The organism is Campylobacter sp. CNRCH_2013_0855, assembly GCF_025773025.1.
GTDB lineage: Bacteria > Campylobacterota > Campylobacteria > Campylobacterales > Campylobacteraceae > Campylobacter_D > Campylobacter_D jejuni_C.
In genome coordinates this window covers 1-115,343 of record NZ_JAKMTE010000005.1, presented here as the reverse complement: position 1 = coordinate 115,343, position 115,343 = coordinate 1, and the positions used below count along the sequence as shown (strand labels likewise).

The 115,343-nt window shown below is 28.8% G+C and carries 119 protein-coding genes and 5 tRNA genes; 46 read left to right on the top strand and 78 right to left on the bottom strand.

The annotated features are described in order from the left end of the window. The first annotated feature begins 35 nt into the window (after positions 1 to 35). On the top strand, positions 36 to 1,772 hold the full coding sequence (locus L8X40_RS04275) for a KAP family NTPase (protein WP_263667401.1): 1,737 nt from the start codon (positions 36 to 38) through the stop codon (positions 1,770 to 1,772). Here the strand turns inward: L8X40_RS04275 and L8X40_RS04270 are convergent. From L8X40_RS04270 to L8X40_RS04190, 17 genes are all read right to left on the bottom strand, one after another. After that, complete coding sequence (locus tag L8X40_RS04270) at positions 1,753 to 1,905, bottom strand: hypothetical protein (protein WP_263667399.1); 153 nt, start codon at positions 1,903 to 1,905, stop codon at positions 1,753 to 1,755. The two genes, L8X40_RS04275 and L8X40_RS04270, sit on opposite strands and share 20 nt — an antisense overlap. Continuing rightward, positions 1,889 to 2,281, bottom strand: a complete 393-nt coding sequence (locus tag L8X40_RS04265; RefSeq protein ID WP_263667398.1) for a hypothetical protein — start codon at positions 2,279 to 2,281, stop codon at positions 1,889 to 1,891. The genes L8X40_RS04270 and L8X40_RS04265 overlap by 17 nt, the downstream gene beginning before the upstream one ends. A gap of 239 nt (positions 2,282 to 2,520) precedes the next feature. Beyond that, positions 2,521 to 2,988 carry a DUF5675 family protein gene (locus tag L8X40_RS04260; protein WP_263667396.1) on the bottom strand — a complete coding sequence of 156 codons (468 nt, stop codon included), beginning with the start codon at positions 2,986 to 2,988 and terminating at the stop codon, positions 2,521 to 2,523. Then, complete coding sequence (locus tag L8X40_RS04255) at positions 2,989 to 4,131, bottom strand: hypothetical protein (protein ID WP_263667395.1); 1,143 nt, start codon at positions 4,129 to 4,131, stop codon at positions 2,989 to 2,991. Next, a complete protein-coding gene (locus L8X40_RS04250) occupies positions 4,132 to 4,503 on the bottom strand; it encodes a DUF1353 domain-containing protein (protein WP_263667393.1) in 372 nt (123 codons plus the stop codon). Next, positions 4,484 to 4,981: a hypothetical protein gene (locus tag L8X40_RS04245; RefSeq protein ID WP_047208161.1), complete on the bottom strand. Its 498-nt coding sequence runs from the start codon at positions 4,979 to 4,981 to the stop codon at positions 4,484 to 4,486. Before L8X40_RS04245 ends, L8X40_RS04250 begins: the two co-directional genes overlap by 20 nt. Position 4,982: 1 nt before the next feature. Then, positions 4,983 to 5,615 (bottom strand): DUF4376 domain-containing protein, encoded by a 633-nt coding sequence (locus L8X40_RS04240; RefSeq protein ID WP_263667391.1) that lies wholly within the window; start codon positions 5,613 to 5,615, stop codon positions 4,983 to 4,985. A gap of 9 nt (positions 5,616 to 5,624) precedes the next feature. Continuing rightward, positions 5,625 to 6,074, bottom strand: a complete 450-nt coding sequence (locus tag L8X40_RS04235; RefSeq protein ID WP_263667390.1) for a hypothetical protein — start codon at positions 6,072 to 6,074, stop codon at positions 5,625 to 5,627. Position 6,075: 1 nt separating this feature from the next. Continuing rightward, the gene (locus tag L8X40_RS04230; RefSeq protein ID WP_263667388.1) at positions 6,076 to 7,668 is read right to left on the bottom strand and encodes a hypothetical protein; all 1,593 of its coding nucleotides are present in this window, start codon (positions 7,666 to 7,668) and stop codon (positions 6,076 to 6,078) included. A 25-nt stretch (positions 7,669 to 7,693) separates the two neighbouring features. Further along, complete coding sequence (locus tag L8X40_RS04225; RefSeq protein WP_263667386.1) at positions 7,694 to 8,185, bottom strand: hypothetical protein; 492 nt, start codon at positions 8,183 to 8,185, stop codon at positions 7,694 to 7,696. Continuing rightward, entirely contained in the window at positions 8,172 to 8,498 is a 327-nt protein-coding gene (locus tag L8X40_RS04220) for a head-tail adaptor protein (protein ID WP_263667384.1), read from the bottom strand. Before L8X40_RS04220 ends, L8X40_RS04225 begins: the two co-directional genes overlap by 14 nt. A gap of 9 nt (positions 8,499 to 8,507) precedes the next feature. Beyond that, the gene (locus tag L8X40_RS04215; RefSeq protein ID WP_012661559.1) at positions 8,508 to 8,945 is read right to left on the bottom strand and encodes a head-tail connector protein; all 438 of its coding nucleotides are present in this window, start codon (positions 8,943 to 8,945) and stop codon (positions 8,508 to 8,510) included. Then, positions 8,942 to 9,160 carry a hypothetical protein gene (locus tag L8X40_RS04210; RefSeq protein WP_263667382.1) on the bottom strand — a complete coding sequence of 73 codons (219 nt, stop codon included), beginning with the start codon at positions 9,158 to 9,160 and terminating at the stop codon, positions 8,942 to 8,944. The genes L8X40_RS04215 and L8X40_RS04210 overlap by 4 nt, the downstream gene beginning before the upstream one ends. Before the next feature lie 10 nt (positions 9,161 to 9,170). Beyond that, positions 9,171 to 10,331, bottom strand: a complete 1,161-nt coding sequence (locus L8X40_RS04205) for a phage major capsid protein (RefSeq protein ID WP_012661561.1) — start codon at positions 10,329 to 10,331, stop codon at positions 9,171 to 9,173. A 10-nt stretch (positions 10,332 to 10,341) separates the two neighbouring features. Further along, complete coding sequence (locus L8X40_RS04200) at positions 10,342 to 10,893, bottom strand: HK97 family phage prohead protease (protein ID WP_066006888.1); 552 nt, start codon at positions 10,891 to 10,893, stop codon at positions 10,342 to 10,344. Positions 10,894 to 10,974: 81 nt separating this feature from the next. Beyond that, positions 10,975 to 11,844: a hypothetical protein gene (locus L8X40_RS04195; RefSeq protein ID WP_066006890.1), complete on the bottom strand. Its 870-nt coding sequence runs from the start codon at positions 11,842 to 11,844 to the stop codon at positions 10,975 to 10,977. Continuing rightward, positions 11,841 to 17,069 carry a hypothetical protein gene (locus L8X40_RS04190; protein ID WP_263667381.1) on the bottom strand — a complete coding sequence of 1,743 codons (5,229 nt, stop codon included), beginning with the start codon at positions 17,067 to 17,069 and terminating at the stop codon, positions 11,841 to 11,843. The genes L8X40_RS04195 and L8X40_RS04190 overlap by 4 nt, the downstream gene beginning before the upstream one ends. A gap of 55 nt (positions 17,070 to 17,124) precedes the next feature. Between L8X40_RS04190 and L8X40_RS04185 the strand changes: the two genes are divergently transcribed. Next, positions 17,125 to 17,448 carry a hypothetical protein gene (locus tag L8X40_RS04185; RefSeq protein WP_139493090.1) on the top strand — a complete coding sequence of 108 codons (324 nt, stop codon included), beginning with the start codon at positions 17,125 to 17,127 and terminating at the stop codon, positions 17,446 to 17,448. Here the strand turns inward: L8X40_RS04185 and L8X40_RS04180 are convergent. The 7 genes from L8X40_RS04180 to L8X40_RS04150 all read right to left on the bottom strand — a co-directional run bounded on the left by L8X40_RS04180 (position 17,440) and on the right by L8X40_RS04150 (position 21,987). Next, positions 17,440 to 17,658: a hypothetical protein gene (locus L8X40_RS04180; protein WP_214126405.1), complete on the bottom strand. Its 219-nt coding sequence runs from the start codon at positions 17,656 to 17,658 to the stop codon at positions 17,440 to 17,442. The two genes, L8X40_RS04185 and L8X40_RS04180, sit on opposite strands and share 9 nt — an antisense overlap. A gap of 80 nt (positions 17,659 to 17,738) precedes the next feature. After that, entirely contained in the window at positions 17,739 to 18,110 is a 372-nt protein-coding gene (locus tag L8X40_RS04175; RefSeq protein ID WP_214098817.1) for a DNA repair protein, read from the bottom strand. After that, positions 18,107 to 19,081 (bottom strand): hypothetical protein, encoded by a 975-nt coding sequence (locus L8X40_RS04170; protein ID WP_263667380.1) that lies wholly within the window; start codon positions 19,079 to 19,081, stop codon positions 18,107 to 18,109. Before L8X40_RS04170 ends, L8X40_RS04175 begins: the two co-directional genes overlap by 4 nt. Before the next feature lie 63 nt (positions 19,082 to 19,144). Beyond that, the gene (locus L8X40_RS04165) at positions 19,145 to 19,495 is read right to left on the bottom strand and encodes a hypothetical protein (protein WP_263667378.1); all 351 of its coding nucleotides are present in this window, start codon (positions 19,493 to 19,495) and stop codon (positions 19,145 to 19,147) included. Further along, positions 19,496 to 20,020, bottom strand: a complete 525-nt coding sequence (locus L8X40_RS04160; protein WP_257942465.1) for an HK97 gp10 family phage protein — start codon at positions 20,018 to 20,020, stop codon at positions 19,496 to 19,498. Then, positions 20,008 to 21,177 (bottom strand): phage portal protein, encoded by a 1,170-nt coding sequence (locus tag L8X40_RS04155; RefSeq protein ID WP_257395615.1) that lies wholly within the window; start codon positions 21,175 to 21,177, stop codon positions 20,008 to 20,010. The genes L8X40_RS04160 and L8X40_RS04155 overlap by 13 nt, the downstream gene beginning before the upstream one ends. A 78-nt stretch (positions 21,178 to 21,255) precedes the next feature. Further along, positions 21,256 to 21,987, bottom strand: coding sequence for a Rha family transcriptional regulator (locus L8X40_RS04150; protein ID WP_257399145.1), 732 nt, complete (start codon positions 21,985 to 21,987; stop codon positions 21,256 to 21,258). A gap of 412 nt (positions 21,988 to 22,399) precedes the next feature. On the opposite strand from L8X40_RS04150, the gene L8X40_RS04145 reads away from it, so the two are divergent. The 3 genes from L8X40_RS04145 (at position 22,400) to L8X40_RS04135 (ending at position 25,060) form a co-directional block, all read left to right on the top strand. Next, on the top strand, positions 22,400 to 23,206 hold the full coding sequence (locus tag L8X40_RS04145) for a hypothetical protein (RefSeq protein ID WP_263666920.1): 807 nt from the start codon (positions 22,400 to 22,402) through the stop codon (positions 23,204 to 23,206). Positions 23,207 to 23,378: 172 nt separating this feature from the next. Beyond that, positions 23,379 to 24,539, top strand: a complete 1,161-nt coding sequence (locus tag L8X40_RS04140; RefSeq protein ID WP_263666921.1) for an ATP-binding protein — start codon at positions 23,379 to 23,381, stop codon at positions 24,537 to 24,539. Further along, the gene (locus tag L8X40_RS04135) at positions 24,536 to 25,060 is read left to right on the top strand and encodes a hypothetical protein (protein WP_257399142.1); all 525 of its coding nucleotides are present in this window, start codon (positions 24,536 to 24,538) and stop codon (positions 25,058 to 25,060) included. Before L8X40_RS04140 ends, L8X40_RS04135 begins: the two co-directional genes overlap by 4 nt. A 9-nt stretch (positions 25,061 to 25,069) precedes the next feature. Here L8X40_RS04135 and L8X40_RS04130 read toward each other — a convergent pair whose 3' ends face one another. From L8X40_RS04130 to L8X40_RS04115, 4 genes are all read right to left on the bottom strand, one after another. Further along, positions 25,070 to 26,701: a terminase large subunit gene (locus L8X40_RS04130; RefSeq protein WP_263667377.1), complete on the bottom strand. Its 1,632-nt coding sequence runs from the start codon at positions 26,699 to 26,701 to the stop codon at positions 25,070 to 25,072. After that, positions 26,694 to 27,329 (bottom strand): P27 family phage terminase small subunit, encoded by a 636-nt coding sequence (locus L8X40_RS04125; RefSeq protein WP_263667376.1) that lies wholly within the window; start codon positions 27,327 to 27,329, stop codon positions 26,694 to 26,696. Before L8X40_RS04125 ends, L8X40_RS04130 begins: the two co-directional genes overlap by 8 nt. A 243-nt stretch (positions 27,330 to 27,572) precedes the next feature. Beyond that, on the bottom strand, positions 27,573 to 27,923 hold the full coding sequence (locus tag L8X40_RS04120) for an HNH endonuclease (RefSeq protein WP_263667375.1): 351 nt from the start codon (positions 27,921 to 27,923) through the stop codon (positions 27,573 to 27,575). After that, a complete protein-coding gene (locus tag L8X40_RS04115; protein ID WP_012661579.1) occupies positions 27,920 to 28,198 on the bottom strand; it encodes a hypothetical protein in 279 nt (92 codons plus the stop codon). The genes L8X40_RS04120 and L8X40_RS04115 overlap by 4 nt, the downstream gene beginning before the upstream one ends. 744 nt (positions 28,199 to 28,942) lie before the next feature. Here L8X40_RS04115 and L8X40_RS04110 point away from each other — a divergent pair. Next, positions 28,943 to 29,167 carry a hypothetical protein gene (locus L8X40_RS04110; protein WP_263667374.1) on the top strand — a complete coding sequence of 75 codons (225 nt, stop codon included), beginning with the start codon at positions 28,943 to 28,945 and terminating at the stop codon, positions 29,165 to 29,167. A gap of 284 nt (positions 29,168 to 29,451) precedes the next feature. Here L8X40_RS04110 and L8X40_RS04105 read toward each other — a convergent pair whose 3' ends face one another. From L8X40_RS04105 to L8X40_RS04095, 3 genes are all read right to left on the bottom strand, one after another. Continuing rightward, positions 29,452 to 31,245 (bottom strand): KAP family NTPase, encoded by a 1,794-nt coding sequence (locus L8X40_RS04105; protein WP_263667373.1) that lies wholly within the window; start codon positions 31,243 to 31,245, stop codon positions 29,452 to 29,454. Positions 31,246 to 31,303: 58 nt separating this feature from the next. Next, positions 31,304 to 31,379, bottom strand: a tRNA-Met gene (locus L8X40_RS04100). A 13-nt stretch (positions 31,380 to 31,392) separates the two neighbouring features. Next, a tRNA-Gln gene (locus L8X40_RS04095) sits at positions 31,393 to 31,467 on the bottom strand. Between the two features lie 107 nt (positions 31,468 to 31,574). On the opposite strand from L8X40_RS04095, the gene L8X40_RS04090 reads away from it, so the two are divergent. Next, positions 31,575 to 32,597 (top strand): bifunctional 3,4-dihydroxy-2-butanone 4-phosphate synthase/GTP cyclohydrolase II, encoded by a 1,023-nt coding sequence (locus L8X40_RS04090; protein WP_263667372.1) that lies wholly within the window; start codon positions 31,575 to 31,577, stop codon positions 32,595 to 32,597. Here L8X40_RS04090 and L8X40_RS04085 read toward each other — a convergent pair. From L8X40_RS04085 to L8X40_RS04065, 5 genes are read right to left on the bottom strand one after another with little or no spacing between them, the layout of a single operon-like run. Beyond that, the gene (locus L8X40_RS04085) at positions 32,587 to 33,537 is read right to left on the bottom strand and encodes an SAM-dependent methyltransferase (RefSeq protein WP_318530020.1); all 951 of its coding nucleotides are present in this window, start codon (positions 33,535 to 33,537) and stop codon (positions 32,587 to 32,589) included. The two genes, L8X40_RS04090 and L8X40_RS04085, sit on opposite strands and share 11 nt — an antisense overlap. Positions 33,538 to 33,539: 2 nt before the next feature. Further along, positions 33,540 to 34,346: a M23 family metallopeptidase gene (locus tag L8X40_RS04080; RefSeq protein WP_263667370.1), complete on the bottom strand. Its 807-nt coding sequence runs from the start codon at positions 34,344 to 34,346 to the stop codon at positions 33,540 to 33,542. Next, positions 34,343 to 36,409 carry a glycine--tRNA ligase subunit beta gene (glyS, locus tag L8X40_RS04075; RefSeq protein WP_263667369.1) on the bottom strand — a complete coding sequence of 689 codons (2,067 nt, stop codon included), beginning with the start codon at positions 36,407 to 36,409 and terminating at the stop codon, positions 34,343 to 34,345. Before glyS ends, L8X40_RS04080 begins: the two co-directional genes overlap by 4 nt. 33 nt (positions 36,410 to 36,442) lie before the next feature. Then, positions 36,443 to 36,583 (bottom strand): hypothetical protein, encoded by a 141-nt coding sequence (locus tag L8X40_RS04070; RefSeq protein WP_214126181.1) that lies wholly within the window; start codon positions 36,581 to 36,583, stop codon positions 36,443 to 36,445. Then, positions 36,583 to 38,025 (bottom strand): alanine/glycine:cation symporter family protein, encoded by a 1,443-nt coding sequence (locus tag L8X40_RS04065; RefSeq protein ID WP_047208171.1) that lies wholly within the window; start codon positions 38,023 to 38,025, stop codon positions 36,583 to 36,585. Before L8X40_RS04065 ends, L8X40_RS04070 begins: the two co-directional genes overlap by 1 nt. 219 nt (positions 38,026 to 38,244) lie before the next feature. Here L8X40_RS04065 and L8X40_RS04060 point away from each other — a divergent pair, with 219 nt between their 5' ends. Both L8X40_RS04060 and L8X40_RS04055 read left to right on the top strand, forming a co-directional pair. Continuing rightward, positions 38,245 to 38,997 (top strand): amino acid ABC transporter permease, encoded by a 753-nt coding sequence (locus L8X40_RS04060; RefSeq protein WP_263667367.1) that lies wholly within the window; start codon positions 38,245 to 38,247, stop codon positions 38,995 to 38,997. Continuing rightward, positions 38,990 to 39,718, top strand: coding sequence for an amino acid ABC transporter ATP-binding protein (locus L8X40_RS04055; protein ID WP_263667366.1), 729 nt, complete (start codon positions 38,990 to 38,992; stop codon positions 39,716 to 39,718). The genes L8X40_RS04060 and L8X40_RS04055 overlap by 8 nt, the downstream gene beginning before the upstream one ends. Here L8X40_RS04055 and L8X40_RS04050 read toward each other — a convergent pair. The 4 genes from L8X40_RS04050 to L8X40_RS04035 form a co-directional block, all read right to left on the bottom strand. After that, positions 39,715 to 40,182 carry a tRNA (cytidine(34)-2'-O)-methyltransferase gene (locus L8X40_RS04050; RefSeq protein WP_214126177.1) on the bottom strand — a complete coding sequence of 156 codons (468 nt, stop codon included), beginning with the start codon at positions 40,180 to 40,182 and terminating at the stop codon, positions 39,715 to 39,717. The two genes, L8X40_RS04055 and L8X40_RS04050, sit on opposite strands and share 4 nt — an antisense overlap. Positions 40,183 to 40,195: 13 nt before the next feature. Further along, positions 40,196 to 40,272 (bottom strand) — tRNA-Arg (locus L8X40_RS04045). A gap of 42 nt (positions 40,273 to 40,314) precedes the next feature. Continuing rightward, the gene (locus L8X40_RS04040; protein ID WP_263667365.1) at positions 40,315 to 41,331 is read right to left on the bottom strand and encodes a sensor histidine kinase; all 1,017 of its coding nucleotides are present in this window, start codon (positions 41,329 to 41,331) and stop codon (positions 40,315 to 40,317) included. Positions 41,332 to 41,333: 2 nt separating this feature from the next. Beyond that, positions 41,334 to 42,185 carry a DUF234 domain-containing protein gene (locus tag L8X40_RS04035; protein ID WP_214100712.1) on the bottom strand — a complete coding sequence of 284 codons (852 nt, stop codon included), beginning with the start codon at positions 42,183 to 42,185 and terminating at the stop codon, positions 41,334 to 41,336. A gap of 58 nt (positions 42,186 to 42,243) precedes the next feature. Between L8X40_RS04035 and L8X40_RS04030 the strand changes: the two genes are divergently transcribed. Continuing rightward, positions 42,244 to 43,509 (top strand): aminotransferase class V-fold PLP-dependent enzyme, encoded by a 1,266-nt coding sequence (locus L8X40_RS04030; protein WP_263667364.1) that lies wholly within the window; start codon positions 42,244 to 42,246, stop codon positions 43,507 to 43,509. 1 nt (position 43,510) lies between these two features. Here L8X40_RS04030 and L8X40_RS04025 read toward each other — a convergent pair whose 3' ends face one another. The 6 genes from L8X40_RS04025 to L8X40_RS04000 all read right to left on the bottom strand — a co-directional run bounded on the left by L8X40_RS04025 (position 43,511) and on the right by L8X40_RS04000 (position 48,937). Then, the gene (locus L8X40_RS04025; protein WP_087700528.1) at positions 43,511 to 44,269 is read right to left on the bottom strand and encodes a basic amino acid ABC transporter substrate-binding protein; all 759 of its coding nucleotides are present in this window, start codon (positions 44,267 to 44,269) and stop codon (positions 43,511 to 43,513) included. A 190-nt stretch (positions 44,270 to 44,459) separates the two neighbouring features. Further along, positions 44,460 to 45,623, bottom strand: a complete 1,164-nt coding sequence (gene ftsW, locus L8X40_RS04020; protein ID WP_087700527.1) for a putative lipid II flippase FtsW — start codon at positions 45,621 to 45,623, stop codon at positions 44,460 to 44,462. Positions 45,624 to 45,693: 70 nt separating this feature from the next. Further along, the gene (locus L8X40_RS04015) at positions 45,694 to 46,500 is read right to left on the bottom strand and encodes an adenylosuccinate lyase (protein WP_087700526.1); all 807 of its coding nucleotides are present in this window, start codon (positions 46,498 to 46,500) and stop codon (positions 45,694 to 45,696) included. An 18-nt stretch (positions 46,501 to 46,518) separates the two neighbouring features. Beyond that, positions 46,519 to 47,238 (bottom strand): arginyltransferase, encoded by a 720-nt coding sequence (locus tag L8X40_RS04010; protein ID WP_263667363.1) that lies wholly within the window; start codon positions 47,236 to 47,238, stop codon positions 46,519 to 46,521. Beyond that, the gene (locus tag L8X40_RS04005) at positions 47,238 to 47,498 is read right to left on the bottom strand and encodes a hypothetical protein (protein WP_261544861.1); all 261 of its coding nucleotides are present in this window, start codon (positions 47,496 to 47,498) and stop codon (positions 47,238 to 47,240) included. The genes L8X40_RS04010 and L8X40_RS04005 overlap by 1 nt, the downstream gene beginning before the upstream one ends. Beyond that, the gene (locus L8X40_RS04000; RefSeq protein WP_039617956.1) at positions 47,495 to 48,937 is read right to left on the bottom strand and encodes an acetyl-CoA carboxylase subunit A; all 1,443 of its coding nucleotides are present in this window, start codon (positions 48,935 to 48,937) and stop codon (positions 47,495 to 47,497) included. Before L8X40_RS04000 ends, L8X40_RS04005 begins: the two co-directional genes overlap by 4 nt. Before the next feature lie 120 nt (positions 48,938 to 49,057). On the opposite strand from L8X40_RS04000, the gene L8X40_RS03995 reads away from it, so the two are divergent. After that, positions 49,058 to 49,134, top strand: a tRNA-Arg gene (locus L8X40_RS03995). A 1-nt stretch (position 49,135) separates the two neighbouring features. Here the strand turns inward: L8X40_RS03995 and L8X40_RS03990 are convergent. From L8X40_RS03990 to folD, 5 genes are all read right to left on the bottom strand, one after another. Next, positions 49,136 to 49,900 carry a CorA family divalent cation transporter gene (locus tag L8X40_RS03990; RefSeq protein ID WP_087700523.1) on the bottom strand — a complete coding sequence of 255 codons (765 nt, stop codon included), beginning with the start codon at positions 49,898 to 49,900 and terminating at the stop codon, positions 49,136 to 49,138. Continuing rightward, the gene (gene tgt / locus L8X40_RS03985; RefSeq protein ID WP_263667362.1) at positions 49,894 to 51,015 is read right to left on the bottom strand and encodes a tRNA guanosine(34) transglycosylase Tgt; all 1,122 of its coding nucleotides are present in this window, start codon (positions 51,013 to 51,015) and stop codon (positions 49,894 to 49,896) included. Before tgt ends, L8X40_RS03990 begins: the two co-directional genes overlap by 7 nt. A gap of 89 nt (positions 51,016 to 51,104) precedes the next feature. Beyond that, on the bottom strand, positions 51,105 to 52,271 hold the full coding sequence (locus tag L8X40_RS03980) for a pyridoxal phosphate-dependent aminotransferase (RefSeq protein WP_263667361.1): 1,167 nt from the start codon (positions 52,269 to 52,271) through the stop codon (positions 51,105 to 51,107). Positions 52,272 to 52,433: 162 nt separating this feature from the next. Next, a complete protein-coding gene (lepB, locus tag L8X40_RS03975) occupies positions 52,434 to 53,282 on the bottom strand; it encodes a signal peptidase I (protein ID WP_087700520.1) in 849 nt (282 codons plus the stop codon). Continuing rightward, positions 53,279 to 54,127 (bottom strand): bifunctional methylenetetrahydrofolate dehydrogenase/methenyltetrahydrofolate cyclohydrolase FolD, encoded by an 849-nt coding sequence (folD, locus tag L8X40_RS03970; protein WP_261544860.1) that lies wholly within the window; start codon positions 54,125 to 54,127, stop codon positions 53,279 to 53,281. The genes lepB and folD overlap by 4 nt, the downstream gene beginning before the upstream one ends. Before the next feature lie 79 nt (positions 54,128 to 54,206). Here folD and L8X40_RS03965 point away from each other — a divergent pair, with 79 nt between their 5' ends. Genes L8X40_RS03965 through L8X40_RS03935 form a run of 7 tightly spaced genes read left to right on the top strand, consistent with a single transcriptional unit; the run spans position 54,207 to position 60,051 of the window. Further along, the gene (locus tag L8X40_RS03965; RefSeq protein WP_087700518.1) at positions 54,207 to 54,551 is read left to right on the top strand and encodes a c-type cytochrome; all 345 of its coding nucleotides are present in this window, start codon (positions 54,207 to 54,209) and stop codon (positions 54,549 to 54,551) included. Continuing rightward, positions 54,548 to 55,825 (top strand): glutamate-1-semialdehyde 2,1-aminomutase, encoded by a 1,278-nt coding sequence (gene hemL / locus L8X40_RS03960; protein WP_263667360.1) that lies wholly within the window; start codon positions 54,548 to 54,550, stop codon positions 55,823 to 55,825. Before L8X40_RS03965 ends, hemL begins: the two co-directional genes overlap by 4 nt. After that, complete coding sequence (locus tag L8X40_RS03955; protein WP_074692764.1) at positions 55,822 to 56,100, top strand: AtpZ/AtpI family protein; 279 nt, start codon at positions 55,822 to 55,824, stop codon at positions 56,098 to 56,100. The genes hemL and L8X40_RS03955 overlap by 4 nt, the downstream gene beginning before the upstream one ends. Next, positions 56,084 to 56,569 carry a hypothetical protein gene (locus L8X40_RS03950; protein WP_214126158.1) on the top strand — a complete coding sequence of 162 codons (486 nt, stop codon included), beginning with the start codon at positions 56,084 to 56,086 and terminating at the stop codon, positions 56,567 to 56,569. The genes L8X40_RS03955 and L8X40_RS03950 overlap by 17 nt, the downstream gene beginning before the upstream one ends. After that, on the top strand, positions 56,566 to 57,759 hold the full coding sequence (locus L8X40_RS03945) for an MFS transporter (RefSeq protein WP_250325593.1): 1,194 nt from the start codon (positions 56,566 to 56,568) through the stop codon (positions 57,757 to 57,759). The genes L8X40_RS03950 and L8X40_RS03945 overlap by 4 nt, the downstream gene beginning before the upstream one ends. After that, on the top strand, positions 57,749 to 59,758 hold the full coding sequence (locus tag L8X40_RS03940; protein WP_214135832.1) for a flagellar hook-length control protein FliK: 2,010 nt from the start codon (positions 57,749 to 57,751) through the stop codon (positions 59,756 to 59,758). Before L8X40_RS03945 ends, L8X40_RS03940 begins: the two co-directional genes overlap by 11 nt. A gap of 2 nt (positions 59,759 to 59,760) precedes the next feature. Further along, positions 59,761 to 60,051 carry a FlhB-like flagellar biosynthesis protein gene (locus tag L8X40_RS03935; RefSeq protein WP_261544858.1) on the top strand — a complete coding sequence of 97 codons (291 nt, stop codon included), beginning with the start codon at positions 59,761 to 59,763 and terminating at the stop codon, positions 60,049 to 60,051. Here L8X40_RS03935 and L8X40_RS03930 read toward each other — a convergent pair. Further along, positions 60,026 to 60,835, bottom strand: coding sequence for a phosphatidylserine decarboxylase (locus tag L8X40_RS03930; protein WP_214135831.1), 810 nt, complete (start codon positions 60,833 to 60,835; stop codon positions 60,026 to 60,028). The two genes, L8X40_RS03935 and L8X40_RS03930, sit on opposite strands and share 26 nt — an antisense overlap. Further along, positions 60,836 to 61,966: a metallophosphoesterase gene (locus tag L8X40_RS03925; protein WP_263667359.1), complete on the bottom strand. Its 1,131-nt coding sequence runs from the start codon at positions 61,964 to 61,966 to the stop codon at positions 60,836 to 60,838. Between the two features lie 71 nt (positions 61,967 to 62,037). On the opposite strand from L8X40_RS03925, the gene abc-f reads away from it, so the two are divergent. From abc-f to L8X40_RS03890, 7 genes are read left to right on the top strand one after another with little or no spacing between them, the layout of a single operon-like run. Next, on the top strand, positions 62,038 to 63,975 hold the full coding sequence (gene abc-f / locus L8X40_RS03920; protein WP_263667358.1) for a ribosomal protection-like ABC-F family protein: 1,938 nt from the start codon (positions 62,038 to 62,040) through the stop codon (positions 63,973 to 63,975). 53 nt (positions 63,976 to 64,028) lie between these two features. Continuing rightward, positions 64,029 to 65,216, top strand: coding sequence for a M48 family metallopeptidase (locus L8X40_RS03915; protein WP_263667357.1), 1,188 nt, complete (start codon positions 64,029 to 64,031; stop codon positions 65,214 to 65,216). Further along, complete coding sequence (gene prmC / locus L8X40_RS03910) at positions 65,216 to 66,016, top strand: peptide chain release factor N(5)-glutamine methyltransferase (RefSeq protein WP_263667405.1); 801 nt, start codon at positions 65,216 to 65,218, stop codon at positions 66,014 to 66,016. Before L8X40_RS03915 ends, prmC begins: the two co-directional genes overlap by 1 nt. Positions 66,017 to 66,045: 29 nt before the next feature. Beyond that, the gene (locus L8X40_RS03905) at positions 66,046 to 66,513 is read left to right on the top strand and encodes a DUF4149 domain-containing protein (RefSeq protein ID WP_039628182.1); all 468 of its coding nucleotides are present in this window, start codon (positions 66,046 to 66,048) and stop codon (positions 66,511 to 66,513) included. Positions 66,514 to 66,546: 33 nt separating this feature from the next. After that, positions 66,547 to 67,296 carry a flagellin gene (locus tag L8X40_RS03900; RefSeq protein WP_263667356.1) on the top strand — a complete coding sequence of 250 codons (750 nt, stop codon included), beginning with the start codon at positions 66,547 to 66,549 and terminating at the stop codon, positions 67,294 to 67,296. A gap of 37 nt (positions 67,297 to 67,333) precedes the next feature. Beyond that, positions 67,334 to 68,209 (top strand): tRNA 5-methoxyuridine(34)/uridine 5-oxyacetic acid(34) synthase CmoB, encoded by an 876-nt coding sequence (gene cmoB / locus L8X40_RS03895; protein WP_263667355.1) that lies wholly within the window; start codon positions 67,334 to 67,336, stop codon positions 68,207 to 68,209. Positions 68,210 to 68,211: 2 nt separating this feature from the next. Then, positions 68,212 to 68,772, top strand: coding sequence for a hypothetical protein (locus tag L8X40_RS03890; RefSeq protein WP_087700505.1), 561 nt, complete (start codon positions 68,212 to 68,214; stop codon positions 68,770 to 68,772). On the opposite strand, the gene L8X40_RS03885 is transcribed toward L8X40_RS03890, so the two are convergent. Both L8X40_RS03885 and L8X40_RS03880 read right to left on the bottom strand, forming a co-directional pair. Beyond that, the gene (locus tag L8X40_RS03885) at positions 68,752 to 68,937 is read right to left on the bottom strand and encodes a hypothetical protein (protein ID WP_039617919.1); all 186 of its coding nucleotides are present in this window, start codon (positions 68,935 to 68,937) and stop codon (positions 68,752 to 68,754) included. The genes L8X40_RS03890 and L8X40_RS03885 overlap by 21 nt on opposite strands. Positions 68,938 to 68,945: 8 nt before the next feature. Continuing rightward, positions 68,946 to 69,470, bottom strand: coding sequence for a thermonuclease family protein (locus tag L8X40_RS03880; protein ID WP_214100608.1), 525 nt, complete (start codon positions 69,468 to 69,470; stop codon positions 68,946 to 68,948). A 54-nt stretch (positions 69,471 to 69,524) separates the two neighbouring features. On the opposite strand from L8X40_RS03880, the gene L8X40_RS03875 reads away from it, so the two are divergent. Both L8X40_RS03875 and L8X40_RS03870 read left to right on the top strand, forming a co-directional pair. Further along, complete coding sequence (locus L8X40_RS03875) at positions 69,525 to 70,793, top strand: M20/M25/M40 family metallo-hydrolase (protein WP_214126136.1); 1,269 nt, start codon at positions 69,525 to 69,527, stop codon at positions 70,791 to 70,793. Between the two features lie 138 nt (positions 70,794 to 70,931). After that, positions 70,932 to 72,326 (top strand): anaerobic C4-dicarboxylate transporter, encoded by a 1,395-nt coding sequence (locus L8X40_RS03870; RefSeq protein WP_214100606.1) that lies wholly within the window; start codon positions 70,932 to 70,934, stop codon positions 72,324 to 72,326. Between the two features lie 30 nt (positions 72,327 to 72,356). Here the strand turns inward: L8X40_RS03870 and L8X40_RS03865 are convergent, their stop codons facing one another. From L8X40_RS03865 to L8X40_RS03850, 4 genes are all read right to left on the bottom strand, one after another. Continuing rightward, positions 72,357 to 74,213: an aryl-sulfate sulfotransferase gene (locus L8X40_RS03865; RefSeq protein ID WP_263667354.1), complete on the bottom strand. Its 1,857-nt coding sequence runs from the start codon at positions 74,211 to 74,213 to the stop codon at positions 72,357 to 72,359. A 23-nt stretch (positions 74,214 to 74,236) separates the two neighbouring features. Beyond that, on the bottom strand, positions 74,237 to 74,974 hold the full coding sequence (dsbI, locus tag L8X40_RS03860; protein WP_263667353.1) for a protein-disulfide oxidoreductase DsbI: 738 nt from the start codon (positions 74,972 to 74,974) through the stop codon (positions 74,237 to 74,239). 16 nt (positions 74,975 to 74,990) lie between these two features. After that, positions 74,991 to 75,653, bottom strand: a complete 663-nt coding sequence (locus L8X40_RS03855) for a thiol:disulfide interchange protein DsbA/DsbL (RefSeq protein WP_087700499.1) — start codon at positions 75,651 to 75,653, stop codon at positions 74,991 to 74,993. Between the two features lie 210 nt (positions 75,654 to 75,863). Further along, complete coding sequence (locus L8X40_RS03850; protein ID WP_412175583.1) at positions 75,864 to 76,508, bottom strand: thiol:disulfide interchange protein DsbA/DsbL; 645 nt, start codon at positions 76,506 to 76,508, stop codon at positions 75,864 to 75,866. Between the two features lie 138 nt (positions 76,509 to 76,646). Between L8X40_RS03850 and L8X40_RS03845 the strand changes: the two genes are divergently transcribed. Then, positions 76,647 to 78,437 carry a pentapeptide repeat-containing protein gene (locus L8X40_RS03845; protein ID WP_263667352.1) on the top strand — a complete coding sequence of 597 codons (1,791 nt, stop codon included), beginning with the start codon at positions 76,647 to 76,649 and terminating at the stop codon, positions 78,435 to 78,437. 10 nt (positions 78,438 to 78,447) lie between these two features. Continuing rightward, positions 78,448 to 78,828 (top strand): YbgC/FadM family acyl-CoA thioesterase, encoded by a 381-nt coding sequence (locus L8X40_RS03840; protein WP_263667351.1) that lies wholly within the window; start codon positions 78,448 to 78,450, stop codon positions 78,826 to 78,828. Here L8X40_RS03840 and L8X40_RS03835 read toward each other — a convergent pair. The 3 genes from L8X40_RS03835 to L8X40_RS03825 are packed head-to-tail and all read right to left on the bottom strand — an operon-like array spanning position 78,806 to position 81,104. Then, positions 78,806 to 80,023 carry a hypothetical protein gene (locus L8X40_RS03835; RefSeq protein ID WP_263667350.1) on the bottom strand — a complete coding sequence of 406 codons (1,218 nt, stop codon included), beginning with the start codon at positions 80,021 to 80,023 and terminating at the stop codon, positions 78,806 to 78,808. The genes L8X40_RS03840 and L8X40_RS03835 overlap by 23 nt on opposite strands. Beyond that, on the bottom strand, positions 80,020 to 80,631 hold the full coding sequence (locus tag L8X40_RS03830) for a uracil-DNA glycosylase family protein (RefSeq protein WP_263667349.1): 612 nt from the start codon (positions 80,629 to 80,631) through the stop codon (positions 80,020 to 80,022). Before L8X40_RS03830 ends, L8X40_RS03835 begins: the two co-directional genes overlap by 4 nt. Beyond that, positions 80,631 to 81,104 carry a GNAT family N-acetyltransferase gene (locus L8X40_RS03825; protein WP_232017402.1) on the bottom strand — a complete coding sequence of 158 codons (474 nt, stop codon included), beginning with the start codon at positions 81,102 to 81,104 and terminating at the stop codon, positions 80,631 to 80,633. Before L8X40_RS03825 ends, L8X40_RS03830 begins: the two co-directional genes overlap by 1 nt. Before the next feature lie 139 nt (positions 81,105 to 81,243). Between L8X40_RS03825 and rpmH the strand changes: the two genes are divergently transcribed. From rpmH to L8X40_RS03770, 11 genes are read left to right on the top strand one after another with little or no spacing between them, the layout of a single operon-like run. Continuing rightward, positions 81,244 to 81,378, top strand: a complete 135-nt coding sequence (gene rpmH, locus L8X40_RS03820) for a 50S ribosomal protein L34 (protein WP_012661270.1) — start codon at positions 81,244 to 81,246, stop codon at positions 81,376 to 81,378. Further along, the gene (rnpA, locus tag L8X40_RS03815; protein WP_192866626.1) at positions 81,375 to 81,701 is read left to right on the top strand and encodes a ribonuclease P protein component; all 327 of its coding nucleotides are present in this window, start codon (positions 81,375 to 81,377) and stop codon (positions 81,699 to 81,701) included. The genes rpmH and rnpA overlap by 4 nt, the downstream gene beginning before the upstream one ends. Then, positions 81,689 to 82,072 carry a membrane protein insertion efficiency factor YidD gene (gene yidD, locus L8X40_RS03810; RefSeq protein ID WP_039617892.1) on the top strand — a complete coding sequence of 128 codons (384 nt, stop codon included), beginning with the start codon at positions 81,689 to 81,691 and terminating at the stop codon, positions 82,070 to 82,072. The genes rnpA and yidD overlap by 13 nt, the downstream gene beginning before the upstream one ends. Next, positions 82,036 to 83,616: a membrane protein insertase YidC gene (gene yidC, locus L8X40_RS03805; protein WP_263667348.1), complete on the top strand. Its 1,581-nt coding sequence runs from the start codon at positions 82,036 to 82,038 to the stop codon at positions 83,614 to 83,616. The genes yidD and yidC overlap by 37 nt, the downstream gene beginning before the upstream one ends. Further along, positions 83,600 to 84,445 carry a Jag N-terminal domain-containing protein gene (locus L8X40_RS03800; RefSeq protein ID WP_214100529.1) on the top strand — a complete coding sequence of 282 codons (846 nt, stop codon included), beginning with the start codon at positions 83,600 to 83,602 and terminating at the stop codon, positions 84,443 to 84,445. Before yidC ends, L8X40_RS03800 begins: the two co-directional genes overlap by 17 nt. Beyond that, a complete protein-coding gene (gene mnmE / locus L8X40_RS03795; RefSeq protein ID WP_263667347.1) occupies positions 84,442 to 85,770 on the top strand; it encodes a tRNA uridine-5-carboxymethylaminomethyl(34) synthesis GTPase MnmE in 1,329 nt (442 codons plus the stop codon). The genes L8X40_RS03800 and mnmE overlap by 4 nt, the downstream gene beginning before the upstream one ends. A gap of 14 nt (positions 85,771 to 85,784) precedes the next feature. Continuing rightward, entirely contained in the window at positions 85,785 to 87,962 is a 2,178-nt protein-coding gene (gene purL, locus L8X40_RS03790) for a phosphoribosylformylglycinamidine synthase subunit PurL (protein WP_263667346.1), read from the top strand. Between the two features lie 2 nt (positions 87,963 to 87,964). Beyond that, positions 87,965 to 88,735, top strand: coding sequence for a DnaJ domain-containing protein (locus L8X40_RS03785; RefSeq protein WP_263667345.1), 771 nt, complete (start codon positions 87,965 to 87,967; stop codon positions 88,733 to 88,735). After that, on the top strand, positions 88,732 to 90,264 hold the full coding sequence (gene purH, locus L8X40_RS03780; RefSeq protein ID WP_263667344.1) for a bifunctional phosphoribosylaminoimidazolecarboxamide formyltransferase/IMP cyclohydrolase: 1,533 nt from the start codon (positions 88,732 to 88,734) through the stop codon (positions 90,262 to 90,264). Before L8X40_RS03785 ends, purH begins: the two co-directional genes overlap by 4 nt. Positions 90,265 to 90,278: 14 nt before the next feature. Further along, on the top strand, positions 90,279 to 91,871 hold the full coding sequence (locus L8X40_RS03775) for a methyl-accepting chemotaxis protein (RefSeq protein ID WP_263667343.1): 1,593 nt from the start codon (positions 90,279 to 90,281) through the stop codon (positions 91,869 to 91,871). Positions 91,872 to 91,883: 12 nt separating this feature from the next. Then, positions 91,884 to 92,297: an META domain-containing protein gene (locus L8X40_RS03770; protein WP_263667342.1), complete on the top strand. Its 414-nt coding sequence runs from the start codon at positions 91,884 to 91,886 to the stop codon at positions 92,295 to 92,297. Positions 92,298 to 92,307: 10 nt separating this feature from the next. On the opposite strand, the gene pyrF is transcribed toward L8X40_RS03770, so the two are convergent. The 6 genes from pyrF to L8X40_RS03740 are packed head-to-tail and all read right to left on the bottom strand — an operon-like array spanning position 92,308 to position 96,976. Then, positions 92,308 to 92,991, bottom strand: coding sequence for an orotidine-5'-phosphate decarboxylase (pyrF, locus tag L8X40_RS03765; protein ID WP_214126104.1), 684 nt, complete (start codon positions 92,989 to 92,991; stop codon positions 92,308 to 92,310). Next, positions 92,988 to 93,386 carry a transcription antitermination factor NusB gene (nusB, locus tag L8X40_RS03760; protein ID WP_263667341.1) on the bottom strand — a complete coding sequence of 133 codons (399 nt, stop codon included), beginning with the start codon at positions 93,384 to 93,386 and terminating at the stop codon, positions 92,988 to 92,990. The genes pyrF and nusB overlap by 4 nt, the downstream gene beginning before the upstream one ends. Before the next feature lies 1 nt (position 93,387). Then, complete coding sequence (gene ribE / locus L8X40_RS03755) at positions 93,388 to 93,858, bottom strand: 6,7-dimethyl-8-ribityllumazine synthase (protein ID WP_214124644.1); 471 nt, start codon at positions 93,856 to 93,858, stop codon at positions 93,388 to 93,390. Between the two features lie 11 nt (positions 93,859 to 93,869). Next, positions 93,870 to 94,673, bottom strand: coding sequence for a 3-deoxy-8-phosphooctulonate synthase (kdsA, locus tag L8X40_RS03750; protein ID WP_087699493.1), 804 nt, complete (start codon positions 94,671 to 94,673; stop codon positions 93,870 to 93,872). Positions 94,674 to 94,692: 19 nt separating this feature from the next. Next, positions 94,693 to 96,054: a uracil-xanthine permease family protein gene (locus L8X40_RS03745; protein ID WP_214100521.1), complete on the bottom strand. Its 1,362-nt coding sequence runs from the start codon at positions 96,052 to 96,054 to the stop codon at positions 94,693 to 94,695. Then, positions 96,044 to 96,976 carry a DMT family transporter gene (locus L8X40_RS03740; RefSeq protein ID WP_087699496.1) on the bottom strand — a complete coding sequence of 311 codons (933 nt, stop codon included), beginning with the start codon at positions 96,974 to 96,976 and terminating at the stop codon, positions 96,044 to 96,046. Before L8X40_RS03740 ends, L8X40_RS03745 begins: the two co-directional genes overlap by 11 nt. A 100-nt stretch (positions 96,977 to 97,076) precedes the next feature. Between L8X40_RS03740 and der the strand changes: the two genes are divergently transcribed. From der to L8X40_RS03715, 5 genes are read left to right on the top strand one after another with little or no spacing between them, the layout of a single operon-like run. Then, positions 97,077 to 98,462, top strand: a complete 1,386-nt coding sequence (gene der, locus L8X40_RS03735; protein WP_263667340.1) for a ribosome biogenesis GTPase Der — start codon at positions 97,077 to 97,079, stop codon at positions 98,460 to 98,462. Then, positions 98,446 to 98,943, top strand: coding sequence for a shikimate kinase (locus L8X40_RS03730; protein ID WP_261530258.1), 498 nt, complete (start codon positions 98,446 to 98,448; stop codon positions 98,941 to 98,943). The genes der and L8X40_RS03730 overlap by 17 nt, the downstream gene beginning before the upstream one ends. Next, the gene (gene trpS / locus L8X40_RS03725; protein WP_263667339.1) at positions 98,940 to 99,899 is read left to right on the top strand and encodes a tryptophan--tRNA ligase; all 960 of its coding nucleotides are present in this window, start codon (positions 98,940 to 98,942) and stop codon (positions 99,897 to 99,899) included. The genes L8X40_RS03730 and trpS overlap by 4 nt, the downstream gene beginning before the upstream one ends. Positions 99,900 to 99,910: 11 nt before the next feature. Next, entirely contained in the window at positions 99,911 to 101,146 is a 1,236-nt protein-coding gene (gene serS / locus L8X40_RS03720; RefSeq protein ID WP_087699504.1) for a serine--tRNA ligase, read from the top strand. 8 nt (positions 101,147 to 101,154) lie between these two features. Next, the gene (locus L8X40_RS03715) at positions 101,155 to 103,533 is read left to right on the top strand and encodes a tetratricopeptide repeat protein (protein WP_263667338.1); all 2,379 of its coding nucleotides are present in this window, start codon (positions 101,155 to 101,157) and stop codon (positions 103,531 to 103,533) included. An 84-nt stretch (positions 103,534 to 103,617) separates the two neighbouring features. Here L8X40_RS03715 and L8X40_RS03710 read toward each other — a convergent pair. The 7 genes from L8X40_RS03710 to secA form a co-directional block, all read right to left on the bottom strand. Next, a tRNA-Asn gene (locus L8X40_RS03710) sits at positions 103,618 to 103,692 on the bottom strand. A 69-nt stretch (positions 103,693 to 103,761) separates the two neighbouring features. After that, positions 103,762 to 104,670 (bottom strand): radical SAM protein, encoded by a 909-nt coding sequence (locus L8X40_RS03705; protein WP_087699508.1) that lies wholly within the window; start codon positions 104,668 to 104,670, stop codon positions 103,762 to 103,764. Next, entirely contained in the window at positions 104,667 to 105,689 is a 1,023-nt protein-coding gene (gene hemE / locus L8X40_RS03700; protein WP_263667337.1) for a uroporphyrinogen decarboxylase, read from the bottom strand. Before hemE ends, L8X40_RS03705 begins: the two co-directional genes overlap by 4 nt. 14 nt (positions 105,690 to 105,703) lie before the next feature. After that, positions 105,704 to 106,210, bottom strand: coding sequence for a YqhA family protein (locus L8X40_RS03695; RefSeq protein WP_087699510.1), 507 nt, complete (start codon positions 106,208 to 106,210; stop codon positions 105,704 to 105,706). An 11-nt stretch (positions 106,211 to 106,221) separates the two neighbouring features. Beyond that, a complete protein-coding gene (locus L8X40_RS03690; RefSeq protein WP_263667336.1) occupies positions 106,222 to 107,238 on the bottom strand; it encodes an aspartate-semialdehyde dehydrogenase in 1,017 nt (338 codons plus the stop codon). A 12-nt stretch (positions 107,239 to 107,250) separates the two neighbouring features. Then, entirely contained in the window at positions 107,251 to 108,540 is a 1,290-nt protein-coding gene (locus L8X40_RS03685; RefSeq protein ID WP_087699514.1) for a sigma-54-dependent transcriptional regulator, read from the bottom strand. Positions 108,541 to 108,548: 8 nt separating this feature from the next. Then, complete coding sequence (gene secA / locus L8X40_RS03680; protein ID WP_214126094.1) at positions 108,549 to 111,140, bottom strand: preprotein translocase subunit SecA; 2,592 nt, start codon at positions 111,138 to 111,140, stop codon at positions 108,549 to 108,551. A 117-nt stretch (positions 111,141 to 111,257) separates the two neighbouring features. Between secA and lolA the strand changes: the two genes are divergently transcribed. After that, positions 111,258 to 111,764: a LolA-like outer membrane lipoprotein chaperone gene (gene lolA, locus L8X40_RS03675; RefSeq protein ID WP_087699518.1), complete on the top strand. Its 507-nt coding sequence runs from the start codon at positions 111,258 to 111,260 to the stop codon at positions 111,762 to 111,764. On the opposite strand, the gene L8X40_RS03670 is transcribed toward lolA, so the two are convergent. The 3 genes from L8X40_RS03670 to L8X40_RS03660 are packed head-to-tail and all read right to left on the bottom strand — an operon-like array spanning position 111,765 to position 114,533. Continuing rightward, positions 111,765 to 112,409, bottom strand: a complete 645-nt coding sequence (locus L8X40_RS03670) for a flagellar basal body-associated FliL family protein (RefSeq protein WP_214135806.1) — start codon at positions 112,407 to 112,409, stop codon at positions 111,765 to 111,767. A 2-nt stretch (positions 112,410 to 112,411) separates the two neighbouring features. Beyond that, positions 112,412 to 113,767 (bottom strand): ATP-dependent DNA helicase, encoded by a 1,356-nt coding sequence (locus L8X40_RS03665; RefSeq protein WP_263667333.1) that lies wholly within the window; start codon positions 113,765 to 113,767, stop codon positions 112,412 to 112,414. 1 nt (position 113,768) lies between these two features. Next, a complete protein-coding gene (locus L8X40_RS03660) occupies positions 113,769 to 114,533 on the bottom strand; it encodes a class I SAM-dependent methyltransferase (RefSeq protein ID WP_214100511.1) in 765 nt (254 codons plus the stop codon). Positions 114,534 to 115,343 lie beyond the last annotated feature (810 nt).

Sequence of the window (115,343 nt, the reverse complement as noted above, 5' to 3'; positions counted from 1 at the left end):
TATATAAAAAAGAACTGTATTTTACTAACAATAAAATGATCAATTATTTAATATCAAAAGAAAAACAATGTTTGGCTATTTTGGGGTCTTGGGGCTGTGGAAAAACATATTTTTGGAAACAAATAGAAAAAGAAATTACTTTAAACTTTAATAATAAAAAAGTTATTTATATAGATCTTTTTGGCAAAGAAAGCTATAAACAAGTAATAGAAGAAATAGTAGTAAGTTTACATGGAAATTATAATAATATTACAAAAAAAACTTTTAAAGGATTAGAAGGTTTAATTAAAGGTGTAAGTGGTGGTTTAATAAATATAGATAGTGATGTTATTTTTTCCTTTTTAAAAAAAGAAGATTTTAAAAAAATCATTGTATGTCTTGATAACATAGAAAGAAAATCTGACAATCTTCCTTTGAAAGAAATTTTAGGACTTGTAAATTTACTTAAAGAAGAAAAAGAATGTAATGTTGTTATGATTCTCAATAAAGATGAGTTACAGGATGACAATTCAGATAATAATAAAGAGGATAAACAAGATGCTAAAGACTGGTATCAAGAATACAAAGAAAAAGTTATTGATTACGAATACATAAAAGACAATAACGAAATTGCCAAAGATATTATTATAGAAAAATTAAAAGTACAAGATGAAGCCTTAAAAGATGATTTAAAAAATATTATTTTTACACATTATAAAGAGCATTTAAATAACAACTTAAGGCTTTTGCTAAAATCATTGGAACATATAAACCATTTCAACGATATATGTTTCATGAAATTTTACAATAAAGAAAATCATGATAATTTTATACATATTTTAAAAAATCACTACTATTCAAATATATTACAAGCTATATTAGATTATTATATACCAACGAAAAACTTTCTTGAAAATACTAATAATATGTATATCATAACATCAAATTATATGAAAAACTTTTTTACTATAGATAAAGCAGATATAGAAAAAATAAATTATGATTTCACTAGTCGTCTTCAAAACCTAATAGATATGCATTTTCATACTATTTATAATATGTTTTATACATACAATAGCAATGATATAGAGTGTAGTAAAGCAATAGAAGATCTTGTGAAAATGTTTTTACCTATTAAAGATAAATATTCTTGGGATAATTTTAAAGGAGAAATTTATTGTGAAAGATTTTTACAAATTGCTTATTTATATAAAAGAATAACTAATAAAAAACTAGATATTACAGATGAAATCATAAAATTTTTTATTAAAAGCAACAGCAATTCAATTCCTTTCAAAAGTAATAGTAATTTAACTTCTTTTAAAAGATTACGAACACTGATTGCTATTCAGCCTAAATATGCAGAATTTTACGAAAATACTAGAAAATTTCACAAAACAGATTATAGAATAGAAATGATATTTGAATATTATAAAGAACCTAGCCTTAAAATCTTTCATAATTCCCAAATAGATAATTTTAATAGATATAAACTTGAATCTATCATTGATTGTTTTAAAAATAACAATCAATTTTACATGGATTTTATTTATTTTTTTAGCATACCGCCTAGTAATTCCAAGGTAAATATAGAATATTTTCAAGATCGCTACGACATATTTGATTATGAAGAATACTTAAAAAAAATCAAATCAAATAATCTATTTCGAGCTTTTAATGATTTTATTAATCAAAATGAATATAAATTTAAAAAGAAACAATTAATAAAAACTACTACCAGATATGATAAAAATATCTTATCAGAACTATTACTCACTCATTCAACTCCTTAATTTTATCCATATTGATCTCACATTGCTTATAGTGATAAAAAAGCTCACTATAAGCTTTTAATATATCTTTTTCATCTTGCACTATAGGTTTTCTTGCTCTATCAAATTCTAAAAGCTCATTTGGTATTTGCACTTTTTGAATTTGTATTTTGGTTAGTACTTGTGTTTTGCTCCCACAGCCTATCAAGCATAGCATTAAAAAGCTTAGTGGTATTAGTTTCATTGCTTTTAGATATATAGTTTTTAACATCATCAACCCTTGTTTTGATTTGATTTTTTTGAATATTTGCATGAAATAGTGCTTTTAGCTCTTGCTCGTGTCTTATTTTAAGCTCTTGAGTAATTTTTGTGAGTTCATTATTTACACCCAAAGCTAAATTTAAATCACTTTGACTTTTTTCTAATTTTGCATTTGTGCTATCTAGCTTAAGATATAAATATCCTACTAAGATTGCCATTAGAACTAAAGCAATATAAAGCTTTGTATTGTTAAATAAAAGATTTATCATTTCTTATTTTAGAAGTTTAAGTAAGATTTGGGTATAATTTCAAAGGGTGGAACACCAAAGGTGGCCGCCTTTGGTGTTAATCAACACTCAGTTAGGTGGTGATTAAATTGAACCATAAAATTCTAGTAATAATTATACTACTTTGTATAATTATAGTCAAGGCTTATTAGCTTTGATTTCCCCTTTAAAAGGGGAGCTAGAATACCACCTTTGGTCTAACTTAAACTTTTATCTCCTTTCTAAAATTCGTTTGTGATTTCTAATTTTATATTTGATAAATCTTGCTGATATAACAAGTCATATAATTTTTTACAAGCTTGTCTGCTTTGACCTATACTTTCATCACTCTTAGTTAAACCTAGTAAAATACAACCTTTTGTATCTTTGTCTGTATTACCCCAATGGATTAAAATGTGTCTATCAAAAGGTACATCATCGTTGTAGATATTTACAACGCTATCACCATCGTTTAAAACTTTAACTCCTGCTACGACCATTTTACCTTTATCATTAAAACTAGATAGTGTATGTCTTTTTAGATTATAAACTCCCGCATGAACTCTTAAGTCTTTTTCTCTTTCAATCCCTTCTTTATCTTCTTCCAAAGAAAAACACTCAAAAAGAATATTTTCTTTTTCATCTAAGACTTTAAACTCTCCTATGACACAAGTATTTCTTAAATACTTTCTAGTTAATTTTAGTTTCATTTATTCTCCTTTGTTTTGTTTTATTTCATTTAAAAAACTTGATTGTGCTTTTGCGCCTAAAGATGTTATTTTATTTTCTAGTTCTCTAAATCTTTCATTTAATTTATCCTCAAACTCATCATAAATAAGCTTATCTCCTTGTATATTAAAGCTAATAGTAAAATCTGTATCTATTTCTTTACTACTTGGATTTGAAGAGTTAAATTCTTTAAAAAGCACATCATCTATGTAGATTTTAATATTTAGATTTTCACTAAAGAAGTTTCCACCCACGCCATACCCCCAAGGAGTGAATTTAAATTCTTTTATAGGTTTAGATAACTCTGCTTCTATAGTATAGAAAGGATCTTTTAATCCATCTTTTGCCAAAAATACACTAATAGCTGTTTTATCATATTCTCTAAAGGCATAATATGGAGTGTAGCGATTGTTATACTCATAGGCTCCATTAGAAGTAATTTTCACTTTAGCAAAAGAACTCAAACTTTCAGTATTAGCATTTTCTAAACTAAATTCAGCAGGTAAAGTGTTAGCATATTCATTTGTTGCTTTGTTTAGTGTTTCATTTTCTATATTGCCCAGTAAAAGATTATTGTTAGAATTATTGATAAATTCTAAAGCATTAATCTTTAAAAACTCATCATCTCCTGTTAATTTTATACCAAGTCTTGAAAGAGTTAAAGTTTTTAAAGGCCAAGCTGAGCTTGCTTGTTTAGTGCTAAATTCTACTTTAAGTTTTTTACCATCAATAATTTGTATTTGTTTTAAATTAGAACTACCACTATCGCCTTTGTCTCCTTTTTCACCCTTTAAAGAAGCTAAAAACTCATCTTCGCTTTTTCCTGCATTACCTTCTTTGTTAAGCCAAATTTCATAAGCACTTTTTCCATCTTCTCCTTTGGCTCCACTATCGCCTTTTAAACTTTGAAGTTGCTCAGGCGTAAAATCTTCATAAGTAAATGCATCGCCTTTTTCGCCTTTATAATTGCCATTTTCTAAAATTTCTAATATATTTTTTTTAACTTGCTCATCATCTAATTTCACTCCATTTTTATAAAGCTCTTTTAAAACTTTCAAACTCTCATCAAAATCTTTATTTAGTTCTTTTGTGTTTTTGCTAATTTCTTCTAATATATTGTGCATTTAAATTCCTTTCAAAAAACATTTAACCACATGGAATGTATTACACGCATGATAAAAAATAAAAGTCTTTACTTTAGAGCAACCAAGCTCACTCATAGCTTCTTTTAAAACTTTATCTGCTAGCTTATAATCATCTTTTGAATATGCTTTTTGGCATAAATAATCATGCACGATGCTAGCACTAAAGTACTCACTTTTATATGGAGGATAAATACTCCAAAAAATGCGTGGCACTGAAGCACCATTACTAATAAAGCCTTTTGGCACGATAAAATTTAAACCACACAAACTAACTTCAAATTCTTTTACAACTTCAAATCTATCTTTGCCAAAAGGTTTAACTATAACCCTTTTAAGTGTTTTTCTTATCATCTTGCCTACCCTTTTCTTCTTCTTTTATATAAGTATTTGTTTTTAAAAAACCGCTTGAAAAATTCTTTATTTTCTCAACTGCAATATTGTAAATATCTACTTCAGCTATTGCTTTTCTTGTTTTTATACATTGAATATTAATCATTACAGAAAGGATTTCTCCTAAAATCAAAAAGCTAAAACTATAATCTACAAAATAATATAAAGCATCTATTTGCTTTGCACCCAAAGCAAACATAAAAGGTATTCCTAGCATTAAAAACTTTGACAAAAGATCAGAAAAGGTATAAGCCTTAACACTTTCATTTAAAGCTAAAGTTCTGCAAAAACCTACTATTGCTGAAAATATAAAAATAATAAACAAAGTAAAAGCTTGAGCTTCTTTAATACCAGTATATGCTAAAAACTGAAAGAAAAAAGCTAAGATAAAAGAACCTCCAAATAAAGCTATATTGGCTGAATTTTCTAAATGCGACATATTAATCCTCCCAAACAATAGCTTCTAAATCTTGTTCAGATTCAGCTTGTTCTATTCTTTCTTTTAATGCATTTGCTTTAAATGTAATTTCTTGGGTATGATAAGCCACCATTGAAGCAAATTTTAAAAAATCTTGTGGTGTAAAAGTTACTTTTTCATCATTGATATCAATCCAAATGATTTCAGAGATTGAGTTAGTCCCACTTATATCAAGCATTAAATTAGTTACAGCTCCATTGATATTAAGCTTGTCTTTTTCTCTTGTTTGGAAAGTATGCTCATTATAAATAAGTCCGCTTTCTAAAGCTTCATCTCTTTTAGCTCTTATTTCATCAAGCTTAATTGTTTTTAGTTCTTCTAAACTTTTTTGGCGTACTTCATATTTTATATGAAAGATATTACTTAGCTCATCAAATTCTTCTTTTCTAACAAGCTCTTGGCTTTTTTCATCAAAACTTGGCAATTCTTGCTCACTCACTCTAGCAAAACCAAGAGCTTTAAGCTCATCATCATTTAATTTACTTAAAAAATAAGTATCTTCCCCTTCTAATTCTTCCTCATCTACTTTAATAATAACTTTTTTTAAATACACATCTTCATTAAAAAAAGCCTTATCATCTATCTTGTAAAACATCTTTCCTCCTTAGTTATAATAAAATGTCAAGTTTCCACGACATTGCAGATTACAATCGCTAGTATTCCACCCTGCTTGTGCGTTTGCACTACCAGTTTGATATGAAGAAAATCTAATTTTATTTGAGTTTATAGCTCCAAATTTTATTTTTGCTTTCACTGGTATTTTTTTATTAGCTGTGTATGATCTTGATGGACCATAAAAACGATGCGAATTAGCATAATTATTCCAAGTTATATCAATAGAATTTGCTGAAGTTTTATTATTCATGTTGTTTGCACTCCAAACTTCTCCTACAACTAAAACTTCTTTATTTGCTAAATTAGCAGGCACAACATATTCATTAGGTCTTACTAGATTATTTAAACTAAACATATAATTATAATTAGCCACGCCTCCGCCAAGTTCTGGAGGTAAATTAACTTGAAATATTGAATTTGCAAGCATTAGAGTATTCATATTAAGACCTTACTAATCTGATGTTATTTGCTGCTATGCAAAAATAAGCAAAGGTCTCAGTTCCACTAAAACCACTTTGTGCTATTCTAAATTTAAATGGTGCTTTAAAAGATTTTATGTTTTGACAATTATTTATGGTTATGGTTCCACTTTTTCCTGCCCCGCCCCAATTAGCTATACCCAACTCTGTATTTGCATTTGCTGTTAAAATAAAATGTTGAGCTTGTCTTAAGTCTATGTTTGTTGAACCTACTGTTCCTAAATTTTTAATACCACCACCATAATCTACATACCACTTTCTAGTCAAATGATTATCAGCTGTTGGATTAACTGCACAATTTGGAATAAGCTTAAAAGTAGTATTTCCATTTAAATTAGTAGTTCCATTTGCCGTTAAAGCACCACTTAAAGTTATATTTCCGTTTATTGTCTTGTTTCCTTCTATAGAAACTTTTGTTTTCAAAGCCTCATCTAACATTTTTTTATTTACAAGTCTTTTTTCTTCTAATATAGTCTCCAATTCCTCTTTTTTTTCATCTAAATCTTTTTGAATTTGACTAATCTCTTCTTCAAGTCTTGCTTTTTCTTCTTCTAAAGAAGATACATCGCCCGGTGGAACTTTGTTAAGCTCTTCTTGAATTTGATTTTTTATATTTTCTAATTCATCTTTTTTACTATTTAATTCTTGTTCCTTTTCTAATACTTCATTCTCATGTTTTTCTTGAACATCATCTTTATTTTGCAAATCACCAAGTAAAGAAAGTATATATTTAATATTTTCATCTTTTTGATCAACCCAAATATATGGCTCTATCTTTAAATCATGCTTTAAAATCCAAGCATTATCATCTGTTGTTCTTATATGTATAAAATACTCTCCGGTGCTTTGCTTTTTCCAAATATCACCCAAGTTAGCCTCACTTGGTTCTTCTTCGCTGGTGTGAGTTGGAATATAAACACTTGGATTTTCAGGACTTGTCCAAGTTTTACCGCTACTAGTTTGTACATATACAAAATATTCTCCGGTGCTTTGCTTTTTCCAAATATCACCTAAATTAGCCTCACTTGGTTCTTCTTCGCTGATAAAAGCAGGTTTTAATTCTTTTGGCAAAGCAGGATTAACCCAAGCTTTATTATCTAAAACTTTCTCACAAACATAAATCTCCCCTTGCATAATGTTTTCATCATCAAGAGGTTTAAACCAAACACTTCCTTCTTTTTTTTGACTTGGTGGTGTTTTTTGAATAAAGTTTATTGTCGGATTTTGTAAAAATTGCAATATTTGTGCTGTTGATTTTTTAAACCATATTTGGTTTAATTTAGGATTAACCGGCTCATTATCACTACTTGCAAAATCAAAAGGATAAACCACTTGCTTGTAAAGTTCTTCAAGAATTTCAAGCTTTTCTTTGCTTAAAGCTTCATAAGAAGCTATAGCTTCTTTTACCTTTTCTTCAAATTTATCAATATGTTCTAATATATGTTCATCTATTTTTTCTTTGCTATTGTACAAGTATTCTCTTATAGCTATGATATCTTTACTTGCTTGTTCTAAAATTGTATAAAGCATAAGAGGTGTAGGCTTTTGATTCATTATTCTTCTCCTTTAAAAATTTGATTTATTGCTCATTGTTAGGTATTTCTTTTTGGCTAAGCTTTATCATATTGCTTTCCCATAAAAAACGCTCAATAGAAATATTATGAGCTAAAGATTGGCTTAAAGCAGTGTAATCAGCCCCTAAGCAATTATCATTTATTCTTTCTATAATTTCAAAACCCTTTTCATCTATCAAACTTAGCAATTCTTCTGTTTTATCTTGTGTATGCAAAAATAAGGCTTGCTCTAATTCTTTTGCATATTTTAAGAGTTTTAGTTTTTCTTCATTTGCTTCTAAATAAATCTCTTCTAGTTTTAAGTTTATAAAAGACACCAATTCATCTGATTTTTGAGAAATAAATTCACTAAGCTCATTAATTTCTTTTGACAAGCTATTTAATTCTTTTCCAAAAGGGTTTAAAGATCTTACAAAGGCATCTGCTTGCTTATCAAAATCTATAGGATTTTCTAAATCTGGTGGTGATGGTAATTGACTGATTTTAGTTGTAATCATCTATTTTTCTCGCTTTTATTTTTAAAAATCTTTTACTCATACCCTCATCTTGTATGCTTAAAATTTCATATCTACCACCTTCAAACTCGATCAGATAAGACATGTCAAGCTCTAAAAATCTAACTTCGAACTCGCAAAAAGAAGTTTTGTTTGTTATGTTGCCTTGTTCTTTATTTTCAACGATTAAATTTTTACAACTTGCAAATATTTCTTTTATAAAAACTACCTCATCATAATCTAGCTCTTGAAATTCATTTTTGCTTTGCACTTTTTTATATATTTTTAAACGATGTTTAAGTTCTTTTGCTTTCATTTAAAAACCTTAGAAGAAGGATATTTTATATCTATTGATAAGAGCTTTACTTATATTAGGAAAACTTGTGTTTTCAAAAGCGTGCAAACAATAGTTTTTAAGCCAAAGTTTTATATCTTCTGGAAGCTCTTCATAACCTAAATTAACAATCATTCTTCCACTACCTTCACAATACAAAACATTGGAATTTGTTTTAAATTCTGCTTTGAATTGTGCATTCTCTAAAGAATTAAATGGGGCTAACACAACTCTTTCATTGAAAAAAGATATTTCATAATTATTCTTAACCAATATGCGATTAGTTCTGTTTTCAAATTCTGTTATGGCAGCTTTTAAAGACTGCTTTATGCTTTCATCAAAAACTTCACTATCTATTCTTAGAAATTCTCTTAATTCTTTTATGTTTATAAGAGTTTTTTCAGGTGCATTTAATTCTTTAATAATCATTTTTTGCCCTTACCTTTTTGCTTTTGCTGAGCTTCATCTACTTGTTCATCTACTTGTTCATCTACTTGTTCATCTACTTGCTCTTGCTCTATAAGTATCTTTACAATATTTCTCTTTTGAAGTCGTAGAGCTTCTTTATCATTAAGCTCTACCACATCACCTTTTCTATAAAAAACATCACCACTTAAACAAAATAAAAATTCAACTTTTTTCATGACTTAGACTTTAAGAAGGAGTTACTATTTTACAAACTGCTTCATCTGTGATTAATTTAGCATCAAGTCTTGATCTAACTTTAATTCCAACTAAATCATTTTGAGCATACAATTCATTTAATCTCGTAAAGCTCATAGTTTCTCTATCCCAAATTTCATAAAAACTAAAATCACCGAAGATAGCAGGAATTTTATTAGCACCAAAACCATCTAATGAAGAACAATAGATTACTTTTTTACCCAAAATAGTGTCATATCCACCAGAACTAAGCGCTGGCATCCATAAAGGTCTACCATCTCCATCGACTAATTTATAAAGAGCTTTCATAAAATCATCCCCAACAAGCCAACATGCATTAGATCTATATGCACTTTTTAATGTAAAAAATGCATCAATTACATCATTGCTTGTAATGCCACTATTACTTGCTAATTCATATTTGGTTTTTGTATTTACAATACCTGTTGGTTTTTTATTTCCATCGCCTTTTATAAATGCTTCTTCCTCTGCTTGTGCAATTTTTTCAGCACTCTTTCTAATTAAAAAACTTTCTAAATTTGAGATATTATCATTTAGTAATTCTTCACTAATTTTAATAATACCTCCCAATTTGTATGCTCCAATAGTTAATTTTGAAAAAGAAGCACTTGCCTCATTAAAACTAGCCATTTCATCAATCCAACCAAAACCACTTATATCTTCAAGTATAGGTATATCTTGATTTGTGGATGATTTTTGCACAGTAGCTATTTTCCTAATTACACTAAGATCTGTCAATTTTGATCTAATTTTTGATTGCAATGTTGTAGGAACTAAAACACCGCCTTTATCACCTGAAGCTTCGTTTAATGCATCTCTTTGCAAAGATGTGTCTATAACTCCACTTCTTAAGTATTTAACAAAAGATCTCATAGAGTCTCTTTCTTCTTCTTTTTGTGGATGTGGATTTTGTTCTAATCTTATACTTGTAACTTCATTTAAAAATTTTTCTCTTTTTTGCTCTTCTTCAAGTCTTAAAAGCTCACTGCGTTTGCTTTCAAAATCTTTAAGCATTTCATTATATTTTTGTTCTTCATCTGTGCTAAATGCTCTTTTTTCATTTTTTGCTTTATTAGAAAGCTCTAACATCTGCTTATGTAAAGCACCTATTTCTTCTCTTATTTTTTGCATTATCTCTCCTTTAAAGTGTTTTAATCATAAGCTCTAGCTCGCGTTCTCTTGCTTGGGCTAAAGCTTTAGCTTCTTTTTGTGTTTGCTCATCAAAAAAGCGTTTTTTTGCATTTTTATCTGCACCTTTCCAAACAGCACTAAGTTCAAAAATTTCAAACTCATTTACAAGTACTTTCTTGGGATTGCTGTCTTTATCTATAGTTTGTTTTAAGATTTTATATCCGATAGATACATCACTTAAAATTCCATCTTTGTATTTTTTAAAAATATTTTGACTTCTCTCATCTTTTGCAAAAATACAGTCACAAACTAATTCGTTATTTTCAACTCTTATATTCTCAATTTTTGCTATAGCATTATCTACGCTCGGATTATGGTCTGTAAAAAGCGTTCTTAATTCGTTATATCTTGCACCGGAGATATCTAATTCCTCAAGATATTCACCCATATCCCAATCCCAACGCTTACAAGCATTAGAATTTGAAATCATGACAAAACTTAATATATTATTATCATTGTCTATATTTCTTATTTTTGCAGTATCTGATCTAACAAAGTTCATATTTTTCCTTAAAATATGTTTTGTATAGATTTTATAAATTTTTTGAGGCGTTTAAATGCGTGTTAGCTTGATATAAAAATTTTATATCAAACCTTGTATATTTAATTTAATTTGTAAAAAGTCATAGTCTTCAATAGGAGCTGAATAATCTTTTAAAATACCAAAAGTGGTCAGTTTTTTAAACCCATTTTCACTTTCATCTGCAATAAATAGTGTCTTTTTATTATAAATGCTTTCAATTAAATCATCATAGTAATCAAAATGAGCTTTTTCTAAGGCAACTATAAATTCTAAAAATTTCGCTTTTTTACCATCTACTACAGTAGTATGCCCCCATTCATTTGTGTTTGTTTTAGAATAATTAAGATAAGTAAGATTAGCAGGGTGTATAGTAATACCTAATTTTTCTTTTTTACCCAAAAGTATATGTCCAACATTAGCAATATCATTTAGAGCATAGAATGTTATTTTTATTTTAGAATTAATGGGATATTTAAAAAATATAAAATCATCTTTGTTGATCTTAAATCTACCAAAAAAATATTCCCACCATGTGCGAGATTTTCTGTAAAATAGTGATTTTTCATAAATAACCCTTTTATCCAATGTTTGTATTTTAATCTTGGATAAATTGGCATTTAATACAGCTAAGGCATCAAAACTTTCTTTAACATCTATAATAACACTCCAAGTTTTATTGTCTTTACTTTGCGTATTTACCTCATCATCAAAACATGCATTTTCATTTGTAGGACGCATTTTTACCCATTTATCGAAATAAACATCTGGTTCTTCATGTTTGTCTTCATCGCTAGCACTTTTATAAATATATCCCTTAAAAGAAACCTCATCGTTGATCTTATATGTTTTATCTTTATCCCATATAGCTGTATTATCTTTGCTTATGGTATTTTGCTCTATGATAAACTCCAAAGGTCTTACTATAATCATTTCTCAATCCTTTCTACAATTTCTCTTGTTTGTTTTGTAAGAATTGACATATCCATACAAAGTCTTTTAATACCTTTATCTACATTGTCTACTTTTGTAATTAATCCATCAAATTTAGAATTTAATTGCTTAAAGCCATTATCTATACCTTTAGAAAGAGCTGTTTCTAATCTTTCAAATATATTAGAAACATCAACCTTTAATCCCTTACCATCTTTTAACGGAATAACTGCCTCAGGATATCCATTTTCTCCTATAATAGCATTTGTTTTTTGTGTTATTATTCCACCATCTGCAAAAGCGAGCGCTTTTTTATTAGGGTTTTTTATTTCTTGATTTAATTCATTATCTACTTTATTAGAATTGTTTTGATACGCGAGCAAAGCATATTTTAAATTTTCTATAGCAGCCACACTTAAAGTACTACCATTTTTTAATTCTTTAATCATACCTTCTAAGTATTTTGCTATAGGTGAATCTTTTCCAAGATACTTAATCATTTCCTGAACTTCTTTTTGGCTTTGCTCTAAAAGAGTTTCTCTATATTTTTTTAATTCTTCTAAAGTCATAGAAGATGTATCTTTTATAGTTTCTTGAAGTTTTTCATTTAATTTTTCATTTTCTAATGTAATTTTGGCAATCTCATCTTGTATTGTATTTAAATCAGCTTCACCTCCTAAATCCTTCATATCATTAGCCATTTTTAACATTTGAAATTGATATTCTTCATAAGATGATGAATTTCTTAAGTCATTTTCTTTGGCACTTGCTGCCTGCTTTAGTTCTTCAAAGGAAGATGAATTAAAATTATTATTTTTAAAATCATCGCTAGCTTTTTTTAGTAATTTTTCATAGTTTTTACTTATCATTTGAGGTGTTTGAATAGTTTGCTTAATCAAATTATCACTAAAGCTAGCAAGAGATGATAAAATATTTTTTTGATTGTTTAAATTTTCTAAAAGTTTATTGTTTTCATTAATTTTAATTTTGGCATATTCTTTTGAATTCTCATCTTCATATGCTTTTATAAGCTCATCAACCTTAGCTAACTCATTCAAATGCTCTGATGAAAAAATTAAACCACCTTGTTCTTTCATTATTTGTTCAAAGGAAGTGATAATGGCTATTAATTGTTTTCTAAGTTCAGTATTACCAGTGCTTAAAAAATCATTTATTCCTTCATATCCGAGCTCTAACAACTTATCATTAGCACTAAAAATATCTTTAAAAATATCTTGTTCTTCTTTACTTAGATCATCTTTTAATCCACCCATTATAGTAGCATACTGATTAAGCAAATCATTAACTTTAAAAACACTAGTATCCAATCCATTAACACCTGCAAAACTTTGATTTATCTGCATTAATTCACTTGTTTTATTAATAATGGTTTGCAAGATGTTATTTACTTGCTCATTTGCACTTGCTAAAGCTTGTAATAATTGCTCCCAAGCTTCTACATTTTCAGTTGAGAAATCATTTCTTAAGCTTTCATTATAAGCCTCATTAAGTTTATCTAGTGAAATTTGTGAAATATTTTTAAATTCATCTTCTTTTAACCCTAAGATATCAAAACCACCACTTACATTTCTAATGGCAGTTTTTAGTGCATACATGGTATCATCTAGAGTAATTTTTGCCACCTTCACAGGATCATTTTTATATATTTGACTTAAAATATTACTTTGCATACTCATAAACTGACCAAATTGCTTAGAAAGTTGCTGTGCATAAGATATATTTGCTTCTTTAGCAGCTTGCTGTATGGCTTTGATTTGTTCGTTAATTAATTCATTATCATCAGTATTTAAAAAACTTTTTAATAAAGCATTTGGAACGGCTGTATCTATAAGAGAATTGCCACTATATTTCCCTGCGTTTATTTCGTATTTGTCTAAATTTGCCCCTAACCTTTCTAATAATGCATATTGATTATCCAAAAATAGATTAAGTTCTTTTATCTTTCTATCATTTATATTTTGATATTCAGTCCAACTTTTTTTACTAAACCACCCTTTCTTTTGATAATCAATATAGCTTTGCAAATTTCCTTGTGAAAAATGATCTTTAAAATTTATATCTTGCCAAAGTCTTAGACCACTTCCGGTAGCTTTAGTTTTTCCAAAAATTCCACCTATAACACTACCTAAAAGACCGCCTACCAAAGTACCTATACCAGGTGCTATTAAAGAACCCAAAACTCCACCTATAGCACCACCACTTCCAGCATGAGTATCAGCTTTAAATAACATATCTCCAAGCTTTCCTATACCATAACCCAAAAGACCACCACTTAATGCATTAGTGGCTAAACCACCAACAAAACCCAAAGTAGAACCAATACCACCGGCTAAAGCTCCATTTATACCGCCAATACCTAAAGAACTCCATAAAGCACCAGAACTAAAAGAAGTTAAAGCAGTCCCTCCAAAAAAACTACCAAGATATGCACTTCCTAAACTTAAAATATTGCTTCCTAGTGTTCCTATATTTTTTATTAAATTAGAAAAATTTTGAAACACAGAAGTAAAACTATCACCAATACTGCTAAAATTAAAACTACTAAAACTTTGTATTTTTTCAAATGTAGAGCCACTTAAAATACCTTCTAATGCATTAAATCCACTTAGCACATTAGATACACCATTTAACACATCTTGTCCTTTTTTAACCTCTCCATTAGAAGATATAATAACTTCTTTACCATCTATAACACCGGTAAAATTTCCATTATTATCTTTTTTTAAACCTAAATCTTGAGAAATTAAACTAACATTTTGATAAGAATTGTTCGCACCCATTAATGAATTTGTAAAAATGCCTGATATTGATCCGCTAATAGAACTAATAGCAGGTGATAGCATATCCATAGCTAAAGATTTGCCTAAACCTATGAATAATTCTTTTAAATTTTTTATTTTTCCTTCTATAAAATCAAAAAAACGACTTTCTATGGTTCTTTGCATATTTGCTATCATCTTAAGATAATCATTTTCTACATTTTTAAATGTTTTTGATGCATTTTTTTCTACATTTAGAAAAGCTTCTTTTTGCGTCTTTATAAGTTTTTGGAGATCTTCTTTATCTAAAATATCTACAAATTTCTCTCTTAATTCTATTTCTTTCAAAGCCCAAGCTTCTTGTTTTTTACCAACACTTTCATAAAATTCAAGCATTAAACTCTTATAGGATTGAAATTCTTTTTCACTCTCTTTTAAATCAAGATCTATAATCATTTCTTCTTTAGCTTTTTGTATAGTTTTACTATCAAAACCTATTTCTTTGAAATGTTTTAATTTTTCATTGATAGATTCCAAGCTTTTTTCATACTCACTCATAGTGATTTGTGAAAGTTCTTTGAGTGCTTGATTTTGCTCTTTTATGATTTGAGTATGCTTTTCTTGAGCAAGTTTTGCTTTTTCTTCTTGATCTAGTATTCTTTTAACCTCATCAGCTTTAACAGCATGAGCTAATGCATTAGATATAATGTTTACCTGCTCTACTAAAGCATTATTTTGTTCCCAATTATTAATACTAACAAGTTCTAATAATTTTTTATTTAAATCATCTAAAGCTTTGTTTGTTTTTTCTAACTCTTGGCTTTCTATTTTTGGAATTTGAATTTTTGTTATTAATTCAACTGCATCCTTTAACTCCTTATTGAGCTTTTCTACACTCTTTAGTTTTACTTCCTCTTTTGCATTTTGCTTAATTTTATCATCTAAAAATGCTATTTTTTGAGCAATATTTGCTATCTCTCTTGCATCTTCAACACTTTGTTCTCTAATAGCCCCCATAAAAGAAAAATCTATTTTTTGTAGATAAGAGATTGCTTTTTTATAATCATCTCCTATGATTTCAAATGAATATTCTTTTAAAAGATTTCCTATTGTGTTTTGAAAGCTTCCAATATCTGATATACTTTCCAACTCTTTTTCTAATTGCTCTTTTTGTTTTTTCAAATCTTCTATATCTAAAATTTCAATTTTTCTTTTAAAAGAAGAATTTAACTTTTCTGTTTTCTCATACGCTTTATCTAAGGCATCTTCTATAGCAAACAACCTTTCAATTAAAACTAAAGGTATAGCATTCTTGGCAACATTTGATAACGCTTTAAATCCCCTAGATAAAACAATAGTTCTTTTATTTATTTCATTTATACTTTGAGTATTAGAAAGCAACCCAACTCTTTGTAGATATAAAGCATTTTTAGTATCTAGTATCGAAGCTTTTAGTTCTAAAAATCCTTTAGATAAAATCGGAGCTATTTTAGAGTATGCCTTTAAGCTAGCAAAAGTCAAAGAAACATTAATAAGTATAGGTGTTAAACTCTGAAAAGTTTTAATAAAACTAGAAATACTATCTTTATTTTCTTCCATGTAAATATTTAGCTTTAACAAGCTTTCATTTACACTTTCAAATATAGGTTTACTCAGCTCTCTTTTTAATTTATCTATATTTGACTTTAGAAGTCTAACATTATCCTCATATCCTCCAAGAGCTAGCTGAGCAACCTTAACATTTTCACTTGTTTTTTGAATAATTAAATTATATAGATTACCACTTGCATTAGCTTCTTTAATAGCTTCGTTAGTAAGTCCGATTTGTTTTAAAAACCTACCAAGATCAGAACTTGATAATACAGCTCCATCTCCAAGACCATCTATTGTCATTTTCAGCTGTTCTACTCCAAGACCTGATATTTTAAGAGTTTGCATTAAATTTTCAAAAGATTTTATACTTTCATCAAAATTCATATTTTTTGAAGCACCTGCATAAAAACTAGAAAAAATATCCGCTAAATCTGATACAGCATATCCTGACTTAGCAGATAAATTATTAAACTGCTCTAGTGTTTTAGCACTTTGTTTTAATGACAATTGATATTTTTCTTGTATATTTAGTGTCTTACCAAAAGATGCAACATTGGATGAATTTACAGCTATTAAGGAAGCTATATTCTTCTTTGTTTTTTCATATTGAGCATTTAATTCTATAAAAGATTTGGCATAATTACTCACGCTATCAAACATAGCTTTATAACCATGATAGCTTTGCACAAAATGTGCATTCATATCTAATATCGCTTTAGATAGACCCAAAAAGCTTTCTTTGGTATCTTTTGTTTTTTGATTTAGATTAACAAAGCTTTGGTTTAACTTATTAACACTAACCACTCCTTTATTTGTATCAACACTTATACCAACTTTTACATTTTTTGCCACTTTAATTTCCTTTTATATATAATTTAGCTAGAATGAAAACAAAAAAGGTATTAGAATGTTTTTTTACTCTTATGAGCCACTTACTTTTATAACTTTGCTGTTTTTGCTTGTGGTGTTTTTTATGGCTAAAACTAAGAGTAAAAAAGAATTTCAAGAAAAGATTATTGATGAAGAACTTGCTAGCTTTACTAAAGCTGTTGATATTTTTCTTAAAGAAAACAAACCCCAAATTGTTCTGCTTAGTGCAAAAGCTATGCAATTTGGTATAAAAAACAATCTTTTTAATCATGATATAAAAGTTCAGTTTTGTCAAATTTTGCAAGAAAACCCAAATGAAAAAGAATTTATCGTGGAGATTGATCATAGTTTATTATCCTAAAAGTTCTAAAAAATCTAAACCTAATTTTTTTAAATCTATATTTTGATTTGTATTAGCACTTTGCTTAATTGATGGCTTCAAATGCTCACTTAGTAAAAAATCTTCACATTTGTTTTTAACTCCCATAAAAGATGCAATCATACTAAGCAAAATACTAATTTGTATTTCATTTCTATCGCAAGCTAAAGGCTCATTAGACAAAAACTCCATCCACTCATTAAATTCTGCCTGGGTAATGCTTTGTTCTAGTTCGCCTATTGTTTTTCCTAATGCAAGGGCTAGGCGATATTTTAATCGCCCTTGCTCTCTTGCTTTGGGACTTCTACACTAAAGGTTAAAATTTCATCAGCTATTTTAGAAATAACAGCAAGTGCGGCTTGATTAAGCTGTGTAATTTCTTTTTTGCTTAATCTTGGCTCTACAAGTCCTTTTAAGACAACTTCGGTTCTAAAATTAGAGTTGTTGCTTATGGCTTCTATATTGATTTCATTAATATCATCACCATCTTTACTATCTTTTTTAAACTCTATTTTATGATTTTTCATAAGCTCATATTGTTCTAACATAGAAAGTTGTTTTATGGTTATTTTTTCATCAATGCCATCAATATTAATTTCCTTTGTTTTAAGAGAATTGTTTTGTAAAAAATCTTTTAAATTCATTTTTTTCTTCCTTTTTGTGTAAATTTGTTAATGTTGAATTCTTCTTCAGTGGCAGATGAAGCCACACCACTGCTTCCATCGCATGTGTATTTTTTTCTTATATCTTTATTTGCTGGATATGTAAGAGATAAAGGATTTGGATAAAAATAAATTGTCTTGCCTTTTAATTCTTCATAAGTTTGACCTTGAGTTGGCTCATTTTTGATTTCATGAATGATGTTTTCATCATCTTCTTTTACCCATTTATCCTCATGTTCTTGCTCACTATCTATAAATTCTTTACTTTCATTAAAAAACTGCTTATTAGCATATGGACACACACCTCTAACGCTATCAAAGATATATACAAGTCTTTCATCATTAGTTTGTGGCGTTTTTAGTGTGCTTGGATTTGGATAGTAATAGATCGTTTTTGATTTTTTATCCGCATAAACATCACCTACATTTAACGCATCGCTAGTATGCTCTATATTATCTCCTTCTTCAAATCTAAAAGGAGTGATGTCTTTTGCTTCTCCTATTTTTTCTGCTGTAACATTTGCGCTAAATTTATTATTAGCTTCGCTGGTAACTTCAAAACCCGTTATTTTCATTTTGATTTTTAAAGTTGTTTTTCTTTCATCATTAACCTCAACAATAATAAAAACTTCTTCATTTTCTTCAAAAGCCTTTTCAAGATAATTTACACCTTCAAAATCTTGCGTTTTTCCATCTTTTACAAATTTATAAAGCAAAGACATATTCACAGTGGCACTTGTTTTTTTACCTACTGCATTTATTTCTTCATAATCTCTGTCATTAATTGGGCTTAATTTTTGACTTTCCCTACTTCCTCCTTTAAGTCCTGAAATGCTAGTTAAAAAACCTGCTTGTACTGGTGTAGATCCGGCTGTTTCCATAGCACGAGATAAAACTAATACTCTAAGACCTTGAACATCTGGTGCTTCTGAAATTATTTTTTCTTTTGGCATTGGTTCTCCTTGCAATAAAATACAAATAGATTTTAAGAAAACTTTGAGGCGTTACAAAGCGTATTAAAATTTAAAAGTTAAAAACATATTACTGTAATAAAAACCATTTTCTTCATCTTCTCCGGCTATGAGTATATCTGTTGGCTTTTTATCTATACTAAACAATAAATTTTCCAAATCTTCTTTTATATTTCTTAACTTTTGATACTTTTTGCTATATATGGTAAGGGATATTTCTATTTCTTTTACTAATAATTTATTATCAATACTTAAAACTATTTCTTCATTGCTTATTTCATAAACTATAAAATTTTCTTTACTTTCTATAGTTGCTTTTATAGGATAAATATCTAGTTTTAATTCATTTTCTAAATTTCGTAGAAAGCGGACTAAAAATTCTTTGTACATTTTCATTTAAAACCCTAATTTTTTTAATTCTTTTTCTAATTCGTTTTGAACTAAAATATCTGCCTTTGGTTCTATTTTTTTTGTAGCATTTTCCATAGTTTTATATCCTTTTACAAAACTTGTTTTACCTTTTTTGTTTTTTCCTCCTCTATGCCAAAATCCATGCTCTAAAAAATGTGCATAATAAGCACTAGAAAAATACTCTATTTTATTTTTCTTTTCATTCTTTTTCTCTAAAGTCCATTTTTTAAAACCTTTTAGTTTTTCATATCTTTTTTGGCTTACTTTTTTCTTTTTAAATACAACAGCAGCTGCCCTATAAACACCTTTTTCTAAATTTCTACTTGTAACAGCCCTAACACTTGATCTTAAAAGACCACTTTCTTTAGGTGCTGTTTTTTTATAAACCTTAGCTATTTCCTTGCTTACACTCATAGCGCCTTTTCTAGCAGCTTTTGATAATGATGAATTACTCAGTGTGTTTAAATCTTTCATTAATTCTACAAGACCTTCTACTTCTATTTCTCCCAAACCTCATCCTTTAGTGCATTTAACTTTCCTAAATTTAATGCTATAAGATGTTCATTTCCATTGCTAATTGGGTTCATCTCCTCTAACGCCCTAACCTCATTAATACTCATAACTCCATTGTTTAAAGCTTTTGTATAGCTTTCCCATCTTGAAGCACTATCAGCTCTTAAAATAGCATTGATATTAAATTTAAAATAATATTTTCCCCATTCGCTTTTAGTAAGCAAAAAGCGATTAAATGCTTGTTCTATTTTTGTAGTAAGAGGCGTGATTGTTTGAACCATGTAGTTTGTTTCTTGTTGTTCTATGTTAGAAAATGTTGCTCTAGAAAGATCTCCTAGCTTATGCGGGGGTATGTTAAATAATCTTGCAATTTCTATAATCTGAAATTGTTTGCTTTCTATAAATTGACTATCTTTATTTGCGCTTGTAGTTTGAGTAAATGTAGAGCCACTTTCTAAAATGGATATATTATAAGCTTTCTTTTGACTATAGTTTTCTTTAAATGATTTTTTCAATCTATCATATGCTTGATCACTAAGCTCATTTGGAACAGTAATAACACCGCTTGTAAAAGCACCATTTTGAAAAAAGCTAAGTCCATGTTGTTCTATGGCTGTAGCTAACTTTGCTGTGGTTTTACTTTTTCTTAAAGGTGCTATTCCATTGACACCATCTTTTGTGTGGTATGGTACATTGACTATTTCATCATAGCTTAAAACAACACTGCCATTGCTAGAGTATGCACTATAAAAGTATTTTCCACTTTGTTTAAACAATGAAATATCTTTGTTTTCTATAAGTTCTATGGAGCAAATTTGCCCATTTCTTTTTCGCATAGGATATAAAAAACCATTTCCATAAATAAGCATTTGCACCATAAAAGCTTCTATAAGTGTAAATGGTGTCATGGTTTCATTTGGTGCAATTTTTATAAGATCAAACAAAGGATGATTAGTGGCTAACATAGAGCCATTTTTTTCTTTTTTGTATAGATTTAATGGCAAAGAAGCTATAGTTTCGCTTATATTTGATATAGCTGCAATTACAGCAGAAAGCTCATCAGAATTTACCTTTTCTCCTGAAAGGAACTCTAAGGTATGATAATCTTGATTTCTTTTTTGTGTTTTAAAAAATGATTTTATTTTATCTAGCATTCAAAGCCTCGTTTTTTTAAGTATTTTAAAAAAACTTTGAGGCGTTAGAATGCGTATTTGGTATTTTAGACTATAAAATTATCTAAAATATGGATTGTTTATATAAACTTTTTGGTAATAATCATAGTTTTGATAGTATTGTAATTTTTCTTTTAACTTAGAACAAACTTGTTTGTAAATTAAAAAATCATTTTCTTTGTCTAGTTGATAAAAATTTCTTGATATAGTTTGGGCAAACAAGGAAAAACCATTTTTGTTTATAATAACAGCTTCATAATCTCTAGCTAGAAATTTTCTAAGTTCCAAAAACTCTTCATTGCTAAGCTTTCTTTTAAAGCTTAACTCGTTTTTATGCTCTAAATCGCATTTTAAAGCTTTAATCTCATTTTCATACTTTTTCTTCTGCTGTACTAGTTGAGATTTATAACCTAAGCTTTGTCTAAAAGCTAGTTTTTGCATGTTTTCTTGCTCTAAGTTTTTTAAGCATTTTTCCATTTCATTAAAAGCTTTGATAAACTCGATTTTCCATTTGTAAGCTTTTTCGCCTGTAAAACCCATAACAAGTAAAGAAAAACCATCTCGAGTGATTTTGTAGCAAGGTAAAACTCTACCCGTGCTATCAGTATATTTACTCGGCTCAAAATTGAGCTTAGTAAAATTATCCTTTGGAAATTCATTTATTTTGCGTATAATATTCTTGTGGTTTTTATTAAATACTTCAGCCACACTTAAAGAAGTGCAAGTAACTTGGTCGGCTCCTTGCACTTCCAACTCTACATTTTGTCCATTTATAACAACTAAATTATTCATCTTTTATCCTTTTTTCAAGTTTATTAATGCGTATTTCGCACACTCCTACCCAAGCAGCTAAAATAATAATAAGTATAAAATTAAAATCCATTTTTAAACCTTTTTTAGATATAATTTGTTTCAAAGATGAAAACCCCCTCGCACTGGGGGTTACTTTAGCTTGTTAAAAGCTTAAGTAAAGCTACAATATAAAATATTGTTTGTAAGATTAGTGCGAGTAATCTTAGCTTTTTCATCTTTTACTCCTTTCTTTTTGACTTATTTTTACTTATTAGGTAAAAACATAGCATTATTATATACTTTTTTGATATTATTGTCAATATTTTTTACTTTTTTAATAAGTATTTTTATTTATACACACTTTTTAAGTATATTTTGGTATAATTATGATAATAAAATTTAAGGACAATTTATGCTAAAAAAAGAGTTTGATGAAAAAATCAAAAGTCTAGGACTTACAAGACAAGATTTTTGCAATATAACCGGTTTAGCTTATAGTAGTGTGAGTAATTGGAATGATAATAATAAGCCCATTCCTATTTGGGTTGACAGTTGGCTTAAAAATTACGAACAGCAAAAAAGCTTCGATCGTCTTATAAATGAAGTAGAAAAATACACAATAAAAGAAATAAAAATGAATGATATAAAAGAGTTTTTGAAGCAAAAATATTTAATGTCAGCTTTTAAAAAGCCCGAAGATTGTTTAAAACTAAGCTATCAATATCATCAAGTAAAAGTTAATATTTATTTTGATTATTATAAAAATACTTTCAATTTATTCCTTGTGCTAAGTTATGAAAAATCTTATTATTTCACACCGCTTAATATTGATAATTTGATAGTAAAAAATCCTTATTTAAATGATCTCCCAAAAGAAATATTAAGACAGATATTGGAAAATGGTAATCTAAAAGATTTTTATGATAATATGAAAAAACATATGATAGATAATGATATTCAAAAAAGCAATTATAAAGATCATGAATTTGAGAATGGTTTGAAGTTTAATAAAAATAACGATAAAAATCCTTTTTTTCTATGTTTAAGAAAAACACCTATGTCTGAAAATCATTTAAATTTTTTAAATACTCAATTTAATATTTCAAAATATATTTTGCAAAAAATAAGAGCAAAGGGATACACTATAGTAACTACTGCAGATTTTTCAAAAAGAAAATCTCTTACTTTGATTTTAAATGAATGTGATATAAAACTTTAGCTTTTTCTAATTTTTTAGAAAAAGGCTACTATTACCATATCAGATAAGCTTAAAAATCTATCATTAGATGAAATTTCAAAATCTATAAAACCTTTTATAAAGTAGGTATAGGATATAAATAGGAATATTTTTTGCTTTAAATTATTATAAAAAATAAATGGTAAAATATATTATGATGAAAAAACTTAAAATTAAAAATTTTGGTCCTATAAAAGATATCAATATAGAAATTAAACCTTTTACCATTCTAATAGGAAAAAGTGGATCTGGTAAAAGTATTTTAATGAAATTAATATATAGTTTTGATATTATAATAAACAATCTAACTCTTCTAATAAACAATAAACAATATAGTGAAAATATATTCGGTGAGAATAAAATCGAATTTGATTTAAATGAAATTGGTCGTATCTTTAATATATGCGAAATTGATGATTTTTTTAATAATGATACCGAAATTATATACACTTCAATAAATAACACTATCGAGGTGCAAAACAACAAAGTAGTAATATTTTACAATACCCAAATAGTATCTGAACAAGTTTTTATTTCGGATTTACGCTATATTATACCAGACATTCTCAGTTATAATTTTGATAGGAGCATTCGTATATCTGAAATTTTAAACAATACAATGGAATATTTTTTGAGAGGTTTAAAATTTAATGATAATTCCTATAAATTGGAAATGTTCAATATAGAACTTCTTCAAAAATTAAATAAGGTCACAAATGATTTTTTACTACAAACAAAAGATTATACAATTAATTATAAAAATGCATCATCAGGGGTTAAATCAGCATCTATAATAGAAGTTATTATATCTTATTTATTAAAAGAAACATCTCAAGAAAGAAAGATTAATCTAGATATACCGTCTAAACCACAAGCACAACAAACAAATATTTTTATTGAAGAACCAGAATTAAGCTTATTCCCTGAACATCAAAAAGAAATTTTACATTTTATTTTAAAATCATTTTTATCACATACACTAGAAGAAACTGAAATAAAATATAACAAATTAAACTTTATAATATCAACACATAGTCCTTTTATACTCTATTATCTATCTAACATACTAACTGGAATACAACTGCACAAACAAGAAAACTTATTTACAATGGGTAAAATAGAAAAAATCATACCAAAAGAATTACTTCGATTAGATATAAATGATATAGAAATATATAAATTAGAAGAAGGAACTATTGCTTCTATTCTTGATAAAAAAGAGTATTTTATTAACACTCAAGAAATGGATAAAACAGCAGAAATACTTTCTAACGATTACACTGATTTATTAAATCTACAAAATGAGGATTTATGAATCAAGAGCAAACAACACGAGATTTATCATGGCTTAAAGAATTTGAAAATCATTATATAGGTCCATACACCAAAGAAAGAAATGGTATTTTAGCTTGTTCTGAAAATGGTAAAACATTCTCTTTAAACATACTTGCTGAAGACATTTCAATGTTCAAAATCAAACTAGATAAAGGTTATTTTTCAGAACAAAGCACACATAAAAAATGTGATTATATGGCTGTAGATGAAATAAAAAACATTACAATATTTATCGAATTAAAAGGTAAAGAATTAGATTGTGCTTATCAGCAAATATTAACTACAGTAGATGAATTGCAAAAAAAAGGTTTAATTTTTAAAAAAAAATATTGTTCCGCTATTACCAGCAAAAGAAAACACGTAATTTCAAATTCAGCATCAGTAAAAGCTTTAATGAAACAAATTTCTAATAAAGGAATAACCATACTTAACACTACAAACATAATTTCTAAGTATAATTTAATCAAAGAAAATACACAATACATAATCAAACAAATATAATAACCATTTTTACAAGCTCCTAATACCCCGTTTTTCATAAATACTTTCTTGTGGTTTTACAAAGGTATTTTTAGTCGCTATGGCAGTTACTAAAGCTGAAATTGCATCTATTCTTTCGCTTGATTTTTTCTTATCAGGTTTTATATTTTCTCTTGCATCTTTATCTATTACCAAATTATTATTACACCATCTAAAAATAGGATTTGCATTGTGGTTTATAGTTTGTTTTAATACTCTTATTTGATACTCTTTTAGCGGTTCGCTTATACTTGCAAAACCTTGTCTAATTTGTACGCATTCTAAGTTTTCTTCACTAAGTTTTTTGGCTACTTCAGTACTATTCCAAGGATCATAACCTATCATTTTGATATTAAGTGTTTTACTAAAACAAATAATATCTTCTATCAATATGTCATAATCTACACTATTTCCTGGTGTTAAAGTCAGATATCCAAGCCTAGCCCATTCTAAATATGGAACCTTATCTCTTCTGCTTCTTTGCTCAGCGCACAGTCTAGGCGCATAAAATTTAAAATCAACATGTAAAATTTTATCAATTTCGCAGATTATAGCTAGTGCAGTCAAATCTGTCGTAGCTGAAAGATCTATTCCCATAAAAACATCAGAAGTTAAATTTATTTTTCCAAGATTACACTTCATAAAATCATCATCTTTTACAAAAGCACCAGCATTTGAAGTCCATATGTTTAAATGCTTTGTCTTAAAACTAACCTCATCGTTTGCATTTGATTTTGCTTTTTCAAAATATTCTCTTAATTTTTCTATCTTAACTCCATACCCTAAAGCAGGATTTACTTTAGCCCACACTTTTTCATCATGCCAATCATCATCTTCATTTGGTTCGTAAATTTTAGAGTATGTAGAAGGATCATTTATAATACCACAAGCAACCTTTTTACAATAATCATATTGTTTTTTCATCTCTGAATTTTGGTTATAACCTGCTGTCGATATTACTATACAAAGAGAATTAGAACGACTTGCCGTTCCTTCTTCTAAGACCTTGTATAATTTTCCATCTTTTGCAGCATGAAGCTCATCGTAAATAAAAACATAAGGTCTTAATCCATCTTTAGTTTCACTAGTAGCTGTCAAAACCTTTATAAAATCTTCAAACTTTGTATTTTTTTTACGAATTTCCCTATAAGTCTTATATTGATAGCACATATCATTCAAATGCTTTTCTTGACTTATCATAGATGAAGCTGCATTAAAAACTAACTTTGCTTGTTCAGTTTCATTTGCAGCACAATATATTTTCTTTCCTTTTTCTTTATCCACAAAAAGAAAGTAAAGCAAAATAGCTCCTATAAGCTCTGTTTTGCCGTTTTTTCGCGGAATAAATAATAATGCATAAGAATACCTCCTAGCATTTTTTTCTTTTGAATATGTAGCAATAATGTCTATTATAAACTCTATTTGAAAATTTAAAAGAGCAAATGGCTTTCCTGCTAATTCTCCATCGGTATGTTTTAATAAAGATACAAAAACAACTGCGTTTAAGGCTATTTTTTCATCTATATAAAATGGAGAATTTTGAAATTCTTCGTTTTTTATTTTGATATATTTTTTAGCATAATTTAAAATATCTTCTCTAGATCTTAACTTGATATCATTCATCTTCTTTCTCCAATAAAACATCAAAAGGAGAGCTTTCTTTTTTCTCTTTTGGATTTACTCTTGTTCTACTTGGAGCACCGATGCCTAAAATTTTAGCCAAGCCTATTACATTTTTAGTTAGAGAGTTAAAAGCAACTAGCTCGGGAGTGATAATCTGCACTCCTTTATCACTTGTAGTGCAAAAACCTTTTTTCTCTACCTCTTTGCTTGAGCATTCTAGTAAAATAAGATTTTTAGCATATACTTTAATAATATCATCTTCAAGATCATCATAAATTCCTAAATTAATTAAGTCGTTTTTTACTTTTTGAGCCAATTCTTGCTCTATTGTTTGAAAATTTAAGCTAATTTCACTTATTTCTTTGTCTTTAGCAATTTGCTTGTTTTTTGGTTTTTCTTTTATAATACTTTCATCTATAAAAAGTGCTATTTCATTTTGCTTTGAGTTATGGTGATTGTCATCTTGTCTTTTTTTAGCTAACTTTAGTATTTCTTCTTTTGGGTAAGGTTTAACTTTTCCTCTTAAAACCTTAACTCCATTTTTCTTTAAATATCTACTCAAATACTCTTTAGAATTAATATTTAGTATTTGCAAAACCTCATCACAACTTAAAAATTCTTTTTGCATTAACACCTTTCTTTTTAGTGATTTTACACAAAACATAAGGCGTTAAAGTGCGTATTAGTTAATTGGGCGTTAAATATAAGGAAAACATGCAAAAGAAATTAAAGCACAAGCCCCAATTATTCATATTTTAAACTTGGTATTTATTGGTTAATTAGTTAGTCAATTACACACACAATAAAAAAAATAGCTCGCATTTTTTCGCGACTAGCCGGTCGGTGACCAGAATATCGATTTTATAGAGATTTAACCCCTTACCCCTTTTAATTCTTCTTTGGTTTTTTTATTGTGACAAGTCATACATAAGCTTTGCAAATTTGTTACATTTAGTTTTTCTCCACCTTGTCTTATAGGGATAACATGATCAACAATTTTTGCAAATCTTCCACATTTAAAACAAAATGGATTGTCATTAATAAAACTAGAACGTAATTTCTTCCACTCTACACTATGATAAAAACTAGAGCTATCTCTATCTCTTTTGAAAGCATCATAGTGTTTATTTTGATTTCTAACAGTTGTTATCTTACACTCAGAACACTTACTCAAATGCGAAAGTATCTTCTTTCCGCATTTGCAAAATTTATACGTATTCATCTTTTATAAAAACCTATTTCGGTTTTCTTTGTAAGCGATACTTTAAATTCATATTCAAAATCATCATAAGCCTTAATAGCATAACAACTATAACCAGCTTCAATTATCTTCATAAACCATTCAGGTAGTAAAATAAAGAAATTTCCACCAACTCTTTTAACTTTAAAACCACTTTTAATATCATTAACATTTCTATGAAAATTATCATATAATCCAAGATTATTTATAAAAATCTTTGCAGGTACAGCATTATTAATTATTTCATTTTTAAACATTTTTCTACTCTTATCAAATTAAAGCAAAAAAATAAGTGAAGTTCCTTATATTTTGTATTTTATCATAATTTCACACAAAAATAAAAAATACATAAGTTTGGAATGTTATTTGCTCTTACTAAGATACTAAATAGCAAAAAGTATTTATATCTTTTCTCCGCAATAAACAACCAAATAAAAGCTATTGCTCTTATTAAACATATGGCTTTTAATCGGAGCATTAGTCGACATCGTATTAATTTTAATCGGAAATATAAAAAATATACTAATATTGACTTTAATCGGATTAAAAGAAACCGTTACTGTGCATATATTAAATTGTAAAGTAATGGGTTACTTAGTGGGTTACTAATAGAATAAAACATATCTAAAAATAGATATCAAATGAAATTTTTTAGTAGCTTGCTAAATCCACCATTTATATTTATTAAAAATAAAATTTTATATAAAATAATACTCTTTGATATATTAAAAAATTTTTATAACAAGTGCAATAAAATTTACATACTTTATAAAAATTAGCAATTGCGTTCAATAATAAATTATTTAAATCAACCATTATAAAAACATCAGATATCAAAACTAGATTTTACAAAGAGACAAATAAGAATTTTCATTTTGCACAAACTTAGAAAAAAATATTTATAATACACTACTAAAGATCATTATAATCCTCTTTCAGCAAAACAAGATTTTAATTCCACAACAGATCAAATTAATGCTAGCGAAAACGGCAGAATTGCTATGAGAAATACACCTAAAGATATTGTCGGTAGTGGTTCAAGTGTTGCAGGGGAAATAAATAGAGTAAATCAAAATACGCAAGATAAAATTCAAAAACAAATAAATGATAGAAATTCGGATTTAAAAGAAAATAATACTCCTAAAAATTTAAGGAGTATTATTTTTCTACTTGTTAATCATTGTGATGAATATTATAAGGTAGGTAGTAATGGTCAAGATCCATAATTTCATCAATAAAATTAACATCATCGGAAGTATTTTTTTCTCTTTTTGCAGGCGATAAAGAAATAATCTTTTTTGCATTTAAAAATAACAAACTAAGTATAGAGATTGATCCAAAAACTACAAAAAAACAAATTAATGAAAATAAGAACTGAAAATTTGACAGCTTGGTGCTACTAATATAAACAATATAAGATATAATAGGGATTATATTAACTAAAACAACAAAACAAACAATTATTTTATTTTTCACGAGTACAACCTTTTTACATTTAACCAAAACATAATTAGTTGTTTTTTAATCCTAAGACATGATGAAGTACTGTATTTTTTTCATTATTCAATAATTTTTCAATAGCTTCTTTTTTTATAGGGTCTTTATTTATAAATATCAAAAATGCCTTGAAAATATTATTATCATAATCTTTTTTATATATATTATCAGCATAAGTTTGCATTCCAAATTCCATAAATGTATTATAAAATTCATTATTTACTTCAAAAAACTCAACTATAACATCTATATTAAAATTATTATAATATTTTATTTTATCACTTGAAAATGCATTATTGAGAAAAAAATATTCTATATTTTTACATTTTTCCTTTTCTTTTCTTTTTTTCATGTATATATAATACTCTTCATAATTTTTCACTTGAAACACTTCATTTTTTAATACTTTTATATTACTATCATCCTCGCTAAGATATTCATTTTCCAATTGCATTTGTATATAATTCTCAATATAATGATATATAATAATTGTTTCATAATGATTTTCTATGCCTATGATTTTTTTATAATTTTTAAAAAGCATAAAAATCCAAAATAAACCCTCTAGTTTATTTTCCTTAAAAATATATTTTTTTAAAACTTCTAAATCATGATTTATTCTTTGAGCAAAATCATACGAACTTAATCTACTTAAAGTATAATCCAAATAAATTTGATGAAAATAGTCAAAAGTTGCTTGTTTAAGATTGTTAGCAAAATATTCTTTTAACTCATTTAAAGAGAGAAAGTCCAATATTAATACATTGTTTAAGTATTTTTTATAGTTTGGAAAATCAAAATCTTCTGTTTTATCAATGTAATAACTTTTCAAATTTCGAAATAAAGCATCATAAGTGATATTCAAAGCATCAAGAAAAATTTTACTTTCTTCTTTTTTGTATAACTTAGAAAAACACTCTTTATAAAAATAATTTATCTGCAAAATAACCTTTTGTAATAATCTTAAATTATAATCAAGATATTTCCTATAATGATTATAAATTATCAAAGTTATTACTGGTTTTAAATCATCTTCTTTTACTATTAACTTCTGTTTAATAATCTCTAAAGCTACTTCGTTATTTTCATCAATAACCACTTCATAATCAATAACTTTTTCTTTGTATTGTTGATAATCCATTTCATCTTTATAATATTTTTGCAAATAATGTTTAAAATTTTTTTTCGAGTAAATCTTATTTGTATTTTCGCAAGTTTCACCAATCATTAAAGCAACAATATCAATTTCATCTTCTATATCTAAAAAAACTTTTTGCTTGTTAAAAATCATAACAACATTGCAATTTTTATCCTCTTTTAGCAAACTAACAAGCCCCATAATATCTTTAAAAGCTAATTTACTTGATTTTCTTTCTATATTATCAAAACAGACAATAATATCTTTAAAATCTTCTTTTTTCAAAAAAGAGAATAAAGTTTCAGAACTTATATTTATAATTTGATTACTTAAGAAGCTTATGCATTCTGATAATATTTTTGATGTGTTTTTAACGATTTTATTTTGTGTTTGAAAAACCTTAAAAGTAATTTCTTCTAAAATCTGCTTAAAATCATCTTTTCCAAATAAATCAATATAGACAATTTTAGTATGTAAACTGTTATCATTTTTCAAACAAATCTGTTTCATTTTTTTCTCAATACTTTTCCAATAATAAGTTTTTCCTACACCCCAAGATCCATTTATAGCTAAACACACGCCTCTATTTGATTTCAAAAATTTTAGTATATTGTTTTGTGTATGACTTAATTTGATTTCTTCTTGTTTGTTGTACCATGATGAAAGCATATTCTGCCCCTAGTATTTCTAAAGTTAGAACAATGAAAATTAGCAAAATTATAAAAGTTGGTTGCGAAGGGGAGATTTGAACTCCCGACCTTCGGGTTATGAGCCCGACGAGCTAACCACTGCTCTACTTCGCGGCATCATATGAAGTGGATGGGGTAAAGGGATTCGAACCCCTGAATGACAGGACCAAAACCTGTTGCCTTACCGCTTGGCGATACCCCAATAAATGAAGTAATTTTTAAATTAAAAGTGGTATTATATATTATTTTTTACATAATGTCAAGAAAAATGCTATAATATTTTTAAAAATATTATCAAGGAATAATTTTATGGGATATATAAGCATAGAACAAGCTATAAAAGAACTTCAAGATGGCAAGATGTTAGTAATGGTAGATGCAGAAGATAGAGAAAATGAAGGAGATTTGATTTTCCCTGCGCAATTTAGCTCACAAGAAAAAATAAATTTTACCATTACTCACGCAAGAGGTGTGGTGTGTGTAGCATTGAGTGAGAACTTAGCTAAAAAATTTGAACTACCTTTAATGGTACCTAAAAATACATCAAATCATGAAACAGCTTTCACCATAACCGTTGATGCAAAAAATGCAACAACGGGAGTAAGTGCTTATGAAAGGGATATGACTATACAAATTTTTGCTGATGATAATGCAAAGGCAAGTGATTTTGTGCGTCCTGGTCATATTAATCCTTTGATAGCAAAAAAAGGCGGAGTTTTAGAAAGAACAGGCCATACCGAGGGAACAGTGGATTTATGTCGCTTGGCAGGATTAAAAGAAGCGTGCGTGATATGTGAAATTGTCAAAGATAATGGAGATATGGCTAGAAGAAGCGATTTGCTTGAGTTTTGCAAAAAGCATGCTATTAATATGATTACTATTTCAGATTTAATCGAGTATCGTTTAAAAAATGAAAGTTTAATTTCTTTAATCAAAGAAGAAGACAGTATTTTAGCAGGTTTTAAAGCTAAAAAAATGACTTTTAAAGATCACAATGAAAATGAACACATAGCTTTTAGCTTTGGCACTTTGAAAGAATGCGAGAATGTTAAATTTTATCTTAGTGGAAGTGACTTTGAGCTTCTAACTTCTAATAAATTCAATGAATTATTAAAACAGATTGAATTTTTAAGTCAAAAAGGCGGTGTAATCATTTTCATGAAAAATGAAAAACAAGAAAACACACAATTTAAAAATTACGGCATAGGAGCGCAAATTTTAAGGTATTTAAAAATTTCAAAAATCAAACTTCTAAGTCAAAATACCGATAAAGAATTTATAGGCTTAAAAGGTTTTGGACTTGATATTACAAGCAGTGATTTTAAATCTTAAATTCTAAAAACTTAAATTTATCGCCAAAGTTAAACATCAAATTTTTACTTTGGCTGATAAAGTTTTTATAAATTTGAGAGTTAGCATTTTTAGCTTGCTCAATAATTTCTTCCAAACCAAAGTCAATTAAGGCTTGATTTTGATTTTTATATTCTAACACTTCAAAGCCCTCTTCTTTTAAAACTTGTAAAAAATGGTCAAAATTTACATTATATGTAATATCACTTTTAGCAAAAAAATCTTTTAAATTCTCTTCAAAAAGATTATATACTTGATGATTTTTATACATTCTAATACTAATTTTTTCTTCTTTTTTTGCATAATCAAAACATGCAAAAGTTAATTTTTCGCAAGTTTGTTTTAATTTGGATAAAAAAGGTTTATAAGAAATACAAAGCTCACTATTAGTGATAGCATATTTTTCACATTCTTTTAAAAGATCTTTATTCATAGGCTTAAAAACAATGTTTAAATCATCGTCAACATATGCCATTGTTCTATCTTTTATAAGTTCACACGCAAAACAATCAAATAATTCATTAGCATAAAAAAAGGCATTTTTAAAATGACATTCCTCTAAAGAATTATAAATTTTCACGTCTAAATCATACTCATCAAAAAGTTTTTTTTGAACACATCTTAACTTTTCATGTGGCTCTATGATAAAACACTCAATCTGTTCTAAAACATCAGCTCTAAGTGTGTATAAAGCTTGTATGAAATCAAGCATTAAATGCCCTTCATTTGCTCCTATTTCTACAACTTCAACCGGTAAAATTAGCTTTTTATCATCTATAAGTTTTAAAAAATGATTAGCTAAGAGTATTCCGAAAAGATTTCCCACACTAACTGCGGTATAAAAATCTCCATTTTTGCCAACACTCACAGCTTGGGAGTAATATTTATCAATCCAATTTTGAAAAAATTCACTAAAAGCTATCATTATAAAGCATTAAATTTAGCTATAAAATCAAGCGGATCAACTTGCACACCATTGACTAAAATTCCAAAATGCAAATGCGGCCCTGTAACCCTACCACTAGCTCCACTCAAGCCTATAAGTTCACCTTTTTTTACCTTCTGTCCCGCTTTTACATTAAGTTTTGATAGATGATAATATTGAGAATAAATCCCATATCCATGATCAATTACCACTGAATTTCCTGCATAGTAACGATTTGAAGCAATCCTTACAATACCATCATTACTCGCATAAATTTTTGTCCCACTTGCTGCTCTAAAATCAGTTCCGCTATGATAACTTTTAAGAGTATCATTAAACAACCTTGCTTTTCCAAAAGCACTTGTAATTTTACTTTCTAAAGGATATGCAAAATTGCCTTCAAATAAAGCTGTATTAGTATAAGTATTATAAACCTTAATAGCTTCTTGGTATTCTTTGCTAATGCGATCAAGTGTTTCTTTAGGTGGATTGACCTTAGAAGCACTAACTTTTAAAAATTCTTTTTTGTAATTTCCTTCGCTAAATTTTATATTAATTTCTTCTTTGGAATTATCTTTAAATTCAGCTATTAATTTTCTATCTTTAGGATTTTTATAAGGCATAGCTATGCTAACAATAACTTTATTTTTATACTCAAAAAAAGGAAGTTTTTTAGAATTTGAGCTAATTTGTAAAAAATTACTTTTATCAAATTCTAAAAAAAACACTTGACCTTTTACAAGCTCAATCTCTCTAGCTTCTAAAGTAAAAATCAAAAAACATAGAAAAAAAAGAATTCTTCTCATACACTAAGCTCTTTAATATCAGCTATTTTTAAAAACTCACGATAGATTGCACACACCAAAGCTTGACGATTATTTTTGATATTTTCATCTTTGTCATTAATCATTACTTTATCAAAAAAAGCATCAATTTGTGGTTTTAGCGCAAAAAGGCTTTCTAAAAGCTCTTGGGTATTATTTTCTTTTGTTTTACAACACGCAAGTGCTGCTGTCACTGGAAAAGGAAAAAAAACTTTACCTTGAGTGTTATTTTCTTTTGTTTTACACTGCATAAAAGCTTGGTATAAATCTTTTTCCTCTTGAGTCTTAAACAATTTTTCATCAATTTGAGCTTCACTCAATACTGCAATATTTGCTAAACGCTTAAAAGTAGCAAAATTTTGACTAAAATCTGCCTTATTTGCGCTTTGAATCAAAGCTTTAATACAAGAATCAATGTAAATAACATCATAAGTTTTAGAGCTAAGCACAGCTTTAATAAAAGAAGCATTTACTTCATAAAAAGTATATAAACGCTCTAAGATAAAGTCTAATAAAATTTTCAAATCAAAGCTTTTATACTCACTAGCTATTGCTTCTAAAAATATCTTAAGATCAAAATTTTTATTTAAAGCTAGGATAATTTTTAAAACACCATTTGCTGCTCTTCTTAAAGCATAAGGATCTTTTGTACCACTTGGGATTTTTCCCATCGAAAAAAGCCCCATAAGTGTATCAAATTTATAAGCTAAAGCTACAATAGAGCTAAATTCATTACTTGGCATAGCTGAATTATCGCCATTTGGAAGGTATTGTTCTTTAATCGCCAAGGCAAGCTCATCGCTCATACCCATAGCCTTGGCATAATAAGATCCCATAATGCCTTGAAGATCAGTAAATTCATACACCATTTGAGTGCTTAGATCAGCTTTTGAGTATTCTATGGCTTTTAAGATTTCATCTTTTTGAGTATTAGCAAAAATCTCACAAAGCTTAGTAGCGATTTTTTGTTCTCTAATAATTTTATCTTTTAAGGTTCCAAGTCCTTCAAGATAGACCATTTGGCTTATTTTATCATTATTTAAGCCCTGTGCTAAGTCATTTTTCCAAAAAAACATCGCATCGCTTAATCTTGCTCTTAAAACCCTTTCATTTCCATTAATGATTTTAGAATAATCCTCACAAACCGCATTAGAAACTACGATAAAATGATTGCTTAAAGTATTGTTTTTAAATACTGCAAAATAGCGTTGGTTTTCTCTCATGGAAGTGATGATTACTTCACTTGGGATTTCTAAATACTCTTTTTCAAAATGTCCTAATAATGCTTTTGGATACTCTGTGATAGCTACAACTTCAGCTAAAAGCTCATCATCTTCTGCAATAGTAATATCATTTTCTTTTTCAAGCATCTTTAACTGTTCAATGATAAGCTTTTTTCTTTGTTCTTGATCTAAAATAATATAATTTTGCTCTAAAGTTTTAAAATACTCATCAATATTCGCAAAAGCTATCAAATCATAACTAACACTTCTATGTACAAAAGTACTTTTTGCACTTTTAACACCATAGCTTTCAAATTCAATCAACTCATCATTTAATACACAACAAAGCGAGCGAATAGCTCTAATAAATTCAAAACTACCATCACCCCATCTCATAGTTTTACCAAAGCTCAAGCTTTTTAAGAAAGCTTCAATCATTTGAGCTAAAACTGCTTTACTTTGTAAGCCTTGCGCTTGTTTTTGACAATACAAGACTTCTTTGCCTTTAATTTCTTTAAATTCAAGCTCTTCTTCTTTTAAACCACTTTTTTCTAAAAAACTAAGCCCTGCTTGAGTAAGCTTTCCATCTTTATAAGCTATCGCCCTAGGTGCACCTATAAATTCCACAAAAGAATCATCTTGTTTTTCTTTAAAATTTTCATGAATAAAAACTAATCTTCTAGGAGTATAGAAAAATTTAAATTCAGATTCTAAATGATACTCTTGTAAAATCTTTTCCCATTTTTTAGTAATATTTGGAAGCTCTTTTAATAAAGGAATAGCAGGAAGTTCTTCTGTGCCTATTTCTATTAACAATTTCATTTTACACTCTTTTTTAAAAATTTTTAGTGTATTTTACCTATTTTTTTTAAAATCTTTCTTTGTTTTTAGTTTTTCTTCTCTTTGTTTGGCTTTTTCTTGCATTTGGCGGTTAAAACCAAACACAAGAAAAACCATAAAAGCTACAAACAAAGTAATAATAATATAATCTATCATTAGTCCCAACACTCTGCGTTTTTAATACCAAGTTTTGAAGCACTAAATACCGGATCTCTACCTTGTCTTTTTTGCTCGCTAAAGTCTTTTAATACCTTTTTCACTATACCACCAAGCAATAAAATAGAAATGATATTAATCGTAGCCATAAATGCCATAGTAGTATCAGCTAAATCCCACGCAAATTTTAAATCCATATTTGCACCAATAAAAATCATAAGCACAGCGCTTGCTTTAAAAAGATTAATAATAATAGGATTTTGAGTAAGGTATTTAATATTTGCTTGAGCGTAATAATAATTTCCTATCAAAGAAGTAATAGCAAATAAAACTATACTAACAGTAGTAAAATGCACACCTAAATTTCCATAATATTCTTTCATGGATTCTTGCACCAAAGGCAGTGCTGTTAAAATAGGCTTACCATCTACGCCGATATTATTTGCATAAGCAAGTGAAAATAATACTAAAAATCCTGAACTTGTACAAATAATCACATCAATTAATACAGAAAATGCTTGGATAACCCCTTGTTTTGCAGGATGAGTTGTAAGAGCAGAAGCTGCTGCATTTGGCGCTGAACCCATACCCGCTTCATTAGAAAACAATCCTCTTTTTATACCTATAACCAAAGCAGAACCTGCAAATCCACCAAAAATAGCTTCAAAATCAAAAGCACTTTTAAAAATCATAGAAAACACTTCAGGAATTTTATCAAAATTCATAAACATTGCTATGATAGATAAACCTACATAAATCATCGCCATAATAGGAACGATAACTGAGCTTACTTTACCTATTTTAGTATGATCACCAAAAAACATATAAGCAGCAAAAACAGCTAAAATTGCTCCTATTACAATAGGCCACCAACTTTGAGCAAAACTCACTTCGCTAGCATCAACCATGCCTTTATAGTAAAACTCAAATGCTGAAGTCATAGTTTGGCTTTGAAGACCATTAAATCCATAAGCATAAGTGATAATCAAAATCACCGCAAATATAGCTCCAAGCCATTTTAAATTTAAGGCTTTACTAATATAATAAGCAGGACCACCTTTAAAGCTTTTGCCATCACGACTTTTATAAACTTGTGCTAGAGTGCTTTCTGCAAAAGCTGAGGCACCACCAAAAAATGCCATAGCCCACATCCAAAATAAAGCACCAGGTCCACCCAAAACAACAGCTACCGCAATACCTGCAATATTTCCTATACCAACTCTTGAAGCTGTTGAAATCATCAAAGCTTGAAAAGGAGTAATATGGTGTTTTTCATGCTTTTCTTGCTTTTCTGTTAAGATATCAAACACATAAGGGAGCATTCGAAATTGCACAAAACCCGTCAAATAACTATAATAAAACCCTGTGACAATAAGTAAAATTACTAAAATAGAATAATACTGATTATTCACAAAGGCAACAAATTGGGATATCAAATCCATATTTATCTCCTTTTTATAATTTCTGAGCATAAATTTATCATAAAAAAATGAATTTGTCATAAAAAAATATAATTTTATGTTAAATTTATTTTATTTTTTAAAGCTATGTGAAAATTTAACTCAAAATACTAGTAATAAAATCATATAAGACACCTTTAAGTAAAAAGAAAACTTAATTTTTATACACTTAGATTTTTAAAATTTTACAAGGTGCGTAAGTTGAAACAAAATACGATGAAAATTTTTGTATTTTTTGCCATTATTGTTTTTTGGGCTTATTTTTCATTTCCTATTGAAATTTTACAAGTTAAAGATCAAAATGGTTTAGCCACAGGTGAATATGCTTATACAATAGAAGCCAAAGCTTATGTTCATAGTTATTTCACAACACTTGGTTTAACAGTGGGTGGAATTTTAATAGGAATAGTGCTTGGTTTTTTCCTAGCATTTTTAAGATTTTTAGAAATCCAAAGTTTAAATTTTATTATAGATGAATACATAGACATTATACGCGGAACCCCACTGCTTTTACAACTTTTAATTTTTTCAGTAGTGATTTTTGCTACTTGGAGTGATAATTTTTATGTAGCTATTATCGCGCTTGGGCTTAATAGCTCTGCTTATGTAGCTGAAATCGTAAGAAGTGGAATTCAAAGTGTAGATAAAGGACAAATGGAAGCAGCAAGAGCAATGGGGCTTAATTACTCTGCCTCTATGCGATTAATCATCTTTCCACAAGCAATTAAAAATATTTTACCTTCTTTAATGAATGAATTTATTTCTTTATTTAAAGAAACTTCAATAGTAGGTTATATTAGCGTTATGGATATTACCATGCAAAGTAAAAGCTTACAGGCAATCTATTATAATCCTAAACCTATTATTTTTACAGGACTTGTGTATTATATAAGTGTTAAAATTTTAACGCTCATTGCAAGATTTATAGAAGTGAGATTAAATAAACATGATTAAAATAGAAAATTTGATTAAAAAATACGGAGATTTAGAAGTTTTAAAAGATATTAGCGTTGAAGTACATAAAGGCGATATTATTGCTATTATAGGGCCTAGCGGGGGTGGAAAAAGTACTTTTTTACGCTGTTTAAACAAACTTGAAACACCAGATAGTGGTAATATTTATATTAATAGTGTTAATATACTTGATAAAAAAACAGATATCAATAAAATTCGTCAAAAAGTTAGCATGGTGTTTCAACATTTTAATCTTTTTAATAATAAAAATGTTTTAGAAAATTTATGCTTAGCTCCAGTACAAACAAAAATCATGAGTAAAGATGAAGCAGTAAAAAAAGCACGAGAATTACTCAAAAAAGTTGGCTTAAGTAACAAAGAAAGCTATTTTCCTCACAAGCTTTCAGGTGGACAAAAACAGCGTATTGCCATAGCAAGATCATTAATGATGAATCCTGATGTGATCTTATTTGATGAGCCAACTTCAGCTTTAGATCCTGAGATGATAGGTGAGGTTTTAAACATCATGAAAGAAGTAGCTAAAGAAGGTCTAACCATGCTTGTAGTTACCCATGAAATGGGCTTTGCAAGAAATGTAGCCAATCGAATTTTCTTTATGGATAAAGGCATTATAGCAGTAGATGAATGTCCTAAAATAGCATTTGAAAATCCAAAAAATGAAAGATTGAAAGAATTTTTAAATCAAGTTTTAAATCATTAAAATTTTTCAAAAGAGGCAAAATTTTGTCTCAAAGCCTCATAACTCACTATACCCACACTTGTAGCTAAATTCAAACTTCTACCACAATCTTTCATCGGTATAGTAATAGCATTTTCCCATTTTTTTTGCATTAAATCCATAGGTAAACCAAAACTCTCACTTCCAAAAAACAAAAAATCGCCTTTTTGGTAATTTACATCAAAGTAAGTTTGAGTGGTTTTAGTTGTTGCAAAGAAAAATCTATCTTGAAATTTTTCATATTTTTTTAAAAAATCTTCTAAATTATTCCATAACAAAGGATTTAACTTTTTCCAATAATCAAGCCCTGCTCTTTTAACCGCCTTTTCATCAATACTAAAAAGTGGATTGATAATATGTAAAGTAAATCCTGCGTTAAAACACATTCTACCTATGCTTCCTGTATTTTGCGGTATGCGAGGTTCAACTAAGACTATATGAAACATCTTTTTCCTTAAATGGTGTCCCCAGCAAGGTTTGAACTTGCGACCTCAGAATTAGGAATTCTGCGCTCTATCCAGCTGAGCTATGAGGACAAATATTTTTATTATTTTAAGAAAAAATTTATTTTATAGAGCTTAAATTTTAAGCTCTATAAAAAAACATTTTGGATTTTCATTAAAACCTAAAACCCCATTATGTGCATCAATAATTTGTTTTGATAAAGAAAGACCCAAACCATTGCCTTTTAACTTAGTTGTTTTAAAAGCTTCAAAAACCATTTTTTTATCTTTGATACTCACACCATTATCATAAACTTTGATAAAAACTTTATCTTCTTTTTGCTCACATTTAACTTTTATACAACCATCATCATTTTCGCTTTCTTCAATAGCATCTATGGCATTATAAAGCAAATTTTGCAAAACTAAAGCAAGCAAAGATTTATCTGCATTGATTTTTAAATCCAAAAATTCAAATTTAAAATCAATATTAGCTAGATAATTATAAGCTCCAATAGCTTGTTCGCATTCATCTTGTAATTCTTTTAAATTAAACTCATTTAAATTAACATGAACTCCTTTTGTAAAAAGCAGGGTAGAATTTACAATACGCTCTACTCTTGAAATTGCTTTTTGAATTTCTAAAACTATATGCTTATTTTTCAACTCACTTCTTTCAAACAAAGTAGAACTTAACAAAGAAATAGAACCTATAGGATTGCGTATTTCATGCGCTAGGTGTGCTGCAACTGTTCCCATACTAGCTAATCTTTCATTTCTTTTCTCATCACTAATATCTGTTGCATTCACTATCAGTTTATCAGTATGGGAGGTGATTTTGATTAAATAAAACTTATGATCAAACTCAAGCTCATAATGTGTTTTATCAAGATCAATGCATTCTAAAAACTTTGGCTTTTGTGTAGCTAGATTATTTTGCAAAATAATATTTTTATTCGCATCTAAAATCCATAAAGCCATAGGTAAAACCTCTATAATCTCACTTACCATTTGTCTTAACGCAGTATAGTTTTCATTAAGTTGTTTGTATTCATTTTCTATAACATAGGTTTGCTCTATTAAGGCTTTTAATCCTTGTTGTAAGTTTTCTTTTTCACTAGAATCTAAACTTTTTAAAATATTCTCATCCACACTTAATCCTTAATTAAAAATTGAAAATCTTCTAAAGTATATAAAAGCAAATTACGCTCCTTATTTGAAATAAGCTCTTTGCTAAAACCACTCTTTGAAAAAAGTACATATAAATTAGGCTGAATTTGCAACTGTTTTGCTTTGCTTTTTAAAATATTTAAAACATTTTTACATATTTTTCTCTCTTTAAATTTAACTTCACCTAAAACACAAAAATTGTTTTCATGATAATACAAGTCTATCTCATGGTAATAATTCCAAAAACTATACACTTGACCCACTTTAAGTTTTTTTGCCAAAAATTCTTTACATAAAAGTTCAAAAGTAAAACTTTGGTATTTTTCTAAATTTTCTTGGATAAATTCTATTAATTCATTATATTTTTTTATCACAATTAAATTAAGTTTAGGATATATAAAATAAAAGAAAAATCTTAATCCTTGATTTTTAAAAATTACCTTATCTTGTATATTATAAGAGCGTAATTCTTTTTTAATTTTTTGTCTTTTGTTTTTTATGATTGGCTTTTCTTGACTTTTTTCTAAGATCAAAATATTTCTTTCTAAAAGTTTATTAATAAGTCCTAGAGCCTGAAAATGCGGAATAGATTTATTAATAGAATAGCGTTTTCTATCGTTTTTACTTAAAACACTCAAAGCTTTTAAAGCATTCTCATCTAAATTTAAAGAAGCTAAAATATCAAAGGCTTTCAAAATAAAAACATTTAAGATATTTTCATATAAACTTAATTTTAAATCAAATTCAAACTCATCAAAAATACTATAAAAATCAAAAATACTTTCAAGCTCCAAAGTTTCGCAGCGTTTTGAAAAATCACCAAATTTTATAATCACATCCTTAAAATAAATATTTTGTATGTTATAATTTTAACAAAAAATTAGAGGATTTTTTTTGGATATTGAAAAACTAAAACAAGATATTATTTTAAAAAAAGGAATATATTATTTTGATTTTACAGCCAGTGCTTTAGCATTAAAAAGCATAGAAAAAGAAATTAAAAAAATTCTTACTACCTATGCAAATACACATTCAGATAGCTCTTTAAATTCTTTTATTACACAACAGCATTATGAAAATGCAAGAAGAAATTTAAAAAAATATCTTGAATTAGATGATAGCTTTGCTCTTATAGCTTGCGGAAGTGGGTCTTCAGCAGCTATAAAAAAATTTCAAGAACTTTTAGGTCTATACATACCACCACTTATTAAAGAAAAATATTTTAAAAATACAAACAAAAATACCTTACCTTTGGTTATAGTTGGACCCTATGAGCACCATTCTAATGAACTTTCATTTAGAGAAGCTTTATGTGAATGTGTTCGAGTGCCCTTAGATAAAAATGGAGAATTAGATTTTAATTTTTTAGAAAAATTATTACAAAAATCAAAAAACAGACAAATCATAGCAAGTTTTAACGCAGCTTCTAATGTTACAGGAATTTTAAGTGATTATAAAAAAATCTATACTTTAATCAAACAGCACAACGGTATAGTTGCTTTTGATATTTCCACTTTAGCTCCTTATGCTAATTTAGATCATAAATTTTATGATGCAGTGTTTATTAGCTCTCATAAACTACTTGGGGGTGTAGGATCTTGTGGCTTACTTGTTATCAAAAAAAATCTATGCGGCAATACCCCTAGCTTTGCAGCAGGTGGGACTGTAGGTTACGTTTCAAGAACCTCTCAGCAATATTTATGTGAAGTTGAAAATTTAGAAGAAGGTGGTACACCAGGTATCATTCAGCTTATTAGAGCAAGTTTAGCTTTTAAAGTACGCAATGAAATGGGTTTAAAAAATATAGAAAAAAAAGAAAAAGAACTTTGTGAATATTTTTTCAAACAATGCGCAAATTTTCCAAAAATGATCTTATATGCAAAAAATATCACTCATAGATTGCCTATTTTTGCTTTTAATATAGAAGGAATTTCTCCTTTTGATTTAGCTTACAAATTAAGCAAAACCTATAAGATAGAAACAAGAGCTGGTTGTGCTTGTGCTGGACCTTATGGACATGATTTGCTAAATTTAAAAGATAATCAAGAATTAAAATCTAAACCAGGATGGCTAAGAGCGAGTTTTCATTATACGCACACAAAAGAAGATATAGAGTATTTTTTTAAAGCCTTGAAAGCAAGTATCAAGGCTTTAAGTTAAATTATTGCAAATCGTATTTTTCTACGATTTTTTGATAAGTACCATCAGCTTTAACTTTTTCTAAACCTGCATTGATTTTTTGAACAAGTTCAGTTTGCTTTCCTTTATCAAAAGCCACACAAAATCCTGAACTTCCATCATTTTCTTCTAAAAATGCCTCCAACTCTTCGTTGGTTTTTAAATAACCTTTACCAATATCTTTATCTGTTAAAACCGCATCAACTTTACCAGCTTTTAAAGCCAAAATCGCGGCTAACATTTCTTCACTAGCCACTACTTGAGCGTTTGGAATAGCCTTAGCAGCACCTTCTTGAATAGTTCCAAGTTGAACACCTATTTTTTTACCTTCTAAACTTTGCTTATCACTAATACTAGAATTTGTTTTTAATTTTAAATATAAATTTTTAGTATTAAAATAAGTATCACTAAAATCCATACTTGTTAATCTTTGAGGAGTTGAACTCATAGCAGAAGCTATCATATCAATCTTTCCAGCTTTTAAGGCAGGAATTAAACCATCAAAACTCATATTTACCCATTCAAGTTTTAAATTTTCTCTTTTTGCTATCTCTTCTAATAAATCAACATCAAAGCCGGTAATTTTTGCATCTTTAATAAAATCAAAAGGAGGATAATTTGCAGCTATACCTACTTTATAAACTTTTTCACCAGAAACACTAGCTTGATTTTTATCGCTTGAACAAGCACCTAAAGCTAATATACCAAATAACGCTAAAACAACATATAATATTTTTTTCATTTTTTTCCTTTGTTAAAATTAAAATAAAATTGATAAATGATTATAATGTGTTTAAACGCCTGTATTTCTTCATATCCGCCTCCTTTATAATAAATGTGAGCATAATTATAGCAGAAAAAAGTTTTTTGTAAAGAGTTGTTATAGAATATTTTTTATTTAAGTTAATTTTTATATATTTTAATTAATGAGTTTAAATTTTTACCTTCTTGCTAATCATTAAAACATAACCTATTCCAAGACAAATAGACCACATAGAACTACCACCATAACTTAAAAGCGGCACCGCAACTCCTTTTAATGGAGTTAAAGAGATAATTCCAAAAGCATTCATAAAGAATGAAAATAATAATAATAAAGCCACACCTGAACAAAATAAAAAATGTACTTTATTTTCACAACGCCCAGCAATCCTAAAAATCCTGAGTATTATCATTAAATAAATTACACATACAATACTTAAACCAAACAAACCTATTTCCTCAGTAATCCCTGATAAAACAAAATCTGTATGCACTTCACTTAAAAATCCTAGTTTAAAAGTTCCAAGCCCCAATCCTTCTCCAAAAATTCCACCATGTGCTATAGCATTTAAGCTGTGTGAAATTTGATAGGGTTCTGAATTATGACTTACCCTTAAAACTTTTGCTAACCAATCAGGAAAAAAAGGCAAAAAAGCATCTTGGATATTTCCCCACCAAGCAGAAATACGCTGAATTCTTCTTTGATTACTTAAAATTACCAAAACCCCAATCATTCCAACAATAACCACGCCAAAAGCAAAAAGTCTTTTACTAGCTCCTGCAAAAAAAGCTAAAGCAAAAACCAAGAAAAAAGAAATAACGCTTTGTCCTAAATCATTTTGCGTCATATAAATATAACCAATAACAAAAGCAGCTAAAATAAAATAAGGGATTAAGATTAAAACCTCATGCTTGATCGCCTTTTTACTATCATCAATCCTTCTTGTATAAGACCAAGCAAGAAAATAAATCAATCCTATTTTAAAAAATTCAACAGGCGAAATAGATAAGGGGCCAAGTCTAATCCATCTTTTAGCACCACCTGCTGCAGTAGCTAAAAAAGTTGGTAAAAAAGGTAGAATAAGAATACACAAAAAAGCAATTATCAAAACACCTATCATTAAATAATGCATTGTCTTATTATCAGGATTTAATCTTGATACAAAATAAATAATTGCTATACCACTAAGTCCAAAAAAAAGCTGTCTAATAAAAAAATGAAATTCACTATATTCTAAATAAAGCACAGTAAAAGCACTTAATGAATATGAGAAAAGTATTCCTATGGTTATTAAAATACAACTTAAAAAAAATAATTGTTTATCAGCAACCAATATTATTCCCTAAATTTTTATAAAAAATTAATTTTAATAAATTGCAACTTAAAATGATGTTATTTTAATATCAAGTATTATTTTTATATAAAGATTTTAAACTCTCATAAGCAAGCTGAATTTTCTCAAATTCTTCACGGCAATAAGCTTGCTCGATCTTACTTTTACCTTGATGACGATCAGGATGATAAATTTTTACTAAATTGAGATAATTTTGTCTAATAGTAGCAAAATCATCACTAGAATTACACCCTAAGGTTTGAAAATAATTTTCAAAAAGCTTTGCTAGGGCATTAAATTTCCAATTAGTATTAGCTTTGTTTTTCATTTTATTTCTAAATTCTAAAAGCTGAGTTTCATGAATCGTAAAATCAACACAATATTTCAAGTGCTCGTTTACACTAGCTAAAATTTCTAAAAGATTTAAAGTATTATCATCTTTGTATTCTACTGAAAAAATACAATTTTTTTCATCATACACGCTTTTATGATCTTTAAAATACTGCTCTAAATATACAGCAAATAATTTTTCATTCGAACTTAGTGTGATTAAAATATTTTTTTGTGCAAAGCCTATTTTGGCAAAGATTACAGGCTTTAAAGTATTTGCTTGAGCAAGGTTTAACTTAAAGGTTTTATAGTGTGCAAAAGCAAGATTATCAATTTGATTTCCAGTATTTTTTTTATATTTGTGATTAACAAGTTTTAAAAAATATCTTCTTTGGGGAATTTCATTTTCTACAAAAAAAGACAAGGTTTTATTTTTATTACCTATAACTTTGGAAAAATTTTTACGGATAAGATCTTGAAAATATTTAAACATTAAAAAATCATCAGTATTAACACTAACTGATTCTAAAGTTTGCACTACTTGCATAAAATCCTCTCTATAAACCTAACTCCACAAAAATGCTTGCTCGTTTAAAGCACTAGTGTGTTTTAAAATTTCATTTGGACTATAATCGGCTTTATACGCTAAAGATTGACACCCTTTTACAAAATATCCCAAATAAATATATTTTAATTTTTTTAATTGCGCAAGTTTAATTTCTGTTAAAAGTGAATATTTCCCAAGACTTAGATGTGAAAAATCAGGGTCATAAAAACAATATATACTAGAAATTCCATCTTCTAAAATATCAATCAAATCAACACAAACTAACTTATTATCCATATAAAAATCAAGCTCATATCCAAAAGTACCCGCATTATCTACATAAAGATTGTAATATTTTCTAAAATTTAAATCATAAATTTTCCAATTTCTCTTATCTTTTTGATAATGATGATATTTTTCGTATAATAATAGATGCTCATCACTTAAAGAAGGTTTTTGTAAGATTATTTTAGTAGCTATATTTTTTTTCAAAACCCTGCGATAACTTTTGCTAAAATGAAAATTCTCCACTAAAATACGCAAATTTTGACATTCATTGCAATCATTACATATTGGTCTTGAAAAATACGAACCAAAACGACGCCAACCTCTTGAAACTAATTCTTGATTTTGTGCTTTATTAATAAAAGATATATAATTGTACTCATTTCTACAATACCTATTTTCAAGATAAGGACATTCTTCTTCTAAAGTACAAAAACCAATAATATTATTCATTAGATCTTTTTGATATCACTATTTTTTACAAATTCCATAAATTCATTAGCTAAACGCTCTTCTTTTAAAAACATATCTTCAAATTCCTGCTCTTGTTTTTTATCTTCATTTTGCTTAGCTAAATCTTTTTGCATAGTATCTAAGTCAATATTTTTCATACTAACTCCACTTTTACTCGCTTTAACTTTTTCTTTTTTTGTTTGATCTTGTTCTTTTTGGAGTGCTTTTTTTATATCTTTTAATTCATCTAAAAAACTCATGATTGCCTACTTTCTTTTATCTTTTGTAAGGCTGCAGCTATAGCAGCAATTACTTCTTCTTTATTTTCTTGGTGTCTATCTTCTGTCTTTTCCAAAAGCTCTTCCATATGTGTTTCTATGAAAGAAGTATCAAAATACCCTCTTCTAAATTCTCGTATTTTAGTAATTGCAATCAAAAATGGCACAGTTGTTCTAATATCATCAATCACAAATTCTTTCAAAGCTCTCTCAAGCCTATTAACTGCACTATCATAACTTGAACCCTTAACAATTAATTTTGCAAGTAAAGAATCATAATAAGGTGGCACAGTATAGTCTTTATATAAATGACTATCCACTCTTACAGATGGCCCTAAAGCTGGAAAATATTCTGTGATTTTGCCTGGACTTGGAATGAAATTTTTCCATACATTTTCTGCTGTAATCCTAGCTTCTATAGCAAAGCCTCTTGGTTTTATATCGCTTTGTTCAAGATCTAAAATTTCTCCATTTGCTATACGAATTTGTCTTGTGATAAGATCAATTCCTGTGATTTCTTCAGTAATTGGGTGTTCTACTTGAATTCTTGTATTCATTTCCATAAAATAAAATCTATTATAATCATCAAGCAAAAACTCAACCGTCCCAACATTCGTATAACCCACTGCTTTTGCAGCAGCTACTGCAGTAACCCCTATGGTTTTTCTTAGTTTTTCTGAGATACTTGGACAAGGCGCTATTTCAATTATTTTTTGGTGTCTTCTTTGTATTGAGCAATCTCTTTCACAAAGATGAATGATATTACCATAATTATCTGCTAAAATTTGAAATTCGATATGCCTTGGATTGATAACATATTTTTCCATAAAAACTTCATCATTTTTAAAAAAGCTTAGTGCTTCTCTTTTGCATGCTTCAAAAGATTTTTCTAAATCCTCTTCTTTATGCACTACGCGTATACCCCTACCGCCACCGCCACCACTAGCTTTCAAAATTACAGGATAACCTATTTTTAAAGCTTGGAGTTTGATTTCCTCTAATGTACAATGATTTAATTTTTCGGTGCCTGGAACTACAGGAATTCCATTTTTTTTCATTAAATATCTTGCTATATTTTTATTTCCCATCTTACGGATAACATCTGATTTTGGTCCTATAAAGATAATCCCTGCTTCTTCACACTCTTTTGCAAATTCATAATTTTCACTTAAAAAGCCATATCCAGGATGTATAGCATCAGCTCCACAAGCTTTGGCAATTTCAACTATTCTTTTACCATCCAAATACCCTCTTATAGCATCAGTTCCTATTCTATATGCTTCATCAGCAACTTTTACATGTAAACACTCATGATCAGGTTCAGTATAAACAGCAACACTTTTTATATGTAAATCTCTACAAGCACGGATTACCCTTACTGCAATCTCACCTCTATTGGCTATTAAAATCTTATGTATCATTACTTTGCCTTAAGCTAAAATATTATTCAAAGAAGATTAGCATAAAAATATAAAAATTCTATAAAATTACTTGTTTTTGCTAATTTTAAGAATTTTTTGATAAAATTACTATTTTATTTTGCGCCCATAGCTCAGCTGGATAGAGCATTTGATTGCGGTTCAAAAGGTCAGAGGTTCGAATCCTCTTGGGCGTACCACTCATTTCTTTTTCTTTTTTACAGAAAATTCATCTAAATCCAACTCTTTTTTATCTTTAAATTGATACCATAAAAATAAAATAAAAAATATAACTAAAATTGTAGTCAAAATATAATAAGTTCCATATTCATTCTCAGATAAAAATAAATTTTTAGTATTCATACCAAAAAAACCAACAATTAAATTTAAAGGTAAAAAAATCGCAGAAATAATACTCAAAAAATAAATGTTTTTATTGATTTTTTCACTTCTTGCAGTATTAATATAAGTATATATTCCTTCTAATCTTGCAATGTTGTCTTTTATGCTTCTTTCTAAAATTGCTAAATTTAAAATAATCGTTTTTAAATTTTTCTTTATAAAGTGTTGTTTACTGTGACATATTTTACAAGCTTCAAGTACAGATGAAACAATCTTAGAACTTTTACCAAGCTTAACTTTTAATATAAAATATTTGGTTAAAAAATTCTTGACTTTTTTATTTTCCAAAATCAACTCTTCTCTTTTTTCTATAGAGAGATTAATAGTATTGTTTTTTTCTTTTTCATTTTGCAAAATTTCTTTTAATATGGCTATAAATTCTGCATTAGAAAATAAAATCAAATTTTCATCTTTGTATTCAAAAATTTGATTATCTTTAAAAATAAAAATATTTCTAGAATTTTTAGCAATATCTAACATAAAAACATCAAATTCATCAAACTCATAATAAGCATTTGATATATTAATATTATTAATAATTTGCTTTAAAGTATCATTTAACATATTCTTTGCCTATAAAATTCTTTTCTAAAATTTTCAAATTCATCTTTGATAATAGCTTCACGCATTTGCTTTACCAAATTTAGATAGTAATGCAAATTATGAATACTTGCAAGTCTAAAAAAGGTTAATTCTTTAGCTTTAAATAAATGATTCAAATAAGCTCTTGAAAAGTTTTTACATGTATAACAAGAACATTTATTATCTATAGGGGCATGATCAGTGATAAATTCTGCCTTTTTGATATTAAATTTTCCAAAGCTAGTAAACAAAGTTCCATTTCTTGCATTTCTTGTTGGCATCACACAATCAAACATATCCACACCTCTTGCTACATTTTCTACCAAATCTTCAGGTGTGCCAACCCCCATTAAATACCTAGGACGATTGTTATCTACATAAGGTATCATAGCCTCAACCGTATCATACATAGCCTCATTTTCTTCTCCTACACTTAATCCACCTATAGCAAGACCATCAAAGTCCATCTCACAAAGTGCTTGAGAACAAATTTTTCTAGCTTCAAAATCCGTTCCACCTTGGATAATGCCAAAGATATTTTGCCCTATTCCTATACCTTGACTTTGCTTTAATTTATGATAATCAATAGCCTCTTTTGCCCATTTTATAGTGCGTTTTAAAGAAAGCTCTATCCTTTCTTTGCTTGCAGGTAAAGCCACTAAATCATCTAAAATCATCATAATGTCTGAATTAAAATCATACTGTGCATCTAAAACACTTTGTGGAGTAAAATAATGCAAACTTCCATCAATATGACTTTTAAACTGAATTCCTTTTTCATCAGGTTTTGAATTTTTACTTAAAGAAAAAGCTTGAAAACCCCCACTATCTGTTAAAAAAGAACCATTAAATTTACTAAAACCATGCAAGCCACCCATTTGTTTAATCACCTTAGATCCTGGTCTTAAATACAAATGATAAGTATTTGCTAAAATGATTTTTGCGTTTAAAATTTCGCTCATATCAACAGCATCTAAGCTTTTAATCGCAGCCAAAGTTCCAACGGGCATAAAAATAGGAGTTAAAATTTCACTATGTGTAGTTTTTATGCGACAAGCTCTAGCATTTGCACTTTTATATTGAACTTCAAATTCCATTGATTTTCCTATATTTTTTGCATAATCATACCAAAGACTTGCTTATAAGTTTTTTTGAAAGAAAGCCTGTTTTTAACAGGCTTAAGAAATTAGTAGTTTTTTACAAATTCAACGATCTTTTCACAACCTTCAATGATATCTTTTTCATTAGTTGCATAAGAAAGTCTAAAATACCCTTCCATGCCAAAACCTATGCCTGGCACTAAAGCTACTTTTTGCTCTTCTAATAATCTTTTACAAAATCTCATAGAATCACTATCAACTTCTTTACAAGAGATAAATAAATAAAAAGCTCCTTGTGGAATTTGTTCTAATTTTAACTTATCGCTTTTAGCTAAAATTTCACACGCTAATTCTCTACGCTTTAAAAAAGCTTGTCTCATCATTTCAATATCACTATCTGCTTTTCCAAGTAAGGCTGGTAAAGCTGCGTGTTGAATGATTGAGCAGATATTTGAAGTGCTTTGTCCTTGTAATTTTTTAACAGCATTGTTAAACTCACTCATTTTGCTTGCCATATAACCAAAACGCCATCCTGGCATAGCACCGCATTTACTAAGACCATTAATACTTATAGTTCTATTTAAAGCATCTTCGCTCACTTGCGCAAAAGCACAAAATTCTCCATCATAAACTAATTTTTCATAAATCTCATCACTTAAAACTACGATTTTAGTTCCTTCTAAAACCTTAGCTAAAGCAGTAATTTCTTCTTTAGAATATATAGCACCCGTAGGATTTGATGGGGAATTAAACATCAAAACCTTTGTTTTTGAAGTAATAGCTTGTTTTAATTGCTCAGGAGTAATTTTAAAGCCATTTTTTGCTTCACCTTCTATAAATACAGGAGTTCCACCTGCAAATTTCACCATTTCAGGATAACTCACCCAATAAGGACTTGGTATGATAACCTCATCACCTTCTTCAACCAAACACTCAATCGCCATAAATAAAGAATGCTTAGCACCAACATTGGTAATGATTTCACTTGCTTTATATTCTAAATTATTATCATTTTTAAATTTATATTGTATAGCTTCTATAACTTCTTTTATACCCACAACAGGTGTATAAGCCCCACAACCTTTTTCAATAGCTTCAATTGCTACTTTTTTAATGATTTCTGGAGTATCAAAATCAGGCTCACCTGCTGAAAAACTAATAACTTTTTCACCATTTGCTTTTAAAGTTTTGGCTATATCAGTCATTACTAAAGTTAAGGATTCTCCTAAATTTTGAGATCTTTGACTTAGCATTTTTTATCCTTTATTTTTGCTTTGATTTTTATTTGTGTTAATTGTTACAACTTGGAGCTTAAAAAAATCTACGAATAAAATTAAGAGTGTATATTTTTATAAATTTGTGTAGAAACTATACATTTTCTACACATAAAAATTTTATATTGTTTCTTTGAGTAATTATTCTAAAGCTTCTATATCGCTTTCATTATGATGGATAAACCGCTCATCTTTTTCTATAGTTTCAACCAAACGCCCTACTCTTTCCCATCTAACTTTTTTATTTTCATCCCATGAAAAATAAATAAACCAAGGTTGACCAACTATATATTTATAATCTACACTTCCCCAAAATCTACTATCACTAGAGTGATCACGATTATCGCCCATCATAAAATACTCATTTTCAGGCACCTTATAATAATATGCATTAAAACCATAAATATTATTAGTACCTAATTCATCAAAAGAAGCAGGTTTCATAGCAAATTGACCTAAATTTAAATAGCGAAAAAACACACTTTCTATATCCACTCTAGAATCATAATGTATTCCTTTTTCCACAAAAGGTTCTTTTACAAAAAGTCTTCCGCCTATGATTTTTGTTTTATTAGGATAATAATCTTTCATATATTCATCACCCTCAACCATACGCACATATAAGGTTTTATTTGCAAAAACAACCTCATCTCCGCCCTTAGCCACACATCTTTTTACATAATGAATTTTTGGCTCATGTGGATATCTAAATACTACAATATCTCCTCTTTTAGGACCTTCAGCGCTTACTAAATGTCCATTTTTATTAAAATCAGGCAAAACAGGCACTTCTATCCAAGGAATATGCGGAGTTGGAATACCATAAGAGAATTTTTTTACAAATAAAAAATCCCCTACTAGTAAAGTATTTTTCATAGAACCACTTGGTATAGTAAAAGCTTGTATAAAGAAAAATATAATCAATAAAACAACTATTAAAGTTCCTGTCCAAGATTGCGTGAATTTATAGATTTTTTTCAAAAAATTCATTTTTTAATCCTATTTTTAGCTGATTTTATAGTATTTTCTAAAAGCATTGCTATGGTCATAGGCCCTACCCCGCCTGGTACAGGAGTAATATAACTAGCTTTTTTACTTACATTTTCAAAATCAACATCACCTACTATTTTTCCATCAACTCTATTAATCCCTACATCAACTACTATCACACCCTCTTTAACCATATCTTCTTTTAAAAGATTTGGACAACCTGCTGCTACGATGATAATATCAGCATTTTTTGTATAAGCTTTTAAGTCTTTTGTATAAATATGACAAATACTCACACTAGCATTAGCATTTAATAAAAGCGTAGCCATAGGACGACCTACTATATTAGAAGCTCCTATTACAACTACATCAGCACCTTGTAATTTTATATCATAATGCTCTAAAATTTTCATAACGCCTAAAGGTGTACATGGCAAAAAACCACCTTTTAAATTTAAATTTAAATTCCCAACATTAAAAGGATGAAAACCATCCACATCTTTATTAAAATTAATACTTTCTAGAATGATATCTTTATTAATATGCACTGGCAATGGAAGCTGAACCAAAATCCCATCAACACTATCATCATGATTTAAGGTATTAATCAAAGCCAAAAGCTCATTTTGAGTTGTGTTTACATCAAGTCTATAAACCAAAGACTTAATCCCACATTGCTCGCAAGCCTTTGCTTTAGAACCCACATAAGTAGCACTAGCAGGATCTTCTCCTACTAAAATCACAGCCAAGCAAGGCTCTATACTTTGGGTTTTAAGTTCTAATACTTCTTGTTTTAGATTATTTTTTATCTCATCACTTAGCTTTTTACCATCTAAAAGTGTCATTTCTTTCCTTAAATTTATAGCTTTCTTTAACTTAAAAAATTGTATCATAATAAAACTTCTTTTTTGTTAAAGGTGATGAATGAAAATTATTTTATTTTTGTTTTTTATAGTTTATGGTGCTTGGGCTGAAGATTTTATCTCACCTAAAGAATACCAAGAATCCCTTTACAAAAACCCAAGAGGCATAAGTTGTGCTAAATGTCATGGTGATGGAGGGCAACAAGTACTAGGTTATTATACTAAAAATGGAGAAAAAACTCCTTTTATAGTGCCAAGTATTAAAAATACTCCTTATACACGTTTTAGAGAAATTCTAAGCCAACCTCAAGAGGCAAAAAGCATTATGCCAACTTACTCATTAACAGAAGATGAGATGAAATCGCTTTATGATTATATTACTAATAACAAAAGGAGTAAAAAATGAAAAATAATAAAAAAGCCTTTGAAGAAGCTTGTGAATATATAGCAGGTGGGGTTGATTCACCTGTGCGTGCCTTTGCCAGCGTGGGCAGCAGTCCTTTATTTATCAAGCAAGGAAAAGGTGCTTATATTAGCGATATAGAAGATAATACTTATATAGATTATGTACAAAGTTGGGGGCCTTTGCTTTTTGGGCATTGTGATGAGGATATTGAAAAAGCTTGTAAAAAAGCATTAGAACATGGTTCAAGCTTTGGTGCACCAACCCTAGCTGAAACTAAGTTGGCTAAATTTATCTTAAAAGATTGGCCGCATTTAGACAAAATACGCTTTGTAAGCAGTGGCACAGAAGCTACTATGAGTGCCATTCGTCTTGCAAGAGGATTTAGTAAAAAAGATAAAATCATTAAATTTGAAGGATGTTATCATGGGCATTCTGATTCTTTATTAGTAAGTGCTGGAAGTGGTGCAGCTACTTTTAACACCCCAAGCTCACTAGGAGTATTAACCGATGTAGCTAAAAATACTCTAGTGGCTATTTATAATAACATTGATAGTGTTAAAAACTTAATCAACAATGATGATAATATAGCTTGTATCATTATAGAGCCAATTGCAGGAAATATGGGCTTAGTACCTGCTAAAATAGATTTTTTACAAGAGCTAAGAAAACTATGTGATGAACATCAAATTCTTTTAATTTTTGATGAAGTAATGAGTGGCTTTAGAGCTTCGTATTTAGGCTCTTTTGGAATTAATAATATAAAAGCTGACATAGTAACTTTTGGTAAGGTTATAGGCGGAGGTATGCCTGCGGCTGCTTTTGCTGCAAGAGCTGAGATTATGGATTTATTAAGTCCTTTGGGTGGGGTATATCAAGCAGGAACACTAAGTGGTAATCCTCTTGCTATGGCTGCAGGTTATGCGAGCTTAAAAAAAGCAAGAAATTATGAAGGTTTATATGAAAAATTAGAAAAACTAGGCAAAAGACTTACTCAAGGCTTTAAAGAAGCTGCAAATGATTGCAAAATTCCTTTGCAAGTTAATTGCGTTGGTTCTATGTTTGGATTTTTCTTTTGTGAAAACCCTGTTAATAATTATCAAGATGCTTTAAAATCAGATACTAAATTATTTGCCAAATTTCATGCACAGATGCTAAACAAAGGTGTATATTTAGCACCATCTCAATTTGAAACAGGTTTTATATGTGAATGTATGGATAAAAAAATCATTGATAAAACTATACAAGCAGCACAAGAAAGTTTTAAAGCCCTATGAATAAAAGACAAAAAATCATTCGCAAAGGTATAGAAGCTGCAGATGGATTAAGCCTTGGTATATCCATGGTTGTAGCTGTTTTAATCGGAGTTGGCATAGGCTATTTTTTAAAAAATTTAACCGGTATAGCTTGGCTTTTTTGGATAGGAGTATTCATAGGAGTAGCTGCGGCGATTTTAAATGTTTATAAAGCTTACAAGGCACAAGTAAAAAGTTACGAAGAATTTAAAGAAGAAAATCGCTATAAAGATTTAAAAAATGATCCTAAAGCCTAAAATTTTATTAAAACTCTTACTAGGATTAAATTTACTTTTCTTAGCAGGAGTTTTTTTCTACAAAGAATTAAGTTTTAAAACCTTTATAAGCTTTGAATTTGGCTTTTTGGCTCAAAATTTAATCATTCTGATATCTTTTTTAAATTATAAAAATTTTATTTTTAAAGCGGCTAAAAATTACGATTTTACGCAAAGACCTTTGCAAATTTTTGCTAAAAAACAATATTCTTTGCCAAAAATTATAAAATTTATCCATATAGATGACGATTTAAAACCAAAATTTAAAAGTATTTTTAAAAACGCATTAGCTTTTTTTTCTTTGTTTAAAATTTTTGCTTATGTATTTTTAATAACAGGGTTTTTATTTTTAGAGTTTCAAGGCTTAATGAGTATTTTTGCCTTGTTTTGTGCAATGTTTGTCACACCCATAGCGGTATTAATATATAATTTTTTAATAAGAAAATGTTGAGCTCAAAAAGAACGATTAGATCATTAACTGCATTGTTTTTTGGTATGATTTTTGTTTTTATAGGAAGTGCTTTAACGGTAAATTCTATAGCAATTATTTTAAAACATAACGATGTTAGTAATTTTTATATAGGGATAATAGGAAGTTGTTATTTTCTTGGTGCTATGGTAAGTACTATTAGTGCTCATAGGATAGTCTCTAAGGTAGGACATATAAGATCTTTTGGAATTTTTGCTATCATTTTTGGTATAGCCACTATGCTTCATAGTTTAAATTCTAATCTATATTTTTGGATGGTTTTGAGATTTTTACTTGGTTTTTGTTATTATGCGCTTTTAATGGTCATAGAGTCATGGCTTAATGAAAAAGCAAAAAATGCTATTCGCTCAAGAGTAATAGCCTTTTATGAAGTAGTGTTTTACTCATCATCAGGCTTTGGAATTTTACTTATGTCCTTTGATTTCCCAAGCAATACAGTATTTATTTTAAGCGCTAGTTTTATTATGTTTGCTTCTATTCCTTTATTTTTAATCCGTATTAAAGAGCCGGTTTTACCACAAAAAACCAAAATTTCCATCCCTAAAGTTTTTGACATAGTGCCTTTGGCTTTAGTGACAAGCTTTATAGCAGGTATGCTTTTAAATGGATTTTTCTCCATGGCTTCTTTATTTATACTCATACAAGGATTTGGCGCAAAAGAAGCCTCGATTTTTATATTTTGTACCATGTTAGGAGGGTTTATATCTCAACTTTTCATCGGAACCCTTTCTGATAAAATTAGTCGTAAATTTGCTATTATTTTATGTGCTTTTACCGCTTTAAGTGCTATGCTTTGTATTTTGTTATTAAGCTATAATATTTATTTAAAATACTTTTTTGGCTTTTTGCTAGGTATGGGAATGTGTTGTTTATATGCTCTTTCTTTAGCTAGAGCAAATGACATGCTTGAAGATTCTAGCAAAAGAGTTGAGTTAGGTAGAGCGGTTCTTTTTACTTATTCTTTTGGTGCTTTATTTGCGCCTGCTGTGCTTGGAACTTTGATGTATTATTTTGAAGGCAATGGTTTTATGTATTTTTACATCGTTTTATTAACTGTTTTAATTGCCTTTGCCATAGATAAACCAAAATTTAAAAATCTAACCAAATTTAAAAGAAAACCAGGTAATATGGTAATGCTAGATGATAACTAATATTTCTAACAATCAAAATCAATTTGCAAAAAACGAAACAAGCAAAGACAACAAAAGTGAGAAATCAGACAAAAAAACCTCACTTAATGATGCTTTAAAAAATCCTTTATTTTCTAAAAATAATCCTGAAGTCAAACTACCTAAAGATTATGTAAGCAAAATCGATCAAAAATTACAAGAATTATTAAATAAACTCTTAGATCAAATCAAAACCAACAAAGATCCTGATTTAGCAGTATTAAAAAATCACAAAGATTTAAATTTTGCACCTAATTTTGCTAATGAAGTTAAAAAACTTCAAGCAGAGCTTTCTAAAAATCCTGAATTTGAAAAACTACTTAAAGTTTTAGAAGATCTAGTTAAACCCGCTAAAGATATCAACAATAAAAATCTTTCATCCTTGGTAAAAAATTCAGGTGTTTTTTTAGAAGCAAAACTCAATCATTCTTTAAAAGAGCAAAATTTACCACAAAGCTTTTTTAATCTTTTAAATACCATAAAAGGGGCTACTAGTGAAAATCTAAAACGCGATATAAGTAATTTAGATCTTAAAAATCTTGACACCACAAGCACCTTAAAAGAACTTATTCACATCTTACAAAATCACAAAAAAGATAACAAAATTTCTTTAGAAAATACAAACTACAAGACACTTTTTAAACTATTTGATAAAATAGAAAATTTTAAAAACTATATCAATAAAAATCCAAACTCCATTAATCAAGAAAAGCTACAAAATATTGCTAATAATTTCATTAAAAATCTCAGTAAAAATTTAGCACTTATCAACAAAGAACTAGCCAAACCTGAAAATATAAAAATTCAAAATACGCATATACTAAAAGAACTTAGTCAAAACATTAAAGATCTTATAACGCTTTTAAAAGACATAAAAAATCACAAAAACAAAACTGAAACAGCACAAGAAAATTTAAATAAAACTCCACACACTAAAGACATCAAAGAAGAGTTAAAAGAGGAAATAAAAACTCCACAAAAAAACACAGAAGATAAAAAAGAAATTCAACAAAAACAAGAAAGCATAGCAAAAGATAAAGAAATTCAAAATACAAAAGAAGAAAAAACATCACAAAATAAAGATATCAAAGAAAATCCCAAAGAAGAGCCAAAAACACCACAAAAAAATACTGAAGAACCAAGCAAAAATGATAACAAAAGTCAAAATTTAAAAGCAAATAATACCAAATTAGAAGATATATTTAAAAGCACTTCGGGTAAAATTTTACTAGAAGATATTTTCAAACAAAATGTAAGTAAAAATCTTAATTTTAGCCAAAATTTGCAAGAAGAACTTTTAAACAATCTAAACAAAGAACTAGGCCTAATAGGAAGAAAACTCAACGAGGTTTTAAAAGCTTTAGATCCTAAAAATTATGAAGCAAAAAATTCTTTAGATGATATAAAAAATATAGAAAAAAAATTAGAACTTTCTATAAAAGATATTGGAAAAATCACCCCAAAAGATACTACAGAAATTTCTTCAGAATTACAAAAAGATATTAAATCCACTCTTTTGCAAGTTTCTAATCTAGCTAAAAATTTAGACAACGAAAACATACTAAATCAAGCAAATCGTCTTATAGCTCAGCTTGAGTTTAATCAGCTTTTATCTTTAGCTAATAATAGCATTCATACTTTTTTACCTTTCTTTTGGGATAATTTAGAAAAGTCTAATGTAGTTTTTAAACGCGGTAAAAAAGATAAATTTTATGCACAAATTAATCTTGAATTTGAAAAACTAGGAAAAATCAATGTATTTTTATCACTAAGCAATGATAAATACATTGATATAAATATGATGATAGAAAATGCTAATTTTAGAAAAAAACTTTATGAAAGAGCACATGAGTTAAAAAAAGCCTTAGTTAAAGTAGGACTTCTAAGCTCTAATTTTTTCATCAGCGATATAGTTAAAAGTAAATTTCACAATCAAGAAGAATATAATGACTTTAATATGGGTTTTGATACAAGGGCTTAAAAATGGCTAAAAAAACAAAAAAAGCCGTTGCGCTAGGCTATAACAAAGAAGATCAAAATGCACCAAAAATTCTAGCTAATGCCAAAGGTGAAAACGCTGCTAAAATCATCTCTTTAGCTAAAGAAAATGGCATACCCATAAAAGAAGACAAAGACTTAGTAGAAGTACTTAGTAAGCTTGATCTAGGCGATGAAATCCCACCTAATATGTATAAAGCAGTGGCTGAAATTTTTGCCTTTTTATATAAAGTTGCTAATGAAAATGAGACTAAGCAAAGTCCGCAATCTTCTTAGAAAATTCAACTTGCTCATAAGCATTTTTACTAAATTTTAAAAATCCTTTTTGGGCAATTAAAACTATAGTCGAACCTAGTTCAAAATTTCCAAGCCTTTGACCTTTTTTTATAAAAAGATCTTCATAAGTATGAGTAAAATCAAAATTTGCAGCATTAGTTTGTATGCTAGTATCAAAACTAAAATGCATTTTACCGACATTTAGCGCACCGACAAATACCATCCAAAGTATAAATTTTCCTTCCACTAAGCACTTTAAAACTACTCTTTCATTTTTAGTATAAAGATTTATAATCTTAGCTAACTTTGTCTCACTCACACTAAATAAAGCCCCACTCATATATGTAGCACTTAAAATTTGCATATTACAAGGTGCGTGATAATGATGATAATCTTTTGGAGACAAATAAATATTTGCATAATCTATGCCATTTTCTAATTCTTCTTTACTAGCTGAGTTTTTTAAAAGCTCTTCTATGCTATAACTTGAACCTTTAATGCTAAAGGCTAAATTTTCTTTGAAGTCATTTTGAAAACTACTTCCAAGTTCTAAAATTTTACCATCACTTGGACTTATAAAGCCATCTTCTAATTCTCGCTCATTTAACAAAGTTCTTGTAAATAAAGCATTTAAACTCTCGTATTCTTCTAAAGGTTTAAATTCGCTCATATTGATATTAAAAGCATTTACATAAGCTTTATTAATGTTTTTTTGTATGATTTTTGGAAATTTATATTTTGCTATGATTCCAAATATTTTTGAAGCACTATTACTAAATCCCACTCATTCTCCTTTTAATCTAATCAAAGCTATCTCACTAGGAGCTAAAAATCTCACAGCAGGTCCCCAAAATCCAGCTCCACTGCTTACATAAAGCAAACTATCCTTGCTTAATTTATAAAGCCCATACACAAAACCTTGTTCTAAATATACCAGCAAAGAAAAAGGGAAAATTTGTCCTGCATGAGTATGTCCTGATAAAATCAAATCAAACCCACTTATATCATAAGTTTTTACATATTTTGGCTGATGCGTGATTAAAATATTAACTTTTTCTTGATTGATTTGAGTTTTGATTTTTTCTATATTGCTTTCTTTAAAACCCAAACGTTTAGCAGCCAAATCCAAAGTCCCACTTAAAGTAAAATCCCCAAAATCAACGCTTTCATCTTCTAAAACTTTGAAATTCTTAAGTGTTTTAAGCCTTTTACTTATTGTATTTATATCATTATAATACTCATGATTTCCATAAACATAATAAGTGCCATATTTTGATTTAAAATTTTCTAATAAATTAATATAAGGCATGCTAGCAATATCTGCATCGATTAAATCCCCAGCTATGATGATTATATCAGCATTTAAAGCATTAACCTCATCGATTAAGGTTTTTAAAAAATCTTCTCCTAAATTTTTTCCCAAATGCACATCAGAAAGCAAAGCTATATTTAAATCTTCTTTTAAATTTTTAATTTTAATATCTACCTCATTAACCTTAGGTGTACTGATAGCATTTACAAAACCTTTAAATACCATACTAACACTAAGTATAATAAGCCAAGAATCAAAAATTAATTTTAAAAACTTTCTTCTTTGGACACTGAAAATTTGCTCTTTTTTATTTTCATTAAAAAAAATCCAAGAACCAATTTCAAAAACCACTCCAAAAAGTAAAAAAAAGCAAGTAATGGTAGGAAAAATAGCCAAAATATAATAAAGCTTTTCATGCAAAAAATCCCCGCGCATATTTATAAAAAAGATTAATTCACATGCAAAAACTATTAAAACAAAAGCTATTACAAACTTCTTATAAGGTTTTAAAAAATCAACCCTACTTAAAAATCTTTTATAAATATACCAATTTGCCAAAGCAAAAAATAAAACTAGTAAAGTAAAAAAAACAAACACTCTCATAGTGTAATTTTATTTAAGCAAAATTAATACTTTTTAAAGTAAAATCGCAAAAAAACATTTGGGAAAGAAATTTGGCTTTAATAGATTTAATCGACGCAAATAAGAAATTTAATACAAAAATAGTTTTAGAAAATGCAAATTTTAGTGCAAATTTAGGAGAAAAAATCGCCATTATAGGCAAAAATGGTGAAGGAAAATCAAGCTTTTTAAAAGCCCTTATGGGGACTTTAAAACTAGATAGCGGTAGAGTGATTAAACAAAATAACGCTAGTATAGGTATGCTAAGCCAACAAGTAAGTTTTGAAAGCACCTTAAGCGTGAGCGAAGCCATCAAAAAAGAACTTGAAGAAATTTACCAAGCCTTAAAAGAATTTGAAAACTATAACGAAAAACTAGCTCTTGATCCAGAAAATAAAGAATATTTAAAAAAAGTAGATGAATTAAGTTTATTTATAGATTCAAAAGATGCATGGAATTTAGACCAAAAAATACAAAGAATACTAGAAGAGTTTAAACTATTAGAGTATAAAGACAGAACACTTTGCTCTTTAAGTGGGGGCGAGATAAGACGTGTAGGACTTTGCACACTTTTGCTGAAAAATCCTGATATATTATTGCTTGATGAGCCAACCAACCATCTAGATGTATATATGAGTAGCTTTTTAGAAGAAAGATTAAAAGCCTCTAAAATGTGTGTTATTTTCATCTCTCACGATAGATATTTTATCGATGCGATAGCACAAAAATGCGTAGAAATAGAAGCAGGAAAATTAAGTATTTTTGAGGGTGGATATACGCAATATCTAGAAAAAAAAGCAGCTATTTTAACTTCCTTAGCTAAAAGCCATGAAACCCTACTTAAACAACTCAAAAGTGAGGAAGAATGGCTAAGAAGAGGAGTCAAAGCTAGGCTTAAACGCAACGAAGGACGCAAAGAACGCATTTTTAAAATGCGCGAAGAGGCTAAAAAAAACCCAGGAGCTATCAAACGCCTACAACTTGAAATCAAAAGAGCAAGCAAAAATTTTAACCAAATTCAAAGTCAAAACCGCAAAAAAATGCTTTTTGAACTTAAAAATATCTCAAAATCTATTGCCAACAAGACACTTTTTAAAGACTTTAATACACGAATTTTACAAGGTGAACGCATAGCCATAGTAGGTAAAAATGGCTGTGGCAAATCTACTTTCTTAAAAATTTTACTTGATCAAATTCCACTTGATAGTGGGGAAATTAAAAGAGGTGAAGTTAAAATAGGCTATTTTGATCAAAACAGGAGCTTATTAAATACTGATAAAAAACTTTTAGAAATTTTTTGCCCAAATGGCGGTGATCACATTCAAGTGCGTGGTAAAAATATGCATGTTTATGGGTATTTAAAACAATTTTTATTTCCAAAAGAATTTTTAGAACAAAGTGTGAGTGTACTAAGTGGAGGTGAGAAAAACAGAGTTGCCCTAGCCTTGCTTTTTACTAAAGAATATGATGTATTAATCTTAGATGAACCAACAAATGATTTAGACATAGCTACAATTAATATCTTAGAAGAATACTTACTTTCTTTTGAAGGTGCGATTTTACTTGTATCACATGATAGATATTTTGTTGATAAAATAGCAACTAAACTTTATGCTTTTGAAGATAATGCAAATATCAATATAGAAGTTCTTTCTTATAGTGAATATTTAGAAAATGAAAAAGAATATAAAGACTTTGAAGAATTTTCTAAAAGCTTAGAAACAAACACCACCGCAAGCGTAAAAACAAAAGAAAAATCAAGTAAAAAACTAAGCTATAAGGAAAATGAAATTTTAAACTCATATCCTGATAAAATTCATAAATTAGAAGAAGAAATAAAAGAAATAAAAAATGCTCTAAGTAATCCCACAATCTATCAAGAACTAGGTATAAATACCCTTTATGAAAAGCTAAACTCTTTAGAAAGTGAACTTAGTATTTTAGAAGAAGCTTATTTTGAGGTTTTGGAAAAAAGTGAAAGTACTGATTAACTTTATATATTTTAAATAAGATAAAATTACTCAAATTTATTTAAGGAAAAATTATGACTTTGATAACTATTTTATGTATTTACACAACTTTTTTAGTTTTTATATCTTATATGCAAATTTCTTTTTTAAAAAAAGAAAAAGAAAAACAAGCAATTATTTTAAGTGAGCATGATTATAAAAACGCTGCAAATATCGCCATAGAAAATGAAAAATACAAAATATTTTCTAATCTTTATAATCTGATAATTAACATTTCTTGGATTAGCTTTGGCTTTTTGTATTTAAAAGAATTTTTTATAAAAGAAAATTCTACTTTAGAAAATACTTTATTTTTACTTGCATTTTTATTGATTATTAGTATTTTAAATTTACCACTTAGTTATTATGAAAGCTTTGTAAAAGATAAAAAACACGGCTTTTCAAATATGACTTTAGCGCTTTTTGTTAAAGATAGTATTAAATCTTTAGCTCTAATGCTCGTTTTTGGCTTTTTAATCATCTATGCCTTAGTATTTTGCTTTGAATTTTTTAACACATACTGGTGGATTGTTGCTTTTGCCCTAAGTTTTATAATCATACTTATTATAAATCTTATCTATCCTACACTTATTGCACCTATGTTTAATAAAATGAAAAAACTTGAAGATGAAAATTTATTAGAAAAAATCACTAATTTGATGCAAAAATGTGGTTTTAGTGCAAATGGTGTTTATATTATCGATGCAAGCAAAAGAGATAAAAGATTAAATGCTTATTTTGGTGGTTTATTTAAAAGCAAAAGAGTAGTACTTTTTGACACGCTTTTAAATGCTTTAAAAGAAAAAGAACTCATTGCTGTTTTGGGTCATGAGCTAGGACATTTTGTACATAAAGATTTACTAAAAATGTTATTTTCTAGTGCTTTGATGCTTTTTGCTTTATTTTTTATCTTTGCTCATTTACCAAGCTTTTTTTATATTGAAAGTCACTTAGATGGAGTAAATGCTGGAGTTTTTGCACTTTTATTGATTTTTGGAAATATTTTTACTTTTATTATCTCTCCACTATTTAATAAAATGAGTCAAAAAAATGAATTTAATGCTGACTTACATGGAGCAAAACTAAGTTCTAAAGAAGATATGAAAAATGCCCTCATAGCTTTAGCAAAAGAAAACAAAGCCTTTGTTAAAACAAGTAAAATTTATACTTTCTTTCATCTAAGTCATCCTTGTATTTATGATAGAATCAAAGCTTTGCAATGATTTCAATCAAACAAGCTTTAAAGCAAGCTTATGCAAAAGATCCTGCTCACAAAGAATATATACTTTTTATTCTTTGTGAGCTTTTGCAAAAAGATAAGGCTTGGATTTTTTTAAATCCTGAATTTCAAATTGATGAAAAAGTTTTTTTAGAATATGTAGATAGATTTTTAAACGGCGAGCCTTTTGAGTATTTGTTTAAAAAAACACAATTTTATGGTTTAGATTTTTTCGTAGAAAAAGGAGTTTTGATACCACGCTTTGATAGTGAAATATTACTTGAAAAATGCTTAGAAATTTTAGATCATAACTCTTTTAAAAATATACTTGAGATCGGTTTTGGAAGTGGAATTTTAAGCATCTCTCTAGCAAAGTTAAAACAAATTTTTATACAAGCTTGTGATATTAATCCAAAAGCACTAGAGCTTGCTAAAAAAAATGCAGATTTTCATAATGTTTCAAATTTAATTAATTTTCAACTTTGCGATTTTAAAAATATGCGTGGAAATTTTGACTTTATTTTTTCTAATCCACCTTACATAAAAAATGACTATCCTTTGGATAAATGGGTGCAAAATGAACCGCACAATGCTTTATTTGGTGGGGATAAAGGCTGGGAAATTTTGCATGAAATTATCCTTTTTGCTAAAAATAATAACACAAAAGTTTTGGCATGCGAGTTTGGTTATGATCAAAAAGTAATTTTAAATAAAATTTTCAAAGAAAATGATTTCAAGGCTACCTTTTATCAAGATTATAATGGATTTGATAGAGCCTTTGTTGCGTGGAATTTAAAAAATTAGACTATAATTATCTTTTTATAGGAGAAAATATGAAATCAATATATTTATTTTTATTAGCAAGTTTAATTGGGATTGAAATTAGCATAGGTGTATTTTTAGCTCCGACTATATTTTATCCTGCTAAATTCATAGGCGAAGGGGTTTTAACTCATTTTCAAAGTGGGCTTTTAATGACACACATTTTTGTGCAATTTGGTTATGTTTTATTAGGTGTGAGTGTTTTATCTATTTTAATGGAAATTTTTTCATTCAAAGACAAAAATTTAACTTTTAAAATAAATTTTTCAAAATTTATGCTTTCTTTAATCATTTTGGCACTAAGTTTGCTTTTTGTATTTTACTTCACTGCTTATGTTTTAGAAGCGCAAAGCTTAGGAGAAGAAGCAACTAAGACTCAAGAATTTATAAAAATTCATGGTGCAAGTGAAGTTGTGATGAAAATTATCATGTTATCACAGGTAATTTTGTTTTTTTTAAATTTTAAAACAAAAAAGTGATATAATAAAACAAGTCTTTAAAAGGAGTCAAAGATGAAAATAGGCGATATAGGAACAACTCAACAAAACCATTACTTAAATCAAGCTCAAAAAAGCCAAGAAAAAGCTTTAGAAAATATAGCCGCAATGCGTGCTATAGACGGAAGCGATGGGGCAAATTTAGCTATAGCTGATTCTTTAAGAAGTCAGTATAGCACTATAGATCAAGGTATTTTAAACGCTTATGATTCAGTGGGTGTTTTACAAATTGCCGATTCAACACTAAGCAATATATCAGCTACTGCAGATAGACTTAATGAACTTTCTGTACGCTCAAATAGCGCTGCATTAAATGACAGACAAAAAAGTATGCTAAACGCTGAAGCAAATAAACTTATAAGTTCAATCAATGATGCATTTTCAAATGCAACTTTTAACGGAAAAAATGTTTTCCAAAGTATGGATTTTGTTGTTGGAGCTGGGGTTGAAAGTATTAATTTAAATCAACCAAGTACAGCAAATTTAAGCCTTGAAAACCAAGATGGAATTCGCGATTTTCAAGATCAAGTAAGTTCTTTACGCGCAGATATTGGTGCTGGGATTAACGCTATTCATTCTAATATCAACTCATCTTTGCAAACTAGCATAAATACCAAAGAAGCTGAAAGCAAATTGCAAAATAACGACTTAGCACAAAATATCAATGATTTTAATGCAAATTATCTAAAAGAAAATGCGTTTTTATTTGCAAATGCTCATTCAAATGTAATGTTACAAACTAAACTAGCAAGCCTACTTCAATAATAAAACTCTCAAATAAGGGAGTTTTTCAAGGAAAAATATGCAAGATAATGCTTTGTTAAAGCAAATTTTAAAACATCCTTTATATAAAAGAATTCAAAAACTTAGCACAAAAGTTCAAAACTCAAATTATCTTATAAATGAAAGTTTTGATATTTTTTGTGATAAAAGCTTAGATAGTGAGATTAAAGATATCGCTTTAGAATTAAAACCTTGGCGTAAAGGGCCTTTTAAAATTAATGATTTATTTATAGACACAGAATGGCAAAGTTTTATAAAATTTAATATATTAAAGCCATATATGCAAGAAATCAAAGGTAAAATAGTTGCAGATATTGGCTGTAATAATGGTTATTATATGTTTAAAATGCTTGAATTTAGTCCTTCAAAACTCATAGGTTTTGATCCTTCTATTAAGTATTATTTACAATTTTTACTTTTAAACTCTATTGCAAAAACTCCTATACAATATGAGCTTTTAGGTGTAGCTGATGTGCCAAATTATGGCATAAAATTTGATGTGATTTTTTGCCTTGGAGTAATTTATCATCGTAGTGATCCTATAGCCATGCTAAAACAACTCAAGCAATCTTTAAATAAAAATGGCATAGTCTTTTTAGATACTATGTATATAGAAGATGAAAGAGAAATAGCACTTATTCCTCAAAAAACTTATTCAAAAATACCAAATATTTTTTTCATTCCGTCGATATTGGGTTTAAGAAATTGGTGCCATAGAGCTGGATTTAGTGAATTTGAAGTCATAACAACTAAGCAAACCGATCTTTTAGAACAAAGAAAAACACAATGGATTGATTCTTATTCTTTAGATCAATTTTTAGATAAGCAAGATTCAAATTTAACTTGTGAAGGCTATGAGGCACCAAAAAGAGTTTATGTTAAATTAAAGGTGTAAAAATGGCAAGAGTAGCAAGTGCTGTTAGTATAGAAGAATTAATAGATCCTGAAGAATTAAATCGCATTAAATCAGAACTTATCACTTGTCCTGGGATAAATAATACTTTAGCAGGAAGTATTTCTCATATAGAAAAAAATTTCGCCAAAGGTATTTTAATCACAACTCATGATATGGCAGTAGATGAATTAGGGCTAGTACATAGTGGATTTGTATTTAACGCGGCAAATTATATAGCTCAAGCTGCAATCAATAAAGAGTTTAGCGTATTAATAGGCTCAAGAAGCTTTTTCTATGCTCCTTTAAAAGTTGGAGATATCCTAAATCTTGAAGCAAGCGCTTTGTTTAGTGACGACTCAAGAAAAAGAGAAGTTAAAGTGGTTGGCTTTGTAAATGAGATTAAAATTTTTGATGCTTCTTTTCAAGTTGTTACAACAGAAGAGCATATATTCAAGCTCAAACAAACACAAACAACAAATAACAATCAAAATCAGCAAGAACCAGCTAAACAAGAAACTACACAAGAAGAACTCAATGCAGCCTTAAAAGGAATCGGGGGTTAAAGGTAAATCTACCCAGTTCTTTGGGCATTCTTTATGGTAAGTCCCACTTGCATCATAATATTCTTTGCAATCATCATAAAAGCGGTTTGAAATTCCTCTTTCATTTACAAAACAGCCACCAAAAAACAATACTACAAACCCAATGAAAAATATTTTTTTAAACATCTCTTTTCCTATTTTAATCTTATTTGTTTACGCCATTTATAAGGCTCTATAGGATTTTCATCTACCCATAAACCTTTTTTATTTTCTTTAGCATAGTTTTGCTCATTTACATATAAATCACTATAATATTCATAAGCCCAAGCAAAACCATTTTTAACCATAACTTGATTGATATCTTTATCGTTTAAGTACACAATGGCCAAAATTCTACCATATTTATCCTCATCTTTTACATTTAAAACAACTTCTTTATTTAATACAATAGCTTTTAAAAATTGCGTAGCCATTTTTCCATAGGCTTGATCACTCTCAGGTGCGTCTATACCAAAAAGTCTTATTTTAAGTTTTTCATCTTCAAATCTAGCTTCAATAGTATCTCCATCTACCACGCGACTTACTTTAGCATTGATATATGAGCCGTTATCATAATTTAAAACATAAGCAAAAGCGACTAAAAAAAGCACAATTAAAAATTTCTTTGGCTCTTTTAATAAGGTTATTGATAATTTAATTTGCTTTTTAGAAATTTTCATTTAAACCTCATCTATATAAAAATATGCCATAATTACAATAAAAAGGAGAAATTTATGCAAGAAATTATACAAAATTTTAAACAAATTACTCAAATACCTCATTGTAGTTTTAAAACCGAAGAATTAAAAAATTTTCTCATTGATTTTGCTAAAAGTCACAACTGTCAAGTAAGCGTTGATAATGCAGGTAATATCCACGCATACAAAGGAAATCCAAAAATTTGTTTACAAAGCCATTATGATATGGTTTGCATGGGGGAGGCTCCAAATATACAAATGTATGAAGAAAATGGATATTTAAAAGCTAAAAACTCAAGTTTAGGTGCAGATAATGGCATAGGAGTATCATTAATGATGCAAGCTTTAAAAGACTTTGAAAATATCGAATGTCTTTTTACTAATGATGAGGAAGTTGGCCTTTGTGGAGCAAATAATCTTACGCATACTTTGATTTCAAACAAGCTGTTAAATTTAGACCATGAAAGCGATGATGAAGTTGTTATAGGTTGTGCTGGCGGAGTAGATATTTTTGCTAATTTGAAATTAGAAATAGATGAAAAAGAAGATGAATGCTATGAAATAGAGGCAATAGATTTTAAAGGTGGACATTCAGGGATTGATATTGTTAAAAACATCAAATCTTCTATCAAAGAAGCAAGTTACTTTATCACTCAAAATCAAGGCGAACTTTGCGAGTTTAAAGCAGGCGAGAGAATAAATTCGATACCAAAACATGCTAAAATCGTAGCGTTTTTTAAAAATCCTCCAAAAGAAAATAATCATTTTAAAGTAAATTATATAGGTAAAATCAAAAGAACATATTATAAAAACTCTCAAATCATTTTAAATCTTATCAATGCTTTTGCACAAGGTGTTAGAACTTTTAATCATCATCTAAATTTAGTCCAAACAAGTATCAATCTTTCATTAGCTTATGAAAAAGAAGGTAAATTTCATTTTGAACTTTTTGCAAGATCAAATGATTTACAAGAGCTTAAAAATATAGAATTTGAAACCTTAACTTATTTTAAAATGCAAAATTGTAATGTTTCAAGTGCAAATTTTTATCCACCTTGGGCTAATAAAGATACTAAATTTGGAGAAGAAATTCTAAGTTATTTTAAAAAAGAAAATCCAAACGCCAAGCTTTACACTATACATGCTGGTTTAGAATGTGGTATTATAAGTGAAAAACAACCTCTAGAATGTTGTTCTATAGGGCCAAATATATATAGTCCACATTCAACAGATGAAAAATGCGAAATAGCTTCTATCGAAAAAATCAGTAAAATTCTTTTTACAATTTTAAAAAATCACCAGTAATATATAGATAAAAAAACCAATATTTTGACAAATAAATTCAAAATATTGGTAAATATTTATTTAAATAATAAAAAGTTTTATTTACTATTAATAAAATTTGCATTATACTCTCGCATATTTTACAAACAAGGAGAGAGTATGGAAATACTAACTAGCCTTAGCGAAGGCACTCAATTTAGTATCCAACTAGCTGTAGTTCTTATTTGTCTTTTTTATGGGGCAAAAAAAGGCGGTATCGCTCTTGGTTTATTAGGCGGTATAGGTTTATTAGTTTTAAGTTTTGGTTTTGCCGTAGCACCTGGAAAACCTTCAATTGATGTTATGCTTACTATCCTAGCTGTTGTTGTTGCTAGTGCAACCCTGCAAGCTAGCGGTGGTTTAGATGTAATGTTACAAGTTGCAGAAAGAGTTTTAAGAAAAAATCCTAAATTCTTAACTATTTTAGCTCCATTTGTAACTTGCATTCTTACCATGCTTTGCGGAACAGGACATGTTGTTTATACCATGATGCCTATTATTTATGATATTGCTATTAAAAATGGTATTCGCCCAGAAAGACCAATGGCTGCTTCTAGTATTTCTTCTCAGCTTGGTATTATTGCAAGCCCTGTTTCAGTTGCTGTTGTAAGTTTAACAGCACTACTTTTAAATCCAGAAATTAACAAACATCCTTTAGTAGGATTTGATGGTTATGTAGATTTACTTGCCATTACTATACCTTCTACCTTGGTAGGTGTTTTGGCTATAGGAATTTTTTCTTGGTTTAGAGGGAAAGATCTTGATAAAGATGCAGATTTTCAAGCAAGAATCAAAGATCCAGAACAAAGAGAATACATCTACGGTGATAGCAAAACTCTTCTTGGACAAAAACTTCCAACTATTCAATGGGTAGCTATGTGGATTTTCTTGGGAGCCATTGCGATAGTAGCCATACTTGGAGCTTTTCCAGAACTTAGACCACAATTTACCTCAAAAGGTGTTACTAAACCTATGAATATGGTTGCTGTGATTCAAATGTTTATGCTTTTAGCAGGTGCAGCGCTAATCATCTTTACTAAACTTGATGCAAGTAAAATTGCAAAAAATGAAATTTTTAAATCAGGCATGATAGCTTTAGTGGCTGTTTTTGGAATTTCTTGGATGGCAGATACTATGTTTGCAGTGCATACTCCTATGATGAAAGAATCTTTAGGTAATATCGTTATAGAACACCCTTGGACTTATGCGGTTATGCTTTTATTAATTTCTAAATTTGTTAATTCTCAAGCAGCGGCAATCGCAGCTTTTGTGCCACTTGCATTAGGCATTGGTGTTGAACCAGGCATTATCATTGCTTTTGCAGCAGCTTGCTATGGATATTATATTTTACCAACATACCCAAGTGATCTTGCAACTATACAATTTGATAGATCAGGTACTACAAAAATAGGTAAATTTGTTATCAACCACAGTTTTATCTTGCCGGGTTTAATTGGTGTGATTGTTTCTTGTATAGTAGGTTATTTCTTAGCTTTAGGTGCAGGATATTTATAAAATTTAAAGGGCTTTAAAAAGCCCTTTTTCTTATTTAAATGCTTTTTCTAAATCAATAGGCATAGCTTGATAACCAGTACTTGCTCCACTAAAGCGAATTTGTACCGAAGGTTCTTTAGCTCCCCATTTAAATTCATCTATTTCAGGTCTTGGCTCACCCAATGCAACACCTTTATTTAAATCAAAAGCCATTCCAGCAGTAGCACTATAAACCACTATAGAATTTTTATCTTTATGATACTCAGTTAAAGAAGTAACAGGTGAAAACCATTCATTACCTCTTTGTTTTCCGTATTCCCATACCTGTTCTACGGTTTTATTTTTTTGATCTATTTTATACACAACCGCTCTTGAATATTTCATCGAAGCAAAAGCAGGTTGCTCTATACCCCTTGCATCACCATTATCAAAAGCTGTGATATAAACATATCTTTTATCAGATTTTTCATCTATTCTAAAAGCAGTATGCTGTGTCCATGTAAAATCAAAGCCACCTTCTTCATTTTCATAACCAGGACATTTGCTATATTCATCCTCACAAACTATTTTTTTGCCATTTTTATCAACAGGTTGTAAAAGTGCTTTTTTATATTTTTCTCCCCATCCTTTGTGTGCTCCTAATATCCATTTTACTTTTTTATCACGTCCTATTTTTATAATAGCACTTTGATGACGACTTGAAATAATAATACTATCATCACTTGGATCATAATCTACACTATTTACATGAGCCCAGTTGCGCCCTACTCCAGTGCCTGCTATATCGCCAAAAGAATCACTTGCATCCATTTTAGCTAAATCCTCATCACTCAAAGTAACCCCTGCCTTACTAGAATCGATATTCAAACAAACAGCACCTTGATCTAAAGCTTTTATAATATTAGCTCTATATGGATCTAAAATTTCAAAAAGTCTCCATTCATCTACCACATTGCCATTTTTGTCAACTTCTACTATCACATCACGCACTGAACGCACATTTTTACCATCAGGGCGCTTAACATTGGCAGAAGCTACCCTTAAAAGGTAATTTCCATTCTGCATATCATCCATAGAATGAGAAAAATCTATATAAGAAAAAGGTAAAATACGGTTAAAAATTTCCCTACCCATCAAATCATATTTAACATATCTTTGACCAAATCCAAAACTCAAAGCCCCATCTTCATTTTGATGAAAACCCATCATAATACCACGCTTATAGATATTACCCCAATCCATTAATTTATCACTATCTAAATACCAACGAATTTCACCTTTTGTATCAATGATAAATGCATTTGAATTCTCATCCCACTCCATTGCACCACCTGCTGGATTATTCCATACAGACTGAGAACCTTTACCACTTTGTCTTCCTGGAGCATTATTAACCAAATACAATCTATCTTCAAAACCCTTATCTACTTTAATCACTTCTACTTTTTCAAAAGGTACACCTCTTTGCATAAGACTTCCACTAGCTTCTATATTTACTCCACCAGTTGCTATTTTATATACCTCATCTACTACTTTTTCACTTTTTCCAAAAGCAGTTTTGGTATAACTTACTTTTACTGTATTTAAATATGATGGATAAAGTCCAAAAACAGGAATTCCTCCATATGTTTTAATTTTACTAGGGCTAACCTTATAAGATATAGTCTGTCCATTTGGCTTTGGAACTATAGTTACGCTTACATCGCTTAGTTTGTATCCACCATCCATAATTACAGCACTAAGCGGGGATAAACCATAAGGATTTATTTTTATAGCACCAATTTTACCTTGAATTTCCCAATTAATACTAGCACCACTAGGTCCACCCATAGCTAAAGAAACATTAGGTGCAACTACAACAACACTACTAGCAAGCAAAATACTACTTACAATTTTACTAATTTTCATTTTTTCTCCTTTTTTTAATACTACTAAGCCATTTGCACACTTGGCTCACCTAAAATTTTAAGAATAATCACAAACACCAAGACAATCAAAGCGTAAATTTTAGCCTTAGGGTGTGAAAATACATAAGAAACAAACATGCCTCCTAAAATCACCAAACAAACAACAAAAGCCAATAAGCAGCAAATCGCCATATTCATAAATTCCATACTAGGAATCAAATACCAACCATTACTATACAACCCATCTTCAAAATTTGGAGGAGTTCCAACAAAAAATTTCTGAAAAGCATTTAAACTACCATAAACATCTTCAGGTACTATAGGTGTATCCATACCACACTCACCTGTTGGTAAAAACCATCCTGGTGCCCATTCATGCAATGGTAAATTAAAAGGATATATAGGAATTTCTCTACACCCATCAACACCAGCAAAAGGATTTTCTGAATGTACTACTTCGTGGATATGATTAAGAGTAAGACAATACTCTATACCAAGCCATATACCCCAAAATACAAAAGTATATGCAAAAATTTTCAAATAATCATTTTTAGGATCTATCAAGGCTAAAATACCACCAAAAGCCATAGTTAACATGGCAAATCTTATATAAACACACTGCTCACAAGGCTCCATATAAAGGTATTCTTGAAACAAAAAGTGTGCTATGAAAGTTAAACTTATCATAGCTACAACCATTATCAACCAAGGTATTCTAGTGTTTTGCCAAGCACTAACTCTACTAACAGGACAAGAACTCATAAAATACTCCAAAAACTTACATCTTACTTAACTCTTCTGTTATTTCTATCAAAGCTTGCGGAGATGTGATAGCTTGCGGTGTAATTTGATATTTACCATTTACTACAAAAGCAGGTGTGCCATAGTTTTTAGAAATATCATTAGCGCTTTCATAAGATTTTAAAATTTTACCCGCTTCAGGAGTTTTTAAAAACTTATCTAAATCTTCTTTGCTTGCTGAAATTGCTTTTAATCCTACTTCATAAAACGCTTCAGGATTGGCTCCATTTCCCCATCTTTGTTTTTTCTTAAAATAAGCATTAAAATATGCTTCAGAAGCTTTATGAGTTAAACTATTTTTATCACTTTGACTTACTTTATTTTGTTCATCTTTAAAAGCAGCAAAAGCAAAAATTTCATTAGCTTGCTTTCCATAATCACCCATAGAACTAACAGGATAAAATTTATAAGTTAATTGTGGTAATTTTTCTTTAACTTTTGAGATTGTATTGAATTTATGATGATCATAACAATGCGTACAACGATAAGAAAACACCTCTATTAAAGAATTTTGTGCATTTGGGATAGGCGTTTTTAAGGTGATATACTCTTTGCCTTCACTAAGCGCATTTGCACTCACACCAAAAACAAAAGCAGCTATTGCTACTGCTTTAGACAAATTACTAAAGTTAAAATTCATTTTATTTCTCCTTATTTTTTTATTATTTATAATAAATTACAAATACTTATTATAAACTTTGTAAAGCTATATTAACATAACTTAAATATTTATTAAATATAAGAAAAAATTTACAAAATAAAATGCAATTATCAAAAAAAAAAAAAACGATAATATATTATCATAAAAATAAAAGAAGATAGATTGCTAAATAATGCTTTTTTAAAAGCATTATTTAGTAGAAAGTTCTTTAACTATACGGATTAGTTCTTCTAAAGAAGTGATATATTCAGGATTGATTTGATATTTACCATTTACTACAAAAGCAGGCGTGCCATAATTTCTTGAAATTTCATTAGCCACATCATAAGCAGCTAAAAGCTCTTTGGCTTCTTTAGTTTGTAAAAATTTTTGCAATTCTTCTTTATTAGCACCGATAGCATTTAAGCCTATTTTGTAAAATAAATCAAGATTGTTTAAATTTAACTTTTGCTCAAAATGACTTATAAAATACACATCAGCAAGCTTATAGGTAAGACTTTTTTCACTAGTAACATCTAAACCTAAAGCTTTTTCTTTAAAAGAAGCTAAAGCAAACATCTCATTTAAAGCACCACCATACTCGAGCATAGAACTTACCGAAAAAAGATCATATTTTAAATTTGGCAAAGCCTCTTTAACCTTTGCTAGAGTGTGAAACTGATGATGATTATAGCAATGAATGCAACGATAAGAAAAAATTTCTATCAAAGAATTTTGTGCATTTGGGATAGGCGTTTTTAAGGTAATATACTCTTTACCCTCACTTAACGCATTAGCATTTACACTAAAAACAAAAGCTATAATAGCTAGTAATTTAAACATTTTTTGCAACACTTGCATGATTTTCCTTTTTTTGATGATATAAAATACAATTTTAACATAAGATATAAAATCAAGAATATTTTATGCTTTTCTTATAGCATTTTAGATAAAATTTACAATTTATTAGACACATAAAACAAGGCAAAATAAATGCAAAAGCTTCTAGAATCTTATGGTATATTAGTACAAGAAAATATCAAAGATACAAATGTAGAAATAAATGAGAATACAATAACTATTTGCAATACCAATATCAATAAAATTGATTTAAGCATTCTAGAACAAAAACAAATAAACGAGATCACTATAGCAAACTGCGAAATCGATTATATTTATTTTGCAAATGATAATAATGTAGAATTATTTTTCATAGACTGTGTTTTTAAAAGTCAAATTACTGCTAGAAGATCTAATTTTCATAAAAAAGTCAGTTTTGAACAATGTATTTTTGAAAAAAGAATTGATTTTTCACGTGCACTTTTTAGCAACCAAGTTAACTTTAGTTTAACAAAATTTGAATGCGAAGCTAGGTTTATAGAAACAAAATTCTCAGCCAAGTATACAAACCAAGAAAACATAGAAAATAATTTCAGAGAGGTAGTTTTTAAAGATAAAGCCTTCTTTGATAGTGTGAAATTTAAAGCTAGAGTTAGTTTTGAAATAGCACGCTTTGAAAGCGAAGCTAGATTTGTAGAAGCAAAATTCTTAGCTGAATATACAAGTCAAGAAAACATAGAAAATAATTTCAGAGAAACATTTTTTAAAGGTAAAGTTTCTTTTGATAGTGTGGAATTTAAAGCTAAGATTAGTTTTAGTATAGCGCAATTTGAAAGTGAAACAAGTTTTAGCTATACAAATTTTAACCATGTAGTTATTTTTTTTCATACAAATTTTAAAGATTCAATTTTATTTCGAAACACTTCTTTTTTTAAAAATATAATCATATTTAGCGAGGTGAAATTTAATAACATTAAATTTATCTCCGATAAAAAACTAAATGAAACTAACACTAATGATATAGTAGATCAAATATACCATTTTCAAGATACTACCTTTAAAGGCATTGTCAATTTTGAAAACATGTATATAAAAGATTTAAATTTTAAAAATGTAATATTTAACAATATCGTAGTTTTTGACAATACTACTTTGAATAGCAAACCAAAATTTATAAATTGTACTTTTTCTAATCAGTTTAATATAAAACAAGAACATATACAATACAACTTTAAAGACATAAGCAAAGACAGCAATGATTTAACAAAGCTACCAAATTTAGAAAATAAAAACAAAAATGATGATTTTACAAAGCCAGCAAATTTAAGAGATTTGTTTAGAAAACTAAAAAGCAACCGCATAGCTCATCACAATCTAATCGATGCTTCAGAATTAAGAGCACAAGAGCTTTATGCTAGAGAATTGGAATTAAAACACCAAAAAGATAAAACCTTAAAAGAAAAAGTTGAACAATGGCAATTAATATTTTATAGAAATCTTTGTGATCATCATACAGATTTGGTCTTAAATTTAAAATGGCTAGCTACAACCATAACGGTTTTTTTATGCTTATATTTTTTTTCAAAATATGGTTTAAATTTTCAGCACTTTATAAATGAATATAATAACAATAGTATAATAAAATATATAAATATAAATTTTATATATAAATTTGAAAGCTATAATGGCTTTATTTTTATTTTTTACACATATATACTTATTTTTATGCTTTGGAATGTTTTTAGAATATTTTTTTCATTTGCTGTTATTCTTTGTTGTATTATAAATCAACCAAAACTAATCTTTGGCATAGCAAATCTCATCGGAGATAATAGCTACAATGCTTTTGAAAATCTTTTAATCACACTCTATACACTAATAGTAGGTTTAATCATCTTTTCCCTTCAAAAAACAGCAAGAAAAAACACTATCATACCAAACTAAAGGATTTTAAATGCAAATACGAATTTATTATGAAGATACCGATGCAGGTGGAGTGGTATACCATAGCAACTACTTAAAATTTTGCGAAAGAGCAAGAAGTGAGATATTTTTTCAAAAAAATGCAAAAATTTTTGACAAAAGCACAGGACATTTTCTACTTACAAAAGCAAATTGTAACTTTTTAAAACCCGCTAAACTTGGAGATCTTATAGAAGTAAAAACATTTATCACAAAGCTTAAAAAAGCTTCAGTTTGCATAAAACAAGAGATTTATAAAGAAAATACCAAGCTTTTTGAAGCTGATTTTACCCTAGCTTTTTTAAAAAATGAAAAAGTAGCCCCTATAGATGAGGCTATAGCTAAGGTTTTTACTGATTTTGCAAAGGAGTAAAACCTAAGCCTTGCGAGCGTATGATCTTAACCTTATAGTCAAATTGATTATCATTTAAGCTCTCATCGAAAATTCTTTGAGAGTCTTTATCTAAAAACTGCGTATAAAAATAATCAAGACCCACGCTAGTTGCATACGCTATCCAGTTGTAATTAATATTTTGTGAAAAAAGCTCATTAAGATAGCTTAGAGTTTGATCCTCATTAGAAATGGAATTTGCTAGTAAAAGTTTTTTTCTATCATTAATTTGCGTTAAACTTAGCAAAATAGGATTATAATTAATCTGAGTTGATAATAGCACAAAAGGCTCTATATCATAAGTTCTTATTTGCGAGCTTATAAGTGCTGTTTTTATCAAAGAAGTATTTAAAATAATACTAGAATCTTGAAAACTTCTATTTTGATTTAAAATGCTTCTAAAATCAAATTTAGAACTATTAATAGTATAAATTTTCTCACTACCATTCCCTGCGTTTAAAACATTCTCATCTAAGCGATTTGCCAAAGGTGTTCCATCTGAAAAAATAATATTTTTACCATTTGAATACTCTAAAAGTCTTTGAATTTGTTTTTGATAATCTATACTTCCAAAATATACATTTTCATTTTGCGTATCAAAATTTCTTTTGTGCGCAGTTGGTATGAAAACTTTTACATTAGAATCAAGATTTTCTTTTAATAAAATTTTCACACCCTTATCTGTAAAACCTGCGATGATATAATTAAATTTCTCATCTTGAGCTTGTTTAAAAGCTTTAGCTATTTTGCTCTCATCTTCAGTGCCTATTAAAAACACCTTTACTTTTATTTGTGCTCTTTGTCTTAATAAATACGCTATGCTTGAATTTATAATAGTATTAGAATAGCTTTTAATCGTTTGCTCAGGTATAATAATAGCTAGTTTTATGCTAGCATTTTTTTGAATTCTTTTTTCAAAATCTATAATGGAGTTTAAAAGTTTAGTATAGATATTAACCAAAAGTTCATTTGCATTGTCATTGTTAAATCTTGATAAAAAATTAAAATAAAGTCCTGTTTCTAGCAAAGTAAACAAACAATCATTGTCACAATTTTGAAATTCTAAATTAGGATAAAAAGATTCGCTAGGTTCTATGGGTGATGGCTTTTGCTCTTTTGCAAAAACACTTAAAGTTAAAACAAAACTCATCAACAAACAAACTAAACTTTTTCTCATAAATAACCTTTTATTTTTTTAATATCATCTATAAATTCAGTATAAAAGCTAGGATTTTTACTCACAAAATTCAAATCATAACTTGGCAAAAGCAAAGCATTATTAAAACGCATACATTGCCCTTTGTATTTTTGAAAATTCTCAAAACCCAAACTCGCAAAAGCTTCTTGACCAAGACATAAAATAATCTTTGCTTTTACAAAATCAAGCTCATTATAAAAATATGGCAAGCATAATTTTAATGCTTGATCATCTATTTTAAAATTACTAAAACATTTAAACATATAAGAAAAATATATTTCATCTTCTTTTAAATTTAAAAGCTCTTTGCATAATCTTAAAAACTCTTGCTTATTTTTAGAAGCAAAAAACTTTCCACTTTCATTTTCTTCTTTATCAACAAAAGCTTGGTAAATCAAAATTTTAGCATTTTTGGCTTCTTTTTCCATTAAACTATGCTTTCTTAGCCTAGAAAAATGACAAAGATTGCAAGTTTTCACTCTTTCATTTAATTCTTTAAAGCTTAAGTTAAAATGTCTAATTTGCTTTTGCTCATTAAAGTATTCATAACCAAAAGCTTTTAGATAATACAAACTACGCTTATTCATCACATCAATGCTTCTAAATTTTCACCCTCTAAACGATAAGTTCTCCACTCACTCATATGTCTTGCATTTAACTTGGTATAAAATTCAATGCCCAAATCATTATCATTTAAACAAACCCACTCTAAGCGTTTGAGATTTTTTTCTTTACAAATTTGCGCTAAATATTTAAAAACAGCTCTAGCATAGCCTTTTTTTCTATATTTTGGTTGTATGTAAATATCTTCTAGGTATAATCCACCTAAACCCCAAAAAGATGAAAAAGTAAAATAATACATCACATAGCCTATTATCTCACCATCAACCTTTAAGCTCAAAGCCTTAGCATATTCATGTTTAAAAAATGATTCTTCAAGTTCTTTAGTTGTGCATTTTACATCATCAAGCATATTTTCATGAATAGCAAGCTCTTTGAGTAATTCCAAAATTTTTTCTAAATCTTCTTTTTTACTCTCACAAATTTCAAAAGCCATTATTTTTCCTTAATTTAAAAAATAAAATCAAAATTTAGCAAAAAGTTTTAAAATAACTCTTAATTAAAAGCAGATTTAAGTAAGATTTTGCTAACATACTCGCTTATTATTTTGTTTTTTATTTTAAGTTTAAGGAAAAAATATGAAAAGAACATACCAACCACATAAAACCCCTAAAAAAAGAACTCACGGCTTTCGTGTACGCATGAAAAGTAAAAATGGTCGCAAAGTGATCAATGCTAGACGCGCTAAAGGTAGAAAAAGATTAGCGGTATAAAAGATTTTCTAAGTATTAACGACTTAGGAGAGTTTGCAACAATTTATAAAGAAGGTAAAAAATGGCATTGCGAAGGCATGATCATCTTTTACATTTTAAGTGATGAAAAAAAATTCGCTGTTGTTGCTAGCAAAAAAGTTGGAAAAGCTGTCGTAAGAAATAGAGCCAAAAGGCTCTTAAGATCAGCTTTTTTTCAGGTTAAAAATCAAGTTGAAAACGGAAAATACATACTTGTAGCCAAAACAAGTATCAATGAAATTCCTTTTTTAAAATTAGAAAAAAACTTGAAATGGGGTTTGAAAAAAATAGGATGTATAAAATAGCTTGTCTAAAACTTATCAGATTTTATCAACTCTTTATCAGTCCTTTTAAACCACAATGCTGTAGGTATTACCCAAGTTGCTCTGAATATGCCTTGTGGCAATTTAAAAAAAATAATATTTTTAAAGCATTTGGTGCAGTTTTTTTAAGAATTTTAAAATGCAATCCGTTTTTTAAAGGTGGTATTGATTATCCTAAAATACGCAAGAATAATCTAAACTCAGGTATATGTTTTAAACCTAGTTTTAATGCTTTAAAACAACTCAACTATCTTTATATCCCTTGCAACGATAATCAATTTTTTTTAATTAAGATTATATTTCCAAAGGACAATCCGTGTCAGAAAATTTATCTCAACAAAAACGCATATTAATTGCTGTTGTATTATCATTTTTATTTTTTGTAGTTTATGATTATTTTTTTATCCCCAAAGCTCCACAAACTGAGCAAAATATCACCCAAATAGAACAAAACAATTCAGCCCCACAAAGCACTACAAGCACAAACACCCAGGCTCCAAAAACAGAACTTAGTGTTAATCAAAAAGAAGAAATAGCAGTTGTTAAAAGTGAGCATTTTGAAGCACATATTGACTCTTTAGGTAGAATAGCTAAATTTTATCTAAGTGATGAAAAATATAAAGACGAAAATGGTAAAAGTATTAATCTAATAGATACTTCTTTATCACCTTTACCACTAGAAGTAAGATTTAGCGATGTAAAAATCAATCAAGAAGCTTTTAATACTTCATATACCACAAGTCAAAAAACTATCAATGTAAGCGATGAAAACACAACCTTAATCCTCACTCAAAATCTAAATGATTTAGTAGTAACTAAAAAAATCACTTTCCATAAATATGGAAACTACGATTTAGAGGTTAATCTAAGCAAAGACGCAGCTTATTTTATCACTCCAGGTTATCGTCCAAATATAGCGGTTGATAGCTATACAGTGCATGGGGTTTTAATCTTAGATAAAGATGATAAAATCACAATGTTAGAAGATGGCGATGTAGAAAATGATGAAAGTTTTTCTAATGTAACCCTTATGGCAGCTTCAGATCGCTATTATAGTGCTTTCTTTTATAATTTTGAAAAACCACTTAATGCTGTAGTTACTAAAGATAATCGCGAAAACTCTATCGTTTTTGCAAGTGCGACAAATACTTTTAAAGCAAGCGGTTATGTTGGCTCAAAAGAGCATGAAATTTTAAGAAGCATTCATGCTGATTTAGATGATGTGGTAGAATATGGTTGGTTTACTTTTATAGCTAAACCTATGTTTGAATTTTTAAATTTCTTACATGGTTATTTGGGTAATTGGGGTTGGGCTATTGTAGTGATGACTTTAATCGTGCGTATTATTCTTTTCCCACTTACTTATAAATCAATGATTTCTATGAATAAACTCAAAGATTTGGCACCTAAAATGAAAGAAATCAGAGAGCGCTATAAAGGTGATCCGCAAAAAATGAATTTACATATGATGGAACTTTATAAAAAACATGGCGCAAATCCTATGAGTGGATGTTTGCCTATACTTATTCAAATTCCAATTTTCTTTGCAATTTATAGAGTTTTACTAAATGCCATAGAACTTAAAGCTGCACCTTGGGCTTTTTGGATTACAGATTTATCCGTAATGGATCCATGGTTTATTTTACCTATATTTATGGGTCTAACTATGTTTATCCAACAACTTATCACACCAATGGCCATACAAGATCCTATGCAAGAAAAGATTATGAAATTTTTACCATTAATTTTCACTTTCTTCTTCTTAACCTTCCCAGCAGGTTTAACTTTATATTGGTGTGTAAATAATATATGCTCACTTATTCAACAAGTGATTGTAAATAAACTTTTCAAAAACCACAAAAAAGAGGAAATAGCTAAACATGAACATAGAAGCTAAAGACTTACAAACCGCACTCATAGAAGCCTCAAAGCAACTTGAGTGCTCTGTGATTGATCTAGAATATGAAGTTATTCAGCATGCTAAAGCAGGATTTTTTGGTTTGTTTAGAAAAAATGCTATTATTTGTATCAAAGGGCATAAAAAAATTCAAAAACCTCATCAAGAAAAAACTAAAAAATTTCATAATGAGAAATTTAACAAGCATACGCAAAAAAACTTTGATAAAAACGAACCAAAGAAAGAATACAAAGAAAATTTTCAAAAACCAATTGAAGATATTGCTCAACCTAAGGAGCATTATAAAGTAAAAAATGATGCCATTTTTGATTCATTTCATAAAGAATCTTCAGAAGAAAGAAATATCACTTCTTATATCGATGAGATAAAAATTTCATTAGAAAAGCTACTAGCAACTTTTGATTTTGACATCAAGGTTATACAAGTTAGTGTTTGGGATGAAAATTGTGTATTGATAAAACTTGATGGAGAAGATGCGGCTTTACTTATAGGCAAAGAAGCTCATAGATATAAGGCTTTTTCTTATTTGCTTTATAATTGGCTTAGCGCTAAATACAAAATTCAACCAAGACTAGAAATTGCTCAATTTTTAGAAAATCAAACCCAAGCTATAGAAAATTATTTAAAAATTCTTATAGAAAAAGTAGAAAACACAGGAAGAGTTCAAACAAAACCACTTGATGGAATTTGGCTAAAACTTGCTTTAGAAAAATTAAGAGAACGCTTTCCTGACAAATATGTAGCTATCAAACAAAATGACGATCAAAGATACATCGTTGTGAATGATTTTTTGAAGAAAAATGAATGAATGATACTATAGCTGCCATTGCCACAGCCCATGGAGTGGGCTCTATAAGTATTATTAGAGTAAGTGGAGAAAAAGCTTTAGAGCTTGCATTAAAAATTACCCACAAAAAAGAACTAACACCACGCTATGCACATTTGTGCAAACTTTATAAAAACAACAACGATTTTTTAGACGAAGCTTTAGTAATTTATTTTAAAGCACCCTACTCTTTTACAGGAGAAGATATAGTAGAATTTCAACTCCACGGAGGCTTTTCTTTAAGTGAAATTTTGCTCGATGAGCTTATTTTAACAGGAGCGCGTCTTGCCAACCCTGGTGAATTTAGCAAAAGAGCTTGTTTAAATGGAAAAATGGATCTTTTAAAAGCTTTAAGTATACAAGATGCCATCATGTCAAAATCAGCAAGTGCTGCAAATATCATAGCAAAAAATATTAAAGGTGATTTAAGTAAATTTTTAAATTCTATTAGAATAGATCTTGTTCAAACTCTTGCTTTTGTAGAAACTAGTATTGATTATGCAGATGATGACTTACCACAAGATTTACTTGATCAAATTATCACTATGTGTGAAAAAAATTCAAAACTTTTACGCGATATAGTAGATATTTCTTTAAGCAAAAAAGGACTTATAGAGGGCTTTAAAGTTGCTATTATCGGTAAACCAAATGCAGGAAAAAGTTCCTTGTTAAATTCACTTTTGGCTTTTGATAGGGCTATTGTTTCTAATATTGCAGGTACCACAAGAGATCGTATCGAGGAAAGTTTAAAAATAGGCTCGCATTTAATCAAAATCATCGACACAGCAGGTATAAGAAATGCAGATGATGAGATAGAAAAAATCGGAGTTAATTTAAGCTATGAAAGCATTAAAGAAGCAGATATCATCATAGCTGTTTTTGATGGTTCTAAAGAATTTGAAGAAGAAGATGAGCGTATTTTACAAGCTTTAAAAAATTGTGATAAAAAAATCATTTATGTTTTAAATAAAAGCGACCTAGTTACCAAATTTCAACATGAAATTAGCACTTCTTGTATACGCATTTGTGCTCAAGAAAACACCCAAGCCATAAAGGAAAATTTAAATGAATACTTAAATACTTTAGATGGTGATGGAATGCTAATAAGCAATACCTTAATACTCAATGCCTGCAAGAATGCTAGCGAAGCTATTTTGCGCGCAAGGGATTTATTAAAAGAAAGTTCTTTAGAACTTTTTGCTTTTGAACTAAATTTAGCCATAGGAGAAATAGCCCAATTTACAAAAGATTTTGAAAGAGATGAAATTTTAGATGCTATGTTTAGTAATTTTTGTTTAGGTAAATAAAAAAAGGAGAGAAAATGGATAAAGAAATTATAAAACAACACAAAATTAGCGATGAGGAATATCAAGAAATTTTAAATATATTAGGTAGAGAGCCTAATTTGCTAGAGCTTGGAGTAATTTCTGCTATGTGGAGCGAGCATTGCTCATATAAATCAAGTAAAAAATACCTTAATGGCTTTCCAACTAAAGCTCCTTGGGTAATCCAAGGTCCTGGTGAAAACGCTGGAGTAATAGATATAGGCAAAGGAATGGCGGCTGTATTTAAAGTAGAAAGTCATAATCACCCAAGTTTTATAGAGCCTTTTGCGGGCGCAGCTACAGGTGTGGGCGGAATTTTGCGCGATGTTTTTACCATGGGTGCAAGAGTTGTTGCGGGTATGAATTCTTTAAAATTTGGTAATATCCATGATGAAAAAATAGGCAAACATCAAAAATATTTAGTTAAAGGTGTGGTAAGCGGAATTTCACACTATGGTAATTGCATGGGTGTACCTACCATAGGTGGAGAATGTGCTTTTGATGAGTGTTTTAATGGAAATATCTTAGTTAATGCTTTTGCACTTGGAACTTGCAAAATCGAAGATATTTTTTATGCAAAAGCTGAAGGTGTAGGCAATCCTGTAATTTATGTAGGTTCAAAAACCGGTCGTGACGGGCTTGGTGGAGCAGTGATGGCAAGTGATAGTTTTAATGAATCTAGTAAAAGCTTAAGACCAACTGTGCAAATTGGCGATCCATTTGCTGAAAAATTATTAATGGAAGCTTGCTTGGAACTTTTCAAAACTGATTATATAGTTGGAATTCAAGATATGGGTGCAGCAGGACTTACTTCAAGCTCTTTTGAAATGGCAGGACGCAGTGGTAGCGGCATGAAACTTTACCTTGATAAAACTCCTATGAGAGAAGAAGGTATGACTCCTTATGAGTTAATGTTAAGCGAATCTCAAGAAAGAATGCTAATTTGCGCTAAAAAAGGCTATGAAGAAAAAGTTATTGAGATTTTTAATAAATGGGGGCTTGATGCAGCTATTATAGGCGAAGTTACAGATACTGGCAAAATGGAGCTATTTTGGCATGATGAATTAGTTGGTTTAATCCCGATTGAGCCACTAAGTGAAAAAGCACCTATACTTGATAGACCTGTAGCTAAACCAAAATACTTAGATGAAATAAAAAACTATCAATTTAAACTTAACATTCCTACTCAAGAAGCATTTGAAAAACTTCTTGCAAATGAAAATGCTAACGATAAAGCCTATATTTATGAGCAATTTGACTCAAGCGTACAAACTAATACTTTAAAAAGCGATGGAGCTTTAGGAGCAAATAGCATTAGAATTAAAGAAAACAATTGCTTACTTTCTATGGCAATTGAGTGCAACTCAAGATTAAACTATGTAAATCCAAAAATCGGCGCAGCAGCAGCCGTTGCAAGTGCAGGTAGAAAAATAGCATGCTCAGGAGCTAGACCTTTGGCAATTAGTGATTGTTTAAACTATGGCAACCCGCAAAATCCTGAAGTAATGTGGCAATTTGCACAAGGTTGTGAAGGCATTAAGCTCGCTTGTAAAGAACTCAATACCCCTGTAGTAAGTGGCAATGTTTCTTTATATAACGAAACCGATGGAGTAAGTATTTTTCCAAGTCCAACCATAACTTGTGTTGGAGTAAATGAAAAAGCAGAAAATGTTTTAAAATCATATTTTAGTAAAGACACTAGAGCTATTTATCTACTTGGAGAAAGCAAAGGTGCTTTTGGTGGATCTTTGATTGCTAAAGTACTAGATCAAAAAGTAGCAGGAGAGCTTGAAGATATAGATTTTAACGCAGAATTAAAACTATGGGATTTCTTACTAAAAGCAAACGAAGCAAAATTGCTTGATTGTGCTAATAGCATAGGCATAGGTGGTCTTGCTATCACTTTAGCTAAAATGAGCGCAAAGGCAAATTTAGGTATTGAAGTAAAGACTGATTTTGAAGATAAGAGTTTTATTTTTGAAGAAAGTCCAACAAGAGTTATAGTTGGTGTTAAAAATGAAGAAAAATTTATCAAATTTGCAAATGAAATGGGAATTAAATTTACAAAACTTGGAAATTTAAATGAAAAAGATTTTATTTTAGATGATATTAAGATATCTTTAGCAAAACTACAAACAATTTATTTTGATAAATTTAATGAATATTTAGGATAAAAATGCTTTTTATTTTACTTGTATTGGCAATTTTGGCATTTTATTGGTATTATAAAACATGGGGTAAAGATGATCTTTTAAGCTCTTTTAAAAAAGGAGCTAAAAGCTTCTCTCAAGGTTTTAAGCAAGGCTATCACGAAGAAAGAATTGATGGCTTTAAAAGAAGATTAAACTACTATGTTATAGCACTTTTAGCAAAAATAGCAAAAAGCGATGGCAGAGTTAGCGAAAATGAAGCTAATATGATCTCACAAATTCTTGATTATAATGCTAAAGATTCAAGAGAAAGAGAGTTTTTAAAACAAAGTTTCAATGAACACAAAAACACCTTAAATGATACCTATGAAGTAGCCAAAGAACTCATCAAGGAAGTACCTTTACCTCAACAAGAAAGAATTAATATATTAAATGTTTTGGTCGCAATGGCCTTGATTGATGGGGAACTTAACAGCACTAAAAAAGATGTATTAAAAGCCATTATCAAAGCCTTTAATCTTGATGTAAACATACTTGAGAGACTTCTAAATTCTATGCAAACTCAAAAAGTAGGTATGAATTTGCAAAAAGCATGTGAGATTTTAGGTGTAAGCGAAAATGTAAATTTACAAGAGCTTAAAAAACGCTATAGAGAACTTGCTAAAAAATATCATCCTGATATTTTAAACGCAAACAACAGCGATGAAGCAAAAATAAAAGAAGGTGTAAAAAAATTTCAAGAAGTTAATGAATCTTATGAATTTTTAAAACAATACATAGAAAGGAAAAATCAATGAAAGCACTAATTAGTGTTAGTGATAAAGAAGGAGTGGTAGAATTTGCTAGTGAGCTTGCAAAATTAGGTTTTGAGCTTTTATCTACTGGAGGTACTTACAAGCTTTTAAAAGAAAATAACTTGCAAGTACAAGAAGTTAGTGATTTTACTCAAAGCCCTGAAATGTTTGAAGGACGCGTAAAAACCTTACACCCAAAAATTCATGGTGGAATTTTATACAAAAGAGAAGATGAGAATCACCAAAAGCAAGCTAAAGAGCATAATATTGAAAGCATAGACTTACTTTGTGTGAATTTATATCCTTTCAAAAAAACTACAATTTTAACCCAAGATTTTGATGAGATTGTAGAAAATATTGATATCGGTGGTCCTGCTATGATACGTAGTGGTGCAAAAAACTTTAAAAATGTCATTGTAGTTTGTGATATTTTAGACTATGATAAAATCATACAAGCCTTAAAAGATAATACTTTAGATCTTGATTTTAGAAGAGTATTGATGATCAAAGCTTATGAGCATACAGCAAATTATGATGCTTATATAGCAAATTATATGAATGAGCGTTTTAATGGTGGTTTTGGTGCAAGTAAATTTATTGTTGGTCAAAAAGTGTTTGATACAAGATATGGAGAAAATCCTCATCAAAAAGGCGCCTTATATGAATTTGATGACTTTTTCACACACAATTTTACAACCTTAAAGGGTGAAGCAAGTTTTAACAATCTAACCGATATCAACGCAGCTTTAAATTTAGCAAGTGCTTTTGATAAAGCTCCAGCAGTAGCCATTGTAAAACATGCAAATGCTTGTGGATTTGCCATAAAAGAAAACTTACTCCAAAGCTATATCCATGCGCTTAAATGCGATACCTTAAGTGCTTATGGTGGGGTTGTAGCTATCAATGGAACTTTAGATAAAGAATTGGCACAAAAAATCAATGAAATTTATATAGAAGTAATCATTGCAGCAAATGTAGATGATGATGCTTTGGAAGTATTTAAAGATAAAAAGCGTATTAAAATCTTTACACAAAAAGCGCCATTTTTAACTAGAGCTTATGACAAATATGATTTTAAACATATTGATGGTGGTTTTGTATATCAAGACAGTGATGAAGTTAAAGAAGATGAATTAAAAAATGCGGTGTTAAAAAGTGAAAGAAAAGCTAGCGAACAAGAATTAAAAGATCTTGAAATAGCTATGAAAATTGCTGCATTTACCAAATCAAATAACGTAGTTTATGTAAAAAATGGTGCTATGGTGGCTATTGGCATGGGCATGACAAGTCGTATTGATGCAGCTAAAGCAGCTATTAATAAAGCCAAGGAAATGGGACTTGATTTAAATGGTTGTGTTTTAGCAAGCGAGGCTTTTTTTCCATTTAGAGATAGCATAGATGAGGCCAGCAAAATAGGTGTAAAAGCCATCATCGAACCAGGTGGAAGTATAAGAGATGAGGATATCATCCAAGCTGCTAATGAATATGGTATTGCATTATATTTTAGTGGCGTAAGACACTTTTTACATTAATACAAGGAGTTTAAATGTTTAAAAGCATAGGTGCAAAGATATCTTTAGCAATGATTTCTACATTGCTAATTAGTTTTATTATTATGCAAATTATTTTACAAAAAGACTCTCAGCAAACGACCGATAGAATCAGCCGTGCAAATTTAGATACCTTAAGCACTTCTGTTTTTCAAACACTAAGAATGGCGATGAATTTGGGTGATCCTGCCATTATAGAACAAGCTATAAAAGAAGCAGGTGAAATAGAAGGCATAAAAGATATTAAAATTTATCCTTCCAAAAGCACCATTGAGCTTTTTGAAATGCAAAAATATACAAAAAGTGATGAAAGTATTATCAATGAGCAATTTAACAAACCAGAAATTAAAGCGGTTGAGATTAATAATGATCAAGGGCATTATCTAAGACTCATACGCCCATTAATTGCTAATGAAAGTTGCTTAGCTTGTCATGCTAATGCTAAAGAAGGTGATGTTTTAGGGGTTATGGATATGTATAATGACTTAAAACATATAGATGATGATTTGGCAAGTTCAGCTAGAACCTATATTGTGATTTTTAGTATAGCTTTACTTTTTACTGTTTTTGCTGTACTTTATATCTTGAAAATAGTTGTGGGTAATCCTGTTTTAGATCTTTTAAAACACGCTAAAGAATTAGCTAGTGGCGATGGAGATTTACGCGCAAGAATTAACATAAAAAGTACTGATGAGATAGGTAAGGCTTGTACTTATATTAATCAATTTATTGAAAAAATTCAAAATGCAGTGATTTCTACTAATGAAAATTCTCAAATGGTAGATAAACAATCTAAACTTTTAAATGCCAATGCACTTGATCTAGCAAATAGAACTAAAGAAGGTCATACAAAAACTGATGAATCTTATCATTTAAGCGAGCAAATACATACAGAATTGCAAGATCTTGCTGAACTTTCAAACAATGCAAATAAGGCAAATACAAAATCTTTTGAAGTTTTAAACACTATGCTTGATTCACTAAATCAGGTAGTTGACAAAGTAAGAGTTGTTGCAGAAAATGAAGATGTGTTATCTCAAAAAGTTGAAGTTATGGAAAAACAAGCAGAAGAGATTAAAAAAGCTTCTGATATGATGGGAGAAATAGCTGATAAAACCAATCTATTATCTTTAAATGCAGGTATTGAAGCAGCACGTGCTGGGGAATTTGGTCGCGGTTTTTCAGTTATTGCTGAAGATGTAAGAAATCTTGCTCAAAACTCAGAAGAATTTTTAAAAAATATTGCTATTGTGACCAAGCAATTAGTAGATAGTATTAATGAAGTTTCCAAAGAGTTAAAACACAATGCTAAAGAAATTAATTCTCTAAATCAAGATGCAAAAGATCTTGTAGAAGGAACTAATGAAGTAAAAGTTTGCAATGAAAATGCAAGAGATTTAGCAAATGCTTGTATGCAAAAAATCTCAAGTACACAAGAAACTTTACAATCTTTGCTTGATAAAATGCAAGAAACAGTAAAATTAAGCGACAAAAATGAAGAAATTTCAAAAATTTTACTTGATGTTGCTCATGAGTTAAATGTAGTTTGTCAAAATTTAGAAGATGAATTAAAACATTTTCATGTATAAAGGAGAATCAAAATGAAAAAAATAATTACATTAAGTATAGCAAGCTTAGCTATTTTTAGTGGGTGTTCTGTGGCAAATTTAAGTGTTGATGATTTACAAAATAAAGAATTTACCATAAGTTCTTATGAAGCTAATGGAAAAAGCTATGAACTTCCTCAAAATTCTAAAGCAAGCATTAGTTTTGATAATAAGGACAAAAGAGTTTTTGGTATTTCAGGATGTAATAGATTTTTTGGTGGCTATAAAGATCAAGGAAATAGCATTAAAATAGAAGATAATCTTGCTTCAACAAAAATGCTTTGTGATCAAGAATCTATGAAATTTGAAGATAATTTCTTAAGAAATTTCAACGGAGATTTTCAAATTACTAGCGATGATGATGGAATTGTTTTGGAAAATAAAAAAATGAAAGTATATTTAAAATAAGCCTAAAGGCTTATTTTAAATGCTCTAATATATCCTCACAAACCTTTCTAGGTTCTTTTGCTTTATAAATAGGTCTTCCAACCACGATAAAATCTGACAAATTATCCTTAGCACACTGTATATCAGCTACTCTTTTTTGATCGTCTGAATTTTCTTTAAAAGGACGAATTCCAGGGGTTAATGTGATAAAATTTGAATTAGTGTTTTCTTTTATCAATAAACTTTCATATACCGAACAAACCATACCATCAAGACCACTTTCATAGCTAATTTTAGAAAAATCCTTAACGGCTTGTTTGATATCTTGTTTATATACACTAAAAAATTCTTGCTCATCAAAACTAGTTAAAGCAGACACAGCAAGCACCAAAGGTCTTTTACTTAAAGCGTTTAAACGCTCCATAATCATACACATAGCACTTTTACCTGCACTTGCATGGATATTAAACATATCCACATCAAGCTTAGCAAGTTCTTCGCAAGCATCTGCCATAGTATTTGGTATATCATAAAGCTTTAAATCTAAAAAGATTTTAAAATCATCCACTTTTTTAATCGCCTCTAAAAGCTTTATTCCATCTCTTAAATATGATCTAAGCCCTATTTTAACCCAAAGATCTAAACCTTTTAATTCTTTGGCTAAATTTATACATTCATCATAACTTGCTACATCAAAAGCTACACAAAGCTTCATTGTTCTTCCTTGTTGATTTTATCTAGTACTCCATTGATAAATTTAGGAGCATTATCTCCTGCCATTTCTTTTGCAAGCTCTATAGCCTCATTAATAACAATCGCTTTTTGTGTAGATGTAAATAAAATCTCATAAGCACCCAAACGCAAAATAGCCTTTTCTATATTAGCTACTCCATCTAACTTATGCTCTTTTAAACACTCATTGATTTTCTCATCAAGCAAAGTAAGTTGCTCATTAATACCATTATATAAATCTAGAGTGAATTTTCTTTGGTCATTACGAATTTTTTTCTCATCTAAAAATTCATTGATAAAATCTTTATTTTCTTGGTTTAACTGTGCTGCATAAAGCAAAGAAACTATACTTTGTCTTACTTGGTGTCTAGTAGCCATCTTAAGCCTTAATTTTTTGGATTAAATTAAGCATTTCAACTACAGTAAGCATAGCTTCAAAGCCTTTATTACCTGCTTTACTACCTGCTCTTTCTATAGCTTGCTCTAAAGTATCGGTTGTTAAAACTCCAAAGCTTACAGGCACATTAGCTCCAAGCCCTACGCTTGCTATACCTTTGGTAGTTTCAGCTGCTACATAATCAAAATGTGGTGTACTTCCACGAATTACCGCTCCAACACAACAAATTCCATCAAATTTTTTACTCTCACAAGCTTGTTTTAATGCAAAAGGAATTTCAAAAGCACCTGGCACTAAAATAAGACTTAAGTTTTCTTCCTTACCCCCATGTCTTAAAAAAGCATCTTTAGCACCTTCAACTAAACGATCTGTGATGATATGATTAAATCTTGCATTGATAATCGCAATTTTCTCATCACCTTTTAAACTTAAATTTCCTTCTATTATATTCATAATTTTCCTTTTTAAATGATTTCTTGAATTTTTAAAAGCGTATTTACGCAGTTTTTAAGTCTTGAAAGATCAAGCATATTTGGTCCATCGCATAAAGCTTTGCAAGGATCAATGTGCGTTTCAAAGAAAAATCCATCTATACCTACACTAGCAGCAGCTCTTGCTAAAGGCTCTACAAATTCACTTTTGCCTCCACTACTTCCACCATTTGCTCCTGGCATTTGCACACTATGAGTAGCATCAAAAATAACTGGAGCATATTTTCTCATGATAACCAAACTTCTCATATCTACAACTAAATTTCCATAGCCAAAACTCGAACCTCTCTCAGCTACAAAAACCCCATTTTCTTTGGCTATTTCAAAACCTTCTTCGTTGATGCCTCTAGTTTGTAAAATTTTAGCTACACTATATTTAATATCTTCAGGATTTAAAAATTGTCCCTTTTTTACATTTACCTTAGCCTTTGTTTTAGCAGCAGCTACTAATAAATCAGTTTGCCTGCATAAAAAGGCTGGAATTTGTAAAACATCTACAACCTCAGCCGCAACACTTGCCTGAGAACTCTCATGAATATCAGTAAGAATTTGCATACCAAATTTATCTTTCACTTTTTGCAAAATTTCCAAACCTTTTTCAAGACCTGGTCCTCTAAAACTATTAATACTAGTTCTATTTGCTTTATCAAAACTTGATTTAAAATAAAAATCAATTCTATCATCTTTTAAAAAGCATTCAAGCTCTTGCGCTACCTTAAAGACTAGTTCTTCATTTTCTATCACACAAGGCCCTGCTATTAGTATCATTTTTTTCATCATTTTTCCTTGTTTTTTATTATTTTACTTTATTTTTATTATTTTCTTCAAGAGGGAAAACAAAATTTAAAATAATAGCTGTAATCCCACCTGCTGCAATCCCTGAAGAAAATAAAGTTTTAAACCACATTGGCATAAATTCTAAAATATCAGGATTATTAGAAACTCCAAGCCCTATACCTAAACTCATAGCTATAATGATAATGGAGCGACGATTTAAATTTTCTTTAGAAATAATCCTAACACCCGTTGCGGCTATAGTACCAAACATTACTAAAGTTGCTCCACCTAAAATAGGCTCTGGAATTTGCAAAGTAATATCAGCCACAATAGGAAATAAACCCAAAATCATCAACATAAAAGCTACAATAAACCCCACATAGCGACTTGCAACACCCGTTAAAGCTATAACGCCATTATTTTGCCCAAAACATGAGTTTGGAAAAGTATTAAAAAAGGCTGAAACAAAGGAATTAAAACCATTTGCTAAAACCCCACCTTTTAATCTTTTTGCATAAAGTTCACCTTTAACCGGCTGATTGGAAACTTCGCTAGTAGCACTAATATCACCAATAGTTTCTAAAGAAGTTACCATAAAAACCAAGATCAAAGGCAAAATGAGATTATAATCAATACTCAAACCATAATGCAAAGGATCAGGTAAAAACACTAAAGGCAAATTTTCATTAAAATCAAAGCTAAAATTTTCAAAAGTCATAGCCACTAAAAGCCCTATTATCATAGCTATAAATAAAGAAGAAATTCTTATATAGGCATTATTAAAACGATTTAAAACAATAATACTTAAAATTACAACTCCGGCTAATAATAAATTTTGCAAAGAACCAAACTCACCACTTGCTTTAGCCGCAAATCCACCCCCTGCACTTACAAGGCCAACATTAATCAAACTAAGACCTATAATCATCACTACTATACCAGAAACCAAAGGCGAAATCACTCTTCTTACAAAAGGTAAAATTTGAGAAATAATCATTTCAGTAGTAGAACAAAGCATCAAAGTGCCAAAAATAGCTCCAAGCATTGCTTCTTGCGATAAACCATTATTTTTTAAAACAAGCCCACCTAAAATAATAGGCGCAACAAAGTTAAAACTAGTCCCTTGAATAGATAAAAGTCCGCTCCCTATAGGACCCCAAGTTTTAATCTGCAAAAGCGAAGCAACACCTGAAGCAAAAAGTGACATACATATAATTCTAGCTGTATTAGCATCATCTATTCCAAGACCCTTGCAAATTAACAAAGCAGGTGTAATCACAGCCACAAACATAGCCATCAAATGCACTAATGCAGCAAAAAACGCCTTAGCAAAAGGTGGTTTATCTTCTAAACCATAAATTAAATCTGCTTTATTTTCCATTTTTCTTTCCTTTTGTTTGCTTACTAACCAAAATAATTCCTCCTAAAATAATGCTAAAAATTCCTATAAAAACCATAAAACTAGGAAATTCATCTCCTAATAATATGCCCAAAAATAAAGTAAAAACTACATCTATATAACTAACCCCTGCAACAATCCCTGCCTTTTTTGCTACACCATAAGCTTTAGTAACATGAATTTGATACATTGCTCCAAAAATTCCCATTAAAACAATAAAAATCCAAGCTTTAAGACTAGGCATAACAAAAGGAGCAATTAAAAAATCAAGCTCTTTTATTTCATAAAAAGAACCTATAATCATAGACATTAAAGGCATAAGAGTACCAATTAAAACAAAAGATAAAGCTATAAAAGGTGCTGGGTATGATTTTCTAAGTTCTCTTACACTAGTTAGCGCTAAAGCTGCACAAAAACCACTTAAAATTCCTAAAATACTATTTTTTAAATCAAAACCTGAATGCATAGTGCTATCTGCAAAAGGTTGACAAATTAACAACACTCCTATAAACGCGATCAAAATCCCAAAACAAGCTTTTATTCCTAAACTTTCTTTAAAAAACAAAAAAGCAATCAAAGCTATAAAAATAGGTGCTGTTTTTTGAAAAGCAAAAGCACCGCCTAATGAAATATTAGAAACATTATAAAAGAAAAGATATAAAGCAATCGTTCCTATAATACCTCTAAAAATAAGCAGTCCAAGATGTCCGCCACTTTTATGAAAATTTAATTTTGAAAGCGCATAAAGCATAAAAGCTGTTCCTATAATATTTCTAAAAAACATAATTTCAATCGATGATAATTCTTCACTAAGAATTTTTGCACAAGCACCTACAAGTGCAAATTCTATGGAAGCAATAATCATAAAATATATACCTAAATTCTTTTTAACTATTCTTAACATATAAATTCCATATAAAAATTCCCGTTATTTTAGTCTTTTTTGCTTAATTTTAAGGCAATTTTTATATAATCACAAATAAAAATTTAAAAAATGAGTATTAATGCAAAGTATTATTTTAATAGGAAAACCAAATGTTGGTAAATCAAGTCTTTTTAATAGACTTGCAAAAAAACGCATTGCGATAACTAGTGACATAAGCGGAACTACAAGAGATACTAACAAAATAGAAGTAGAAATTGATGGCAAAAAAGCTTTATTGATAGATAGTGGTGGGCTTGATGAGAGCAATGAGCTTTTTAAAAATGTCAAAGCAAATTCGCTTAAAGCTGCTAAAAATAGCGATATTATCTTTTATATGGTGGATGGTAAATTTTTACCTGATGATGAAGATAAAGCATTTTTTTATGAAATGAAAAAACTTAACAAACCCATAGCTTTAGTAATCAATAAAGTCGATAACAAAAAAGACGAAGAAAGATCTTGGGAATTTTCTAATTTTGGAGTAAAAGAAGTTTTTAACATCTCGGTTACACATAATATAGGCATTGATGAACTTTGTATGTGGGCTGGTAAGTTTTTAAATGAAAGTTATTTAAATGCAGATGAAGAAGAAGACTTTGAAAGTTATTTAGAAAATTTTGATGAAAATAGCGGAGATTTTAAGCTAAAAACCATCAATGAAAATCATATTAAAGTGGGAATTATCGGCAGGGTAAATGTAGGAAAATCAAGTCTTTTAAATGCCTTAGTTAAAGAAGAACGTAGCGTGGTAAGTGATATAGCAGGTACTACGATCGATCCTGTTAATGAAAGCATTATACATAAAGATAAAATCATCGAATTTGTAGACACTGCAGGTATTAGAAAACGTGGGAAAATACAAGGCTTAGAGCGTTATGCGCTAAATAGAACTGAATATGCCCTAGCTAATGCTCAAATTGCACTTTTAGTGCTAGATGCGGCTGAAGGTTTTAACGAACTCGATGAGCGTATTGCAGGACTTGCTGCTAAGCATTGTTTAGGTGTGATTATCGTGCTTAATAAATGGGATAAAAGTGAGCTTGATTTTGATAAAACTTTAAAAGAATTAAAACTAGATCGTTTTAAATTTCTAGCTTATGCACCCGTTGTAAGCGTATCAGCTTTAAGCGGAAAAAGAGTGCATGTACTTTTGGATAAAATTTTAGAAGTTTTTGCAAATTTCACACAAAAAATTCCAACTGCAAAATTAAATGCCTTGGTAGAAGAAGCCACTAAAGCCCACCCACTACCACATGATTATGGTAAATTAGTAAAAATTTATTATGCAGTTCAATATGACTTAGCACCTCCAAAAATAGCTCTAATTATGAATAGACCAAAAGCTTTGCATTTTAGTTATAAACGATATTTACAAAACCAAATTAGAAAACAATTTAACTTTGAAGGTGTTCCTTTGATTTTAGCTTCAAGAAAAAAAGGTAGCAAAGATGAGCAAGAAGGATAATCTCCTTTTTGTAGGCTTTATGGGCTGTGGTAAAACAACTATAGCAAGAGCTTATGCTAAAAAATACGATAAAGTATTTTTAGATACAGACAGTTTAATCAAAGAAAAATTTAATCTTGAAATTAATGATTTTTTCAAAACATATGGAGAAAAAAAATTCCGCAAGGAAGAGCAAAAAATAGCTTTGTTTTTACATTGTTTGCAAAATTGCTCTATTGCAAGTGGCGGTGGCTTCATAGAACAAAAAAAATTAAAAAATATTGGTACTATCGTTTACTTAAAAGCGAGTTTTGATTATCTTTTACAAAGATTAAACAAGGAGGGATTAACCACTAGACCTTTACTTGCAAATACAAATAATGCCAAAATTCTTTTTGATCAAAGAGTAAAAAAATATGAAAAAAAAGCAAACATTACTATAAATATTGAAAATAAAAGCATTAACGAGATTATTAAAGAAATTAAAAAAGAGGTGAAATGAGAGTTATTACAGGATTGCAACCAAGCGGGGATTTGCATATAGGAAATTATTTTGGCTCTATAAAACAAATGCTAAATATGCAAGAAGAAAATCAAATGTATATGTTTATAGCAAATTATCATGCCATGACTTCAAGTTTTGATGGAGAAAAACTTAAACAAAATTCACTTAAGGCTGCGGCAGCTTTTTTAAGTTTAGGGATTGATCCGCAAAAAAGCGTGTTTTGGCTACAAAGTGATGTAAAAGAAGTGATGGAGTTTTATTGGATTCTATCTCAATTTACCCCAATGGGACTTTTAGAAAGAGCACATAGTTATAAAGATAAAATTGCCAAAGGTTTAAATGCTAATCATGGACTTTTTTCCTATCCTGTTTTAATGGCTGCAGATATTTTACTTTTCAATGCTCAAATAGTTCCTGTAGGTAAAGATCAAATTCAACACGTTGAAATAGCAAGAGATATCGCCTTAAAAGTAAATAATGAATGGGGTGAAATTTTTACCCTACCTCAAGCTAAAGTTAATGATGAAGTTGCAGTAGTACCTGGTACTGATGGAGCCAAAATGAGCAAGTCTTATCAAAATACAATCGATATTTTTAATACACCAAAAGCTATTAAAAAACAAATTTCATCTATTGTCACAGATAGTACGGCTTTAGAAGATCCAAAAGATTGGCAAAATTGTAATGTATTTAAAATCGCAAAATTATTTTTAAACAATACAAAACAAGAGGCTTTAAAAAGTCGCTATAAAAAAGGTGGCGAAGGCTATGGGCATTTTAAAATGTATCTAAATGAAATCATTAGTGAGTATTTTGCCTCGGCTAAGGAAGAATATGAAAAATTACTAGCTAATCCTTCTAAAATTGAAGAGATTTTAGAATTTGGAGCAAGCAAAGCAAAAAAACAAGCCCAAGAAACAATGGAAAAAATTTATGCTAAAATAGGACTATAAAAGGAGCTAGAATGTTAGATTTAAAACTTTTGCAAAATAATTTTGATGAAATTGCACAAAAACTAAAAGCTAAAAAAGTGGATGAAAATTTACTTAAAGAGCTGAGTGATTTATTTATAAATTTAAAAAAAGAAAAAGCACTTTTAGAAGAATTTCAAGCTTTTCAAAATAAATTTAGTAAAGAACTTGCAACAGCGCAAGATAAAGAAAGTTTAAAAGCGCAACTAAGTCAAAATAAAGAAAAAATTAATACTCAATCAAAAATCGTTAGCACACTAGAAGAAAAATTAGAACAAATTGCCCTAGCAATACCAAATATCCCTGATGATTGTGTGCCTTTTGGAGAAGATGAGGATGAGAATGTAGAATTAAAAAAAATTCTGACTCCACCAAGCTTTGATTTTGAAATCAAAGAACATCATGATTTGGGAGAAAAGTTAAATTGGCTTGATTTTGCTAGAGGGGTTAAAATCTCACAAAGTCGCTTTTGTGTACTTAAAAATGAGGGAGCTTTGCTAAGTAGAGCTTTAGTAAATTATATGATAGATTTTAATAGAAGTAGAGGTTTTGAATTAGTTAATGTACCATTTTTAGTAAATAGTACAACCATGTATGGCACTGGACAACTTCCTAAATTTAAAGACGATATGTATAAGATAGAAAATGATGATTTATACCTCATCTCAACCTCTGAGATCCCCGTAACTAATCTTTATTCTAATGAAATTTTAACTCAAGAAGAATTACCTTTAAAAATGACTTGTTATAGTGCTTGTTTTAGACAAGAAGCAGGAAGTGCAGGTAGAGATACAAGGGGTATTATAAGACAACATCAATTTGAAAAAGTGGAACTTGTTAGCATATGCAAGCCTGACCAAAGTGAATTGATGTTTGAAGAAATGCTAAATTGTGCTAGTGATTTGCTAAGTTCTTTAGGTCTAGCACATAGACATTTGATGCTTTGTACTGGAGATTTAGGTTTTTCAGCTGCTAAAACAGTAGATTTAGAAGTTTGGCTTCCATCACAAAATAAATACCGTGAAATTAGCTCTGTGTCAAATTGCAAAGATTTTCAAGCAAGACGTGCAAAAATTCGCTTTAAAAATGATAAAGGCAAAAACGAATTGGTTCACACACTTAATGGTTCTTCATTAGCTGTTGGTAGAACGTTGGTAGCTATTATGGAAAATTATCAAGAAAAAGATGGAAATATAAGAATTCCTGATGTGTTAAGAAAATACTTTTAAGAGGGAACATGGCTGAAGAAGTAGCACTAGACAAACAATTTTCAGATCTTGATGAAAATCCAGGAGTGGAAGAGCAAACCATTCCTCCTGGAATAATTCCTCCTGAACTAGAAGAAGAAAGTACTTTCCAAAGAGTAGAAGATGAACCTCAAACGCCACAACATGAGGAAAAGAAAAAATATTTTGATAAAAAATTCATTATTTTAATTTCAGCACTTGGAAGTCTTGCTTTAATACTACTTATAGTCTTAATTTTACTCATAATTTTCAAAGAAGACAAAAAATCCGTTTTAAATACTCAAGTCTTAGACGACAATGCTAGCACAAGCATCACAAAAGTAAAACAATCAGCATTAGATCTTGTGGTACAAAAAGCTAATTTATTATACGAAAAAGGTGATGTAGAAAGTGCTCTAGAACTTTATAATAACATTAATATTTTTAATCAATCTTTATCTAGCTATAATCTTGGCGTAGCCCAAATGAAACAAAAAGATTATATTAGCGCTATAGAAAATTTCAAACAATCTTTAGAATTAGAAGAACACAAAGTGGCAGCGGCAATTAATTTAGCAGTATGTTATTTTTATCTAGGAGATAAAACAAAATTTGATTATTATATCGACCTTGCAAAGGTATATCTTCCTCAAGACTCAAAATCTTCACTATATGATTATTATCTTGGTTTAATTAATTATTACCAAGGCTATTTTCCAGAAGCATTACAAATGTTTATGAAAGTTAACAGCCAGTCATACAAAGACAAATCTTATTATCTTAGTGGGAAAATTTATTCCGCTTTACAATCCGAAAAATATGCAATTGATTTCTTATCAAAACAAGAAGAATATGATGTTAATCTTCCTCTAGGATTACTATATGCTAGAATTGGAGACTATTCTAAAGCAAAAGAACATCTAGAAAAATCTAGCAAAATTGACGCCCATAAAACAAGGAGTCAAGTTGCTCTATCTTTAGTAGAATTAAAAACAGGGCAATATGATAGCGGAGCTCAGATTTTAAAAGCTTTATATATAAAAGACAAAGATATAGGAGCAAAATACTATAATATCAAAACGAGACTAAAAAGGAATTTTTCAAATATTGATATAGCTCAGCAAAATTTTGCTAAAAGGCTAATTACAGGAAAACAGCAAATTTATGACTTGTTATTTTATTTTGCACCTTATCGTGTTTTTGACATAAAACAAAGCATGGAGCTTATCACAAAAGCTGACTTGGGAAATTTTATACAAGGCTATGAGTATGAAAATGAATTACTTGTTAGAAGTAGAGCTTTATCTGGGGTGAATGTTGAATTATCTAATGCCATCAATTTAGCTTTTAATTTTCATTTAAGAGAAGCAAACCAAGAATTTAAAAACTTAAGTGAAATTTACCATGCCCATGATGTAATTCATTATAATCTTGCACTAACCTATGCACAATTACAAGATTATAACAATGCCTATAAACATTTTTCAACCGCTTACCACTTAAATCCAAAAAATTATATAGCTGGAATATTTGCTATTTTTTGTATGGATTTAATAAAAAAAGATTCTACAAAATTAATTAATGAATTTTTAGAAAATTTACAAGCAGATAGCACTATTGATCAAAATAACAATATTTATAAATATTTATTATATCTATCTAGAAATGACTATACCTCTATGATTCCTTACTTAGATAATCTTCCAAATAAAAAATCAACACCTTTGGAATTAATGTTTACTATTATAGCTGCAAATGGAAATAGCTTAGATAGCCTTAGAAATCAAAAAATCAAGGAACTAAAGGATTTACTTAGTGAGGATATTATCAGCAACATTTTATATTTTAATTCTAAAAATATGGAGCTTGATATTAAAGAATATGCCAAACAAGCTCAAATATATTTCTTAAATGCAAAATTGGATTTTAATTCTTTATTTGGTGGATCTGGTATAGTTAAAGATAGTTACGTAACACTTATGCAAATCACAGGCCTACTTAATCATGTTAGAAACGATATCAAAAAAAGACTTGCCACGAGTAGTAAAAACTCCATTGGTTTGATTTTTGCACTAGCTTATATCGATATTTTTGCAAAAGAATACCAAGAAGCATACACACTTTATAATATTTTAATTGATGATTATAAAATTAAAGATGCTCAAACTTTATTTTTAGCTGCAGTTGCTGCAATAGGCTCAAATAATCCAAATTCAGCTATTGCTTTACTAGAACTTGCAAGATTAGAAAACGAGGAAACTTTGGAAGCAAGGCTTGCTTTGGGACTTTTATACCATGAAGTACAAAATATAGAACCGGCTATATTTCAATACGAAAAAGTAGGGAACGATTTTAAAAGTAAATTTTTCACATTTGATATTAAAAATTAATACTTTCTTAATCATAAGAAAGTATTAATTAATATAAAAATATTTCTGATTATTAAAAATATATGAATTCAATTAATAAAGAAGTGGCTCCGGATGTAGGATTCGAACCTACGACCAATCGGTTAACAGCCGACTACTCTACCGCTGAGCTAATCCGGAACATCAATAAATAAGAAATGGTATTATATAAGAAAAAAACATTCTTGTCAAGAGTTTTTTTGCAAAAAATTATATTTTTTTGTAAAAATTTACTCCTGCTAAATTTTTTACAATAACTTTTTGCTCTTTGATTAATTTTTCTAATATATCTTTACTGTATTGACTAAATTTATTTTCTATATCAAATTCACTTTGCGCTCTAAGCTGCAACATCTTCAAAAGCTCATGAGAATTAAAATCAATCTTTTCACCTTTATAGCAATGTTTAGCAAGCACAACAGGCACATTAGTAATATGCATACTTAATTCTTCCAGCTTTTCCAAAGATATCCCTTTAACAGGATAAGCAGGCGGTCTATCTATAGTGCTAAAATCTACTCTTGATGGTTTTATTTTACCAAATGCTTCATTTAAAGCTAATATTTCTTCTTTATTATCATTTAAACCTTGTACAATCAACACTTCCATGATAAGTTCACCCAAAAATTTCTCTCTAAAGGCGATCATTTTTTCTATCATTGTTTCAAGTTTAATTTGCTTTAAAGCCCTATCTATTCTATAAAATGTTTTTTCTATAGCACTATCAAGACTAAATTTAACTACATCAATATCCATTAAAGCATCAAATGCATTTATATTTAATACACCACTACCATTACTTAAAATTAAGAGTTTTTTATCTTTCTTTATTTTATTTAACTCACAAACTAATTCTTTTAAATAAGGATATAAACTAGGCTCACCATTTGCAGTTAGTGTAAGAAAATCAAATTTCACATTACTAGCTAAAGCTTGTTTTACTTGTTGTATAATCTCTTGAATTTTTGGATATATCAAAGATTTCTCTATAGGTTTTGCAGCTTGCAATTCACAGTATACACAATCAAAATTACATTGTTTTTGATTTGGACTTAAATCAATCCCTAAAGAAAGTCCAAATCTTCTTGAGCTTATAGGACCAAAGGTGATTTTATTCACTTTTTAGATTTCTCTTGAACTAGCTTGATAAAATATTTAGCATTTTCAACAGGAATATCAGGTAAAATTCCATGTCCGAGATTAAAAATATGTGCACCATCTTGCATAATATTTAAAATTTTATCTACGCCTTGTTTAATTGCTTTTTTATCATATAATCTACAAGGCTCCATATTACCCTGCAAAGTATATTTAGTGCCTAGCTTTTCCTTAGCTAATTCTAAAGGGGTGCTCCAATCTACACCAAAGACATCAAAATTTCCACTTATATCATCTAAGAACCCACTTATCCCCTTAGGAAATAAAATCACAGGAATATGCGGATATTTTTCCTTTATAAAATCAGCAATTTCAAGCATATATTTAAAAGAAAACTCAAAAAACATTTCTTTTTCTAAAGCGCTTGCCCAACTATCAAATATCTGTATAGCATTAGCACCTGCTCTAATTTGCTCTTGAATATAATACTTTAAAGCCAAAGTAAGTTTAGATAAAATTTGATGTAAAAATTCAGGATTTTGATAAACTAATTTTTTACATTTTGCATAATTTTTACTACCACTACCCTCTATCATATAGGTAGCAATAGTCCAAGGACTTCCACAAAAACCAATCAAAGCTTTATCTAGTGCAAGTTTTTCTCTAGTAAGCGCTAGTGCATCATAAACATAAGAAAGTTTTTTAACACTTTTTTCAACATCTAATCTTTCCAAATCTTCCTTAGTTTTAACGGGATTTGAAAATACTGGCCCTTCGCCTTTTTCAAATTTTAAATCCATGCCCATTTCTAAAGGTACTACTAAAATATCTGAAAAAATAATAGCTGCATCAACACCCAAAATATCTACTGGTTGTAAAGTAACTTCACTTGCTTTTTTATAATCCTTACAAAGTGATAAAAAGTCTCCAGCACTTGCTCTAACTTCCATGTACTCAGGCAGATATCTTCCTGCTTGACGCATCATCCAAACTGGAGTATAAGGGGTTGATTTTTTAAAACACGCATCAATAAAAATCATTTTTATTCCTTATTTTAATGATCACTTTTGTGTAAAAAATAAAGTCCTATACAAAGAGCCAAAATAGAACCTGCAAGATAAGTCATATCTAAAACTGTATTTAGTTGCATTTGTAGAATTCTTTGGAAAAAATTTACAACTAAGACCATAATAATTACTTTTGCAAGTTTATCTTTTAGTTGATCTAAACTGTGTACTTCTAAAACTTTTGATTGCTTAGTTTGTTTAAATTCTTCTATTTCGCTAATAAAAAGTTCATAAATTCCAAAAGAGAAAATAAATAAAACCAAAGCCATTAAATATAAATCTACAGCTCCTATAATCAAACCAACAATATCTTCATGCAAATCCACTGTAGAATTAGGCAACATAAAATACTCAAATACATATTTTAAAACCTTAATCACATCATAACTTGCAATAAAAAATAAAACAAAAGCTCCTATTAAACCAAAAATTACAGGTAAAATAGTAACCAAACGACTTTTAACTAATAAATTTTCAAAAAATCTTTCTAACATTTTTCTCCTTTTTAAACTAACTCTAGCCATTTTTGTGCAATACGCACTGCATTTGTAGCAGCTCCTACACGAATTTGATCAGCCACGCACCATAAATGTAAAATGTTTTTATGATTAATATCACGTCTAATTCTTCCTACATAAGTTTCATTAGTATCGCTTGTAAAAAGTGGCATAGGATATTTTTTATTTTCTATATCATCAATCACAACAACACTTGGTGCTTTAGAAAGTATCTCTCTAACTTTAACAATATCAACATCTTTTTCAAAATGCATAGTAATAGCCTCACTATGACTTCTAAGCACAGGAACTCTTACGCAAGTTGCTGAAATTTCAAGTTTTTTATGCAATATTTTTTGCGTTTCATTTACCATTTTTAATTCTTCTTTAGTGTAGCCATTTTCACTAAAAACATCTATTTGAGGAATCAAATTTAAAGCCAGAGTGTATGGAAAAGTTTTTGCTTCAAATTCATCTAGTTTAAAAGCAAAAAAACTTTGCATTCCTTGAACTAATTCCTCCATACCTTCTTTACCCGCACCACTTGCTGCTTGATAAGTACTCACATCTACTCTTTTTAGATTAAATACATCATCAAGTGGTTTTAAAACATGCACCATTTGTATAGTAGAGCAATTTGGATTAGCAATAATCCCTGTTTTTTCCCAATCTTTAATATCTTCACTATTACATTCAGGAACCACCAAAGGAACATTCTCATCCATTCTAAAATGGCTAGTATTATCAATCACCACAGCACCACATTCTACTGCGTATTTTGCATACTCAGCACTTATATTTCCTCCAGCACTAAAAAAAGCAATATCCACAGGATTTTCTTTAAAAACACTTGGAGTTAATTCTTTTACTTTATAACTTTTTCCTCTAAATTCTACTTCACTACCTGCACTTTTTGCACTTGCTAATGGTAAAATACTTTCAACTGGAAAATCAAGCTCATCTAAAACATTTAAAAGTTCTTCGCCAACCGCTCCTGTTGCACCTACAATAGCTATTTTTTTCATTGTCCGTCCTTTTTAAGTAATATTGTATTTTTTCATTTTTTCGCTAAAAATTTTCTCGCTCATCCCTATAAGCTTAGCCGCCTCTGTAATATCTTGTGAATTTTTTAAAGCTTCTAAAATTAATTCTTTTTCAAGATTTTTAATATCTTTACTTTTTCTACTTTCTAAAAATAAATCTTGGGCGCTAATCTCATCATTTTCACTTAAAATACACGCTCTTTGTATAATAGAAATCAACTCTCTAATATTACCTGGAAAATCATAAGCTAGCAAAGCATCTTGTGCTTCTTGACTTAAAGTTTTTTCATTAAAATCATATTCTTTACATGTATCAAGTAATACCTTTTGTGCAATTTGCAAAATTTCTTCTTGACGCTCTCTTAGCGGTGGTATATTAATAGGAATAGTATTAAGTCTATAATATAAATCTTGTCTGAATTCATTATCTGCAATCTTTTTTTCTATATGAGCATTAGTTGCACTAATAATTCTTACATCAATCTTTATACTTTTAGTACTTCCTAATCTTGTAATTTCTTTTTCCTGCAAAGCTCTTAATAATTTTGCTTGAATTTCATAAGGCATTTCACCTATTTCATCTAAAAACAAAGTACCTTCATTAGCAAGCTCAAACAAACCTATTTTAGTAGTATTAGCATCAGTAAATGCACCTTTTTCAAAACCAAATAGCTCACTTTCTATTAAATTTGATGGAATCGCTGCCATATTAATTGCCACAAAGGGCTTTTGTGCTCTTTTTGAATTTTTATGCACAAAATTTGCAAAAACTTCTTTACCTACTCCACTTTCTCCAAAAAAAAGCACACTTGCATCTGTCTTAGCAGCTTTAGTGGCCAATTTTAAACAATCTTCCAAAGCCTTAGAAGTGCCATAAAAATCTTGATTTTCTTCTTTTTTAATAGTCTTTTTATTTGTTTTTTTAGAAGTCTTTTCTTGGATTATTTTTGCACGTTTTATCGCAGTTACTAAAGTATTAATATCAAATGGTTTTACTAGAAAATCTTTTACTCCAAGTCTTACTGCTTCTATGGCACGATTTAGTGTTGCATTACCTGTGATAATAATAAAATCATATTTATTCTCACAAGCTTGCACAAATTCAATACCATCCATACCCGGCATATTAATATCTGTAATAATCAAATCAACATCATCATTTAGTTTTTTTAAAGCTTCAGTTGCTGATTTATAAGATTTTATAGCAAATTCTTCATACTCACTCAAAGCAATTTCAAGTGATTTTCTCATATTTATATCATCTTCAACTATAACTAAATTCATTTCAAACCTTAAGCTAAAATACCTTTTTTGGGACCACTTTTACCATGGCATTCTTTATATTTTTTACCACTACCGCAAGGACAAGGTGAATTTCTAGGTACTTTAGTAATTTGTGCTTCACCGTTTTCATCAACACCACTTTCTGTGGTATTAGCTAAAAACTGCTCATTTTGCTCATGGCTTTTTTCTTCAAAATTTTGTGCTTCTTTTTGAGTAAAAACTACATTAAATAACAATTTTAAACTATCAAATTTAACACGCTCAACAAGCTCCATGAAAAGATTATAACTTTCTTTTTTATATTCTACTAAAGGATCTTTTTGATTATAACTTCTTAAACCTATACCAGTTTTTAAAATATCCATTTGGTATAAATGCTCTCTCCATAGATTATCCAAAATTTGAAGATATAAGATTCTTTCAATTCTTCTAGCTTCCTTATCTTCAATAATACTCATTTTATCTTTGTAAGCTTTTTCTAAAATTTCACTTAATTTATTTTCTGCTTCAATTACACCTAAATCTTTAAAATCAGCTTCGCTAAGCTCAAGATTACACTCATAACTTACTTTTTGCTTTAAGCTTTCAAAATGCTTAACGTCATCTTCAAGTTCTGCATTTAAATAAATTTGGCTTACTAAGTGATTACTATACTCAACAATATTTTTTAAAATTTTATCTTGCAAGTCAAATTCTTCATCTAATAATTCATTTCTATAATTATAAATAGTCTTTCTTTGCTCATTCGCCACATCATCATATTCAAGCAAGTGTTTTCTGCTTTCAAAATGTAAGCTTTCAACTTTTTTTTGCGCATTCTCAACAGCTCTTGTAACAATACGACTTTCTATATGCTCACCCTCTTCTATACCTAATCTTTCCATGATATTTTTAATGCGATCACCACCAAAAATTCTTAAAAGATTATCCTCTAGACTTAAGTAAAATCTACTTACACCAGGATCACCTTGACGTCCTGCACGACCACGAAGTTGATTATCTATTCTTCTACTTTCATGGCGTTCAGTTCCTATAATATAAAGCCCTCCCAAAGCTCTTATTTCATCATCTATTTTTATATCAACCCCACGACCTGCCATATTAGTAGCTATAGTCACTGCACCTTTTTTACCCGCATCTTGAATAATCAAAGCTTCTTGCTCATGATTTTTAGCATTAAGCACATGATGAGGAATGCGTTCTTTTACAAGCATATTATGAAATACTTCACTTCTTTCAATACTTGCAGTTCCTACTAAAACCGGCTGACCTTTTGCATTTGCTTTTTTTATCTCTTCAATAACTGCTTTAAATTTTTCTTCTTGAGTTTTATAAATTAAATCATCTTTATCTATTCTTGCAACCGGTATATTTGTAGGTATAGACACTACGTCTAAATTATAAATTTGAGAAAATTCCGTTGCTTCAGTTTGTGCAGTACCTGTCATACCTGCTAATTTTTTATACATTCTGAAATAATTTTGGAAAGTAATATCTGCTAAAGTTTGACTTTCTTCTTGAATTTTTACTCCTTCTTTAGCCTCTAATGCTTGGTGCAAACCATCGCTAAAACGTCTTCCTTCACTTAACCTTCCTGTAAATTCATCAACAATTACAACTTCTTTATCTCTTAATACATAATGTACATCTTTTTCAAATAAATTATGTGCTTTTAAAGCCTGATCAAGCTGATGGGCTAATATTGCATTATCTAAGCTATATAAATTTTCTACTCCGAATAATTTTTCTGCCTTAGAAATTCCAGCCTCTGTAATCATAATAGTCCTATTTTTCTCATCAACAATAAAATCACCACTTGGTAATTCTTGAGGAGTAGCAGCTGCTTGACCTTTTTGCATCTGTTTTGCTACTTCATTTGCTTTAATATAACCATCTAAAGTTCTATTTGTAGGCCCACTTATAATAAGCGGAGTTCTTGCTTCATCTATTAAAATACTATCTACTTCATCAACTATAACAAAATTATGTTCTCTTTGCACTTTTTCAAGTTTTGAAAATTTCATATTATCGCGCAAATAATCAAAGCCAAATTCATTATTTGTACCATAAGTTATATCACACTCATAAGCTTTTTTATGCGCCTCATCGCTATTTTGCTCTGAAAGTATCACCCCCACACTAAAACCTAAAAAATTATAAATAGCACTCATTTGCTCTGCATCTCTTTTGGCTAGATAATCATTTACAGTAACTACATGTACACCCTTGCCACTCATAGCATTTAATACAACAGGTAAAGTTGCAACCAAGGTTTTACCTTCCCCAGTTTTCATTTCAGCGATTTTTCCCTCATGCAAAACCATACCACCGATTAATTGCACATCAAAATGACGCATATTAAGCGTTCTTTTTCCTACTTCTCTAACTATTGCAAAAACATCATTTAATATTTGATCTAAAGTTTTTTCTTCTTTTTGAATTTGTGTTTTGAAATCTATAAAATTTTGTTTTAATTCATCATCACTTAAATTTTGGTATTTTGACTCTAAAGCATTAATTTGTGCAACTCTCTTTAAATATTTTTTTACTTCTCGATCGTTTTTTGTGCCAAATATTGCTTTAAATACGCTAGAAAACATTTTTTTACCTTTAATTACAAAAATATATGCTAGATTATACCTTGATTTTAATTAGAACTATATAAAAGTTTTATTTGCATAAATTTTATATAATTTGTTAAATTTTAAAGGATAATTATGAAATATTTTATATTTTTAATGATATTTGCTTATAATATTTTTGCTTTTGATATAAATTTTAAAAATTTTAGCAGTGATTTTGAGCAAAAAGTGCAAAGTAATAATTCTTCGCTAAATTATAAAGGAAATTTTATCATTACTCAAAATAAAGCCTTTTGGAATTACACCAAACCAAATAAAAAGCAAATTTATATCAATCATAAAGAAGTTATTATCATAGAACCTGAATTAGAACAAGCCGTTTATACACAATTGCAAAATTTACCAAATCTTCAAGCAATTTTTAAAAATGCAAAATTAATATCTCACGAAAGCTATGAGGCAAAATACGAAAATATCACATATAATATCAAACTAGAAAACGGTAGCCTTAACAGTATTTCTTATAAAGATGAATTAGGAAATTTGGTCAGTATTTATTTTTACAACCAAAAATTTGATCAAAATATTAACGAAAATATTTTTATACCAAAAATCCCAAGTCATTTTGATATAATCCAATAATCAAAATGGTATCTCCTTAAACAAATCTTGTTCTTTACTTGGTGCTAACATTTGCATTTGTGTATTTTCCATAGTTTTTAAAATCATATCCATGGCTTCTTTGCTTGTATTAACATCTTGATTGAAACTTATATTGCCATCTTTAACACTACTTATTTGAGTAGCATTCATATCTTTTGGCTGGGTGTTATTTTGATCTAAAGTTTTGGTAACTTTAAGAATATTTTGATTTTCTTCTTGCTTAGCGGTTTCTTTTGAATCTTCTTCCTTTTTTTCTAAATCTTTTACAAAACGCTTCAACTCTTCTATATCAAATTGACTCACTGAATTAATTTTTAGAATGTAAATATTTTTTATTTGGGTTTTATATTTTTTATTGCTAAATTTAAGCAAAGTTTCTTTGAAATTGTTTTTTCCCACTTCTGTGAATAAATCTTCATAAAAATAACTAGATACAATAGTATTTAAAGCATCTATAATTTTCTTTTGTTCTAAATTTTCTCCCTCAAAATCTAAAGTCATTTCAATCTTTTTTAGAGTGTTATTTCCAACCTTTGAATATAAATCTGTTCTAAAATCTTCTATGCTTAAAGAATTAGCATAAATACCGCAAAAAGAAAAAAATAAAATTACTACCCATCTCATAATCACTCCTCATTTTCTTCTAAATTTATAAATTTTTCTTGTAGATAAAATCGTTTTACCTCTTTATCAAATTTTAAAATTTTTAAAAAATAATCCTCAAAAGGTATTTTATAATTATATACGATTTTTAAATTACTTGGATTAATGGCTCTTGATAAACATACATATAATTGTCCTTTTTCAAAAATTCCATCAATATCACATATTAATTTATCTATACTCATACCTTGAGATTTATGGATTGTTATAGCATAAGCTAGTTTTATAGGAAATTGAACAAATTTAGCTTTTATCTTAACTTCTAGTTTTTCATCTTTGTCTAACTCATACTCTTCTAAGGTATATTCATATGGTTTTAACCTCAATCTTTCACCGTTATTTTTTTCTATTAGAATATATTCTTGCTCTTTATCTTTTATAAAATATAAAACAACACCCTGCTCTCCATTATAATAATTTTCTTCTTTATTATTCACACAAAAAATAATTTTAGCGCCTATTTTTAATTTTAATTCATCCAAAGAATTGAGCCCATTAATCCACTGCTCGTAAGTTTTATCATCTAATGTAGAATCTAGTTTTTCAGCTTTTGCCTTAAATACACTTTCTTTGCCTTGTAAAAGATTTAATTTTTCAGTATTAATATAATTAGTTTTTTTATTTGTAGCACACAATAAAGTATACTCATCCATATATTCAAGTAAATTTTTTGAACTAATTAACATTTTTTTAAAGAAATTTAGCATTTCTTTATTTACTTCACCCATTCTAAGAAAAAACAAATATTCATAAAATTGCTTATCTAAAGTTCTTTTTGTAACGCTAAGTTTTAGATTAATAAATTTAAGATCATTCCAAGCTTGCGAAGAAAAAGCATATAAAGTATTTTGAAATAAAGTGCCTTGAATTTGATTTTCTCTATAATTAATCACAGGTGGAAGTTGAAAAAAATCTCCAACTAATAAAATTTTACCATTAAAACCACTTCTTGATAATCTATAATAAATCATTTCCATCAATGAAGCACTCACCATAGAGATTTCATCAATAACCAACAAATCACATTGTTTTAAAATTCTCTTTAATTTTTCTAGTTTATCTTTTTGCTTTCTATCTTCATAATATAACTCATCATAATTTTGACATCTTTTAAAAGCAAAAAAACTATGTAAAGTAACCCCGCCTATATTAAAAGCGCTAAGTGCAGTAGAACCCAACACAACGACGATTTTTCCTTGAACTCTATAAGATCTTATAAGCTCCATAGTTAAAAAAGACTTACCAACACCTGCACCACCACTTAAAAATACATTATTATTTTTTAAAAAAAATCTTAAATTATCTACAACTAAATTCAAGCTACTCTTTCACGCAAGATATTATCAACATCATAGGCCTATGCCATTCTTTTTTAAATTCGTTTTTAAATTCAGGAAAAAGATTGATAATTTTATCAGAAGGTTTTGGTTCAATAATATTAGTTATTTTAAAATTATTTTGCAATAAAGTAGATATATAACTTGTTAAAGTACGGTGGTATTTAACTACATCCTCGCCTAAAAAATTATATTTATTTTTATTTTCGTAAAAATAATTTTTAATAGGAAAACATTGAATATCCCCATAATTATCATATATAAAATCTTGAGAAATATTTGCGGTAAAAACAGGATGCTCAACACTAAAAACCAAACTACCATTTTCATTAAGAAGATTTGAGATGTTAAAAATTAATTTTTCATAATCTTTTATATAGTGAAAAACTAAAGAACTAATAACTATATCAAATTTTATATTTTGTAAATTAATGATTTTATCTATTTCTTCACAAGAATTTCTATAAAAGGATATTTTATTTTTATATTTTTTTGTTTTAATCTTTGCTTTTTCTAACATTCTTAAAGATAAATCAACAGCAATAACTTTTTTAGCACCATTTTCTAAAGCATAAACACTATGCCACCCATATCCACAACCTAAGTCTAATACAATTTTATCTTTTAAACTTGGCAAACACGCTTTAAAATCCTCCCATTCGCCAGCACCATCCAATCCTGCTTTAGATCTTAACATTAAAGCATATTTATCAAAAAAAATATTATCATCATACTTATTATCTAACATCATGCACCCTTATGATAGTATTATTATATCAAAAACCTTTTTTTATTTACCAAAAAACACCCTACCAACCTACTCCACTTATACTAGATCAAACCTTTAATAAATAATTTCAAGTACTATTAATAATAAAAACAAAAAAGCATAAGATATATAAAACACTAATTTTTAACCATTAACAATTACCTTATTACAAACATTAAACTATCCAACCTAACTAAAAAACTACAATATACCTCTTAAATAACACCACCATATTAACACCTTTATTATGCCAATAAATTAAATTAATCTATTCAATCTTTATATCAACCTAAAACTAAAAACCGCACAACACTCTAAATACCCTTTCAATCTACAATATACTAAAACAACCAAACCATCTAATTCTTAGTAAACATTCTATCCAATCTTAAAGCTACAGATTAATTAAAAATTTCACAATAAAACGTACTCTACCGTTCAACCCAATAGCTAAAAAAAGAAAAACTAAATATAAAACTAAATTTCCAATAAATATATAAAAATATAATTCAGCAAATCAATAAAAAAATCAAATAAAAACTAAAACCTATCATCCGCAATTGATTCAAACATTAAATTAAAGTATTACTACTAACCAGCTCTACTACCTCGCCAAAAAATCCATCACCAACTAAAAATATAAAAACCACTAAATACTAAAAAACAAATTTACTATAAGCAATTTAAAATTGAAAAATTAAAACAATCAAGCCAATTAAATTACTAAAGATATAGAAATAAAACATAAATCAACCAAGTCAAATATCCAACCATCCAAAAAACAAAAGA

Bases quoted from the DNA above. Each gene is read 5' to 3' on its own strand.
- L8X40_RS03835 (WP_263667350.1), bottom strand. From the start codon at position 80,023: ATGAGAAAAAGTTTAGTTTGTTTGTTGATGAGTTTTGTTTTAACTTTA.
- L8X40_RS04185 (WP_139493090.1), top strand. From the start codon at position 17,125: ATGTTTTTTTACTCTTATGAGCCACTTACTTTTATAACTTTGCTGTTT.
- L8X40_RS03885 (WP_039617919.1), bottom strand. From the start codon at position 68,937: ATGTTTAAAAAAATATTTTTCATTGGGTTTGTAGTATTGTTTTTTGGT.
- L8X40_RS03890 (WP_087700505.1), top strand. From the start codon at position 68,212: ATGGCAAGAGTAGCAAGTGCTGTTAGTATAGAAGAATTAATAGATCCT.
- L8X40_RS03980 (WP_263667361.1), bottom strand. From the start codon at position 52,271: ATGCTAAGTCAAAGATCTCAAAATTTAGGAGAATCCTTAACTTTAGTA.
- L8X40_RS03715 (WP_263667338.1), top strand. From the start codon at position 101,155: ATGGCTGAAGAAGTAGCACTAGACAAACAATTTTCAGATCTTGATGAA.
- L8X40_RS04080 (WP_263667370.1), bottom strand. From the start codon at position 34,346: ATGAGAAGAATTCTTTTTTTTCTATGTTTTTTGATTTTTACTTTAGAA.
- lolA (WP_087699518.1), top strand. From the start codon at position 111,258: ATGAAATATTTTATATTTTTAATGATATTTGCTTATAATATTTTTGCT.
- mnmE (WP_263667347.1), top strand. From the start codon at position 84,442: ATGAATGATACTATAGCTGCCATTGCCACAGCCCATGGAGTGGGCTCT.
- nusB (WP_263667341.1), bottom strand. From the start codon at position 93,386: ATGGCTACTAGACACCAAGTAAGACAAAGTATAGTTTCTTTGCTTTAT.
- L8X40_RS03775 (WP_263667343.1), top strand. From the start codon at position 90,279: ATGTTTAAAAGCATAGGTGCAAAGATATCTTTAGCAATGATTTCTACA.
- pyrF (WP_214126104.1), bottom strand. From the start codon at position 92,991: ATGAAGCTTTGTGTAGCTTTTGATGTAGCAAGTTATGATGAATGTATA.
- L8X40_RS04090 (WP_263667372.1), top strand. From the start codon at position 31,575: ATGGGATATATAAGCATAGAACAAGCTATAAAAGAACTTCAAGATGGC.
- lepB (WP_087700520.1), bottom strand. From the start codon at position 53,282: ATGAATTTTTTGAAAAAAATCTATAAATTCACGCAATCTTGGACAGGA.
- L8X40_RS04065 (WP_047208171.1), bottom strand. From the start codon at position 38,025: ATGGATTTGATATCCCAATTTGTTGCCTTTGTGAATAATCAGTATTAT.
- L8X40_RS03915 (WP_263667357.1), top strand. From the start codon at position 64,029: ATGACTTTGATAACTATTTTATGTATTTACACAACTTTTTTAGTTTTT.
- purL (WP_263667346.1), top strand. From the start codon at position 85,785: ATGGATAAAGAAATTATAAAACAACACAAAATTAGCGATGAGGAATAT.
- L8X40_RS04115 (WP_012661579.1), bottom strand. From the start codon at position 28,198: ATGTTTAAAAATGAAATAATTAATAATGCTGTACCTGCAAAGATTTTT.
- L8X40_RS03865 (WP_263667354.1), bottom strand. From the start codon at position 74,213: ATGAAAATTAGTAAAATTGTAAGTAGTATTTTGCTTGCTAGTAGTGTT.
- L8X40_RS03695 (WP_087699510.1), bottom strand. From the start codon at position 106,210: ATGTTAGAAAGATTTTTTGAAAATTTATTAGTTAAAAGTCGTTTGGTT.
- L8X40_RS04125 (WP_263667376.1), bottom strand. From the start codon at position 27,329: ATGCAAAAAGAATTTTTAAGTTGTGATGAGGTTTTGCAAATACTAAAT.
- L8X40_RS03955 (WP_074692764.1), top strand. From the start codon at position 55,822: ATGAATAAAAGACAAAAAATCATTCGCAAAGGTATAGAAGCTGCAGAT.
- L8X40_RS04175 (WP_214098817.1), bottom strand. From the start codon at position 18,110: ATGAATTTAAAAGATTTTTTACAAAACAATTCTCTTAAAACAAAGGAA.
- L8X40_RS03900 (WP_263667356.1), top strand. From the start codon at position 66,547: ATGAAAATAGGCGATATAGGAACAACTCAACAAAACCATTACTTAAAT.
- L8X40_RS04220 (WP_263667384.1), bottom strand. From the start codon at position 8,498: ATGAAAGCAAAAGAACTTAAACATCGTTTAAAAATATATAAAAAAGTG.
- rpmH (WP_012661270.1), top strand. From the start codon at position 81,244: ATGAAAAGAACATACCAACCACATAAAACCCCTAAAAAAAGAACTCAC.
- L8X40_RS03830 (WP_263667349.1), bottom strand. From the start codon at position 80,631: ATGAATAAGCGTAGTTTGTATTATCTAAAAGCTTTTGGTTATGAATAC.
- L8X40_RS04015 (WP_087700526.1), bottom strand. From the start codon at position 46,500: ATGCAAGTAGTGCAAACTTTAGAATCAGTTAGTGTTAATACTGATGAT.
- cmoB (WP_263667355.1), top strand. From the start codon at position 67,334: ATGCAAGATAATGCTTTGTTAAAGCAAATTTTAAAACATCCTTTATAT.
- L8X40_RS04135 (WP_257399142.1), top strand. From the start codon at position 24,536: ATGAATCAAGAGCAAACAACACGAGATTTATCATGGCTTAAAGAATTT.
- L8X40_RS04105 (WP_263667373.1), bottom strand. From the start codon at position 31,245: ATGCTTTCATCATGGTACAACAAACAAGAAGAAATCAAATTAAGTCAT.
- L8X40_RS03935 (WP_261544858.1), top strand. From the start codon at position 59,761: ATGGCTAAAAAAACAAAAAAAGCCGTTGCGCTAGGCTATAACAAAGAA.
- L8X40_RS03660 (WP_214100511.1), bottom strand. From the start codon at position 114,533: ATGTTAGATAATAAGTATGATGATAATATTTTTTTTGATAAATATGCT.
- L8X40_RS04215 (WP_012661559.1), bottom strand. From the start codon at position 8,945: ATGATTATTAAAGAATTAAATGCACCTGAAAAAACTCTTATAAACATA.
- L8X40_RS04000 (WP_039617956.1), bottom strand. From the start codon at position 48,937: ATGATACATAAGATTTTAATAGCCAATAGAGGTGAGATTGCAGTAAGG.
- L8X40_RS03845 (WP_263667352.1), top strand. From the start codon at position 76,647: ATGCAAAAGCTTCTAGAATCTTATGGTATATTAGTACAAGAAAATATC.
- L8X40_RS04130 (WP_263667377.1), bottom strand. From the start codon at position 26,701: ATGAATGATATCAAGTTAAGATCTAGAGAAGATATTTTAAATTATGCT.
- L8X40_RS03730 (WP_261530258.1), top strand. From the start codon at position 98,446: ATGAGCAAGAAGGATAATCTCCTTTTTGTAGGCTTTATGGGCTGTGGT.
- hemE (WP_263667337.1), bottom strand. From the start codon at position 105,689: ATGATTTTTATTGATGCGTGTTTTAAAAAATCAACCCCTTATACTCCA.
- hemL (WP_263667360.1), top strand. From the start codon at position 54,548: ATGAAAAATAATAAAAAAGCCTTTGAAGAAGCTTGTGAATATATAGCA.
- L8X40_RS04260 (WP_263667396.1), bottom strand. From the start codon at position 2,988: ATGAAACTAAAATTAACTAGAAAGTATTTAAGAAATACTTGTGTCATA.
- L8X40_RS04250 (WP_263667393.1), bottom strand. From the start codon at position 4,503: ATGATAAGAAAAACACTTAAAAGGGTTATAGTTAAACCTTTTGGCAAA.
- L8X40_RS04230 (WP_263667388.1), bottom strand. From the start codon at position 7,668: ATGAATCAAAAGCCTACACCTCTTATGCTTTATACAATTTTAGAACAA.
- L8X40_RS04210 (WP_263667382.1), bottom strand. From the start codon at position 9,160: ATGAAAAAAGTTGAATTTTTATTTTGTTTAAGTGGTGATGTTTTTTAT.
- L8X40_RS03965 (WP_087700518.1), top strand. From the start codon at position 54,207: ATGAAAATTATTTTATTTTTGTTTTTTATAGTTTATGGTGCTTGGGCT.
- folD (WP_261544860.1), bottom strand. From the start codon at position 54,127: ATGACACTTTTAGATGGTAAAAAGCTAAGTGATGAGATAAAAAATAAT.
- L8X40_RS03905 (WP_039628182.1), top strand. From the start codon at position 66,046: ATGAAATCAATATATTTATTTTTATTAGCAAGTTTAATTGGGATTGAA.
- L8X40_RS04145 (WP_263666920.1), top strand. From the start codon at position 22,400: ATGCTAAAAAAAGAGTTTGATGAAAAAATCAAAAGTCTAGGACTTACA.
- L8X40_RS03800 (WP_214100529.1), top strand. From the start codon at position 83,600: ATGAACATAGAAGCTAAAGACTTACAAACCGCACTCATAGAAGCCTCA.
- L8X40_RS04275 (WP_263667401.1), top strand. From the start codon at position 36: ATGATCAATTATTTAATATCAAAAGAAAAACAATGTTTGGCTATTTTG.
- purH (WP_263667344.1), top strand. From the start codon at position 88,732: ATGAAAGCACTAATTAGTGTTAGTGATAAAGAAGGAGTGGTAGAATTT.
- L8X40_RS04200 (WP_066006888.1), bottom strand. From the start codon at position 10,893: ATGAACTTTGTTAGATCAGATACTGCAAAAATAAGAAATATAGACAAT.
- L8X40_RS03770 (WP_263667342.1), top strand. From the start codon at position 91,884: ATGAAAAAAATAATTACATTAAGTATAGCAAGCTTAGCTATTTTTAGT.
- L8X40_RS04165 (WP_263667378.1), bottom strand. From the start codon at position 19,495: ATGAAAATGTACAAAGAATTTTTAGTCCGCTTTCTACGAAATTTAGAA.
- L8X40_RS03670 (WP_214135806.1), bottom strand. From the start codon at position 112,409: ATGAGATGGGTAGTAATTTTATTTTTTTCTTTTTGCGGTATTTATGCT.
- L8X40_RS04055 (WP_263667366.1), top strand. From the start codon at position 38,990: ATGATTAAAATAGAAAATTTGATTAAAAAATACGGAGATTTAGAAGTT.
- L8X40_RS04150 (WP_257399145.1), bottom strand. From the start codon at position 21,987: ATGAATAATTTAGTTGTTATAAATGGACAAAATGTAGAGTTGGAAGTG.
- der (WP_263667340.1), top strand. From the start codon at position 97,077: ATGCAAAGTATTATTTTAATAGGAAAACCAAATGTTGGTAAATCAAGT.
- L8X40_RS04155 (WP_257395615.1), bottom strand. From the start codon at position 21,177: ATGCTAGATAAAATAAAATCATTTTTTAAAACACAAAAAAGAAATCAA.
- L8X40_RS04225 (WP_263667386.1), bottom strand. From the start codon at position 8,185: ATGATTACAACTAAAATCAGTCAATTACCATCACCACCAGATTTAGAA.
- L8X40_RS03785 (WP_263667345.1), top strand. From the start codon at position 87,965: ATGCTTTTTATTTTACTTGTATTGGCAATTTTGGCATTTTATTGGTAT.
- dsbI (WP_263667353.1), bottom strand. From the start codon at position 74,974: ATGAGTTCTTGTCCTGTTAGTAGAGTTAGTGCTTGGCAAAACACTAGA.
- L8X40_RS04265 (WP_263667398.1), bottom strand. From the start codon at position 2,281: ATGATAAATCTTTTATTTAACAATACAAAGCTTTATATTGCTTTAGTT.
- L8X40_RS04140 (WP_263666921.1), top strand. From the start codon at position 23,379: ATGATGAAAAAACTTAAAATTAAAAATTTTGGTCCTATAAAAGATATC.
- tgt (WP_263667362.1), bottom strand. From the start codon at position 51,015: ATGGAATTTGAAGTTCAATATAAAAGTGCAAATGCTAGAGCTTGTCGC.
- L8X40_RS03855 (WP_087700499.1), bottom strand. From the start codon at position 75,653: ATGAATTTTAACTTTAGTAATTTGTCTAAAGCAGTAGCAATAGCTGCT.
- L8X40_RS03940 (WP_214135832.1), top strand. From the start codon at position 57,749: ATGATAACTAATATTTCTAACAATCAAAATCAATTTGCAAAAAACGAA.
- L8X40_RS04245 (WP_047208161.1), bottom strand. From the start codon at position 4,981: ATGTCGCATTTAGAAAATTCAGCCAATATAGCTTTATTTGGAGGTTCT.
- trpS (WP_263667339.1), top strand. From the start codon at position 98,940: ATGAGAGTTATTACAGGATTGCAACCAAGCGGGGATTTGCATATAGGA.
- L8X40_RS04235 (WP_263667390.1), bottom strand. From the start codon at position 6,074: ATGAATACTCTAATGCTTGCAAATTCAATATTTCAAGTTAATTTACCT.
- yidD (WP_039617892.1), top strand. From the start codon at position 81,689: ATGTATAAAATAGCTTGTCTAAAACTTATCAGATTTTATCAACTCTTT.
- L8X40_RS04205 (WP_012661561.1), bottom strand. From the start codon at position 10,331: ATGCAAAAAATAAGAGAAGAAATAGGTGCTTTACATAAGCAGATGTTA.
- L8X40_RS03990 (WP_087700523.1), bottom strand. From the start codon at position 49,900: ATGTTAAATGATACTTTAAAGCAAATTATTAATAATATTAATATATCA.
- L8X40_RS04110 (WP_263667374.1), top strand. From the start codon at position 28,943: ATGAGAAATACACCTAAAGATATTGTCGGTAGTGGTTCAAGTGTTGCA.
- secA (WP_214126094.1), bottom strand. From the start codon at position 111,140: ATGTTTTCTAGCGTATTTAAAGCAATATTTGGCACAAAAAACGATCGA.
- L8X40_RS04070 (WP_214126181.1), bottom strand. From the start codon at position 36,583: ATGATAGATTATATTATTATTACTTTGTTTGTAGCTTTTATGGTTTTT.
- serS (WP_087699504.1), top strand. From the start codon at position 99,911: ATGTTAGATTTAAAACTTTTGCAAAATAATTTTGATGAAATTGCACAA.
- L8X40_RS03870 (WP_214100606.1), top strand. From the start codon at position 70,932: ATGGAAATACTAACTAGCCTTAGCGAAGGCACTCAATTTAGTATCCAA.
- L8X40_RS04255 (WP_263667395.1), bottom strand. From the start codon at position 4,131: ATGCACAATATATTAGAAGAAATTAGCAAAAACACAAAAGAACTAAAT.
- L8X40_RS04025 (WP_087700528.1), bottom strand. From the start codon at position 44,269: ATGAAAAAAATATTATATGTTGTTTTAGCGTTATTTGGTATATTAGCT.
- L8X40_RS04170 (WP_263667380.1), bottom strand. From the start codon at position 19,081: ATGCCAAAAGAAAAAATAATTTCAGAAGCACCAGATGTTCAAGGTCTT.
- ribE (WP_214124644.1), bottom strand. From the start codon at position 93,858: ATGAATATAATAGAAGGAAATTTAAGTTTAAAAGGTGATGAGAAAATT.
- L8X40_RS03690 (WP_263667336.1), bottom strand. From the start codon at position 107,238: ATGAAAAAAATAGCTATTGTAGGTGCAACAGGAGCGGTTGGCGAAGAA.
- glyS (WP_263667369.1), bottom strand. From the start codon at position 36,409: ATGAAATTGTTAATAGAAATAGGCACAGAAGAACTTCCTGCTATTCCT.
- L8X40_RS03745 (WP_214100521.1), bottom strand. From the start codon at position 96,054: ATGGAAAATAAAGCAGATTTAATTTATGGTTTAGAAGATAAACCACCT.
- L8X40_RS04240 (WP_263667391.1), bottom strand. From the start codon at position 5,615: ATGTTTTACAAGATAGATGATAAGGCTTTTTTTAATGAAGATGTGTAT.
- L8X40_RS03740 (WP_087699496.1), bottom strand. From the start codon at position 96,976: ATGTTAAGAATAGTTAAAAAGAATTTAGGTATATATTTTATGATTATT.
- L8X40_RS03685 (WP_087699514.1), bottom strand. From the start codon at position 108,540: ATGAATTTAGTTATAGTTGAAGATGATATAAATATGAGAAAATCACTT.
- kdsA (WP_087699493.1), bottom strand. From the start codon at position 94,673: ATGAAAAAAATGATACTAATAGCAGGGCCTTGTGTGATAGAAAATGAA.
- L8X40_RS04180 (WP_214126405.1), bottom strand. From the start codon at position 17,658: ATGGAGTTTTTGTCTAATGAGCCTTTAGCTTGCGATAGAAATGAAATA.
- L8X40_RS03880 (WP_214100608.1), bottom strand. From the start codon at position 69,470: ATGAAAATTTCTAAAAAGCAAATTAAATTATCAATAACCTTATTAAAA.
- L8X40_RS03950 (WP_214126158.1), top strand. From the start codon at position 56,084: ATGATCCTAAAGCCTAAAATTTTATTAAAACTCTTACTAGGATTAAAT.
- L8X40_RS04050 (WP_214126177.1), bottom strand. From the start codon at position 40,182: ATGTTTCATATAGTCTTAGTTGAACCTCGCATACCGCAAAATACAGGA.
- L8X40_RS04195 (WP_066006890.1), bottom strand. From the start codon at position 11,844: ATGATTATAGTAAGACCTTTGGAGTTTATCATAGAGCAAAATACCATA.
- L8X40_RS04010 (WP_263667363.1), bottom strand. From the start codon at position 47,238: ATGAATAATATTATTGGTTTTTGTACTTTAGAAGAAGAATGTCCTTAT.
- L8X40_RS03840 (WP_263667351.1), top strand. From the start codon at position 78,448: ATGCAAATACGAATTTATTATGAAGATACCGATGCAGGTGGAGTGGTA.
- L8X40_RS03875 (WP_214126136.1), top strand. From the start codon at position 69,525: ATGCAAGAAATTATACAAAATTTTAAACAAATTACTCAAATACCTCAT.
- L8X40_RS04005 (WP_261544861.1), bottom strand. From the start codon at position 47,498: ATGAGTTTTTTAGATGAATTAAAAGATATAAAAAAAGCACTCCAAAAA.
- L8X40_RS04120 (WP_263667375.1), bottom strand. From the start codon at position 27,923: ATGAATACGTATAAATTTTGCAAATGCGGAAAGAAGATACTTTCGCAT.
- L8X40_RS03925 (WP_263667359.1), bottom strand. From the start codon at position 61,966: ATGAGAGTGTTTGTTTTTTTTACTTTACTAGTTTTATTTTTTGCTTTG.